General features: G+C 38.8%; 108 protein-coding genes and 3 pseudogenes (2 of these 111 cut by a window edge). 66 read left to right on the top strand and 45 right to left on the bottom strand.

The annotated features are described in order from the left end of the window. The 12 genes and pseudogenes from F928_RS17275 to F928_RS17225 all read left to right on the top strand — a co-directional run. Window positions 1-207 carry the final stretch of a hypothetical protein gene (locus F928_RS17275; RefSeq protein WP_005078473.1) on the top strand. 663 nt of this gene lie to the left of the window's left edge, so the window shows 207 of its 870 coding nt (coding positions 664-870); its start codon lies off the left edge, out of view; its stop codon occupies window positions 205-207. 461 nt (window positions 208-668) lie between these two features. Beyond that, on the top strand, window positions 669-5144 hold the full coding sequence (gene gltB / locus F928_RS17270) for a glutamate synthase large subunit (protein ID WP_014207826.1): 4476 nt from the start codon (window positions 669-671) through the stop codon (window positions 5142-5144). A 69-nt stretch (window positions 5145-5213) separates the two neighbouring features. After that, window positions 5214-6635: a glutamate synthase subunit beta gene (gene gltD / locus F928_RS17265; RefSeq protein WP_002117101.1), complete on the top strand. Its 1422-nt coding sequence runs from the start codon at window positions 5214-5216 to the stop codon at window positions 6633-6635. A 173-nt stretch (window positions 6636-6808) separates the two neighbouring features. Continuing rightward, window positions 6809-7696 (top strand): metal-dependent hydrolase, encoded by an 888-nt coding sequence (locus F928_RS17260; RefSeq protein WP_002117027.1) that lies wholly within the window; start codon window positions 6809-6811, stop codon window positions 7694-7696. A gap of 129 nt (window positions 7697-7825) precedes the next feature. Then, entirely contained in the window at window positions 7826-8416 is a 591-nt protein-coding gene (locus F928_RS17255; protein ID WP_002117090.1) for a LemA family protein, read from the top strand. A 24-nt stretch (window positions 8417-8440) separates the two neighbouring features. Next, window positions 8441-9520 (top strand): TPM domain-containing protein, encoded by a 1080-nt coding sequence (locus F928_RS17250; protein ID WP_002116710.1) that lies wholly within the window; start codon window positions 8441-8443, stop codon window positions 9518-9520. Next, on the top strand, window positions 9514-10074 hold the full coding sequence (locus F928_RS17245) for a TPM domain-containing protein (RefSeq protein WP_002116794.1): 561 nt from the start codon (window positions 9514-9516) through the stop codon (window positions 10072-10074). Before F928_RS17250 ends, F928_RS17245 begins: the two co-directional genes overlap by 7 nt. 348 nt (window positions 10075-10422) lie before the next feature. Continuing rightward, window positions 10423-10869, top strand: coding sequence for a pilin (locus tag F928_RS17240; protein WP_002116696.1), 447 nt, complete (start codon window positions 10423-10425; stop codon window positions 10867-10869). Window positions 10870-10926: 57 nt separating this feature from the next. Then, window positions 10927-12039: pseudogene (locus F928_RS17235) on the top strand (O-antigen ligase family protein); the annotation flags it as partial. 74 nt (window positions 12040-12113) lie between these two features. Beyond that, on the top strand, window positions 12114-13322 hold the full coding sequence (locus F928_RS17230) for an IS256-like element ISAba26 family transposase (protein ID WP_000343018.1): 1209 nt from the start codon (window positions 12114-12116) through the stop codon (window positions 13320-13322). 34 nt (window positions 13323-13356) lie between these two features. Then, window positions 13357-13566: pseudogene (locus F928_RS22175) on the top strand (O-antigen ligase domain-containing protein); the annotation flags it as partial. Window positions 13567-13671: 105 nt separating this feature from the next. Continuing rightward, window positions 13672-15300, top strand: a complete 1629-nt coding sequence (locus tag F928_RS17225; protein ID WP_002116813.1) for a PglL family O-oligosaccharyltransferase — start codon at window positions 13672-13674, stop codon at window positions 15298-15300. 42 nt (window positions 15301-15342) lie between these two features. Here F928_RS17225 and bfr read toward each other — a convergent pair whose 3' ends face one another. Continuing rightward, on the bottom strand, window positions 15343-15807 hold the full coding sequence (gene bfr, locus F928_RS17220; RefSeq protein WP_002117082.1) for a heteropolymeric bacterioferritin subunit Bfr: 465 nt from the start codon (window positions 15805-15807) through the stop codon (window positions 15343-15345). A gap of 243 nt (window positions 15808-16050) precedes the next feature. Further along, entirely contained in the window at window positions 16051-16245 is a 195-nt protein-coding gene (bfd, locus tag F928_RS17215; RefSeq protein WP_000289091.1) for a bacterioferritin-associated ferredoxin, read from the bottom strand. Between the two features lie 102 nt (window positions 16246-16347). Here bfd and F928_RS22415 point away from each other — a divergent pair. Next, window positions 16348-16475 (top strand): annotated as a pseudogene (locus F928_RS22415) (hypothetical protein). On the opposite strand, the gene F928_RS17210 reads toward F928_RS22415, so the two are convergent. The 5 genes from F928_RS17210 to gmk form a co-directional block, all read right to left on the bottom strand. Beyond that, the gene (locus F928_RS17210) at window positions 16465-16848 is read right to left on the bottom strand and encodes a RidA family protein (protein WP_002116996.1); all 384 of its coding nucleotides are present in this window, start codon (window positions 16846-16848) and stop codon (window positions 16465-16467) included. The pseudogene F928_RS22415 and the gene F928_RS17210 sit on opposite strands and share 11 nt — an antisense overlap. Before the next feature lie 146 nt (window positions 16849-16994). Continuing rightward, window positions 16995-19100, bottom strand: coding sequence for a RelA/SpoT family protein (gene spoT, locus F928_RS17205; protein WP_002116807.1), 2106 nt, complete (start codon window positions 19098-19100; stop codon window positions 16995-16997). Window positions 19101-19115: 15 nt separating this feature from the next. Continuing rightward, window positions 19116-19271: a hypothetical protein gene (locus F928_RS22410; protein WP_014207816.1), complete on the bottom strand. Its 156-nt coding sequence runs from the start codon at window positions 19269-19271 to the stop codon at window positions 19116-19118. Window positions 19272-19309: 38 nt separating this feature from the next. Further along, window positions 19310-19588, bottom strand: coding sequence for a DNA-directed RNA polymerase subunit omega (rpoZ, locus tag F928_RS17200; RefSeq protein WP_002116990.1), 279 nt, complete (start codon window positions 19586-19588; stop codon window positions 19310-19312). Between the two features lie 72 nt (window positions 19589-19660). Further along, a complete protein-coding gene (gene gmk, locus F928_RS17195; RefSeq protein ID WP_002116973.1) occupies window positions 19661-20290 on the bottom strand; it encodes a guanylate kinase in 630 nt (209 codons plus the stop codon). Window positions 20291-20412: 122 nt separating this feature from the next. Here gmk and ispH point away from each other — a divergent pair, with 122 nt between their 5' ends. From ispH to rplS, 12 genes are all read left to right on the top strand, one after another. Then, window positions 20413-21363 (top strand): 4-hydroxy-3-methylbut-2-enyl diphosphate reductase, encoded by a 951-nt coding sequence (gene ispH, locus F928_RS17190; protein ID WP_002116992.1) that lies wholly within the window; start codon window positions 20413-20415, stop codon window positions 21361-21363. Window positions 21364-21532: 169 nt separating this feature from the next. Then, complete coding sequence (locus tag F928_RS17185) at window positions 21533-22006, top strand: pilus assembly FimT family protein (protein ID WP_016802756.1); 474 nt, start codon at window positions 21533-21535, stop codon at window positions 22004-22006. Next, window positions 22000-22560 carry a type IV pilus modification protein PilV gene (pilV, locus tag F928_RS17180; RefSeq protein WP_080564113.1) on the top strand — a complete coding sequence of 187 codons (561 nt, stop codon included), beginning with the start codon at window positions 22000-22002 and terminating at the stop codon, window positions 22558-22560. Before F928_RS17185 ends, pilV begins: the two co-directional genes overlap by 7 nt. Then, window positions 22560-23561: a PilW family protein gene (gene comB, locus F928_RS17175; RefSeq protein ID WP_002116811.1), complete on the top strand. Its 1002-nt coding sequence runs from the start codon at window positions 22560-22562 to the stop codon at window positions 23559-23561. Before pilV ends, comB begins: the two co-directional genes overlap by 1 nt. Further along, window positions 23558-24367, top strand: coding sequence for a PilX N-terminal domain-containing pilus assembly protein (gene pilX, locus F928_RS17170; RefSeq protein WP_005078460.1), 810 nt, complete (start codon window positions 23558-23560; stop codon window positions 24365-24367). The genes comB and pilX overlap by 4 nt, the downstream gene beginning before the upstream one ends. Before the next feature lie 11 nt (window positions 24368-24378). Beyond that, the gene (gene comC, locus F928_RS17165; protein WP_005078458.1) at window positions 24379-28233 is read left to right on the top strand and encodes a PilC/PilY family type IV pilus protein; all 3855 of its coding nucleotides are present in this window, start codon (window positions 24379-24381) and stop codon (window positions 28231-28233) included. Between the two features lie 10 nt (window positions 28234-28243). Next, window positions 28244-28726 carry a type IV pilin protein gene (gene comE, locus F928_RS17160; protein WP_005078457.1) on the top strand — a complete coding sequence of 161 codons (483 nt, stop codon included), beginning with the start codon at window positions 28244-28246 and terminating at the stop codon, window positions 28724-28726. Continuing rightward, window positions 28723-29148: a type IV pilin protein gene (gene pilE / locus F928_RS17155; protein WP_005078455.1), complete on the top strand. Its 426-nt coding sequence runs from the start codon at window positions 28723-28725 to the stop codon at window positions 29146-29148. The genes comE and pilE overlap by 4 nt, the downstream gene beginning before the upstream one ends. Window positions 29149-29295: 147 nt before the next feature. Beyond that, window positions 29296-29547: a 30S ribosomal protein S16 gene (gene rpsP / locus F928_RS17150; RefSeq protein ID WP_000260334.1), complete on the top strand. Its 252-nt coding sequence runs from the start codon at window positions 29296-29298 to the stop codon at window positions 29545-29547. Between the two features lie 19 nt (window positions 29548-29566). Further along, a complete protein-coding gene (gene rimM / locus F928_RS17145; protein ID WP_005078453.1) occupies window positions 29567-30115 on the top strand; it encodes a ribosome maturation factor RimM in 549 nt (182 codons plus the stop codon). 42 nt (window positions 30116-30157) lie between these two features. Further along, entirely contained in the window at window positions 30158-30913 is a 756-nt protein-coding gene (trmD, locus tag F928_RS17140) for a tRNA (guanosine(37)-N1)-methyltransferase TrmD (protein WP_005078451.1), read from the top strand. 219 nt (window positions 30914-31132) lie between these two features. Then, window positions 31133-31501 carry a 50S ribosomal protein L19 gene (gene rplS, locus F928_RS17135; RefSeq protein WP_002116654.1) on the top strand — a complete coding sequence of 123 codons (369 nt, stop codon included), beginning with the start codon at window positions 31133-31135 and terminating at the stop codon, window positions 31499-31501. Window positions 31502-31552: 51 nt separating this feature from the next. Here rplS and lip read toward each other — a convergent pair whose 3' ends face one another. Both lip and F928_RS17125 read right to left on the bottom strand, forming a co-directional pair. Continuing rightward, entirely contained in the window at window positions 31553-32494 is a 942-nt protein-coding gene (lip, locus tag F928_RS17130) for a lipase family alpha/beta hydrolase (protein WP_014207808.1), read from the bottom strand. Window positions 32495-32609: 115 nt separating this feature from the next. After that, entirely contained in the window at window positions 32610-33641 is a 1032-nt protein-coding gene (locus tag F928_RS17125) for a lipase secretion chaperone (RefSeq protein WP_005078447.1), read from the bottom strand. Window positions 33642-33794: 153 nt separating this feature from the next. On the opposite strand from F928_RS17125, the gene truB reads away from it, so the two are divergent. From truB to F928_RS17110, 3 genes are all read left to right on the top strand, one after another. Then, the gene (gene truB / locus F928_RS17120) at window positions 33795-34700 is read left to right on the top strand and encodes a tRNA pseudouridine(55) synthase TruB (protein ID WP_005078446.1); all 906 of its coding nucleotides are present in this window, start codon (window positions 33795-33797) and stop codon (window positions 34698-34700) included. A gap of 19 nt (window positions 34701-34719) precedes the next feature. Continuing rightward, complete coding sequence (locus F928_RS17115) at window positions 34720-35496, top strand: sulfite exporter TauE/SafE family protein (protein WP_000525218.1); 777 nt, start codon at window positions 34720-34722, stop codon at window positions 35494-35496. A gap of 212 nt (window positions 35497-35708) precedes the next feature. Beyond that, the gene (locus tag F928_RS17110; RefSeq protein WP_002116886.1) at window positions 35709-36152 is read left to right on the top strand and encodes a hemerythrin domain-containing protein; all 444 of its coding nucleotides are present in this window, start codon (window positions 35709-35711) and stop codon (window positions 36150-36152) included. A gap of 7 nt (window positions 36153-36159) precedes the next feature. Here F928_RS17110 and F928_RS17105 read toward each other — a convergent pair whose 3' ends face one another. The 3 genes from F928_RS17105 to serA all read right to left on the bottom strand — a co-directional run bounded on the left by F928_RS17105 (window position 36160) and on the right by serA (window position 39329). Next, the gene (locus F928_RS17105; protein WP_005078443.1) at window positions 36160-37023 is read right to left on the bottom strand and encodes an EamA family transporter; all 864 of its coding nucleotides are present in this window, start codon (window positions 37021-37023) and stop codon (window positions 36160-36162) included. Between the two features lie 90 nt (window positions 37024-37113). Beyond that, a complete protein-coding gene (locus F928_RS17100) occupies window positions 37114-37998 on the bottom strand; it encodes an EamA family transporter (RefSeq protein ID WP_005078441.1) in 885 nt (294 codons plus the stop codon). 98 nt (window positions 37999-38096) lie between these two features. Further along, window positions 38097-39329: a phosphoglycerate dehydrogenase gene (gene serA / locus F928_RS17095; protein WP_002116919.1), complete on the bottom strand. Its 1233-nt coding sequence runs from the start codon at window positions 39327-39329 to the stop codon at window positions 38097-38099. Window positions 39330-39706: 377 nt separating this feature from the next. Between serA and F928_RS17090 the strand changes: the two genes are divergently transcribed. Then, window positions 39707-41116 carry an FAD-binding oxidoreductase gene (locus tag F928_RS17090; RefSeq protein WP_005078440.1) on the top strand — a complete coding sequence of 470 codons (1410 nt, stop codon included), beginning with the start codon at window positions 39707-39709 and terminating at the stop codon, window positions 41114-41116. A 94-nt stretch (window positions 41117-41210) separates the two neighbouring features. Continuing rightward, a complete protein-coding gene (locus F928_RS17085; RefSeq protein ID WP_005078438.1) occupies window positions 41211-41579 on the top strand; it encodes a hypothetical protein in 369 nt (122 codons plus the stop codon). Between the two features lie 44 nt (window positions 41580-41623). Here F928_RS17085 and F928_RS17080 read toward each other — a convergent pair whose 3' ends face one another. Further along, window positions 41624-41938 carry a putative quinol monooxygenase gene (locus F928_RS17080; protein WP_005078436.1) on the bottom strand — a complete coding sequence of 105 codons (315 nt, stop codon included), beginning with the start codon at window positions 41936-41938 and terminating at the stop codon, window positions 41624-41626. A gap of 13 nt (window positions 41939-41951) precedes the next feature. Next, on the bottom strand, window positions 41952-42539 hold the full coding sequence (gene mdaB / locus F928_RS17075) for an NAD(P)H-dependent oxidoreductase (protein WP_014207799.1): 588 nt from the start codon (window positions 42537-42539) through the stop codon (window positions 41952-41954). Between the two features lie 237 nt (window positions 42540-42776). Here mdaB and F928_RS17070 point away from each other — a divergent pair, with 237 nt between their 5' ends. Then, window positions 42777-43145, top strand: a complete 369-nt coding sequence (locus F928_RS17070) for a hypothetical protein (protein ID WP_014207798.1) — start codon at window positions 42777-42779, stop codon at window positions 43143-43145. 368 nt (window positions 43146-43513) lie between these two features. Beyond that, window positions 43514-44743 carry a chloramphenicol efflux MFS transporter CraA gene (gene cmr / locus F928_RS17065; RefSeq protein ID WP_005078431.1) on the top strand — a complete coding sequence of 410 codons (1230 nt, stop codon included), beginning with the start codon at window positions 43514-43516 and terminating at the stop codon, window positions 44741-44743. Between the two features lie 40 nt (window positions 44744-44783). Here the strand turns inward: cmr and yccS are convergent, their stop codons facing one another. The 4 genes from yccS to parA form a co-directional block, all read right to left on the bottom strand. After that, window positions 44784-46934 (bottom strand): YccS family putative transporter, encoded by a 2151-nt coding sequence (gene yccS / locus F928_RS17060; RefSeq protein ID WP_005078429.1) that lies wholly within the window; start codon window positions 46932-46934, stop codon window positions 44784-44786. A gap of 203 nt (window positions 46935-47137) precedes the next feature. Next, complete coding sequence (gene sodC, locus F928_RS17055) at window positions 47138-47707, bottom strand: superoxide dismutase family protein (RefSeq protein ID WP_075383285.1); 570 nt, start codon at window positions 47705-47707, stop codon at window positions 47138-47140. 127 nt (window positions 47708-47834) lie between these two features. Further along, window positions 47835-48953, bottom strand: a complete 1119-nt coding sequence (locus F928_RS17050) for an AI-2E family transporter (RefSeq protein WP_005078427.1) — start codon at window positions 48951-48953, stop codon at window positions 47835-47837. A gap of 124 nt (window positions 48954-49077) precedes the next feature. Continuing rightward, window positions 49078-49722, bottom strand: coding sequence for a ParA family protein (parA, locus tag F928_RS17045; RefSeq protein ID WP_016805948.1), 645 nt, complete (start codon window positions 49720-49722; stop codon window positions 49078-49080). A gap of 158 nt (window positions 49723-49880) precedes the next feature. On the opposite strand from parA, the gene F928_RS17040 reads away from it, so the two are divergent. Next, window positions 49881-50348: a Holliday junction resolvase-like protein gene (locus F928_RS17040; RefSeq protein ID WP_002116954.1), complete on the top strand. Its 468-nt coding sequence runs from the start codon at window positions 49881-49883 to the stop codon at window positions 50346-50348. A gap of 139 nt (window positions 50349-50487) precedes the next feature. Then, on the top strand, window positions 50488-51051 hold the full coding sequence (locus F928_RS17035; protein ID WP_005078421.1) for a hypothetical protein: 564 nt from the start codon (window positions 50488-50490) through the stop codon (window positions 51049-51051). A 53-nt stretch (window positions 51052-51104) separates the two neighbouring features. Here F928_RS17035 and F928_RS17030 read toward each other — a convergent pair whose 3' ends face one another. Together F928_RS17030 and F928_RS17025 are read right to left on the bottom strand one after the other, a co-directional pair. Next, window positions 51105-51635: a hypothetical protein gene (locus F928_RS17030; RefSeq protein ID WP_005078420.1), complete on the bottom strand. Its 531-nt coding sequence runs from the start codon at window positions 51633-51635 to the stop codon at window positions 51105-51107. A 26-nt stretch (window positions 51636-51661) separates the two neighbouring features. After that, window positions 51662-52450: a class I SAM-dependent methyltransferase gene (locus tag F928_RS17025; RefSeq protein ID WP_005078418.1), complete on the bottom strand. Its 789-nt coding sequence runs from the start codon at window positions 52448-52450 to the stop codon at window positions 51662-51664. A 127-nt stretch (window positions 52451-52577) separates the two neighbouring features. On the opposite strand from F928_RS17025, the gene F928_RS17020 reads away from it, so the two are divergent. From F928_RS17020 to astE, 8 genes are all read left to right on the top strand, one after another. Continuing rightward, window positions 52578-53855, top strand: a complete 1278-nt coding sequence (locus tag F928_RS17020; RefSeq protein WP_005078416.1) for a hypothetical protein — start codon at window positions 52578-52580, stop codon at window positions 53853-53855. A gap of 413 nt (window positions 53856-54268) precedes the next feature. Next, window positions 54269-55696 (top strand): amino acid permease, encoded by a 1428-nt coding sequence (gene mmuP / locus F928_RS17015; protein ID WP_005078414.1) that lies wholly within the window; start codon window positions 54269-54271, stop codon window positions 55694-55696. Window positions 55697-56733: 1037 nt separating this feature from the next. Further along, the gene (locus F928_RS17010) at window positions 56734-58005 is read left to right on the top strand and encodes a Glu/Leu/Phe/Val family dehydrogenase (protein ID WP_005078412.1); all 1272 of its coding nucleotides are present in this window, start codon (window positions 56734-56736) and stop codon (window positions 58003-58005) included. 136 nt (window positions 58006-58141) lie between these two features. Then, a complete protein-coding gene (astC, locus tag F928_RS17005) occupies window positions 58142-59356 on the top strand; it encodes an aspartate aminotransferase family protein (RefSeq protein WP_005078409.1) in 1215 nt (404 codons plus the stop codon). Window positions 59357-59374: 18 nt separating this feature from the next. Next, entirely contained in the window at window positions 59375-60406 is a 1032-nt protein-coding gene (astA, locus tag F928_RS17000; RefSeq protein ID WP_002116871.1) for an arginine N-succinyltransferase, read from the top strand. Beyond that, window positions 60406-61875 carry a succinylglutamate-semialdehyde dehydrogenase gene (gene astD, locus F928_RS16995; protein WP_005078408.1) on the top strand — a complete coding sequence of 490 codons (1470 nt, stop codon included), beginning with the start codon at window positions 60406-60408 and terminating at the stop codon, window positions 61873-61875. The genes astA and astD overlap by 1 nt, the downstream gene beginning before the upstream one ends. Before the next feature lie 18 nt (window positions 61876-61893). Continuing rightward, entirely contained in the window at window positions 61894-63237 is a 1344-nt protein-coding gene (gene astB / locus F928_RS16990; protein ID WP_005078406.1) for an N-succinylarginine dihydrolase, read from the top strand. Window positions 63238-63249: 12 nt separating this feature from the next. Beyond that, window positions 63250-64224, top strand: a complete 975-nt coding sequence (astE, locus tag F928_RS16985) for a succinylglutamate desuccinylase (RefSeq protein ID WP_005078403.1) — start codon at window positions 63250-63252, stop codon at window positions 64222-64224. Between the two features lie 61 nt (window positions 64225-64285). On the opposite strand, the gene F928_RS16980 is transcribed toward astE, so the two are convergent. Next, window positions 64286-65014, bottom strand: coding sequence for a hypothetical protein (locus F928_RS16980; RefSeq protein WP_005078401.1), 729 nt, complete (start codon window positions 65012-65014; stop codon window positions 64286-64288). Between the two features lie 586 nt (window positions 65015-65600). Between F928_RS16980 and F928_RS16975 the strand changes: the two genes are divergently transcribed. After that, window positions 65601-65909 carry a hypothetical protein gene (locus F928_RS16975; RefSeq protein ID WP_005078399.1) on the top strand — a complete coding sequence of 103 codons (309 nt, stop codon included), beginning with the start codon at window positions 65601-65603 and terminating at the stop codon, window positions 65907-65909. 35 nt (window positions 65910-65944) lie between these two features. Beyond that, the gene (locus F928_RS16970; protein WP_005078397.1) at window positions 65945-67300 is read left to right on the top strand and encodes a S8 family peptidase; all 1356 of its coding nucleotides are present in this window, start codon (window positions 65945-65947) and stop codon (window positions 67298-67300) included. Between the two features lie 103 nt (window positions 67301-67403). Here F928_RS16970 and F928_RS16965 read toward each other — a convergent pair whose 3' ends face one another. From F928_RS16965 to ilvY, 3 genes are all read right to left on the bottom strand, one after another. Continuing rightward, on the bottom strand, window positions 67404-67835 hold the full coding sequence (locus tag F928_RS16965; RefSeq protein ID WP_005067197.1) for a hypothetical protein: 432 nt from the start codon (window positions 67833-67835) through the stop codon (window positions 67404-67406). Window positions 67836-67930: 95 nt separating this feature from the next. Then, a complete protein-coding gene (locus tag F928_RS16960) occupies window positions 67931-68350 on the bottom strand; it encodes a hypothetical protein (RefSeq protein ID WP_002116877.1) in 420 nt (139 codons plus the stop codon). A 147-nt stretch (window positions 68351-68497) separates the two neighbouring features. Continuing rightward, window positions 68498-69364: a LysR family transcriptional regulator gene (gene ilvY / locus F928_RS16955; RefSeq protein ID WP_005078395.1), complete on the bottom strand. Its 867-nt coding sequence runs from the start codon at window positions 69362-69364 to the stop codon at window positions 68498-68500. A gap of 109 nt (window positions 69365-69473) precedes the next feature. Here ilvY and ydfC point away from each other — a divergent pair, with 109 nt between their 5' ends. After that, window positions 69474-70361: a DMT family transporter gene (gene ydfC, locus F928_RS16950; RefSeq protein WP_005078393.1), complete on the top strand. Its 888-nt coding sequence runs from the start codon at window positions 69474-69476 to the stop codon at window positions 70359-70361. A gap of 172 nt (window positions 70362-70533) precedes the next feature. On the opposite strand, the gene F928_RS16945 is transcribed toward ydfC, so the two are convergent. Beyond that, a complete protein-coding gene (locus F928_RS16945) occupies window positions 70534-70983 on the bottom strand; it encodes a hypothetical protein (protein ID WP_005078391.1) in 450 nt (149 codons plus the stop codon). A 152-nt stretch (window positions 70984-71135) separates the two neighbouring features. Here F928_RS16945 and F928_RS16940 point away from each other — a divergent pair, with 152 nt between their 5' ends. After that, window positions 71136-71420: a YciI family protein gene (locus F928_RS16940; RefSeq protein WP_002116836.1), complete on the top strand. Its 285-nt coding sequence runs from the start codon at window positions 71136-71138 to the stop codon at window positions 71418-71420. A gap of 58 nt (window positions 71421-71478) precedes the next feature. On the opposite strand, the gene F928_RS16935 is transcribed toward F928_RS16940, so the two are convergent. From F928_RS16935 to F928_RS22675, 4 genes are all read right to left on the bottom strand, one after another. After that, on the bottom strand, window positions 71479-72309 hold the full coding sequence (locus F928_RS16935) for a hypothetical protein (protein WP_005078389.1): 831 nt from the start codon (window positions 72307-72309) through the stop codon (window positions 71479-71481). A gap of 223 nt (window positions 72310-72532) precedes the next feature. Next, window positions 72533-74602: a glycine--tRNA ligase subunit beta gene (glyS, locus tag F928_RS16930; RefSeq protein ID WP_005078384.1), complete on the bottom strand. Its 2070-nt coding sequence runs from the start codon at window positions 74600-74602 to the stop codon at window positions 72533-72535. Beyond that, a complete protein-coding gene (gene glyQ / locus F928_RS16925) occupies window positions 74602-75579 on the bottom strand; it encodes a glycine--tRNA ligase subunit alpha (RefSeq protein ID WP_002044989.1) in 978 nt (325 codons plus the stop codon). The genes glyS and glyQ overlap by 1 nt, the downstream gene beginning before the upstream one ends. A 72-nt stretch (window positions 75580-75651) precedes the next feature. Next, window positions 75652-77148: a TPR end-of-group domain-containing protein gene (locus F928_RS22675; protein WP_005078382.1), complete on the bottom strand. Its 1497-nt coding sequence runs from the start codon at window positions 77146-77148 to the stop codon at window positions 75652-75654. 171 nt (window positions 77149-77319) lie between these two features. On the opposite strand from F928_RS22675, the gene F928_RS16920 reads away from it, so the two are divergent. From F928_RS16920 to F928_RS16910, 3 genes are all read left to right on the top strand, one after another. Continuing rightward, entirely contained in the window at window positions 77320-78582 is a 1263-nt protein-coding gene (locus tag F928_RS16920; RefSeq protein WP_005078379.1) for a putative DNA modification/repair radical SAM protein, read from the top strand. Between the two features lie 2 nt (window positions 78583-78584). Continuing rightward, complete coding sequence (locus tag F928_RS16915; protein ID WP_005078378.1) at window positions 78585-79382, top strand: TIGR03915 family putative DNA repair protein; 798 nt, start codon at window positions 78585-78587, stop codon at window positions 79380-79382. 132 nt (window positions 79383-79514) lie between these two features. Continuing rightward, window positions 79515-80615 (top strand): HPP family protein, encoded by a 1101-nt coding sequence (locus tag F928_RS16910; RefSeq protein ID WP_005078375.1) that lies wholly within the window; start codon window positions 79515-79517, stop codon window positions 80613-80615. A 64-nt stretch (window positions 80616-80679) separates the two neighbouring features. On the opposite strand, the gene F928_RS16905 is transcribed toward F928_RS16910, so the two are convergent. After that, window positions 80680-80934: a PspC domain-containing protein gene (locus tag F928_RS16905; protein WP_002116779.1), complete on the bottom strand. Its 255-nt coding sequence runs from the start codon at window positions 80932-80934 to the stop codon at window positions 80680-80682. Between the two features lie 248 nt (window positions 80935-81182). Here F928_RS16905 and F928_RS16900 point away from each other — a divergent pair, with 248 nt between their 5' ends. Further along, the gene (locus F928_RS16900) at window positions 81183-81830 is read left to right on the top strand and encodes a hypothetical protein (protein WP_025465510.1); all 648 of its coding nucleotides are present in this window, start codon (window positions 81183-81185) and stop codon (window positions 81828-81830) included. A 69-nt stretch (window positions 81831-81899) separates the two neighbouring features. On the opposite strand, the gene mmgC is transcribed toward F928_RS16900, so the two are convergent. After that, window positions 81900-83723: an acyl-CoA dehydrogenase C-terminal domain-containing protein gene (gene mmgC, locus F928_RS16895; protein WP_002116803.1), complete on the bottom strand. Its 1824-nt coding sequence runs from the start codon at window positions 83721-83723 to the stop codon at window positions 81900-81902. Window positions 83724-83980: 257 nt separating this feature from the next. On the opposite strand from mmgC, the gene F928_RS16890 reads away from it, so the two are divergent. Further along, window positions 83981-86323: a hypothetical protein gene (locus F928_RS16890; RefSeq protein WP_005078370.1), complete on the top strand. Its 2343-nt coding sequence runs from the start codon at window positions 83981-83983 to the stop codon at window positions 86321-86323. Between the two features lie 47 nt (window positions 86324-86370). Here the strand turns inward: F928_RS16890 and aroE are convergent, their stop codons facing one another. The 3 genes from aroE to ribA all read right to left on the bottom strand — a co-directional run bounded on the left by aroE (window position 86371) and on the right by ribA (window position 89020). Further along, window positions 86371-87159, bottom strand: coding sequence for a shikimate dehydrogenase (aroE, locus tag F928_RS16885; protein WP_005067230.1), 789 nt, complete (start codon window positions 87157-87159; stop codon window positions 86371-86373). A 179-nt stretch (window positions 87160-87338) separates the two neighbouring features. Beyond that, complete coding sequence (hemF, locus tag F928_RS16880; RefSeq protein ID WP_005078368.1) at window positions 87339-88289, bottom strand: oxygen-dependent coproporphyrinogen oxidase; 951 nt, start codon at window positions 88287-88289, stop codon at window positions 87339-87341. A 128-nt stretch (window positions 88290-88417) separates the two neighbouring features. Further along, entirely contained in the window at window positions 88418-89020 is a 603-nt protein-coding gene (gene ribA, locus F928_RS16875; RefSeq protein WP_002116908.1) for a GTP cyclohydrolase II, read from the bottom strand. 303 nt (window positions 89021-89323) lie between these two features. On the opposite strand from ribA, the gene dxs reads away from it, so the two are divergent. The 9 genes from dxs to F928_RS16835 all read left to right on the top strand — a co-directional run bounded on the left by dxs (window position 89324) and on the right by F928_RS16835 (window position 98093). Further along, the gene (gene dxs, locus F928_RS16870; protein WP_005078364.1) at window positions 89324-91228 is read left to right on the top strand and encodes a 1-deoxy-D-xylulose-5-phosphate synthase; all 1905 of its coding nucleotides are present in this window, start codon (window positions 89324-89326) and stop codon (window positions 91226-91228) included. A 121-nt stretch (window positions 91229-91349) separates the two neighbouring features. Continuing rightward, window positions 91350-92180 (top strand): inositol monophosphatase family protein, encoded by an 831-nt coding sequence (suhB, locus tag F928_RS16865; protein WP_005078362.1) that lies wholly within the window; start codon window positions 91350-91352, stop codon window positions 92178-92180. A gap of 405 nt (window positions 92181-92585) precedes the next feature. Beyond that, window positions 92586-94448, top strand: coding sequence for a DEAD/DEAH box helicase (deaD, locus tag F928_RS16860; protein ID WP_002116866.1), 1863 nt, complete (start codon window positions 92586-92588; stop codon window positions 94446-94448). 106 nt (window positions 94449-94554) lie between these two features. Further along, entirely contained in the window at window positions 94555-94764 is a 210-nt protein-coding gene (locus tag F928_RS0103935; protein ID WP_025465417.1) for a hypothetical protein, read from the top strand. Window positions 94765-94854: 90 nt separating this feature from the next. After that, a complete protein-coding gene (locus F928_RS16855; protein ID WP_002116999.1) occupies window positions 94855-95673 on the top strand; it encodes an ABC transporter ATP-binding protein in 819 nt (272 codons plus the stop codon). After that, complete coding sequence (mlaE, locus tag F928_RS16850) at window positions 95670-96446, top strand: lipid asymmetry maintenance ABC transporter permease subunit MlaE (RefSeq protein ID WP_002117010.1); 777 nt, start codon at window positions 95670-95672, stop codon at window positions 96444-96446. The genes F928_RS16855 and mlaE overlap by 4 nt, the downstream gene beginning before the upstream one ends. Then, complete coding sequence (locus tag F928_RS16845) at window positions 96446-97126, top strand: outer membrane lipid asymmetry maintenance protein MlaD (RefSeq protein WP_002116957.1); 681 nt, start codon at window positions 96446-96448, stop codon at window positions 97124-97126. Before mlaE ends, F928_RS16845 begins: the two co-directional genes overlap by 1 nt. A 26-nt stretch (window positions 97127-97152) precedes the next feature. After that, window positions 97153-97794: an MlaC/ttg2D family ABC transporter substrate-binding protein gene (locus F928_RS16840; RefSeq protein ID WP_002116826.1), complete on the top strand. Its 642-nt coding sequence runs from the start codon at window positions 97153-97155 to the stop codon at window positions 97792-97794. Window positions 97795-97805: 11 nt separating this feature from the next. After that, window positions 97806-98093 carry an STAS domain-containing protein gene (locus F928_RS16835; protein WP_005078357.1) on the top strand — a complete coding sequence of 96 codons (288 nt, stop codon included), beginning with the start codon at window positions 97806-97808 and terminating at the stop codon, window positions 98091-98093. 72 nt (window positions 98094-98165) lie between these two features. Here F928_RS16835 and F928_RS16830 read toward each other — a convergent pair whose 3' ends face one another. Beyond that, complete coding sequence (locus tag F928_RS16830; RefSeq protein WP_005078356.1) at window positions 98166-99179, bottom strand: magnesium and cobalt transport protein CorA; 1014 nt, start codon at window positions 99177-99179, stop codon at window positions 98166-98168. A gap of 157 nt (window positions 99180-99336) precedes the next feature. Here F928_RS16830 and F928_RS16825 point away from each other — a divergent pair, with 157 nt between their 5' ends. Then, window positions 99337-99918 carry an LOG family protein gene (locus F928_RS16825; RefSeq protein WP_005067248.1) on the top strand — a complete coding sequence of 194 codons (582 nt, stop codon included), beginning with the start codon at window positions 99337-99339 and terminating at the stop codon, window positions 99916-99918. Window positions 99919-99932: 14 nt separating this feature from the next. After that, window positions 99933-100334, top strand: coding sequence for an NUDIX hydrolase (gene mutT, locus F928_RS16820; protein ID WP_005078355.1), 402 nt, complete (start codon window positions 99933-99935; stop codon window positions 100332-100334). A 1-nt stretch (window position 100335) separates the two neighbouring features. On the opposite strand, the gene comF is transcribed toward mutT, so the two are convergent. Beyond that, the gene (gene comF / locus F928_RS16815; RefSeq protein WP_016806074.1) at window positions 100336-100965 is read right to left on the bottom strand and encodes a ComF family protein; all 630 of its coding nucleotides are present in this window, start codon (window positions 100963-100965) and stop codon (window positions 100336-100338) included. After that, on the bottom strand, window positions 100958-103003 hold the full coding sequence (gene recG, locus F928_RS16810; RefSeq protein WP_005078352.1) for an ATP-dependent DNA helicase RecG: 2046 nt from the start codon (window positions 103001-103003) through the stop codon (window positions 100958-100960). Before recG ends, comF begins: the two co-directional genes overlap by 8 nt. A 20-nt stretch (window positions 103004-103023) precedes the next feature. Between recG and F928_RS16805 the strand changes: the two genes are divergently transcribed. Together F928_RS16805 and F928_RS16800 are read left to right on the top strand one after the other, a co-directional pair. Next, window positions 103024-103839, top strand: a complete 816-nt coding sequence (locus F928_RS16805) for an NAD-dependent epimerase/dehydratase family protein (RefSeq protein WP_005078350.1) — start codon at window positions 103024-103026, stop codon at window positions 103837-103839. A gap of 79 nt (window positions 103840-103918) precedes the next feature. Continuing rightward, window positions 103919-104902 carry a putative solute-binding protein gene (locus F928_RS16800; protein ID WP_005078349.1) on the top strand — a complete coding sequence of 328 codons (984 nt, stop codon included), beginning with the start codon at window positions 103919-103921 and terminating at the stop codon, window positions 104900-104902. Window positions 104903-104948: 46 nt separating this feature from the next. On the opposite strand, the gene plsB is transcribed toward F928_RS16800, so the two are convergent. Beyond that, complete coding sequence (gene plsB, locus F928_RS16795; protein ID WP_005067259.1) at window positions 104949-107522, bottom strand: glycerol-3-phosphate 1-O-acyltransferase PlsB; 2574 nt, start codon at window positions 107520-107522, stop codon at window positions 104949-104951. 276 nt (window positions 107523-107798) lie between these two features. On the opposite strand from plsB, the gene tesB reads away from it, so the two are divergent. Then, window positions 107799-108671: an acyl-CoA thioesterase gene (tesB, locus tag F928_RS16790; protein WP_005078348.1), complete on the top strand. Its 873-nt coding sequence runs from the start codon at window positions 107799-107801 to the stop codon at window positions 108669-108671. 109 nt (window positions 108672-108780) lie between these two features. Next, window positions 108781-110046 (top strand): dicarboxylate/amino acid:cation symporter, encoded by a 1266-nt coding sequence (locus F928_RS16785; RefSeq protein WP_031945274.1) that lies wholly within the window; start codon window positions 108781-108783, stop codon window positions 110044-110046. A 44-nt stretch (window positions 110047-110090) separates the two neighbouring features. On the opposite strand, the gene F928_RS16780 is transcribed toward F928_RS16785, so the two are convergent. The 7 genes from F928_RS16780 to metC all read right to left on the bottom strand — a co-directional run. Then, the gene (locus F928_RS16780; RefSeq protein WP_080632740.1) at window positions 110091-111041 is read right to left on the bottom strand and encodes a metal-dependent hydrolase; all 951 of its coding nucleotides are present in this window, start codon (window positions 111039-111041) and stop codon (window positions 110091-110093) included. Window positions 111042-111165: 124 nt separating this feature from the next. Next, a complete protein-coding gene (yihA, locus tag F928_RS16775; RefSeq protein WP_002116788.1) occupies window positions 111166-111942 on the bottom strand; it encodes a ribosome biogenesis GTP-binding protein YihA/YsxC in 777 nt (258 codons plus the stop codon). Window positions 111943-112042: 100 nt separating this feature from the next. Continuing rightward, window positions 112043-112480, bottom strand: coding sequence for an RrF2 family transcriptional regulator (locus F928_RS16770; RefSeq protein ID WP_005078341.1), 438 nt, complete (start codon window positions 112478-112480; stop codon window positions 112043-112045). Between the two features lie 87 nt (window positions 112481-112567). Next, window positions 112568-113332: a globin domain-containing protein gene (locus F928_RS16765; protein ID WP_005078339.1), complete on the bottom strand. Its 765-nt coding sequence runs from the start codon at window positions 113330-113332 to the stop codon at window positions 112568-112570. Window positions 113333-113334: 2 nt separating this feature from the next. Next, complete coding sequence (locus tag F928_RS22405; protein ID WP_106405814.1) at window positions 113335-113487, bottom strand: hypothetical protein; 153 nt, start codon at window positions 113485-113487, stop codon at window positions 113335-113337. After that, window positions 113477-115024 (bottom strand): helicase HerA-like domain-containing protein, encoded by a 1548-nt coding sequence (yjgR, locus tag F928_RS16760; protein ID WP_005078337.1) that lies wholly within the window; start codon window positions 115022-115024, stop codon window positions 113477-113479. Before yjgR ends, F928_RS22405 begins: the two co-directional genes overlap by 11 nt. A gap of 42 nt (window positions 115025-115066) precedes the next feature. Beyond that, a protein-coding gene (gene metC / locus F928_RS16755; protein WP_005078334.1) for a PLP-dependent transferase crosses the window boundary here: on the bottom strand, window positions 115067-115343 show its 3' end. The gene runs 914 nt beyond the window's last position; only the last 277 of its 1191 coding nucleotides appear in the window; the start codon falls outside the window, past its right edge; its stop codon occupies window positions 115067-115069.

Here is a 115343-nt window from a genome sequence, read left to right as displayed (position 1 = left end):
GGCGGTGTGGCTACACAACCTAAAGTGGCGGCTCCAGCCACAAACTCTACAACTCGTACAACGATTATTCGTCGAGATGCTGAGGGGAATGTTGTGGATGTACATCAGTCTAATTCGGCAGTTGATGTGGCTAAAAAGGCTCAACAGAATCGTACAACAGAACCTTCAGTAAAAAATGCAACAAATGAGGGCACAAGAGGTAATTAATTATAAGGATGTATCGCACAAATATGGTGCAATAATAATGGTTATATATATTTTTTGATCACCTGTGGTGCATATTTAGTCATTTATTAAAATGATAACGCGAATAAAATCGATCTATTTTCAATAATTATAAATACTTAATTGCAAAAAATAACATTGGCATAGTTTTTGCTTTATTCTTGTGCTTATTAATGTGCTGTAAACTATTTTAGCGCTCTAAAGAGTAAATTCTATGCAGGGTCGAGGGGTCGAACTGCTTTAAAAGAGTGCGAAATAAGTCAAAACATTTTTCTAGCAAAAACCAGTGTACGTAAAAATGGAACAGCGTATATTGGCTTATCAGCCCAAAAATTTTTTTTGTGAAACATTGAGCTAACTGTCGTCCGTAGGCACTATCGCAAAAAGAAGTTGTTTGTTTGACGCTCGAAAGAGCCTTATTGAAAGAAGGGTACGCTATGCACATGCCATCGCCTAATACTGTAGCTCCCGCTCAAGGTTTATATCAACCTGATGAGTTTAAGGATAACTGTGGTTTTGGACTGATTGCCCATATGAAGGGTGAATCAAGTCATCATCTAGTTGAAACCGCGATTCACAGTTTAAGTTGCATGACGCACCGTGGTGGTATTGCCGCAGATGGCAAGACGGGAGATGGTTGCGGCTTATTATTGGCGATGCCAAAGCAATTTTTCCGTGATGAAGCAAAAAAACTGAGTGATATTACACTGAGTGAAATTTTTGCTGTGGGTACTGTATTTTTAAATACTGATCCGGCATTAGCGCAACATTCTAAAAATATTTTAACGAAAGAAATCGAGTCAGATGGCCTACGTGTACTGGCTTGGCGTGTTGTCCCTACAAATAACGATGCATTAGGTGAAATTGCGCTTCAATCTTTACCAGCTTTTGAACAGGTCATTGTGAACTGTCCAATGGGCGTAACTGAAGTTGAATTTAACCGTAAATTATTCTTGGCACGTCGTCGTGCAGAACAACAATTACAAAATGATCCGTCATTCTATGTGACTACGCTTTGTTCGACAGTAATCAGCTATAAAGGCTTGATGATGCCGGCTGCAATTGCTGAGTTCTATACAGACTTAGCTGATGAGCGTTTAAAATCACATATCGTGGTATTCCACCAACGCTTCTCTACTAATACATTGCCGCGTTGGCCGTTGGCTCAACCATTCCGTTACCTTGCTCATAATGGTGAAATCAACACAATTACAGCAAACCGTAACTGGGCGCTGGCGCGTACTCCTAAATTTGAAAACCCATTATTACCAGGTCTTACTGAGCTTAACCCAATCGTTAACCGTACGGGTTCGGACTCTTCAAGCTTAGATAACATGCTTGAGATCTTAGTCGGTGGTGGTATGGATTTATTCCGTGCATTACGTATGCTCGTACCACCAGCTTGGCAAAACGTAGAAACTTTAGATGCAGACTTACGCGCATTCTATGAGTTCAACTCTAAACATATGGAAGCTTGGGATGGCCCAGCAGGTCTCGTTATTCAAGATGGCCGTCATGCGATCTGTATGCTTGACCGTAACGGTTTGCGTCCTGCGCGTTGGGTAATTACCAAAAATGATTACATTACCTTGGCATCTGAAATCGGTGTTTGGGGTTATGAGCCTGAAGACGTAGTTTCTAAAGGTCGTGTAGGTCCTGGCCAAATTTTGGTAGTTGATACCTTAACAGGCAAAGTACTTGATACTAAAGATGTTAGTACACATTTGAAAAATATGCGTCCGTACCGTGAGTGGTTGCGTGATCATGCGATTCGTTTAAATGCAAACCCAGAACTTGAAGAGCAATTAGTCGATAAAGGCTTAACTGGCGACGCTTTAAAAGCGGCTCAAAAAATGTTTATGGTGACATTTGAAGAGCGCGACCAGTTGTTACGTCCAATTGCTGAAAGCGGACAAGAAGCTGTTGGTTCTATGGGTGATGATACGCCAATGGCTGTATTGTCTCGTCAAGTACGCCACGTAACAGATTACTTCCGTCAACAGTTCGCTCAAGTTACGAACCCGCCAATTGACCCGCTACGTGAGTCAATTGTAATGTCGCTTGAAACCTGTTTGGGTCGTGAGCAGAATGTATTTGAGCAAGGCCCTGAGCATGCTGATCGTATCATCATCTCTAGCCCTGTATTGTCAAATTCAAAAATGCAGCAAATCCGTAGCATTGAGCGTCCGGGTTATGAAGCAGTTGATATCAATTTAAACTATGCCGAAGAAGAAGGCTTGCAAGCTGCGATCACACGTATCTGTGAAGAAGCGGCGCAAGCGGTTCGTGATGGCAAAACCTTAATTGTTTTAACAGATAAAAATATCCGTCAAGGTTTGCTGCCAGCAAACGCAGCACTTGCAACAGGTGCGGTACATCATTACCTCATCAAAACTGGCCTGCGTACTGATGCGAACATCATGGTTGAAACTGGTTTTGCACGTGATCCGCATCAATTTGCGGTATTACTTGGTTTTGGTGCAACCGCAGTTTACCCATATCTTGCATATGACGTGATCAATGACTTGATCGCTAAAGGTGAGCTTTTAGGTGACCCAATTCATGCGCAAGCAAACTTCCGTAAAGGTATTGAGAAAGGCTTATTAAAAGTTCTTTCAAAAATGGGTATCTCTACAGTTGCTTCTTATCGTGGCGGTCAGCTATTCGAAGCAGTAGGTTTATCATCAGAAGTGGTAGATCAGTGTTTCTTAGGTGTTCCAAGTCGTATTCAGGGTGCAACATTTGCTGACCTTGAAAAAGACCAGAAAAAATTAGCAGCGACAGCTTGGTCAAATCGTAAGCCAATTGATCAAGGTGGATTACTTAAATTCGTATTTGATAAAGAGTACCATGCGTTCAACCCAGATGTAATTAATGCATTACACAAAGCCGTTCGCTCTGGTAAATACGAAGACTTTAAAGAATATGCTGAGCTGGTGAATAACCGCCCAGTAGCGACTATTCGTGACTTATTTAAGTTAAAAACAACGAACTCAATTCCAGTTGAGCAAGTTGAATCAGTTGAAGATATCTTGCCTCGCTTTGACTCGGCAGGGATGTCTTTAGGTGCTCTGTCTCCAGAAGCACACGAAGCAATCGCAATCGCGATGAACACGATTGGCGGTCGTTCAAACTCTGGTGAAGGCGGTGAAGATCCTGTTCGTTACGGAACAATTCGTAACTCGAAAATCAAACAGATCGCATCTGGTCGTTTTGGTGTAACTCCTGCATACCTAACTTCTGCTGAAGTATTGCAAATTAAGGTTGCTCAAGGTGCGAAACCAGGTGAGGGTGGTCAGTTACCGGGTGGTAAAGTAAATGGCTTAATCGCACGTTTACGTTACTCGGTACCGGGTGTAACGCTAATTTCACCTCCTCCACACCACGACATTTACTCAATTGAAGATTTGTCTCAGTTAATTTTTGACTTGAAACAAGTTAACCCTAAAGCAATGGTATCTGTAAAATTGGTATCTGAGCCGGGTGTAGGTACGATTGCTGCTGGTGTTGCAAAAGCATATGCGGACTTTATTACCATTTCAGGTTATGACGGCGGTACCGCAGCATCTCCACTTTCTTCAATTCACCATGCGGGTTCTCCATGGGAATTAGGTTTGAGTGAGGCGCATCAAGCACTTCGTGTAAACGACTTGCGTGGAAAAGTACGTGTACAAACTGATGGTGGTTTAAAAACTGGTCTTGATGTAATCAAGGCAGCAATTTTAGGTGCGGAAAGTTTCGGCTTTGGTTCAACACCAATGATCGCTCTAGGTTGTAAATACCTCCGTATTTGTCATTTAAATAACTGTGCAACCGGTGTTGCAACTCAACAAGATCATTTACGTCAAGAGCACTATATTGGCGAGCCAGAAATGCTCATCAACTTCTTCCACTTTATTGCGGAAGAAACTCGTGAATGGTTAGCTGCATTGGGTGTTTCTTCATTGAAAGACTTAATTGGTCGTGTTGATTTACTTGAAGTATTGCCGGGTGAAACTGAAAAACATGCTCACCTTGATTTAAGCGCTCTGTTAACTTCTCATCCTTCTGCTGAAGGTAAAGCACAATACTGTCAAGTAGAAGGTAATGCACCATTTGATAAAGGTGTATTGGCTGAGAGAATGGTCGCTGAAATGCTTCCTGCAATTGAGTCAAGCGCTGGTGGTCAGTTCAACTTCAACGTCGTGAACTGTGACCGCTCAATCGGTGCTCGTGTTTCGGGTGAAATTGCTCGTCGCTATGGCAACTTGGGTATGGAAGCACACCCAGTTGTAATGAACTTAACTGGTACAGCTGGTCAGTCTCTTGGTGTATGGAATGCTGGTGGTTTACACATCCGTCTTGAAGGGGATGCAAACGACTACGTAGGTAAAGGTATGGCGGGTGGTCGTATTTCGATTTTCCCACCACAAGGTTCACCTTTCCAAACACAAAATACAGCAATTATTGGTAATACCTGTTTGTATGGTGCAACTGGTGGTAAGCTTTTTGCAGCAGGTACAGCGGGTGAGCGTTTTGCAGTTCGTAACTCTGGCGCATTTGCTGTAATCGAAGGTGCGGGTGACCACTGCTGTGAATATATGACAGGTGGTGTTGTGACTGTACTTGGTAAAGTAGGCCATAACTTTGGTGCTGGCATGACTGGTGGTTTTGCTTATGTACTTGACCTCGATAATGACTTCGTAGATTACTACAACCACGAGTTAATTGATTTAAATCGTATTTCAACAGAATCTATGGAAGATCATAAAGAGTTCTTGTTGCGTATTATCGATGAGCATATCAAAGAAACTGGTAGTGCTTGGGCTTATAAAATTCGCAATGAGTTCGATTTCTACAGCCGTAAATTCTGGCTTGTGAAACCAAAAGCTGCTAACTTGCAAACGCTTTTGAAAACAACACAAGCTGACCCACAATAATTCCACGACTGCAAAGACATAGGCAGGTGCGGGCAACAAGGAAATCCGCGCCTACCCACGGAGAGAGACATGGCAGAACGCCTAAATAATGACTTTCAATTTCTGGATGTACCACGCCAAGATCCAGAGAAAAAAGATATTACTGTCCGCAAAGCAGAATTTGTGGAAATTTATAAGCCTTTTACATCGGAAACTGTTACTAATCAGACTCACCGTTGTTTAGGCTGTGGTAACCCATATTGCGAATGGAAATGTCCTGTACATAACTACATTCCAAACTGGTTAAAACTTATCGCTGAAGGCCAAATTTTCCAAGCTGCTGAGCTTTGTCACCAAACGAACACATTGCCTGAGGTATGTGGTCGCGTATGCCCACAAGACCGTTTATGTGAAGGTGCTTGTACATTAAATGATGGTTTTGGTGCAGTAACCATTGGTAATGCTGAAAAATATATCAATGACACAGCTTTTGCTTTAGGCTGGCGTCCAGATATGTCAGGCGTAAAATGGACTGACAAAAAAGTTGCAATTATTGGTGCTGGTCCTGCTGGTTTAGGCTGTGCGGATATTCTAGCTCGCGGTGGCGTTAAACCAGTTGTATTTGATAAGCGTCCTGAAATTGGTGGCTTACTTACATTCGGTATTCCAGAATTTAAAATGGAAAAAGATGTGATGAAACGCCGCCGTGAAATTTTCACGGGTATGGGCATCGAATTCCGTTTGAATACTGAAATTGGTAAAGACATCACGATTGATGAATTACTTGCAGAATATGATGCGGTATTCATGGGTATGGGAACTTATACCTACATGAAAGGTGGTTTCCCAGGTGAAGATCTTGATGGTGTTTATGATGCACTTGATTTCTTAATCTCTAACGTGAATCGTTGCCAAGGTTGGGAAAAAGATCCAAGTGAATACATTAGCCTAGATGGTAAAAAAGTTATTGTTCTTGGTGGTGGTGATACCGCTATGGACTGTAACCGTACTTCTTTACGCCAAGGTGCTCACGATGTAACTTGTGCATACCGCCGTGATGAAAGCAACATGCCAGGTTCTGCGCGTGAAGTAAAAAATGCCTACGAAGAGGGTGTGAAATTCCTATTCAATCGTCAACCAGTCGAAATTGTTGGTGAAAATGGCAAAGTGACAGGCGTAAAAGTGGTAACGACACAAATGGGTGAACCAGATAGTCGTGGCCGTCGTAGCCCTGAGCCAATCCCTGGTTCTGAAGAAGTATTACCAGCTGATGCGGTTTTACTTGCTTTCGGTTTCCGCCCAAGCCCAGCAGACTGGTTTGGTAATGTGAATATCAATCTTGATGGTTCAGGCCGTGTTGTCGCAGCTGAAAAGCAAGAATTCAAATTCCAAACATCAAACCCGAAAATCTTTGCTGGTGGTGATATGGTACGTGGCTCAGACCTTGTCGTGACTGCTATTTGGGAAGGTCGTCAAGCTGCTGAAGGCATTTTGGATTATCTTGGTGTTTAATAAAGATATTTGTTAAATGACTAAAAAAAGCCTACTTCAAGTAGGCTTTTTTATTATCTACCATTAGTCACTTTGATGTTTTTGGCAAATATAATAAGCTTTTTTGCCCTTTTTAGCGTTTAAAGCTCGCGACATACTCGAAACTTCCTTCTTCAATACAGTAGGTGTTGAATATGAACATCGCAGGTATGACGGCAGAAAAATCATATTTAAATCGTCGAAAAGCGTTGGGTATTACAGTGCGTCGTCTTGAATTTAATCCAAAGGCGATTAAGCGGCACTATTTTGCAAATTCACCCGTCATGTCGCATTTTTTAACTGCACTCTCATCAACGTTTCCGGTGGGTGAGCAATTTTTTGTAAATAGCGTACGTAATGTGCGTGATAAAGTCTCAGATCCTCAACTACAAGCACAAATTGCAGCGTTTATTGGACAAGAGGCCATGCATTCCAAAGCACATAGTGAGTTTAATGAAGCTTGGCGACGGGATGATTATAATCTGGACAGTTTTCAAAATTGGCTAAATGAGCGCGATAAATATTTAAGAACAATTCCACCTAAGCTGCAATTGGCATTGACCTGTGCATTTGAACATTTCACTGCTTTACTTGGGGGATATGTCTTACAGCACCCAGAGTTATTAAAGACGCTAGATGAAGATGCGCTAAAACTTTGGGTATGGCATGCGATTGAAGAAATTGAACACCGTTCGGTTGCATTTGATGTTTATCAACATGTATATGGTGATGATCATATCCGTCGTTTACTCATGCGTAGCGTCACTACAGGATTTGCGAGTCTCGCTTTTTATGGGACAACTCGTTTATTTTGGCAAGATAAATGGAATAGCTTACCTAAAATTGGGGGTAATTTATTTGGATTATATTTGCTGATGAAGATGCTTGTTCAGTTAATGCCAGAATACTTCGCATATTACAAAAAAGACTTCCATCCGAGCCAAAAAGATTATGGTAGGATGGTTAATTATTGGAAAAGTTCTTTAGCAGAAGAATATCAAATGGCAAGTTTTGAACAAGAAAAAGATCAGCGATTGAGCTAATAGATAACCGGATTTAAAAGTCCGGTTTTTAAAATCAATAAAATAAAAGCAACACAATAATGCCTAATTCATCATACAATCAGGTAAAGAGGTTAAAAATATAAAGAAAAACTTGAGGATAATGTGCCGATGAAAACGTTGAAACAATTTGCGATCGCAACAACACTTGCCAGTACCTTACTGTTTTCGGGATGTGGCTATAACACTCTACAAGTAAAAGATGAGGCTGTAACAGCAGCGTGGTCTGAAGTACAGAACCAATATCAACGTCGTTCAGATTTGGTACCAAATCTTGTAAACGTCGTTAAAGGCTATGCTAAGCATGAAGAGCAAGTATTAACCGAAGTAACACAGGCTCGTTCTAATGTTGCAGGTTTAAAAGTTGATAAAGAAGTTTTAGAAGATCCGGCTTTACTTGAAAAATATCAACAGGCTCAAAGTCAATTAACAGGGGCATTATCTCGACTCATTGCTGTTTCGGAAAATTACCCAGATTTGAAAGCCAATACTCAATTCCAAGAATTACAAGTTCAGCTTGAAGGTACTGAAAACCGTATTGCTGTTGCACGTAATCGTTATATTACAACAGTACAAGACTATAACTCATATGTGCGTCAGTTCCCTCAGGCAGTAACAGCAAAAGTAATTGGTATGCATCCAAAAGCCAATTTCTCTGCAGAAGCATCTGCACAACAGGCTCCAAAAGTTTCTTTTGATTAATTTTATAAATCAAAGGAGTGCCGTATGAGAAATACTCTATTGCTTCAATCAAAGCAAATTAAGGTCTTTATTTCGACCTTAATTTTGCTCTGTTGTGGTGTTCTTTTTCAGAATACGGCATGGAGTGAAAGTAATATTGCAACTGCTACCGATGAGGCTGATGCAGTAGTTGCTGGCAAAATTATACAAAAGCAACAAACTCAAGCTGCTGCAACTAAATTAGAGGGGCAAGCTGCTTCAAGTCCTGCTCCTCAAGTCCAGGTTACTAATGATATGGCTGATGGGGAATCAATTCGTGGTTTGCCAACTTTAAACCAGCCTGTTATTGATCAAGCCAATATCTTAAGCGAAGCTGAGAAGCAGCAACTTGATCAAAAAATTCTAAGTTTATACCAACAAGGCAAAGCGCAGATTGGTATTGTGATTGTTCCTACCACTGGCCAAGAAGATATCTTTGATTATGCATTACGTGTTGGTGAAAAATGGCAATTGGGATCATCTAAACGTGATAATGGATTACTCATTGCAGTCGCTGTAAATGACCGCCGTATACAAATACTAACTGGTTATGGCCTAGAAGGTGTGTTGCCGGATATTGTGGCAAGTCGGATTATTCGAAACCAAATTACACCTTATTTTAAACAAGCCCAATATGCCCAAGGTTTGAGTGCAGGTATCGATGAAATCGGAAGAATTTTAAATCTTGACCCAGAAGTAGCACAGCAAGCTGCTCAAGATTTAAAAGAACGCCAACATCAAGCTGCGGAAGAGCAACAAGCCAAGCAGACAACGCTGACAATGGCTTTATTTATTCTTGTTGCTGGAATTGTGGGTTCGTTTATTGTTGGTCGTCCGCTTAGTGCCTCTACAGCAGGGGTTGCTGCTGCGGTAGCAGGATTTGTAAATGGGGCAGGGCTAGTCACTAGCTTACTACTTGGTTTTGGTATCTTCTTTTTACTTATTACATCAATTGCCCAATTTATTTTACAGGCCATTTTAAGTGGTTCTGGTGGTGGACGTGGAGGAGGCTTCGGCGGAGGTGGCGGAGGCTATGGTGGCGGCGGAGGTCGTTTTGGCGGTGGAGGTGCTTCAGGCTCATGGTAACAACATCAGAAACAACACAAATTATTACTCAACCAAAAATTGAGGAATCTGTAGAGCCCAGCATAAAACGTTGGTTTAAACATCTATGCTATTTACCTGCCAGTAGTCGTTATTTTTCAAAACAAGATAAGCAAACTATCGCAGATGCTGTACAGCAAGCAGAACATGGGCATATTGGGGAAATACAGGTTGTAATTGAAGGCCATATTCCAGTGTCACAAGCCTACAGACAGAATACTCGTTTAAGAGCACAGCAGTTATTTGCAGAACTAGGCGTTTGGGATACTGCATTAAATAGTGGCGTATTGTTATACCTAAATTTATGTGAACGAACAGTAGAAATCATATTTGATCGTGGTATTCGAAATGCGACTAACGATCAAGTCTGGCAACAGATTTGTGAAGCAATAGTACAAAAGCTGAAGCAAAAGCAATATCAACAAGCTGTAGTGATTGGCGTGCAACAAATTGGAGAGGTGATGTCACGGTTTTATGACGAAAACATGCCTGATCAATCCAATGAATTGGGGAATGCTCCGATTATTCTTAATTAAACTGCCTCGTCGCATTCATACATTAGCTAATTTTCAGAATTTTACTTTTAAAGGTGACTGACAAAAAATGTCACCTACTTATTTATTTTTAAAGAGATTTTATTCACATAAATAAATATAAACTTTGAATTGTGTATTTTATTTTTTTTTATGCGTGAAGTGTTCCCCTAAAAAGTTATATGACATTTTTTGTCACTTACTTACACCTGTTTAATATTTAAGAATAGTTGAATTTAATATAAGTATTTGTTTTTTAGTTAAAATAAAAGTTGGCATGGATGCTGCTATATAGTTAATAGCTGAAAAAGCTTATATAAAAACATACATACAATCTTTGGGGAAAAGGCTATGAATGCACAAAAAGGTTTTACTTTAATTGAACTCATGATCGTGGTTGCCATTATTGGTATTTTGGCAGCAATCGCGATTCCAGCTTATCAAGATTATATGGTTCGTTCAAAAGTAACAGAAGGTTTGAATTTAGCTTCATCTTATAAGACTACAATTGCTGAAAATGCTGGAAATGGTGCTGCGAATTTAGCAGTAGGAGTTCCTAACTTTGCTGCAACAGAAAATGTAGCATCGATCACGCCAGATGGGACTACAGGAAAAATTGAAATTCTATATACAGATAAAGCAAAAGGTTTAACGTTAACTTTAACTCCATATGACGGCGCTGAAGGTGGTACAGCGATTGCTGCTGGGACTGTACCAACAAACCAAATTACTTGGGTATGTACTGTAGATTCAGCTGCTAATGCTAAATATGTACCATCAAATTGCCGTGGTTCTTAATTAATATGATTATTAAAGAGAGGTTTAGACCTCTCTTTTTTATTGAAGAAAATAAATATGGTGAAAAAAAATATATTATTCCTGCTAATAGGAAGTTATCTTATTACAGCATTATTAGGCTATCAAATTGGCTGGTCGGTTTTCCAATATGATGAACTTCGTTTATTACATTTTCCATTGGCACTATGTGCTTTATTAATTTTGATTTTTACAAAAAAAATAGAATATTCAATTTCCACTCAAATTACTTTTTTTCTGATTGGTGTATTAACTGCTATAAAGATAACAACTTATAGCATTTTTCAATTTCAAGAACTTTGGTCTGCGATAGCATTACTATTTATATTTTCTGCTTTGCCATATGATTTAAAGAATGTAAAAAATATAGAACATGGCTTAGCATTAGTCGTTTTTTCAGCATTTATTCCTTGTTTATTTATTTTTGTTTCTATCACTAATTTTATTTTCTATAAACAATGGTTTGACTGGCAATTTAACTCTGGCACGATCCGAATTTATGACAGTGTTATCGTGCCTATATTCTTTTTTCTAATTTTTTTAAAAAATAAAAACTACCCTTATTTTCATTACTTTTATCCATTTGCTAGTTTCTTTTTTGCTTTAGCATGGTTTTTTGATGGAGCCAGATCCGCCTTACTTGCTGTAGCGACAGGATTGTTAGTTTTCGTTATCTACTCTCGAGAAAATCGAAAGCTCATTTTGCAAAGCTGTATTTACATTTTTTTTGCTTTTTTAGTTTATAAAACTACGATTTATTTCGCTGATAAAAATACCATGACCGTAATGAGAGTAGGGACATCCATGCGTGCAGAGATGTGGAGTTTCATTTTTGAGCAATGGAAAGAAAAGCCATGGTCTGGGGTTGGGGGAGGATATCTCTCAGAAATCCAATATAAATATGGACATCACATACATAATTTATATTTAAGGTTAATTTTTGAATGGGGAATAGTTGGAGGTATTTTTTTAGTTTGGATGATATATCAAGTTGTTAAGTTGTTTCGAAATAAGGATGCTTTACCTATTACCAAAGCTGGCTTAATTGCAATTTTAGTTGATGCGATGTTCTCAGGAAGTATGGTTTATCCCGCTTCACAAATAGCCTGTATATTATTTTTAGCATTTGCTTTTTCTCAGTCGGAGCAGTCGGGACTGTTCTAAATTTTGTGTAAGTACTTAATTTTCATTTATCCTTCAGAGGATAATTACAAAAGGTACTTCACATGGATGAAGCAACAATCAAAAGTATGGCTGCCGAATTGGCTAAAGGTCTAAAAACACCAGAAGACTTAAACCAAATGACAGCAGTCTTTAAAAAATTCATGATTGAAACTGCACTCAATACTGAACTTTCAGACCATCTCGGTTATGAAAAGCATCAGCCCAAGAAAGGCTCAAATAGCCGTAATGGGTTTAGTTCTAAAACCATTACAACTCAAGATGGACAACTGGCTTTAGATATTCCCCGTGATCGAGAAGGTTCATTTGAGCCACAAATTATCAAAAAGCACCAAACACGCATCACCAGTATGGATGACCAAATCCTCTCACTGTATGCAAAAGGAATGACTAATAGGGAAATTGTAGCCTTCTTCAAAGAAATGTACGATGCCGATGTGTCAGCATCTCTCATCAGCAAAGTTACCGATGCTGTGATTGAGCAAGTGACTGAGTGGCAAAATAGAGCCTTAGATAGCCTTTATCCTGTTGTCTATCTTGACTGTATTGTTGTCAAAGTCCGTCAGCACTCCAATGTGATTAACAAGTCCGTATACCTTGCTTTAGGCATCAATATGGATGGGCAAAAAGAATTACTGGGTATGTGGATTGCTCAGACAGAAGGTGCCAAATTCTGGCTGTCAGTCATGACAGAGCTAAAAAATCGAGGAGTACAGGACATTCTTGTTGCCTGTGTAGATGGATTAAAAGGCTTCCCTGACGCGATAGCCTCTGTTTACCCTCATACTGATATTCAACTGTGTATCGTGCATGTTGTACGCAATAGCCTGAGATTTGTAAGCTGGAAAGACTACAAAGCTGTTACGTCGGGTCTGAAAGCGATTTATCAGGCAAGTACAGAGGAAAATGCTTTAAAATCCCTAGACATCTTCTGTGATCAATGGAATCACCAGTATCCCAAAATTGGAGAATCCTGGCGGGCCAATTGGGAAAATATCCGAACGATCTTTAGCTATCCAGCCGAAATACGTCATGCAATTTATACAACAAATGCGATTGAGTCGTTGAATAGCGTAATACGCCATTCAACGAAGAAAAGGAAAATCTTTTCATCTGATGACTCAGTAAAGAAGGTCATTTACTTAGCAACATCAAATGCTGCGAAGAAATGGACGATGCCAATTCAAAATTGGCGTTTAGCAATGAATTGGTTTACGATTCAGTTCGATGATCGATTAAAAGATCATTTATAAAAAATGGAACTTACACAAAATAATTTACAGGCTCGAGCAGTCTAAAGAATATTTGAAATCTCCTTATAGACTGACGAAACTATTAATTGGTTTATGGGGAGCTTTATTTTTGTACATTACGATTATGTACTTAGGACAAGATTTAACTTGCTGGGGGTGTACGAGTTATGTCGGACGGATGGCACCAAATTTTTGGGAGTACGGTAGTACACAGCACTTGATACCAGCTTCACACATTCCTTAATTTTTTATACTAAATTTTATTAAGGTCTTTTCATTTAGACTTCATACATTCTTTTTTAGACTTCCATGTATAATTCTCACAAGTTTTGGTCTCTAGCCTCTCACTATGCAAGTATTCTTTCTGTTCTTCGCTGCAATCCTGTTGGGTTTTGCATGGTTGTCTCCATTTCACTACAGCCCGTGGGTCATGTTCTCAAGTGAAGTCAGTACTTTTGGGGCTGGGCTATGTGTATTAATTGCTTTACTTCAACAAAATATTAAAATTCCTAGAGCACAGATATTGTTGCTACCATTTACTTTAATTCCTATTGTGCAGTGGGGCTTTGGTTTAGTTTTTGATTTAAGTACGGCCTTATTAAGTACATTTTACTTATTAGGTTTTTGGTTTATGGTCTTGGCTGGCTACAACCTATCTTTAGATCAAAAAAAGAGAGATCAAATTTTTTCAGGTTTTAGCTTATTAGTAATTATTACATCGCTATTAACTAGTCTTATAGCAATTTTTCAATGGTTGAATATTGAATCACATTTAATTTATACCCTTCATCTGATTGGTAACCGTCCTTACGGAAATTTTGGTCAACCCAACAACATGGCAACATTCTTAATTATTGGGTTGTTAGGATGTTTATACTTATATGAAAAGAATAAAGTAACACTTTGGTTGTTATTGCCCTCTGCACTAATTATTTTGTTTACGATTGCATTGAGTCAGTCACGAACATCATGGATCGTTTTTCCATTTTTATTCATCTATTGGATAGTTAAACAATTTGGGAAACAAAAAAGATTTGGAGTTTTTCAAGGTTTTTTGTGGTGCGTCGGTTTTTTCGTAATGGCTGGTGTAATTCTACCGTTTGCTACTAATTTAATTGAAGCATGGTCAAGTACTGATGTAACCGAAGCAAGTGGTTTGGTTGAAAGAGCAAGCTCTGGGTATTTGCGTTTTAATATCTGGTCACAAATGTTGCTTGCTGTACAGCAGCACCCTTGGTTAGGTTATGGTTGGAATCAAACCAGTGTGGCACAAATGACAGTTTACCATGCTTTCCCAACAGGAGAGTGGACTACCAGTGCACATAATGTACTGCTTGATTTAATTATCTGGAATGGTATTCCCTTGGGTGCTGTAATCATTACCTACTTTGCTTGCTGGTTTATTTGGTTAAATCAACAGGCTAAAAATACCATCTCGATTATAGCGATTATGATGGTCTGTACAGTGCTTATTCATGCCATGTTAGAGTTTCCACAGCGCTATGCTTATTTCTTACTTACTTGTGGATTCCTACTGGGTATTGTACAAGCACAAACTACTGTACTTAAGGGAATTATCCTCAACAAACATCTTTTTCGCTTATCATGGGTTGTAAGTTTATTGCTTATTATTGCAATTCTACGTGATTACAATGTCTATGTTCTGAATAGTAATTTGCTTTTTAATAATAAGCGTCCAAACGCTGAATTTATGGGAAGTGGTAAAATTTTTGTTTTAACACAGTTTGAGCAGCGTTTACGTTGGATTGAACTTAATCCTAGAACTACCTTATCTGAGAATGATTTAGTGGAATGGGAAAATTTTATAAAGAATAAACCTACTCCATATAACTTACGTAAATACGCAAAATTGCTCGCTTACAACGGGAAAGTAGAACAGGCACAGCAGCAAATATTTATTTTGCAACATCTTTATAAGCAAAAAATAACGCTATCGGAATTACTAAAAGAGAAGTAATAAAAAATCCCCTTAAGTATAAGGGGATTTTTTTATGAGAAATTACATTTGGCTCTGGATATAATTTTCAATACCAACATTGCCAATAAGATCAATTTGAGTATCTAGCCAGTCCCAGTATTCTTCTTCTTTTTCTAGAATTTCTTGAACAAGGTCACGAGTGACATAATCTTGCTCTGTTTCAGCTAAAGCAACCGCTTTTTGAATTGCTTCTATATTCTCTTTTACTTTACGAATGTCACAGTGCAGAACTTCTTCTGTGTGTTGACCAATATAAAGCTTGCCTAAATGTTGAAGGTTAGGTAGTCCTTCTAAAAATAAAATACGTTCAATGATTTTATCTGCATGTTTCATTTGACGAATTGATTCTTTATATTCAGCAGAGCCAAGCTGCTCGACTCCCCAGTCATTAAACATGCGCGAATGTAAAAAGTATTGATTAATTGCAGTTAAATGATGATACAGCACTTGATTGAGCTGATTAATGACATCACGATTGCCTTTCATTGTAGCTACTCCAAAACAATTTCTGCCTCAAACTTAATTAAGGCAATCTATAAATCCATTTTAGTGAACAATGATGGAGATGGCGAGTAATTTATGGAACAGCAAATGAAAATCGCAATCAAAAACAACACAATATTAAAAAGGAGGTTTTTATGTCAAAAAAAACCGCTTGAATGAGGAACTATAAAGGTTCCGCAAAAAGCGGTGGAGGAGTCAATAAATTTTGTTAAATATTAATTTTTATTATGCAGCTACAGAAATGCGAGCAGCGATTTCTGCTAATTCTTCGCTAATAATAGCGCGAGCTTCTGGTGCACAGCGTCCACAGCATGTACCAAGATCAAGCAAATCGCGAATTTCACGATAGCTTTCAGCGCCATTTTCAATAGCGTCTTTAATATCCTGATCGGTAATGCCACGACACAAGCAAACGTACATGGGAGTGATCCCCAAATATAAATGCGATAATTGATATTATTGATAATTATTATCGTTTGTCAATGAAATTCATTTAAAATCTCATTTATCATTATTGGGATTTTGAATAAAAAAATACCACCTAAGCGGAAATCTAAAAAGAATTTAGATTTTTATGCCAAGGTGGTTCGTTTTTTAAAAACTAAATATTTAAAATTGGATAGTTTGAAAATTTATATCTTATTGATTAATAATTACAATTCCGTCCATTTCCACTAGTGCGCCTTTTGGCAAGCTTGCTACACCAAGAGCTGCACGTGCAGGGTAGGGCTGAGCAAAATATTCACCCATAATTTGGTTTACGAGTTGGAAATTTGATAGATCAGTTAAAAAAATATTGAGCTTAGCAATATCTGCAAGTGAACCACCAGCAGCTTCACAAACTGCTTTTAAATTATCAAATACACGGCGAATTTGAGCTTCGATACCTTCTACAAGTTCCATACTGTATGGGTCTAAACCAATTTGCCCTGAAAGATATAGCGTATTGTCTACTAAAATAGCTTGAGAGTATGTGCCGATAGCAGCAGGGGCATTTTCAGTATGAATGACTTGGCGGGACATTTGGTTCTCCTTGATTAAATCTATTTCCATCATAATCGATGATAGCTTTGGACAAAAGTATCATCGATTTAATTGATTAAGTGAATTTGGAAAGTTTGATTTTGTTAAGGAAACAAAAATTTATAACCAATAGTCTCTATAAAGATTTAACTTACTTTTGAAATTTCCATTTGTGGAGCAGGAGCGTCTAAACGTTCAATCCGTGGGAAACCATAGTGCATGCGTAAATCACGAATGACTTTTGCAATATGTTTACGGTTATTCACTACAATATTCACAAAAGTTCTTTGCTCATTTGAGTGAACCATCTCTACCCCAGCGTTATTTTTACGACATTGATAGATTAGGTCTGATACCTGTTCATCATTCATTGCCATATAAATAGCGAGGTAGGCTGTAAAACGTACATCATCTACATCATCTGCTTTCCATTGAAGCGGCATGATATTTTCAGGATGTAAATGTTGCTCATGTAATAAGTTATGACAGCGAATTCGATGAACAATTAACCCGCGACGCGTTAAATGTCCTTGAATTGGATCGCCTAGAATAGGGTTGCAACAATGTGCATATTTAACGTCAACTCCTTCAGTACTTTGAATAAGTCGATCTGAGTTTTCCACTTGCGGATGTTTATCATGAGCAAACAGGTGGTTTGCTACAAGTTGAGGTAGTAAATCGCCAACCGCAATTTGTTCAAACAATGTATTTTTATTATCGATGTGACGCCATTGCAATAGATCTAACCAGTCAGCTTCAGAAAGATCATTGATTGAACGATTAAAGAGTTTCAGTGCACGAGAAAGAGCTTGTGCACCAACTAGACGTTGTTCTTCGATATCTTGATCTTTTAGTACATGCTGTAATGCACGACGAGCTTTCTGCGTATTAATAAAACTTAGCCAGTCTGGATTTGGTGTTGCCAAAACATCCGTAATAATCTCGATAACCTGACCGCTAACTAATGGTGTAGAGAGTGGTTTAATCTCTCCATCGACTTTTGCACCAACCGCATGGTTACCTAAAAATAAGCTTGCTGAATAAGCAAAATCAACTACGGTAGCGCCTTGCGGTAGCTCATGCAGTTGACCGTGTGGTGTATATACCCAGATTTTTTCTTGGTGTAGATAATCCAGCAAATCATTAAAAGTTGTTTTAGCACATTCGCCGTCAATCAATGTATTTAAGTTCTGCATTGAAGCCTGAATGGCAGAGCGGCAAGTTTGCGGTGCATTTTCACCTAAAACCACCCCAAAACGGGCAGCTTTACGCATGAGCTCGGTTTGAATGGTAAGAGATAGAGTTGTTTTTTCGCCTTTAAGCTTTATCAGTAAAGACTGATTACCGCCGGGTAATGGGCGACGAATATGGTCCTGATACTGGATAACCTGAAAGTTTTCTCTTAATGCTTCTTCTAAGCGGTCACAGTCAGCAATGCTTTGTAGAACTATTTCAAAAGCATGACTATGGGTAAGCTCTTGGAGATCCATCTCGTTTTTAACGAAATGGCGTAATAATTCGATATTGTTATTTTTCTTTTTAATGCGGCCTTGAATGTGATAATTATGCAGAAGTTCAGCGAGGTTTTGTTCCCAGATACTTTGGTATTTACAGCGTTCTGGCTTTGTTTGAAGCAGTGCATTTTGAACGTTATCAAACATATCTAGATCAAGGTTTTGATAACAGAGATTCTCTAGATTATCACCCATTTCATTCATGCCGACTAATCTTGCCATCGGTACAAATATATCAAAAGTTTCTTGAGCAATGCGGGCGCGTTTATCTGGACGTAAAGCACCTAGAGTTGTCATGTTATGATAGCGATCTGCTAATTTAATAATGATGACACGTGGATCTTGTAAGGTCGCTTGCAAGATTTTTCGGAATGAAGCTGCCTTGTTATATTCTTTATCGCTTGATTGACTAAGTTTGGTTACACCATCAACTAGCTCTGCAACGGTTAGGCCAAACTTCTCAATAATATCTTCTTTTGTATATTGAGTATCTTCAATAACATCATGCAAAAGTGCTGCCATTAAAGTTTCAGCATCTAAACGCATGTTTGCAAGAATGCAGCTTACCGCAATCGGATGCAAAATATAGGGTTCGCCACTTTTACGTGTAATGCCAGTGTGCGCTAGATCGGCAAAATCGCAGGCAGCAAGCACTTTTTCGACTTCGCTTACCGATAAGTAAGGGTCGATAATTAATTTGAGCTGTTGCTTGGCTTGGCTGACCTCTTCGCCTGGCATAAATCACCCTTTTTCCTATTGCTGAAAAACTAAATCTATCTGCTTCTTAATGAAAAGCATGTTGCGGAACTTGTCAATTTTTTCATTTGAAAAAGTGTATTTTTTTTTCAATGAAAATAATTGCTTTTCCCAATATGTTTGAATATGGCGCAAAGCCAAATAAAAAACCATCGCAGAAAAACGATGGTTTTTTTATGAAACAGGGTGAATTAAAAAGAAAAACCTTCTAAATTCAAGCTATTTGTAGAAAGGGCAAGATCAAGACTAGAAGTTTGGTAATCTTGCTCACGTTGTTTAAGAATTTCTTTCGTAACGTGCCCTGCCGCGATTTCGCGCAAAGAAACTACAGTCGGTTTGTCGTTATCCCATTCTACAGTTGGCTCCATGCCTTGACGTGCCAATTGACGAGCACGTTTACTTGCAACGAGCACAAGCTCAAAACGGTTGTCTACATGATCTAAACAATCTTCAACGGTGACGCGTGCCATAAAAGTTCTCGTTCTGGAATGGTAAATTTGAACAGACTAAATAGTATAAAAGGCTTTCGATCTAGACTCAAGTTATTCCTGTTTTGGTTGAGGAGTAATCAAGTCCTGAATTAAAGTTTGGTGACGTTTTGCTTGCTGAGATAGCACTAAACGGTTTGCTGTAATCACAGCTTCAAGCTCATGTAAAGCTTTATTAAAATCATCATTGATAATGATGTAATCAAAGTTCGTGTAATGCTGCATATCTTCTACTGCACAGCTTAAACGATGCTCAATGACTTCAACTGAGTCCGTGCCACGGTTAGATAAACGCTGACGTAAATCAAATTGAGTTGGGGGTAAAATGAATATTTGCTTGGATTCAGGGAAAAGTTTGCGTACTTGTTCTGCACCTTGCCAATCAATTTCAAGTAAGACATCGTGTCCTTGAGCTAGCTGTTGTTTTACCGTAGCTTGAGAAGTGCCATAGTAGTTACCAAATACTTCAGCGTATTCGATAAATCCATCATGGTTGACTTGGTCTAGAAATTCATCTTTTGTAGTGAAGTGATAGTGAACACCATCTAACTCACCGGGACGTTGACCTCGGGTTGTATGCGAGACTGAAACATGTAAATTGCTCACACGGTCAAGCAGGGCTTTTACCAAAGATGTTTTGCCCGTTCCTGATGCAGCAGAAACGACAAACAATAGACCCGACATGATATTTTTCCTGATATGATAAAATATCTTCGCTATTGTAGTGTACCGTGCGTTTAAACTGAATAGTTTTAATTGCAAATATTCAAGAGAAATTCCCCTGTTTTATTAATTTTGAGGCTGTTATGGAAATTGTGTTAGCTAATCCGCGTGGTTTTTGTGCCGGTGTTGATCGAGCCATAGCAATCGTCAATCGGGCTTTAGAATGTTTCAATCCTCCTATTTATGTACGTCATGAAGTTGTACACAATAAATTTGTGGTAGATGACTTGCGTCAAAGAGGGGCTGTTTTCGTTGATGAGCTGGACCAAGTGCCAGATGATTCTATTGTAATTTTCAGTGCGCACGGTGTTTCAAAAGCAGTTCAGCAAGAAGCAGAGCGTCGAGGCTTAAAAGTTTTTGATGCAACTTGTCCATTGGTGACTAAAGTACATATTGAAGTAACTAAATATGCTCGCGAAGGGACAGAAGCTATTTTAATTGGTCATGAAGGGCACCCAGAAGTTGAAGGCACAATGGGGCAATATGACAAATTAAAAGGCGGTGATATTTATCTGGTTGAAGATGAAGAAGATGTTGCTGCACTTACCGTACGACATCCTGAAAAACTTGCTTTCGTAACACAAACAACGCTTTCTATTGATGATACAGCTAAAGTTATTGATGCTTTGCGTGCAAAATTTCCGCATATTCAAGGTCCGCGTAAAGATGATATTTGCTACGCAACTCAAAACAGACAAGATGCTGTGCGTGATTTAGCTGAAAAGTGTGATGTGGTTTTAGTTGTAGGTTCACCTAACTCATCAAACTCAAATCGATTACGTGAGCTTGCAGAGCGTATGGGTAAAGCCGCTTACCTTGTAGATAATGCTGATCAGTTAGAGCAGTCATGGTTCAATGAGACTTGTAAAATTGGTGTTACTGCTGGCGCCTCTGCGCCAGAAATTTTGATTAAACAAGTGATTCAACGTTTACAAGATTGGGGTGCTCAAGCGCCGAAAGAATTAGATGGGCGTGAAGAGAACATAACCTTTAGTCTTCCTAAAGAATTACGCATTCATGTGACTCAAGCGTAAAGTGTGATGTATTTAACATACTGATTTTAAAAATTTAAACAGATAATTGTTGATATGACAGTTATCTGTTTTTTTATACCCTTTATCTGCTTTGTATTTGTTTTGTAAACATAAGACGTAAAATTTAATTAATAAATAAAAAATTTTAAAGTTTATTTGGGGTATGGGGATGAGGGGAATTATTCCGCAAGACGGGTTCACCTTGGTTGAGCTTATGGTGACGATTGCGGTCATGGCTATTATCGCGATGATGGCTGCACCATCTATGTCGAATTTATTAGAAAGCAAACGACTAGATGGAAACCAACGAGATCTAATCAATACTTTATCGGAAGCAAAGAACCAAGCCATACTTGGTCGACAAGATGTATCCATTAATCTGAATTCAACAGCTTTAAATACTCCCACTTCCTTGAATTGGAAAGCTGATTCCAATAACAGTCTTGAGCTTAAAAATATCGCTGCTGATGGTACGCAGAGTTCATTAACAGCAACGACTCTAACTTTTAATGCGAATGGGGTGATAACCAATATTACCCAAGATACACTTTTATCTATTTGTAATTCAAAAATAAATAAAAAGAAAATTCTTATTTTAACAAAGCTTGGCACATTAATTTTTAAAGCTGAGGAGACATGTTAATGCAGGGCTCTAAACGAAAAGCTCAAGTTGGGGTGGGTTTATTAGAAGTGTTGGTTGCCTTAATTTTAATTGCGATAGGGGTTTTAGGATATGTTGCCTTGCAAGTCCGTGCTATGGATGCTTCTTCAGAGGCATTAAGCAAATCTCAAGCGATTATGATCATGAGAGGATTAGCAGAAAACATTCGCGTAAATAGTTCTCAAGCTAGTCAGTATCCCGCATTTGTCCGTAGTTATAGCAATTATTCATCTACCACCGCAGCTCCTACGTTGTGTTTCAATGCAGCTTGTACACCTTCTCAGCTTGCGCAATTTGATGCATATCAAGCAGCAAGAAATGCTGATCAACTTGGCATGAAAATTACAATGACAAATTGCCCAGGGGTTACAAGCACAATGGCCCAGCAGAGGCAATGTTTGTTTGTTTTTTGGGGAAAAACCGCTCCAGTAATTACAATAAATGAGGGAGTCACGAGCGCGGATGTGTCGAGCTGTATGAGTACAAATGGCGTTTATGTCAATAATTCGAACTGTTTAATGATGGAGGCATATTAATGGCTCACTCATTTGTATTATGGAAACAACGAGGCTTTACATTAATTGAGCTGATGGTTGCATTGGCTTTAGGTCTAATTTTGGTAGCCGCGGCGACTCAATTATTTATTGGTGGACTTCTATCAAGCCGTCTACAAAAAGCAAATGCTGAAATACAAGATAGCGGTATTTTTGGTTTGGAATATATTGCCCGTGATATACGGCTTCTAAATTATGGAAATGTAACCAACCCAATATTAACTGATACAACCCCTTGGGGCGGTGTTGTATTAACTGCTTCAACTGCAACCAATAACAACAATGTTAATTTTGTCCCTAACGTTGGAACAAATACTTATATTGCTGACACATTACTTAGTCGTGGTGCAGGCGATACGGTGAGTACTGTGAGTAATCACTGGAAAGGTCTTTCAAATATACAGAACAGTTCAAATGCTGCTGTGCAAAGTGATCAGCTGACTATCCAATTTATTGCACCTACAAATATGACCAATTGTGAAGGTGTAAATGTACTTGCAGGTGATTTAATTGTAGAGCGTTATTTTTTACGTCTGGATAGCAATGGTAGTTCCCAGCAAGACTATGCACTTGCATGTGATGCAAATACTCCCTCTGCTGTAGCCACAGCTCAACCGACCACTGTTGCTGGGTTAGGCGACGCTGGTCAAATTGTATTGCCGCGTATTGATCATTTCCATGTGCTGTTTGGTGCAAAAAATGCGGCTGGCAATTTTGCTTATTATACCATTCCCCAATATCGCGCTGCTGCACAGGCTGCCCGAGATGCCACACCATCTGTGATGCCGCCACGAATTCTTTCAATACAAATGTCTGTATTAGCGCGCTCTACTAATAATGCCCAAAGCAAAGCAATAGATCCTGAGCAATCTTTTTTTATGTTAGATCAAACCGTGCATGCTTCTGATAATACAACTCGATTCTTACGCCGCACTTATAACTTAACAATTGCTCTACGCAACGCGATGGGGGAAAGTCTATGACCCATTTAATTCATAAGAGTAGATCTAAGGAAAAAGGGGCAACCCTTATTGTTGTGCTTATTATTTTATTGATTGTTATTTCTGTAGGCGTTTTAGCAATAAGAGTGGCTATTGTTTCTTTAAAAGTTGCTACCAATAGCCAAGTTAGCCAATTAAATTTTCAGTCATCTGACACTCCTTTAGAACTCATTGTGCAGATGAATCCTACCACCCTAACTAATATTACTAATGTGATTGGTGCCGCGCTTAAAGAGCATGAAAGTAACCCTGGTGCGGAATACAACTTTTGTTATAAGCCTGTTTCTACAGCAACAAATTTTGCTCAGACCAGAGGTGCAAGTTTACTTCGAGCAGGAAGCGCTAATAATGCAGTCGTTGAAGATGGCGGCGTAGCGGGTTTCTGCGATTTAACAACTGACTATGGAAGTAATCGTCAAGCAGTGGTCACCCAAGTTGCTGTAAGTGTTCCAACAGACGCTGCTAGCGATATTCCAGGCTCAAATTTACCACGAGGAACAAACACCTCGGAAGGTACGCAACTTCCTAAAAGTATGTTGTCTACGCAACGTATTCGAGTGATTACAACTGCTTTTTTGCCAGCCTATGCATCTACCTCTATTGAAACTTTACAAAGAGATTGCTTAAGCACGAGTTCGGCAAAAATTAGCGACAATTTTGATACCGCATTAACAGCTAAACAAACATTGGCGGAGTGTTTGGCAAATCATAACGTGCCTTTTAGTACTCAAGTTCAAGAATTTAACTATACCAATAAACTCACTCAAATTACGGCACCAGGTTCATAACGGGGAATATCGTGAAACTAAAATTGAAGAATTTTAAGCCAAATAATTTATGGTATGCCATCTGTTCGAGTTCAGTTGCTTTTACATGGCTAATGACAAGCTCCGTTGTGCAGGCGAGTGATTTACAAATTTATGCTTCACCTACAGCTGGTAAAAAAACCATTGTGATGATGTTGGATACATCAGGAAGTATGACCAACAATAGTTATGGCGAAAACCGTCTGGCTATGCTTAAAAATGGTATGAATGCTTTTTTAGCAAGTAATAATCCTGTTTTAAATGACACTCGTGTGGGGTTGGGAAATTTCTCTGCAAATGGTGATAGCCGAAGTGGGCAGGTTCTAGTGGCTGCTGCTCCTTTAGGAGATGCGAGTACGTTAAATACAGTGGGTTCTCAACGTTATAAATTAAAACAGGCTGTTGCAAATTTAACTGCTGGCGGGTCAACGCCTTCAGCACATGCTTATGCGGAAGCTGCTGCTTATTTGATGGGTACAACGACCTATTCAGAGGCAAATTATGCCATTCGAAAAGATAGCTATATAAGGCGTGTGCGAAAATCTGATAATAGAACGGAATACTCATATTGTACGAATTATCGCGATTCACAAATCGATACTACAAATCTATGGCAACCTTGTCGCTCTAATAACTATTGGAGTAACTGGTCAACTTCTAATCCGGGTGTGGATACGGCAACTGCTTATGATACTTCGTCGGATTGGACCTATTCTTATACTTATTACTACACCACCTTTAATTATGCTGTAGCAAATGCAGATAGTGGTATCCCAAAATCAAAATCAAATGATACAGCTAGCAATCCCAATATTGTTGTAGATAGAAATGCCTCTAATTTAAATGCCATTTACCAATCTCCTTTGCCTGCGGTGGCCAATCGTCAGAGTTGTGATGGGCAAGGAATCTACTTTTTATCAGATGGAGAACCGAACAATACAACAAATACACGTTCGGCAACTGTAATGTCGACAGCCCTAGGCAGCACTTTGGGAGCAAATTTTACTTGTTCTGGAGGTTTATCTAACACGACAGCAGACTCTGGTTGGGCCTGTATGGGGGAATTTGCAAAAAGATTATTTGATAAAACAAAAAATCCGGCTGGAGTTTCTATTCAAACAGCATTTGTCGGTTTTGGTAGTGACTTTTCTAGTTTAAGTTCTTCTGATGTAAAAAATGCCTGTCGTTTAAGTTCGAGAACCCAAGCTGATCGTAAAAGTGATGATAATTGTTCGCCGAATCAGACCACAAATGCGGTCGCTGCACCAGGTTATGGAAATGGAGGATTTTTCCCTACCCAAAGTGCGCAAGGTGTAACAGATAGTGTTATCGCATTTATTAATAACTTAGATAAAGTTCCTTTAGAACCCTTAACCACAGGTGCTATCTCTGTTCCTTATGATGCACTAAATCCTAAAAATTTACAGGAATATGGTTACTTACGTGCTTTTGAGCCAAACCCGGCTAACACCTACTTAACATGGCGAGGAAATTTAAAGAAATATCATGTTGTTTTATCGGGAACAAATGCTGGTGCTTTCGAAGCTAATACTGGTGGGTTGGTTTACAACGCAACTGGGGCATTTAGAACGGGTACGAAAGATTATTGGAATAGCTCTACTTATAATGATGGAGGTAAAGTCTTTTTTGGTGGTTCATATGCAAAAGTTCCTTTACCAATTGCTGGACAAAATGAAACACGTGATGAAGAAGGAAATATCACAAAATATTATTACGCAGTACAAACTAAAATCCGCAACTTATTTACTGATGTTTCCGCCGTCGCATCAGATGGTAGCTTAACGAAGCTATCAACTTCTGGAACTAATTTGCTAAAAATTCCAGCTGCTCCACCAGAAGGAACTAATCCTTTTGATAGTGTGGCTAATACAGCAAGTTATGTTTTAGGAAAATTTAATGCATCAACTGGACAAGATATTTTAAAAGCTTTCCCGATTAGCTTGAAATTAAAAATATTAAATTATCTAGGTTACTCAACTGATATTAGCGCTACGACTTTACCTTCGTCATTAGTTACATCGAATGAACCCTATTTATCGATGGGCGGTAGTATTCACTCTTTACCGGTACAACTTACCTATAATGGAACATTAGATGAAAATGGGAATTTAACATCTGCGCGTGAACAATCCATTCTCTATGGAACGATGGAAGGTGGTCTGCATATTGTGGATGCCTCAACTGGTGTAGAACAAATGGCTTTCGTTCCTGCCGATATATTAAATGATCCAGTTGCATCAAAAGCTTTAGTGGTTGGCCAAAGTGATGCTACAGCTCCTGCTCACGGTATGGATGGGGCTTGGGTATCTGACCCTGCATATAGTATTACTACAACAGGAAGCGGTAGTTCAGCAGTATCAAAAGTAACTGCAAAGCAAATGAATATTTATGGTGGCATGCGAATGGGGGGCAGCAGCTATTATGGCTTAAATGTCTTAAATCCTGCTTCACCTAAGCTTCTCTTTAGAGTAGGAGCAGATCAAACTGATTATAGTCGTATGGGGCAGAGTTGGTCTAAACCTGTACTTGCAAATATACGTTATAACGGAGTTATTAAACGGGTTATGATTGTTGGTGGTGGCTACGACCAATGTTATGAAAACCCGAATATTACCTTGAGTAATTCTTGCTTTACGAATGGAAAAGCAAAAGGGAATGCTGTTTATATTATTGATGCTAAAACTGGGGAACGCTTATGGTGGACTAGTGATACAGGCTCTAATATAGATAACTCTAATATGAAGCACAGTATTGTTAGTCGCATTAGTACCTTAGATCGAGATGCTGATGGTTTAGTCGACCATTTATATTTTGGCGATTTAGGCGGACAAATTTTCCGTATCGATCTTAATAATAACCAGACAAAAACAAATTCAACTTATAGCAGTTTCGGTATTCGAGTTGTTCGATTAGCCAATTTAGCAACGAATGACTCAACTTATGATGCCTCGAACGACTATACCGCTGGGAATGCGCCGCGTTTTTATGAACCGCCAACAGTGACAATTCACGATTATGGAATCCGCACTTTTATTACTGTCGGTATTGCTTCAGGTGACCGTAGTACACCTTTAGATGTTTATCCGCTTACAGGTCGTGAGGGGATGTCACCGAGCACCGCATTAAGCGGAAGACCTGTAAACAATGTCTATGGGATTATCGATAAAGACTTTATCAAAAAGAATCTGATGTCTTTAACAGATAGCCAGCTTGAAACAAAAGATATTACTCGATCGACGCTTCGAAAAAATCCACAAATTTTACGATCTGGGGAAACACGAGTAGCACAGATTTTCTTTCCAAACACTGGGGGGGGGCAAAGTGGTTGGTATCGCTCACTTTCTAGTATGAGCGATGGCACAGAGAAAGCTAATAATAGTTTCCGTATTAAAGGAGGTCTTAAAGCTTTTGAAGAACCTATGGCCGTTACGGGGACTTTAATTGTGCCTGTTTATGATCCGCAGGGAACAGGCATTGTAGCGGCAGACCCATGTTTACCCCGTGTAGTAGGTGAAACTGACCAGCAGACGTTCTGTTTACCATTTGGCGCCTGCCTTAATTCTGATGGGTCAATTGATCAAAATAAAGAGAATGGAAGTGGATTTAAAACACAAACTGGTACTAATTGCCCAGTAGGAGCTTCTGAATGTAATAAAAACGTTATTGGCTCCGGTATTCGCGGCATAGCATTTGTTCCAAAAAGAGATGAACCTCCAGTGACTAATAGTTGTGGGAAATTACAACTGTCTGGAAACGAGAGTGGAACGGGCGAGTGGCAGTGTACAAGTCATTTAGTTCCTACACGCTGGTATGAGCGTTATCGCTAAGGGATGACTGATGAATAAATATTATATTCTGCGGTTTAATCAGGGTGTTACCTTGATTGAGCTCATGGTTGTCATCGTGATTGTCGCTATTTTTGCTTCGATTGCTATCCCTTCATATCAAAGTTATAGCCGTAGAGCGACGGCTTCTGCTGCTAAAGGTGAAATTCTAAAATTGGCAGAACAGTTGGAACGGCATAAATCCAAGAACTTTACCTATAGAGGATTTACCACCACATCTGTAACTTTGCCACGGGGTGGTTATACGATTGAAATTAGTGATGATACGACGACAGGAAATTTATTGACGAATGCTGCTGCAAATGGGCAAACATGGGTCATTAAAGCGACAACTACAGATTCAAGAAACTTTAATTTTATTGCTAAGAATTCAGGTTTGCGTTGCCAAAGTTTAACAGCTACGGCTGTTGATAATGACTGTGGGGGAACAGTCACTTGCAATTTATGTGAAACAAATAGTGAGAGTTGGCAATGAAGAATGGTTTTACCTTAATAGAACTTATGATTGTAGTAGCAATAATTGCAATTTTAGCAGCTATAGCGACACCTTCATATTTGCAATATTTACGCAAAGGGCATCGTACAGCTGTTCAATCTGAAATGATGAATATTGCCCAAACATTAGAAGCAGAAAAAATAGTTCACAATCGTTATCCATCGAATGCGACGATTACTTCGATTTATGGTTCTAGTGTCAGCCCTCAACAAGGTCAAGCCTTATATAACTTAGCTTTTTCTAGTATAACTGATTCAAGCTGGGTGTTAACGGCTACACCTATTGCTACTAGTTCTCAAGCTGGTGATGGGATCATTTGTCTTAATGATCAAGGGCAAAAATTTTGGGCAAAAGGTGCAACTGATTGTGCGTTATCTGCCACATCAAATTGGCTACAGTAATTTTAAATTCAAAACTGCGGATAACTCAAAAAATAATCTTTCTTTCAGGGCGAAAATCACGTAGAATGTCGCCCTCTATGAAAGGGGTTTGAAGTGTTGCCGATGGTCGGCGCAGGGATAATCCGTAAGAATTATAAGGCTTTTATCATGGTTGTTATTCGTTTAGCACGTGGCGGCGCAAAAAAACGTCCATTCTATCAAATCGTTGTGACTGACAGCCGCAATGCACGTGATGGTCGTTTCATCGAGCGTATCGGTTTCTTTAACCCGACTGCACAAGGTCAAGCAGAAAAACTTCGTTTAGATGCAGACCGTTTTGCTCACTGGGTTTCTCAAGGTGCTCAACCTTCTGAACGTGTTGCTTCTTTAGCTGCTCAAGCTAAAAAAGCTACTGCATAATTTTTGTAGTAGGTAGCCCATGACATCAACACAGAATGTTCCCGAAGATCGTATTCAGATTGGACAGTTACGTTCAGCTTATGGATTGAATGGGTGGCTCTGGGTGTATTCAAATACAGAACCTATGAGCAACATGTTTGACTACCTGCCTTGGTACATTGAGACCAAGGTTGGTTGGCAAACAATAGATGTAAAACGTTGGAAACCACATGGCAAAGGCCTAGTTGTTGCGTTGAAAGGTGTGAGTGATCGCACTGGGGCGGAAAGCTTGGTTGGCGCTAATATCTGGATTGCTAAGTCTCAACTGCCAAAAGCAGATGTAGATGAATACTACTGGTCAGATTTAAAGGGCTTAACTGTATTAGGTCTTGATGAAGAAGAACAGGAAGTAAACTTAGGGAAAATTCATGAGTTGTTTGAAACTGGAGCTAATGATGTGATGGTGGTGCATGCTACCCCAGATAGCATTGATTCAGAAGAGCGCATGATTCCTTGGCATAAAGATGTAGTACAACGTGTTGATCTTGAAGCTGGTCGTATTTACGTCAATTGGGGCGTAGATTATTAATCCTTTTAGGATTAATACAGCAGGAAAATAGAGGAGTCTGTGATGTTTTTTGCAGTCATTACGCTTTTTCCTGAAATGTTTGAAGCGATTACAGCCTACGGCATCAGCGGACGTGCGGCAAAACGAGATATTGTACAAGTCACTTGTATTAATCCTCGTGATTTTGCTGAGGGAAACTACAGAAGAGTGGATGAACGTCCATTTGGTGGCGGCCCAGGTATGGTGATGATGGCTGAGCCTTTGGCGAAAGCAATTGCACATGCCAAACAGCTTGCCTCACAAGCAGGACATGTTCATGTTCCTGTGGTGTATATGTCCCCACAAGGCAAAACCTTAAATGAACAGGCAGTACAGCAGTTTGTTGATTATGACGGCTTAATTGTACTGTGTGGACGTTATGAAGGAGTCGATGAACGTTTGATCCAGCATTATGTTGATCAAGAATGGTCAATTGGTGATTATGTTCTATCTGGTGGTGAACTGCCCGCTATGGTGTTACTTGACAGTATTATTCGCCGTTTGCCGAATGTAATGTCAGATGAACAATCAGCAGTACAAGATTCTTTTGTTGACGGTCTTTTAGATTGTCCACAATATACAAAGCCTGACCATTTTGAAGGGCTGGATGTGCCAGAGGTATTAAAATCTGGACATCATGGCAATATTGAAAAATGGCGTTTTTTGCAGCGATATCAACGAACTCTAGAGCGTCGACCTGAGTTAGTTGCAAAGGTTGAGTTGACTAAGCAGCAAAAGAAATGGCTAAAAGATACGCAAGAGAATGACGGTAATTCTTAATCGTTATTCTCAAGAACGAAAGTTCTGCAACAAGACGAGAAGCAATGCTTCGAGTTAAAGCATAATTCTATTTATTGAATAGTTTTATGTAAATTTAAAGGCTCTTTATAGACATATTGTCGTAAAGGGAAAGATAAACGGGTTGATATGCGCTTTAGCCTCTATCCCCAGCGGAAATTCAGACCTCTTCTGACTCCGCACATATTGGAGATTCCCACAATGAGTGGTAAACATCCTTTAGTTCAAGCTGTTGAAAATGCACAGTTAAAATCTGATATCCCTGCTTTTGCTCCTGGTGACACTGTCATCGTTCAAGTAAAAGTAAAAGAGGGTGATCGTGAACGTCTTCAAGCATTTGAAGGTGTTGTAATCGCTAAGAAAAACCGTGGTTTGAACTCTGCGTTCACAGTACGTAAAATTTCTAGCGGTGTTGGTGTTGAGCGTGTATTCCAAACTCACTCACCAGTTGTTGCTAAAATCGAAGTGAAACGTCGTGGTGACGTTCGTCGTGCTAAACTTTACTACCTTCGTGACTTGTCTGGTAAAGCTGCACGTATTCGTGAAAAATTACCAGCTCGTAAAGCGTAAGCTTATAGCGAGTAAAAAAATGCGCCTTTTGGCGCATTTTTTGTTTAAAAACTATAGTCCTTGAAGTTTCAAACGGTTTGCGTGTTGACGATAAACTGATACAGGATCGGAAGCGAAAATAGAGCGTATACCAAGTACTTGGTTCACTTCATCTAAATGATTCCAGTTGTAATCATCACGAATTGTTTTACCAAATTTGGCACTGCATCGGGAAACAAGTCCATCATTATCACCAAATGGATCGACTACTAAACTACTGCCTGTAAGCGCAATATCAAATGGATCTAATGGGTTGGTCAGCGCTTTATTCCCCGAGAAAGAATACATATAAATACCTTTCTCTTGGTATGTCCCTTCACCACAAGAAGTAGTTGGTACACCCATAGGGAATTGAGCATTAAATTGAGCTGAACCTTGAGTTGATAAGCTATGAGCTCCGGCTAAAGAGTCGTGCGGATAGCTTGTTGGGTCTAGGCCTCCTGCCCAAGTAATTGCGGCTGAAAACCAGTTTACTAGCGTTGCCAGTCCAGATAGAGGAGTACCCTCGACATTCAGGATGACATCTGCCATTGGTGATCCCTTATGAGGCGCACCAATTGTAGTGAGTGAGGCAACTTTTTCTGGCATGATACCGGCCACATAGCGAATTGTCGGGCCCCCATGGCTATGACCGATCAAGTTGACTTTAGGCTTACCAGTAATGGCAATAATCTCTTCTACTTGCTGGGCAAGTTGTTCACCACGCACTTCTGTTGAGTTAAAAGGCGACACTCTGGTTGCCCAGACATTTCCTCCATTACGAGCCAGATCAGGAAGGATTTGGTACCAGTAATCGAGACCAAGTGTATCTGTCCCAACTCGGTTAAAACCTGCCATACCGTGGTTAAAAACCAGTGGATATTTGGTTTGCGCATAAGATGAATAGACGAACGAGTTTTTAACTTGTTCAGCATTTGTGGCATGGGCCGCTGAAATACTCAATCCTGAGAGCATTGCAGCGCAAAAAAACGTTAACTTCCTTTTCATTTTTTACTCACTATTTTTATTTTGTATGAAAAGCAGCTTCTTACTGCTAGTGCTTGTTTAGCCAGTTCCTAAAAGAAAAGGCTTAATAATTAAATGGTAGTTCACCTCCCTGATCATGGACCGTTTCAAAAGTTCGAAGTCTTAACTGTTCTTGTGATGAGTTAAATTGTTGTTGGCGTAATTGTTGTATGGCTTGGTTTTTAGCACTATCGCTCATATTGCTTTTAATAATTTCATCTCGTCCACTCAAGTAACTTGTGACCCTTTGCTGCCAAGCACTACGCTGTGTATCTAAAGTTTCTAATCGTTGAGTCGCCTCGGCTCCAACAAGTGCTGTACGCATCTGCCGAAGCTCCTCTGCTGAACCATGACGTGCTTTAATTTGTTTGGTCAGTGCATGTAAGTCATCAAGTTTAGAGAGTTCTTGTAGGTTTTGTTGCCAGTCTTCTGGTAGCTGTTCAAAGCGTTCTTTAAGCTTTTGAGCCTTTCCAATTTCGCTTAAAGAAGAGTCCTCAAGTATTTGCATACGATCAAGCGTGTAGTTCTGATAGATATCTTCATTTGAGAAGAGTCCATCAATTTCAGCGGCCGAAAAGAAACGTTTTCTTAGATCTTGAATTGAATTAAAGATTTTTTGAAAATAATTTTTATCTTGTTGTTTTGATGGAGGCGTTTGGATTTGAGCAAGCTGTTCGCGATATCTTAAGTAACGGGCCCATAAATCCAATATCTGTGAGCGAGCGGGCTCTAAATATTTTCCTTGAATAAATTTCCCAAAGTGATTTTTAATTTGCTCTAAATCATTTTCTCCATATTGAGTAATAAAATATTCAAAGCAGTCACGAGTTTGACTGTTAACAACCAAATGTTGGGAACTATCAAGTTTTAACTGACAGTTAACTTCAGTATCTTGCTGACTTTTACTATGGTAAACATCTGGATTTAGCGTTGAGTTATTTTTGGGTGGAGCTGATGCTAAATTTTGAGCTGTCTTTTCACTGACTTGGGGTGATGTGTTTTTTGAATCAGGACTTAACCAATATACACATGCAATGAGGCTCAAAATAAAAAATCCGAGCACGCACCACAATACCTTCTTCTGCATCCCTTGCATAAAGATATCTTCCTTAAGTTTTAATTTGTTGTTTTTTTACTCGATCATTAATGTGCCATAAAATAAGTGAAAAGGCACCTAAATATTGTGAAAATATCTTGCCGAATTTGCTAACATGTCGGCACTTTTTTCTAGCTTTGTGTTCCAGTAAAAATGACGACAAAAAATCAAAAAATTTCTCGTCGCCATATCAGTGGTGTATTTCTATTAAATAAACCATTAGGCTTAAGTTCAAATGCGGCTTTGCAAAAAGTGCGTTGGTTATATCGCGCCCAAAAAGCAGGCCATACTGGAGCGTTAGACCCCTTGGCGACAGGTTTGCTCCCGATTTGTTTGGGAGAGGCAACCAAGTTCTCACATTATTTGCTGGACTCAACAAAGCGTTATCAAACCACTGTTCGATTGGGACAGACCACAACAACAGGTGATGTGGAAGGGGAGATTTTACAAGAGCGTCCTATTCCTGTTCTTAACCAAGAACTTATTGAACAAACTTTAGAAAAGTTTAGAGGTGATATTCAGCAAGTTCCACCTATGTATTCGGCTTTGAAAAAAGAAGGTAAGCCGTTATATGAGCTGGCGAGAAAAGGTATAGAGATTGAGCGTGAAGCGCGTCCAGTCACGATTTATGCTTTAGAGCTTATTGAATTTACCGAAAATAGTATCACTCTGGATGTAACCTGTTCTAAAGGTACATACATCCGTGTACTAGGTGAAGATATTGGTGAAGCAATTGGTTGTGGTGGGCATTTAACGATGCTGAACCGGACTCAAACAGGACATTTTGAGCTTATACCGAGTTATACCATTGAATATCTGGAAAGTTTAACAGAAGAGCAAAGAGAAGCTCTGCTACTTCCAGTTTATGCACCAGTTGACCATTTCTTAAAAATTCAGGTTCCAGAAGGGCGTGAAAAATATTTTTGCAACGGTTTAGAAAGCAATATTGAGCATTCTGCAGAAGCAGAAGTTTTGGTGTTTTCGGGTGAGCGCTGTTTAGGCTTAGCCGAGATTACCGATAAAAAACGGTTGGTACCTAAGCGTATCTTAAATTTGTAGTAGATGTAGAGTATAGAGCATGGGCATGGAATGGGACGTTATCCTTAGTTTGATCTTTTTTGCGTTTACTGCAGGAGCAATTGATGCTGCTGTAGGCGGCGGTGGACTTATCCAGATTCCGGGGATCATGAGCACTTTTCCTAACATGTCGACTGCTACGGTGATTGGTACCAATAAAGTCTCATCCATTTTTGGTACTGCATCAGCGGCTTATACATTTGCTAAAAAAGTAAAGTTGCAATGGAAGCTTTTAGCCGTTATTGCCATTTGTGCCTTGATTAGTTCTTTTGCCGGCGCGGCATGCTTATCACTTATTCCTCAATCGGTATTGCGTCCTTTCGTTTTCGTAATGTTGATTGTGATTGCGATTTATACCCTAGTTAAAAAGAACTTCGGTCAAGTTCATACCGAGCAAAAAATTACCACGAAAATGTTAATTTTAGCTGGTATCGGTAGTTTGGCTATTGGTTTTTATGACGGTATTTTTGGGCCAGGTACAGGTAGTTTCTTTATTTTCTTCTTTATTCGTTTTTTACAAGTTGATTTCTTACATGCTTCAGCTTTGTCAAAAATCGGTAATTTTATGACTAACTTAGCTGCATTGAGTTTCCTCATCCCAACTGGTCACGCTATTTTACATATTGGTTTAATGATGGCGGCGGCTAACGTGCTAGGTTCTATTGTTGGGGTGCGTACCGCGCTTAAATACGGTAGTGGTTTTGTGCGAATTATCTTTTTAATTTTGGTGAGTATTCTGATTTGCCGTTTGGGCTATCAAATGTTTGTTACAGGCTAAATAAGATAAAAAAGTATGAGCTGGTCTTAAGGAGCAGTTCATACTTTTTATGTATCTTTCCTCATTGAAAATATAAAAATCATTACAGAAACTTACTAGAAAGAAAACTGTGTAAAAAATAGTCTCATTTTAAGCTACTTAAATAATATAAATTTCAACGTATGATAAACCTTGAAATAAAAAAGATTTTTTAGCTAAAAATGAGGAAGAGAATGAATATTTTCGAAGCATTAAGAGAAAGCCATGAAAATCAACGAAACCTTTCTGAGCAATTAATCCAGACACATGGTTTAACCGAAGAACGAAAAGAATTATTTGATGCATTAAAAAATGAACTTTATGCCCATTCAGTTGCCGAAGACCGTTATCTCTATATTCCTTTAATGTTTGATGATGTGGGTTTGGATATTACGAGACATGCTTTATCCGAACATCATGAAATGGATGAGTTGGTCGAACAACTTGAACAAACCGATATGAGTAGCCCAAGCTGGTTAGCAACCGCCAAACAGTTGAGTGAAAAAGTCCATCATCATTTAAAAGAAGAAGAACATAAGTTTTTTCAACAAGCCGGAAAAATTCTGAAAGACAGCGAAAAAGAGACACTCGGCAATAAATATTTAAAGGAATATAAAAAGTATAAAAAGCAGCAGTAGAGTAAACCTATACAGCTTTTTTAGTACTTCTTAAAGTAACACCAATAGAGGCCAACATTACACAAGCCAAAGCCACCCATTGCAGCGTGCTGATTTCTTCGTGAAGTAATAAGAAACCCGTTAATGCTGCCAATGCTGGTGCTAAACTCGTTAGAGTCCCGTAAGTTAATTTATTGAGTTGTTTGAGAGCCATTAAGTCGAGTGCATAGGGAATAGCAGTCGCTAAAACCGCAATAAGTAATGCTTTACCCCAGTACTGGGTCTCAAGTAATGCAGGAGCATTATGCCAAATACCAATTGGTAATAATGCCAGTGCAGATACACCGATCCCAATCGTTAAGGCGTGCATCCCGATATTTTGAGTCACAACTTTATGACCGAAATAGATATAGAAGGCCCAGCAAAGTCCAGCACCTAGCGCACATGCTGCACCTACATACGAGAAATGGTGTTGAATAGGGTTTTGCCAAGGTACCATGAGTGCAATGCCTAACATGGCTAGTGCTACCCAAATGTAGTCACTCTTTTGTTTAATAGAAAGAAGCGCAAGGCCTAATGGACCAATAAACTCTAATCCAACAGCAATACCTTGGGGCAATTTTCCAAGTGAGGTATAAAATAGGATATTCATTAACCCTAAAGATGCGCAGTACATCAATAAATCACGCCATTTTAAATAGGGTAAGCGCGACCAGATTTTCCAAGAGCGGAACATAATTGCGACAATAACCGTTGCAAAACTCAGCCTTAAAATTGTAACAGTGAGAGGGTCTAATGTCGCAATGAGCTGTTTGGCAAATGAAGCGCTGATCTGATACGAAACCATCGACAAAATCATATACAGCACAGCAATAATTGGAAGATTTTGCATGGAAAATACTCTAGCGCTTCATCTGATGTCTAAAAATAATGGTGGATAATTATAACGAATACTATGTTTTAGCTGGCAGATTTCATTAAATTAACTTGCTGCTTTTTCACGTTCTTGGCGAGCTTTTTGGGTGGTTACGGTACAACCAACAGAGGCAGTGATAATGGTTGCAAGTGCTAGCCATTGATTCCATAAAAGATATTCACCCAAGAAGATAAATCCAGATAGTGCTGCAACTGCGGGCTCTAGGCTCATCAATGTTCCAAAGCTTAAAGGTGTCAAATTGCGCAGTGCTAACATTTCTAAAGAGAATGGGAGAGCACTGGCTAAAATGGCCAAACCAATAAAATAAAAAAGATAGGGAAGTTCTATCACTTGACCGATCGAGCCTGAAAAAAAGGTAATGGGTAATAATATGCATGCACCTACACTCATTCCCAAGCACACCGTATGATTACCTGAAATACCAGAAGGTTTCTGGCCGGCAATAATATAAAGCGCCCAACAAGACCCTGCACTAATTGCAAATAAAACGCCGATCCAATCTAAGCTATGAGCCTGATTGAAAGGGAAAAGTAAAATCAGCCCAATAATTGCGAAGCTCACCCAAACAAAATCATATTTTTGACGTGCGTGGTATAACGCTACACTTAAAGGGCCAATAAATTCAAAAGCAACCGCGATCCCAATCGGTAAGCGTTCGATCGACAGATAAAACAGTGCGTTCATTCCTGCAAGCGCAAATCCATAAGCCAAGATAGCTTTCCAGCGAACCTGACTAAAATTAATTCGCCAAATTTGGAAAATAATGGCAAGAATAATTGCACCTATGCATAAGCGCATTGCAGAGACAGTGAGCACAGGGAAGTTCTGAAATAAAATTTTAGCTAAAGATGCGCTACTTTGAACGCTTAACATAGCAAGAATAAGAAAACCCAAAGCATGTAGCTGAGATTTCTGGTTTAAAGTGGACATTTTATTATTTGATCAATTGGTATACTTTTCACATGATAATGTAAATGCCCATAAAAAAGCCACAGACAATGCTGTGGCTTTTGAATTTACAGTTCGTATTAGAACAATACGCGCACGCGAATTGTACCTTCAACTTCATGCAACATATCTAAAGCTTCTTGAGAAGCAGAAGCGTCAACATCCATTACGAGGTAACCGATGTCACCTTTAGTCATAAGTGACTGACCAGAAATGTTGATGCCTTGTTCAGCAAACAAGTTGTTGATTTTAGACAATACACCTGGCACGTTTTTGTGGATGTGCAATAAACGGTGTTGGCCAGCTGTCAATGGTAACGCGATTTCCGGGAAGTTCACCGCAGAAAGTGTCATACCTTTGTCAGAGTAAGCAACAAATTTCTCTGCAACTTCTAAACCAATGTTTGCTTGCGCTTCCATGGTTGAACCACCAACGTGAGGAGTTAAAATCACGTTATCTAGGCCGCGAAGTGGAGATTGGAATTCTTCACCATTTGCTTTAGGTTCTTTCGGGAATACGTCAACCGCTGCACCAGCAATATGACCAGACTTGATTGCATCAGCTAAATCTTCAATTACTACACATGTACCACGTGCAGCATTTAAGAAGATCGCGCCTTCTTTCATTTTCGCAAATTGTTCTTTAGTGAAGAAGTTACGTGTAGATGGAACATCTGGCACATGCAACGTTACAACATCTGCAGTTGCTAAAAGTTCATCTAGAGAACCAACTTGGCGAGCATTACCCATTGGTAATTTGGTTACTGCATCATAATAAATAACATGCATACCCATGCTTTCAGCAAGAACTGAAAGTTGAGAACCGATGGAACCGTAACCCACAATACCTAAAGTTTTGCCACGAGTTTCAAAAGAACCGACAGCAGACTTGTCCCAACCACCACGATGACAAGCCGCCGATTTTTCAGGAACACGGCGAAGAAGAAGAATCGTTTCAGCAAGTACAAGCTCTGCAACCGAACGCGTATTTGAATACGGTGCGTTGAATACAGGAATACCACGTGCCATTGCTGCTTTAAGATCAACTTGGTTTGTTCCGATACAGAAACAACCTACTGCGATCAATTTATTTGCAGCTTCGAAAACTTCTTCAGTCAATTGGGTACGCGAACGAATACCAATAAAGTGAGCATCTTTAATTGCTTCTTTAAGCGCTTCGCCTTCAAGAGCAGTTTTACGATAGTCAATATTAGTGTAACCCGCAGCGTTTAGAGTATCGACTGCGTTTTGATGAACGCCTTCTAACAAAAGGAAACGGATTTTATCTTTAGGTAGTGAAAGATGTTGGCTCATTACGGCTCCGCTACAAAGGCCAAATTTGGTGGCGGTATAATAACATACTGGGCGGTGCTATAGATATTTCGTTTATACCATCGCCTTATGGCAATTTTATCTATGTCTAATCACTTCTGTTTATGGCTTGTCGAGCATTTTAAAATATGCTTGGTAGGGGGATAAATGTGATTTTTCTCTGAAAGCCCCTAGAAAGTATTTATTTACGTTAAACATGTTTTGTAGTGACAGTATCTCTATTCTGAACTTTATCGCTTGCGCGGATACATGTAGAATATAGGAGTTCCTTGAACATTATGGCTTTGCTCAGGTGAGAACCTTGAGAATTATGAGGTCATAGTCCCACCACAGTTTACTTCTTGCTAGGTCTGCAAACGATGAATGCTCCAGTCGCTTTAACACCTGAGTTACTCACCCAATTAACAGCAATCGTCGGTGAAAACCGTATTAAAACTGATGCTGATAGTCTCGAAAACTGGGGTAAAGATCATACCAAGCATTTTAATCCGAACCCATCGGTCATCGTTTTTCCGTCAACGACTGAACAAGTTCAGGCAGTTGTAAAGCTTGCGAACCAGTTTAATGTTGCGATTACACCGTCAGGTGGTCGTACTGGTCTCTCTGCTGGTGCGGTAGCAACCAATGGTGAAATTGTCATTAGCATGGACAAAATGAACCAAATTCTTGAGTTCTTCCCGGCAGACCGTATGGTGCGTGTTCAAGCTGGTGTTGTGACTGAGCAATTGCAGAATTATGCAGAAGAACAAGGCATGTATTATCCGGTGGACTTTGCGTCAGCGGGTTCTAGTCAGATTGGCGGTAATATTGGTACCAATGCTGGTGGTATTAAAGTTATTAAATATGGCATGACACGTAACTGGGTACTTGGTTTAACTGTAGTGACTGGTAAAGGTGACATCCTGCGTTTAAACAAAGGCATGGTTAAAAATGCAACTGGTTATGCATTACAGCATTTGTTTATTGGCGGTGAAGGCACATTAGGTTTAGTGACCGAAGCAGAAATTAAACTTGAGCGTCAACCACAAAACTTACAAGTTTTAGTTTTAGGTGTTCCAGATTTCGATGCAGTAATGCCTGTGTTACATGCGTTCCAAAAAGACATCGACTTAACTGCATTTGAGTTCTTTGGTGAACTTGCAATGCAAAAAGTTTTAGATCATGGACATGTACAACGTCCATTTGAAACTCAATGCCCGTTCTATGTATTGCTTGAGTTTGAAGCGCCATACGAACCGATTATCGACAAAGCAATGGAGATTTTCGAACACTGTATGGAACAAGGTTGGGTACTTGATGGCGTAATGAGCCAGAGCCTTGACCAAGTAGAAAGCTTATGGCGTTTACGCGAAGATATTTCTGAATCAATCGCGCCGTTTATTCCATATAAAAATGATATCTCAGTATTAATTACTCACGTACCTGCATTTATTCGTGAAATTGATGCGATTGTTCAAGAAAACTATCCAGATTTTGAAATTTGCTGGTTCGGACATATCGGTGACGGTAACTTACACTTAAATATTTTAAAACCTGAAAACTTAACCAAAGATGAGTTCTTTGCGAAATGTCAGGTGGTTAATAAATATGTGTTTGATACCGTTAAAAAATACGATGGTTCAATCTCTGCTGAACATGGTGTAGGCATGACGAAAAAGCCATATTTGGAATATTCACGTTCGCCTGAAGAAATCGAATATATGAAAGCTTTGAAAAAAGTATTTGACCCGAATGGTTTAATGAACCCAGGTAAATTGTTTGATCTTTAAATTAGATCTATTTTGTAGAACTACATAGTTTCTACAGAGTAACCAACAAAGCCATAGCATCATAAAGCTATGGCTTTTGTTTTTGGTGATAAAAATGCAACGTTTATTTTTAATTTCAGCGCTCTGTGCTGGACTTTTCACTGGGTGTGCGACGACCAGTAAATTAATTCCTTTTGTGGGTTCTGAAACCCCGATGCAACAAGTACTTAAAGCCCAGCCTGAGATTGTAAAAGAGCACAATAATACCTCACTTCAGCAAGTATTTAACCGAGTAGAATCTCCAACAGTTTCCCGTATTACCGTTATCCAAACAGGTTTAATGGATGATTCTGTTTCTGCAATCCGAACAGAATATTCATTTAAGCTGGTTGATGAAAAGTGGCAATTGCAAAATAAGCAAAAGAGCTACCAATGTGCGAGAGGGAAAGGCTCTAGAGGTTTCCAAACACAACTTTGCTCTTAAAAATAAAAAAGACGATAAATATATCGTCTTTTTTATAGTCTAAATTATACGCCGCTTTCTAAAATTTTAATTTTGACGTCAACTACATCATCTTTAACGGCTGCATGATGCGCTTGCATATGAGGCGTCGCTAAATGCGCTTCAAGATGAGCAACACTTTGCCATTTTTCTAGCATGACAATCGTATCAGGCTCTTGGGTTTGGAAGCTCGAATTTGATTTGTGATCAACTAGAGGTTCATAACCATGACAACCATCTTCTGCTAAAACAGTTGGAATGATTTTTTGAAAGGCATCCAATACGTTCTGGCGATGCTGTCCACCCGATTTAGTACGAATTTCCGCAATAATGGTTAGCATGGATTTCTCCTTATTAGGCTGCTGCAAATACAGTATTTAAGTGTGCTTTATATTCTTCAACATAACTATCAACGTCAGGCATTTTAATCACGTCATTTACAATAAATGTCGGAAGGGTGCTCATGCCTAAGAACTGATTGGCTTTATGAAATGGTAAATAAACGCCATCTACACCTACGCCGTGGAAGAATTGATCTGCATCTTCAAATGCTTCCATTGGAGCATTCCAAGTCAATGACAGCATATATTTTTTGTCATGAATTAAACCACCTGAACCATATTTTTTTGAGGCATCAGAACGGCTACGGCCATCACTTGCATAAAGTGAACCATGACCAGTGGTAAAGACATCATCAATGTATTTTTTGACTGTCCAAGGTGCGCCCATCCACCAGCCTGGCATTTGATAGATAACAACATCTGCCCATAAGTATTTTTCAACTTCACTTTCAGCATCATAATTGCTGTCTGCACGGGTCACTTGGACTTCATGGCCGAGTTCCGTGAGGTGTGTGGTTGCTAGGGTGGTTAATGTGTCATTTAATTCACCGTTTGAGTGGGCAAATTGTTTCGCACCATTAATCACTAAAATCTTACTCATGGAGGTTGCTCTCATTAAATTCCTGTATTTGACGCATACTCTATGAGATTTACTGTTGTAGAAAAATGCATGAATAGGAAAAATATTGTTGATAAAAAATCAATAATTATTATTGGATTTCTATTTAAAACTAATCTATCTCATTAATATCAATAAATTTATGCCTATTTACAAAGCTCAAAAGGAAAAAGTGGCCTATTATCTTTAGCATTAATTTTGAGTAAATAGAGGGGAAGAGTGATGAAAAAGAATGGTTTGTTGATTATTTTCAGCTTAAGCATATTAACAGCTTGTGCTCCACCTCAAAATTCTTCTGCTCAACTTGCTGATAGTCCTATACAGGCTGTATTACTCGATCAACCAGATCTTTTAAATGATGCAAGCAATTTAGATATTTCACAGCAAATGAATGCTTCAGATGATCCTTCCAATGCGCAAGTTACTATTTTGCAAACAGAGCCTAGTCCAGATGCGGTGTCGAAAACACGTACTGAATATTTATTAAAACGAGATCAGCAAATCTGGAAAATTGTGAATAAAAAGCAAAGCTATCAATGTACAAAAGGAGAGGAAACTACAGATTTTCAAGTTAATCCTTGCCCATAATGCTTAATTTTTTATCGAATATGTGGATAACTTTGAGTTTGTGCACAACCATAATTTGTATGCCTTTTTGTGCAAAAAACTGAAATTTAAGCTTCTTGAAATTGCATGATTGCTGATCAATTTAAAAAGTGCTATTGTTGCGCTCGGCAATTGTGCCAATTGGTAAAAATTACCGAATCTCACGTCATATATTTTTTCTCGTTTTAGACACCTTGTGAATACGGTGTTTCACACTCTAAACATGCACTCTCACGGCATATAACAACTTAACTAAAGATTGATTGACCATACATGTCATCGTCATGACTACATCTTATTTTATAGGTAGTCGTACAGACATATGGCCGCTATTTTGAAGTGTACAACTCATGAAAAATATTCAAACGACAACGTTGAACCGTACAACGTTGATGTTTCCTTTGGCCTTAGTGCTATTTGAATTTGCTGTTTATATTGGTAATGACCTGATTCAGCCAGCCATGTTGGCAATTACTGAAGACTTTGGTGTAAGTGCAACTTGGGCACCATCTTCGATGTCATTTTATTTATTAGGTGGCGCATCTGTTGCATGGTTACTTGGTCCTTTGTCGGACCGTCTCGGACGTAAAAAAGTACTATTAGCAGGAGTTTTATTCTTTGCTCTATGCTGTTTTTTAATTTTACTGACGACGCAAATCGAGCAATTTCTAGCTTTAAGATTCTTGCAGGGAATTGGCTTAACCGTAATTTCAGCAGTTGGATATGCGGCTATTCAAGAAAGCTTTGCTGAACGTGATGCGATTAAAGTCATGGCACTCATGGCAAATATCTCATTACTTGCACCCTTGCTAGGACCTGTACTTGGCGCTTTCTTAATTGATTATGTGTCATGGCACTGGGGCTTTGTCGCCATCGCTGTATTGGCATTACTCAGTTGGATCGGGTTGAAAAAACAGATGCCAAGCCAGCAAGTCAGTGTAACCAAGCAACCTTTTAGTTATCTTTTTGATGATTTTAAAAGGGTGTTTACCAACCGCCGTTTTTTAGGTTTAAGTCTCGCATTACCTTTAGTGGGTATGCCTTTAATGCTATGGATTGCTTTATCTCCAATCATTTTAGTAGATGAATTAAAGCTCACCAGTGTGCAATATGGCTTAGCTCAATTCCCTGTATTTTTGGGTTTGATTGTAGGCAACATTGTCTTAATCAAAATTATTGACCGTTTGCCTTTGGGTAAAACCGTCATGATGGGTTTACCGATTATGCTCACTGGTACACTTATTTTAATATTAGGTGTGGTGTGGCAAACCTATCTCATACCTTGTTTGCTTACAGGCATGACATTGATTTGTTTTGGTGAGGGGATTAGTTTCTCGGTCTTGTATCGTTTTGCACTCATGTCATCTGAGGTATCAAAAGGAACAGTTGCAGCAGCAGTTTCAATGTTACTGATGATGAGCTTCTTTGCAATGATTGAGCTTGTACGTTATCTCTATACACAATTTCATTTATGGGCTTTTGCATTGTCTGCATTTACCTTTATTGCTCTTTGGTTTAGCCAACCGCGAAGTGCTTTGAAGCAGGAAATGCAAGAAAGACTGCAACAAGGCAACAATTAAATAAAAAATACCGGAATTGATATTCCGGTATTTTTTTATTCTACTTAATCTCTTGTTCTAAAAGTTTGTCTTTAAGTGTTAATAGTTCTGGCAAAGTTTCTAGCAATAAACTGATTTGTTTTAACACGAGTGTGTAATTTTCTGAAAAGTGCTCATAAGTAGTTAGGCTTTGAATTTGCGCTAAAGTCTGCTCAAGGAAATTGAAATCAATATAAGCCGGATCAAATAAGCTCTGTTTAAGAATTTGCTGACAATCCAGTAAGAGTTGTAATACCTGTTGATCATCAATTTTTTGTCGTTGGCTTCCTAACGCTGCTACGTAACTCAGTTGGCTGTGGCTATAAACCAAATAACGAAAAGCATAATGGATGAGTTGAGGGTTCGGGTTGGGTTCAGCACTTAGGCTTGAAATCATGTTGGATAGCTCAATCTGAGCGTTATGCGCAGCACGACGAATTCGGCGGTACTCTATATCCTGATTTTTGCCATATTGATATTGCTCAACAATCACATTGAAATAATCTAAGGTCGCTTTGCTGCTTTTATTAATATTATTGGGGATGTTTCGAAAGTTCCAGTCGGGCCAAATAAAGTTTACGGCGAGCCATGCAATAAAGCAGCCTAATAAGGTATCTATCAGTCGAGGCAAAATAATACTGTAGCCAGCGCCTTTTAAGTTGAAAATTAATAGCACCATAAGGGTGGCCATGAGCGTAGCCAAAGCATATTTCTTTTGACGTAAGTAAAAAAAGCAGACTCCACAAATAATTGTAATGATGAGCTGGCCTTCAATACTCGGTACAAAATATAAAATTGGTATTCCTAATAAAACACCGAGTAGGGTACCAATCGTTCTTAATTTAAGACGGCTTTTAGTCGCAAAATAAGTAATCTGACAGACAAACAAACTGGTCAGTAAAATCCAGTAGCCATGCTGCGCAAACGGTAATAATGAAATTGCATAACCTGCGGCAAAAACCACAGCAATCCGTATGGCATGCCTAAACAGCGCTGACTGTGGCGTAAGTTGTTGCCGAAGTTTTAAGATAAGATCTGAAAATCCTTGAATATCATCATCAAGTAAATTTAAGTGTTCTTGTCTTGTTTGAGTGCTATTTTCAGGAACAGGTTGGGCATATTGCAGTTGTTCAAACTGTTCATGCATTCCTTTTAAATTATCAAAAATAAGTTTTAAATTTTTAACTTCAAAATTTTGTGGATGTTGTTGTATCCAATCTTTTAAAGAACTTTCCAAATGTCCTAGTACTTTCTGACTTTCTTGCGAAGGCTGATATGGCTGGTTATATAAAATACATTGAGCTAAGTCTTGGCATGCTTGTGCTTGTAGACGCAGGTTTTTTTGGAAACGGAAAATAAGATCACTACGGCTAAAATTCTGTTGAATATGTTCGTAATGTAAGTAATTTGAAGTGGCTTGCTCATGAATATCCCGTGCGAAAAAGTATAGATTTAACCAATAGATACTTTTATTACTGACTCTGGAAGCTTTGAGCCGAGTCAGTAGTGAACTGCGTATTTGATTGAGACTTTGGGCAACTTGCGTATTTTGTAGAGATAACTCATATAAAAGCTGCTCAACATTCTCTTTATTGTCCGGATCAAACAAACGAGCTTTTGCTTGTAGTAGAACAGAAATTTCTTTAAAAATTTGTGAGAGCTTATCTTGTAAGGGAAGTGTCGGTTTAATAATAAAAAATAAAATAGAAGTTAAACCGTACCACAGAGCACCAAAAACAAAATAAGTAGGTTGTTGATACCAATGTGCGTATTCGCCTAAACCGAACATACTATAAATAGAGAGCAGAATCGTGCCAAAAGAAATCGTGGCATAACGTTGCCCTAAGGCGCCTAGTAATATGAAAAAAGCGCTTGAGATAGAGAGATATAAAATAAAGAAAATTTTGTAAGGAGCTAAAAAGCCAAGAATACTACTGACTGTAAAAAAGAGCAGGCAGACATAAACCAAGTTGCGTAATCGAATACTTAAACGATCATCAAAGTCTGTTAATGCTGCTGCAATTGCGCCTAAGGTTACGGGAACAATAAGTTGATTATAGCCCAGCCACAGCAAACCTAAAGTTGTGCCAGTGAGTACAATCAGAATTTGCAGGCAATAAATTAAAATAGAGTTTGTCTTAAAGCTATTAAATATTTGGGTCAGATAATTCACGGCTTTTGTTCTAAATTAGAGAATACGTGAGAAAGCAGTATGTAACTTTAAATTTTTATTACTTCAAAAATATTATTCTTTTTATCTACAAAAGTCAGTCATTTTTTAAGATTTTATTAGACTTAAACCAAGTTGTAACGATCAATAAATTAACAAAATTGTGGATATCTTTTTAGATACCCACAATTTAAAAAATACATAAATTATTTAATCACGCCACACGCAATTCGTGCTCCGCCACCGCCAAGAGGTTGAGGTGAGTCTGAATAATTGTCACCACCCGCATGGATCATAATCGCTCGACCCTGAATATCAGCAAGTTTTAATCGAGGTGCGATTACGGCAGTTGTTGCAACACCTGTATTATCAACAACCAAAACAGGTAGATCACCTAAATGGCCAGTGGTTGGAGTACCATGATGAGGGGCTTGGTTCGGGTTATAGTGGCTACCAGCAGCTAAAGCAGCGCCAGGTTTTCCATCTTTTACAGCAGGTGCACAAGAAGCGTTTTCATGAATATGGAAACCACGAGTACCACTTGGTAAGTCAGCAAGAGCAGGGGTAATAATTAAACCTTTGTCGCTATCTTGAAAGCTAATCGTACCTATTTTTTTGCCAATACCGTTAGCTGTCACTTCATTTACGTCGACCACTTTTTTTGTATGCATTGAGGTTAATGCTTGGGCTGTGTCAGATACAGTTTTAGTTACCGAACTACAGCCAACGGTAAAAAGGGCTGTAAGCGCACAGACTGCGCCAATTTTATTAAACATCTGCATTATTGGATGTCCTTATAAATATATATATGATTGTTTGATTCAAACAAACACAGGTCTGACCTACAAGTTAATTTAAATAGTTAATTTGTATCTAGAAACATTTTTAAATTAAATCTCTATGTCACTTTTCATCATTAGACGATTCACTCTCAGAATCATAAATCATGGTCGTTTTTGGCATAGGTTCAGGCTCAATCGTCTCATGTAACCATTCACGCCAAATTGCCAATAAAATAGCCAAAATTACAGGACCAATAAATAATCCAACCAAGCCAAAACTCGCAATACCGCCTAATACACCAAACATAATTAATAAGAACGGAATTTTGGTTGCACCAGAAATGACGAGTGGCCTAATCACATTATCTGAGCTACTGACAATCAGCACACCCCAAACCACAACACCAATTGCCTCCATAGTTTGTCCCTGAGAGAACAACCATAAGCCAACGCCTAAATAAGAAATTGGAGTACCAAATGGAATTAAAGCCAATAAGAAAGTAACAATAGTGAGTACCATAGGGTTTGGTACACCTGCTACGAAGTAACTTAATCCAGCTAAAACGGCTTGAGCAATTGCAGTTAAACCCACACCATATACGACTGCACGAGTTGTTTCAGAAATTGTATCGAGATAATGATGAATACGAGGGCCAATGACCATTTCTAAAGCTTTACTCACTTGAGATAAAATCATTTGTCCATCACGATAGAAGAAAAATAGGCTAAATACTGCAAAGCCAAGTTTGACAATATTTTTACTAATTTCACCAAGCAGCACACGGCCATAACTTAAATGGCTTTGTACCCAAGCTGCGATATTTTGAATCGTACTATTAGGATCGTTATTTAATTCATTGAGTGTACGAGAAATCTCTTTTCCTACAAAAGGAAGATCACGAATAAAATCTGGAACGCTTAAATGACCCGAAAAAACCTGACGTTGTAAATCAAAATATAAGTTACGTCCCTCATGCTGCAAAATAAAAACCGCGCATGTAAAGGGGATACCAACAACCAAAATGACCAGACTAATCATTAGAGTTGCATTTAAAGTATTACGGGTTTCTCCAAAAAAGCGCTGAATTCTTAAATAAATAGGCCAAGTCATATATGCAATGATGGCAGCCCAAAGTACAGGAACAATAAAGTATTTCAGGATATTAAATCCTAAAAAAATCAAAATAAAAAACAGCCCAAACAATAAAACGCGCTGTAAATTAGGAGCGTATGGATGCACGAACAATATTTCTCTAATTTTCTACGTAGAATAAAGTCATATTAACTGAAAAATAACCTGAGGCAAATTTTAAGGTCACAATGTAAAAAACCTTATACAACTCTTTTTAGAGGCTAAAAGTTAATTAAAACCACTCAGCTTTATCTTCAATTAACTTGTTTAGAACGGGTTGCCATTGATTTTGGATACTAATAAAGTTCTTTTGCGGTTTATCAAAAATGCTTAAACCCTGCATTGCTAAGCTGCCATACGCAGTGCGTTCAGCAATCCATGCAACAGGTTCCTGTTCAATTTTTTCAAAGAACTGTTGGATATCTTTTGAACTTGCACTGTTTGGTTTTACACGATTTGCAAGAAGTAAAATCTGAACTTTACCTTTACGAATACGTTTAATGTCTTGTAAATGCTTTAAAAAGCGACGAGTACTATCTATGTCAAAAAATGATGGCTGAAGCGGAGTAATAATGGCATGAGCTTCACTAATAAGTTGTTCAGCATGCTCACCTGACAGAGCACCAGGCGCATCAATAATTAAATAATCCAGATTCTTGGGTGCATCACCAATTGATTTCTCATGACGCCAGTCTAGGCTTTGAATCGTTACAACGGTATCAGGGCGCTGTTTTAACCACTGTAAAGCCGATTTTTGATTGTCCGAATCTGCTAATGCTACTTTATATCCTTTTTGTGCCAATGCTGTTGCCAACGTAATGGCCGTCATGGTTTTTCCGCATCCGCCCTTTTGATTTGCAATAAGTATCGTTTTCATAAATCCAGTTATTTTCAGCAGCACATTTGTTTATGTTTTATACCTTAGCATCTTTTTGTGTGAAGGAGATGACCACATTTGACAAAAGTTTAAGCTGTTTCGTTATTTTAGATATGATTAGATCTGTAATCTTATTTCGCGCTTTTTAAGGAAAATTTATGTCTGTATGGCTTGCCATGCTTATTGGTGCTGGAATTGGCATCATTATCACTACTCTTATTTTATCAAATACACGTAATGGACGAATTAAGGCGGAATATGAGCAATATATTGCTGAACTTGAACTAGAGCATCAACAAGCGCTTACTCAAGCACAAAAGAGAAGTGTAAATACAAGTCGTGCGGTATTGAAAGGAAAAATGGCAGAACAATTTGCTCCGGTTTTGCCTGAATTTCAGTATTTACCAAGCGATGCAAAATTCATGGGCGATCCGGTGGACTATATTATTTTTGATGGATATACCGATTTTCGTGATGGCGATGGTACGGCAGAAGACATCAATATTATTTTGCTCGATGTAAAAAGTGGTGGAGCTAGACTTACGAAAGGTCAACAGGCAATTGCTCAAGCTGTTCAACAAGGCAAGGTTCGTTTTGAAACTTTGAGAATAGATTTCGAAGATTAACAAGCTGTTTAATTCAGCACAAAAATAGACGAAATTGATCTGTATTGTTACTAAATTTCGATATTTTTTTCATCGCTTAAAGCTATTATAAATTGAAGATCTATTCACTTTGATCTAGCAATATTTGAGGTGTAACACGATGAAAAAACAATGTTTGATGATGGGCTTACTCGCCGCGATTGGTATGAGTTCAGCATTTGCATCGACCTCAAGTGAATATAATATTGCCAATGGTTTGAGCCCTATAGAAAAAGATCAATCTATTTCTGTATTACAACCTTTTCAAGGAAATTTCAGAATCTTGGGTTCAAAAGTTTATCAAAATGATGAACAAGCTAAGTTTTCTCCTATCGACTATGCCGTAAGCTGGGGATTGTTTGCACAGCCTGAAATCGCACGTCATATTTCAGTGAAACAATATGACCGTTATTTAAACTGGAAAATTCCTAAATTACCTGTTCCAGCAGAGCAAGCAATGCAAATGGTGTCTAACATGCACATCATTCCTGCGAACCCTGAGATTGCTCAGCAGATTAAACAGGTTAAACGTGGTGATCTGGTCTATCTTAAAGGTGACCTTGTCGAGATTAAGGACAAAAATTTAGTCTGGAAATCTTCACTTACGCCAACTGATACGGGTGATGGTGCATGTGAGTTATTCCGCGTTCAGGCAATTCATTGGGTTGAAAAGCAAAATATATAATTTATAAAAAAGCCTTCATAAGTTTGAAGGCTTTTTTATAACCACTACATTGCTTATTTCTGTTGCGATGCTTTCCAATATTTTAATTGATTTTGTGCTTGTAAATAGTCGGCAAGATCATTGATCTGTTCATCTTTATTGGCTTGCTTATCACTCAAGTGTTTTTCTTGGTTTTCCCAATATTGATAAAGTAGACCCTGAATGTAACGGCCTTGTTCAGTTTTTAAATCTAAATCTTTTAACATGGTCAGAGAAGAGCGCACATTATCGAGAGTACGCTGTTGCTCAAACTCTGTAGTGAGGGTTCCAGCTTCATGCATTTTTGCTAATTCACTTTCCATCTCGTCACTCATTTCTGTAAAGCGACGGTCATAATCCTCTAACAGTGCAATATCATGTGCATCATCAGCAGTGGCAGGGAACGTCTTAACAGGTCTTTCATTTAGTTTTTCTAAAACCTGATCGGTAGATGAGGTGGCAGAAGGTTGCTCCGTCTTAGCAGGTTCATCTGCTTTTTTACAAGCAGTCAGAAATAGGCTAGAGCAAAGCAAAGACATTAATATGATTTGAGGTGTTTTCTTCATAACTTTCAACCAAACCTATTCACTAATTATTTAATGGGTAACGTACTTTTCTGAAAGTGATATGCATACGTAATATATGGAAAATCAATCTGATCTTGAGGACCTAATCCAGTAAAATCATAAACAATTTTTTCAAACTGTGCTTTGAGTTGTAATTGATCTTTTTCAGTCATTGCAGCAATAAAACTCGTAGAGAGTAAACGTTTACTTACGACTTGTTCGACAGAACCGTGTTGTGACTGTGTGAATGTTTGTAGGCTATCAAATATGAATAAATCTTGTTGTTCAAATACGCGTTTCCACTTTCCACTATGATAACGAGGTGTGTCACCTTCAAGAGGAAGTAGGAAGTCAGCTAAAGCCTTGACCCAATCTGTACGTTCGTCGCGTTGATTCCAAACTAGCCCTAAATGTCCTTGTGGTTTTAATACTCTATGCATTTCTGTTAGGGTGTCGAGGTTGTCAAACCAGTGAAAAGATTGCGCACAAATAATGGCATCAATTTTATGATCTGCTACAGGAATTGAATGGCTAAAAGCCTGTAATGTTTGAATATCAGGATAAACTTGTTGAAGCTGCTGTAACATCTCGCCAATTGGCTCAACTGCAATAACATCAGCATGTGTTTGTTTTAAGTAAGGTAAGAATTTGCCAGTACCCGATCCAAGATCAATAACAGTAGAGTTTTCCTGTATTTGTAGGCAATTTTGCAGCCAACTTACTATTTCTGCGGGATAATTGGGTCTAACTTGCTGATATAGTTCAGCAGCTGAACTGAAGCCTTTTTGAGCGGCAGGATGTAAGGATTGTGTCATATTTTGCGCTTTTTAATCTGACTGGCATCTATAAAATAAGATACTCCGCAATCATAAATTGGCAAAACACCTATTTTGTTTCATTTTTGACGTTGTATGTGGGAGTAAATTTTCTTTCGGTGTGAGCATGGATAAGCAAATTATTTTTGAAGACGAACACATTAGAGCCATTTTTTTACCAGGCGATTCTAATACATTAGTTCTCTCTTTTGGCGATTTGATTACCCGAGCGAGTGGCTTATCTATCAATGCTGAAAAGTCTCTAATTAAATACCAATATAATGTTATTGGGGTTATGCCAAAACAAAAATCATGGTTTCCTCAAGCAAGCATGATTGAGCTGGCAAAAGCAATTTCGCCTATTCTAGAAGGCTTTAAAAATATTGTGGGTTATGGCGGTTCAATGGGCGGCTATGCGGCAATCAAATATTCTAATTTATTGAATATGAACCGTGTGATTGCATTTGTGCCTCAATATTCAATTGATCCAGAGCATGTTGAAGACCGACGTTACGCTGAGTTTTTTGATGCTATAGCAAATAAAGACATGCAGATTCAGCCACAAGATGTCGATGCAGCGCGTAAATACATTATTGTTTATGACCCATATTTCTCGATTGACCGTGAACATTACTTAAAAATAAAAGAGCTGTTACCAAGCTTACATACGATTCATTTGCCATTTACTGGTCATGAAGCATTGTCAGTATTGGCTAGTTCAAGTTTATTACATGATTTTATTGAACATGATTTCAATGAAATCTATTTTTATCAGCAAGTTCGTAAGGTCAAAAAACAAAGTAAGTTTTACTTCCGTAATGTACTTGCGCATGTTCTTACTCATCATGATGAAATGTTGTTAAAAATATTGCGTCAAAATGATTTTCAGTTAGATGAACGTTATTTTGATAACCCACTTAAACAGGCTATTACACGTAGTCTGATAAAAACAAATCAAGCAACTGAGTTGGATTTTCAAAAGCTCAGTATTAAAGTGCAGCGAATTCAAGAGGATGCAAACTATAAAGAAGGCTTGCAGACTAGCTTTGGTTTAATTTTGGTATTTAACCTCATCAATTCAAAGTTTGAAAGTTATACAGTAGATACTCTGCTGGCGAATAAATCTTATTTGGTTCCAATTGTGGCTGAGCAAACTGGTGTAGTGCGTATTGAATTAAATAATGAAATTTATTTGTTAGCAATGAATGATCGTAAGATTATTAAATTGTTCAAGAGTGAAGAGCCTTTAACATCGGATATGAGTCCTTTTGTAATCAAAAAATATTCGGATTCTTTTGCGATTAGCTATAAGCAACTAAATTTATCTTGTGATGAACAAGGGCTGTGTGAATTTACGGAAGGTTCAATTCAACCTACCGAACAGTTGACCACCATCTGCTATTAAAACTTTATAGTGTTTAAATAAAGCTCAGACCTCTAGGTTTGGGCTTTATTTTTTGCTTAAAAAATATTTTTTTATAAACTTATTTGTATATTATTTTAAAATTCATTATTTAAATAAATAGTAGGTTTATTATACAGTGATCTGCTGTATTTAAAGTAGGCATAACCTGTAATGTATATAAATATTATATTTAAAAATAAATGGGTTTTTCTAATACATAAATTATAAAAATAATATAAGATTAATTAAAATACAGTTATAACTATAAAAAAATATAACTAAATGTTTTTACTATATATTTTATTTTTACCTGAAGAGCTTGGTTAAAATAAGTTCACTATTCAAAGATAATTGCATATTTATTTTTTTCTCCTAAAATGATTTTTTACTAAATTGTCGTTACAGTTTTTTATATGCAATCATTAAATTATCGGAATAATGATGCATCGCAACATGGAAGTTCTGCACCTTTGAAACGAGCAATGAGTACTCGACATTTGGTGATGATCTCCCTTGGCGGTGCCATAGGTACAGGTCTTTTTTTAGGGTCTGGTGATGTAATTTCCCAAGCAGGCCCAATTGGCGCAATTATTTCTTATTTTTTGGGCGGTTTAATTGCCTATACCGTGATGTTATGTCTTGGTGAGCTTGCGGTTCATGTACCAGAATCAGGTTCTTTTGGTGAATACGCCCGCCGTTATATTGGTCCGGGTACGGGCTATATGATTACTTGGCTCTATTGGTTAACTTGGACTGCAACTTTGGGGACTGAGTTTACTGCGGCAGCTTTATTGGTGCAGGAGTGGTTTCCATCTACCTCTGTATGGGCTTGGACTCTTTTTTTTGGCGCCTTAGTTTTTTTCCTTAATATCAGTTCAACTCGATTATTTGCCGAATCTGAATTCTGGTTGGCACTCGTCAAAGTTATTACAATCATCTGTTTTATTGGTTTAGGTTTGCTGGCAATTTTTGGTTTTATTCCTTACCACGGACATGAAACAGCGCCATTATTTAGCAACCTGACTGCTCACGGTTGGTTCCCAAACGGTCTCTTCCCAATTTTTGCTACTATGCTGATTGTTAACTTTGCTTTTTCGGGCACAGAATTAATTGGAGTAGCGGCGGGGGAAGCCGAGAATCCAGCACAGACAGTTCCTAAAGCAATCAATGCGGCTATTTGGCGTTTACTGATTTTCTTTGTTGGTACAATTGTGGTGATTAGTTCATTACTGCCGTTCCAGCTTGCAGGCCTTAGTGCAAATGAAGTAAGTAATAGTCCTTTTGTGACGGTATTTAACTATATTGGTATTCCATACGCAGAAGACATTATTCGCTTTGTAATTATTACGGCTTTACTTTCTGCTGCAAATTCTGGTTTGTTTGCTGCTTCGCGTATGATGTGGTCGCTTTCGGCGAAAAATCAGTTACCAAAAATATTTTCTAAATTAACTCCTTCTGGAACACCGATTGTTGCCATTACCGTAACTATGTTTGGTGCAATTCCTGGGTTGCTTTCAGAACAATTCGCGCCAGAAACAATTTTTAAGAATTTGTTGGGAGTAGCTGCTTTTACAATGGTTGTGGTTTGGATTGCGATTTGCGTTTCACAGTTTAACTTCCGTAGACAGTGGTATAAGTCGGGTAAAACAGCAAAAGATTTACGCTTCGCGGCACCTCTTTTCCCTCTTACTCCAATTGTAGGTGGGCTGTTCTGTATCGTTACCTGTATCAGTATGGTGTTTGACCCATCTATGCAAGTTGGTTTTATCTGCTGCATTATTTTTATCATTTTATGCTATGCAAGCTACTTCATTTTTTATCGAAAGAAAGATCTAGTGTAAAGCTAAGCTTTTTAGTCGAAAAATGTGTTTTTAAAGGTCCCGAAAGGGGCCTTTTTTGTGCCTTGGAGGAACTACAAAAGAGAGAATTTCTGTATTTTTTTTAAAAATGAAGTTTTATTTTTAATCATGAAAACAAATATTGTTTTATAAAATTACCATTTATCGGATTCTTATTAATATTTATTTATTATTAATAGTTGATTAAGTCTATGTTTAGCTTGGTTATTTGATAAAGAGATTTTGGGGTTTTTATAAAATATGAATTAGAAATGGACTTATTATAGATTTAATGTAGAGAAGGTATAATTTTTTGACAACTTAACTAAGCTGATTAATTTTTAAGTTATTGTTATTTATAGTTTTAATCTGATGTATTTTTTTAAATTATGAATTTGTGTTTCCTATAATTTTTTTTTATTAAAGTTAAGGTTTTTTTAATATTTGTTGTTTTTTTATTATAAGGGTTGGTGCGATTTGATTATTTTTTCTCTGCTTATTTATTTTAAAATGTTCTAAATGAGTGTGCTCTATGTTATATTTATTGGGAGATTTTATAGCTATGTTCCGGCTTAATTTTAAGCGGTATGTGTAGAGATAATTAATCTGTAGCATTATTGAACAATGTTTATTTTTAAAAAGACTAATGGAGGGATCTATCGATTAGTCAAAATAATTTTTATGGACATATGATTTTTTTATAAATCATCGTTCTTTTTAACTCCCAAACGGTTATGCCATTTCTTTTGTATTTATATTTCAGCCGACTGGATTAAGTGGGTTGTGGTTAAACTTTGCTTTTATAAAGATAGCTTTATAAACAGTAAGTTAAATGAAAGAAAGTTTGTAAAAGATATCGATATATAAAAGTAGATCATACTTTTAGTATCAACAAATGGAATTTAAAAAACCTAATGCTTTAGAAGAGCAGAAGGTTTAGTAAATAAACTAACACTTTGTTATTGCAAGGTTTTAGTTGCTGAATAATAAAGACTACGGATTTATCAAATCTGAGTCTATGAAGGTATATAGGAAAAAAGATGTCAGATCTTTCATACGTAAACGAACACAGCGATGCATGGCAAACTTACTTGGCACAAATTGACCGTGTAGCGCCATATTTAGAACACTTAGCTGATTATATCGATACTTTAAAACGTCCTAAGCGTGCGCTTATTGTTGACGTGCCAATCGTGATGGATGACGGTTCGATCCAGCATTTTGAAGGTTACCGTGTACAACACAACTTGTCTCGTGGTCCGGGTAAAGGCGGTGTTCGTTACCATCCAAATGTTGATTTGAATGAAGTAATGGCGTTATCTGCATGGATGACAATTAAAACTGCTGTTTTGAACTTGCCATTTGGTGGTGCAAAAGGTGGTATCCGTGTTGACCCACGTAAATTATCAACTCGTGAATTAGAGCGTTTGACTCGTCGTTATACGACTGAAATTGGTCATATTATTGGGCCTCAAAAAGATATTCCTGCTCCAGACGTTGGTACGAATGCCAATATCATGGGTTGGATGATGGATACTTATTCTACTAGCCAAGGTCACACGGTAACTGGTGTTGTAACTGGTAAACCAGTTCACTTAGGTGGTTCTTTAGGTCGTGTGAAAGCAACTGGTCGTGGCGTATTCGTTACAGGTCGTGAAGTAGCAGCAAAAATTAATTTACCAATTGAAGGCGCGAAAGTTGCTATTCAAGGTTTTGGTAACGTAGGTAGTGAAGCTGCTTTCTTGTTTGTTGAATCAAAAGCGAAAGTTACACACGTTCAAGACCACACTGGCACAATTTTCAATGCTGATGGTATTGATCTTGAAGCATTACGTGATCACGTAAATGCAAATCAAGGTGTTGGTGGTTTTGCTGGTGCGCAATCAATTGCTGACGAAGATTTCTGGACAGCTGAAGTTGACATTATTGTTCCAGCTGCATTGGAAGGCCAAATCACTGTTGAACGTGCTCAAAAACTTAAAGCTAAGTTGATTTTAGAAGGCGCAAACGGCCCGACATATCCTAAAGCTGAAGACGTATTAGTTGAGCGTGGCATTGTTGTAGTTCCTGACGTGGTATGTAACGCCGGCGGTGTAACTGTAAGTTACTTCGAATGGGTTCAAGACATGGCGAGCTACTTCTGGAGCGAAGAAGAAATCAACGAACGTTTAGACAAGTTGATGGTTCAAGCTATGGAAGATGTTTGGAATACAGCAAACAGCAACGCTTGTACTTTACGTACAGCGGCTTACATCTTGGCATGTGAGCGTATCTTAAAAGCTCGTAAAGAACGCGGTATTTTCCCAGGCTAATCTGCGGAAATTACTTTTAGAAAAAGTGGTCTGAACAAATATAAAGGATGTTATAGGGTTTATTTGTTCAGTCCCTTTTTCTGAATTATTCAAATTTAAGTGTTATCGAATATATTAAATAAATACTGAGGTAAGCATGGAACAGCCAATTTCTGTAACTCGAAGCAACTTTAACGACTGGATGGTTCCAGTTTTTGCACCGGCAAATTTCATTCCGGTACGTGGCGAAGGTTCACGTATTTGGGATCAAGAAAATAAAGAATATATCGATTTTGCAGGCGGGATTGCAGTAAACGCATTAGGTCATGCGCATCCAGTGGCAGTAAATGCTTTAACAGAACAAGCAACAAAACTTTGGCATGTTGGTAATGGTTATACAAATGAACCCGTTCTACGCCTTGCAAAACAACTCACTGAAAATACATTTGCAGACAAGGTTTTCTTCTGTAACTCAGGTGCAGAAGCGAACGAAGCAGCATTAAAACTAGCTCGTAAAGTTGGACTAGACAGCGGTGTTGCTGGCAAAAGTGGCATTGTGGCATTTAACAATGCTTTCCATGGCCGTACCTTATTTACCGTTTCGGCGGGTGGTCAACCTAAATATTCACAAGACTTTGCACCACTTCCAAATGGTATCAACCATGTTGCCTTTAATGATTTAGAAGCTGCAAAAGCGGTCATTAATGAACAAACATGTGCCGTGATTGTTGAGCCGATCCAAGGAGAAGGCGGCGTTATTCCAGCTGACATCGAATTTTTAAAAGGTTTGCGTGCCCTGTGTGATGAGTTCGGTGCCTTACTGATTTTTGATGAAGTACAAACGGGTGTAGGCCGTACAGGTGCACTTTATGCCTACATGAACTCTGGTGTTATTCCAGATGTGTTAACGACTGCCAAAGCATTAGGTGGTGGTTTCCCAGTCGGTGCAATGTTAACAACCGATAAGTTTGCTCCACATTTCTCAGTGGGTACACATGGTACGACTTATGGTGGTAACCCGTTAGCGAGTGCGGTAGCAGGGGCTGTATTTGAGTTTATTAATACACCTGAAGTACTTGAAGGTGTAAAACATCGTCATCAATATTTCCTAGACGCATTAAATAAATTAAATACTGAGTACCCGATTTTTGAAGAAATTCGTGGTCAAGGCTTACTCATTGGTTGCGTATTAAAAGCTGAGTATGCAGGGAAAGCGAAAGACATTACGACTTGGGCGGGAGAAGAAGGTTTGCTGGCTTTAATCGCGGGACCAAACGTGGTTCGTTTTACACCGTCTCTAATTATTCCTGAACAAGATATTGATGAAGGAATTGCTCGTTTAAAGCGCGCATTGGCAAAGTTGGCTAAATAAAAAAAAGGAAAGCTAGCCATGATGATCGTCCGTCATGCCGAGTTTCGAGACCTTGAAGATATTTATAAATTAGCAGGTAAGTCGGGTGTAGGTCTGACTTCCTTGCCGCAAAATATGGATACACTTTCGGCTCGAATTTCACGTACTCGCAATACTTTAAATGGCAATGTCCATAAAAGTGAACAAGGTTATTTATTTGTTCTTGAAGATACAGAAGCTCAACGTGTTATTGGGTTAAGTGCAATTGAAGTTGCTGTAGGGCTCATTGAACCTTGGTACAACTTTCATGTTGGTACTCAAGTACACGCTTCAAAAGCATTAAATGTTTATAAGTCATTACCTACTTTATTTTTAAGTAATGACAGAACAGGTAGTAGTGAACTCTGTACACTATTTTTAGATCCAGAGCGTCGTGAAAACCAAAACGGTAAATTCTTATCGAAGATCCGTTTTATGTTTATCGCTGCCTTTAAGCAATATTTCGAGAAAAAGTTAATTGCTGAAATGCGTGGTTTCTCAGACGAAAATGGATGTTCTCCATTTTGGGATGCGATTGGTCACCATTTCTTTAATATGGATTTTTCAACAGCAGACTATTTGAGTGGAATTGGGCAAAAAGTATTTATTGCAGAGCTTATGCCACGTTTCCCAGTCTATGTAGATCTCTTGCCAAAAGATGCGCAAGAGGTAATTGGAAAAATGCATCCACAAACTTTACCTGCTTATCATGTGCTTGAGTCGGAAGGCTTACGCTATCAAGGATATGTCGATATTTTTGATGCTGGTCCAACTATTGAAGCCAATATTGATGAATTGCGAGCAGTAAAAGAAAGTCAGTTACTAAACGTCAAAATTACAAGTGAAGCTGCGGTCGGTAAGACCCAATATCTCATTGCCAATGATAATTATCATGACTATAAGGCAATGCTGTTAAAGCTTGATCTTGTTGATAACACAATAAATTTAACACATGAACAAGCTGAAAAACTCGGTGTACAAGAAGGTCACGTTGTTCGTGTGTTATCACTAAATCCAATGGAAGTATCCTGATGTCAAACTCTTTATTTATAAACGGTGTCTGGTTACAAGGCAGCGGCGCAACATTTGAGAAAACAAATCCTGTTGATAACCAAACTGTATGGTCAGGTGCCGAGGCTACTGCTACTGATGTAGAGCAAGCTTGTCAGGCAGCGCGTACTGCATTTCCAGCTTGGGCGCGTTTACCACTTGCAGAGCGTGTAGCGATTGTTGAAAAATTTGCCGCTTTGCTTGAAGAAAATAAAAAGCATTTAGCAGAAGTCATTAGCCAAGAAACCAGTAAGCCATTTTGGGAAACGTTAACTGAAGTTCAATCAATGATTGGCAAGGTTGCGATTTCGATTCGTGCTTACCACCAGCGTACAGGCGAAAGCTCAACTGAAATGGCCGATGGTGTAGCATCTTTACGTCATCGTCCGCATGGTGTGCTTGCAGTTTTCGGTCCATATAACTTCCCGGGCCATCTACCAAATGGGCATATTGTTCCTGCATTGCTTGCTGGCAACACAGTTGTATTTAAACCAAGTGAATTAACGCCTTGGACTGCTGAAGAAACTGTAAAACTTTGGCAGCAAGCTGGTCTGTCAAATGGTGTAATGAACTTGGTGCAAGGTGGTCGTACCACGGGCGAAGCATTAGCTGCCTCACATGAAATTGATGGTTTATTGTTTACCGGAAGTGCAAACACTGGTTATCACTTGCATAAGCAAATGGCGGGTGCACCTGAAAAAATTCTTGCGCTTGAAATGGGTGGCAATAATGCATTGATTATTGATGAAATTATAGATGTCGATGCTGTGGTTAATCTCACTATTCAATCTGCTTTTGTTTCGGCAGGTCAGCGTTGTACATGTGCACGCCGTATCTTGGTAAAAAATGGTGCTGAAGGTGATGCATTTATTCAACGTTTTGTTGAAGTTGCTAAAAACCTAAAAGTTGGTCGTTGGAATGATGAACAACAACCATTTATGGGGGGCGTTATCTCGTCAGTTGCTGCAACAAACATGATGAATGCTCAGCAAAAGTTACTTGAGCTGGGTGCAAAAAGTTTATTAGCCATGACACGTCCTCAAGAAGACAGTTCTCTACTTACTCCGGGTATTGTTGATGTCACAGGCGTGAAAGATATTCCGGATGAAGAATATTTTGGCCCGCTTACCACCATTCAACGTTATGACAACTTTGATGAAGCATTAAAAATTGCTAACGCAACTCGTTTTGGCTTGTCAGTTGGTTTGGTTTCACCAAAACGTAAACTGTTTGATGACTTACTCATTGAAGCACGTGCCGGTATTGTGAATTGGAACAAGCCATTAACTGGGGCTTCAAGTGCTGCACCGTTTGGTGGTGTAGGGGCGTCAGGTAATCACCGCGCGAGTGCTTTTTACGCAGCTGATTATTGTGCTTGGCCAATGGCTTCACTTGAAAGTGACAGCTTAACCTTACCAGAAAAATTATCTCCAGGGATTGTGTTGCCTTAAACACTAGGGAAAGAAAAAATGAAAGGATATGAAGTAAATTTCGATGGTTTAGTGGGACCAACACATCACTACGCGGGTTTGTCGTTTGGTAATGAAGCATCGACAAAAAACCGTAATAATACCTCGAATCCAAAATTAGCAGCTAAACAAGGTTTGCTAAAAATGAAGGCCTTGGCTGACATGGGAATGAAACAAGGTGTACTTGCTCCGCATGAGCGTCCACATGTTCCAATGTTACGCCGTTTAGGTTTTACAGGTGATGACATTAGCGTTGTTGCTCAAGCAATGCGTCATTCACCTGAACTATTATCATCTTTAAGTTCAGCTTCTCCAATGTGGACTGCCAATGCAGCTACCGTTTCACCTTCGGCAGATAGCCAAGATGAGCGCGTGCATTTTACAGCAGCGAACCTGAACAATAAGTTTCACCGTTCAATTGAAGCTGAAACTACAAGCCAAGTTTTACAAGCGATCTTTAAAAATGAACGCCACTTTGTACACCACGAAGCATTGCCACAAGTGGCTTTGTTTGGTGACGAAGGTGCAGCCAATCACAACCGCTTAGGGGGTGATTATGCTAAGCGCGGTGTTCAGGTGTTTGTTTATGGTCAACAACATTTAAATAATGGCTTGTCAGGACCAAAACGTTATCCTGCTCGTCAAACGCGCGAGGCAAGTGAAGCTATTGCACGTTTGCACCGTTTAGATGATGCGCATACCGTTTTTGTTCAGCAAAATCCGGATGTAATTGATCAGGGCGTTTTCCATAACGATGTGATCGCGGTAAGTAACCAACAGGTTTTATTCCACCATCAACATGCCTTTTTAAATCAAGATCAGGCCTTTGCTGAAATTCGTCAAAAAATGGCAAGCATCGGTGAAGACTTTATTTCAATTGAAGTCCCTGAAAACCGTGTTACCGTTGATGATGCCGTAGCAACCTATTTATTTAATAGCCAAATTTTGACTCGTCCAGATGGTGGAATGACTATTGTTGTACCAGAAGAGTCTCGTCAAAATGCAGCAGTGTGGGACTACTTAAATGACATGATTCAAATGGGCACACCAATTGATGGTATTCAGGTATATGACTTACGTGAAAGTATGCGTAACGGTGGTGGTCCAGCTTGTCTACGTTTACGTGTAGCTTTAAACGAAACGGAATTAAATGCCGTAAATCCAAAAGTACTCATGAACGATCAGTTGTTTGGCACACTCAATCAATGGGTTGATAAACATTATCGTGATCGTTTAGCACAAGAAGATTTGGCTGATCCGCATTTGTTAATGGAAAGCCGTATGGCACTTGATGAACTGACCAAAATTTTAGGTTTAGGTTCGGTTTATCCTTTCCAAAAATAATGAGGAGGTGACATGCAAGATTTTCTAGCATTAACCTTACAAGGTGAGCAGCCTACAACTCGCGAAGGAAAACAAAATAATTTTTCTTGGCATTGGTTGGGTGAAGGACTTCTTGAATGTACGCCAAACGCACAGTACGACAAAGCTGTCGTACTGTCAGCTGGAGTACATGGTAATGAAACAGCACCAATTGAATTGTTATCTCATCTTTGCACGGATTTATTTGCAGGACGTTTAAACCTTGCTGTGAGGTTGCTGCTTGTATTGGGTAACCCTTATGCAATGCGTCAAGGCAAACGCTATGTGCATGACGATGTAAATCGAATGTTTTGTGGCGGGTATAAAACTCTAGGCGTGACTGAAGAATCAAAGCGTGCTGAAGTTTTAGAGCAAGTTGTCACAAACTTCTTTCAAGAAAGTGCAAGTGACGCTAAACGCTATCACTATGATTTACACACAGCAATTCGTGCTTCATTGTTACCAACGTTTGCTTTATTTCCCTATCAAACGCATGGCTATGATGCTGATTTAACAGCAAGTCTTGAAGCAGCCGATTTAGATGCTTTGGTTTATCACAATGCAGTAGGTAAAACGTTTACACATTTTACGAGTGAGAATTTTAAAGCTGCGAGCGCAACTTTAGAGTTAGGCAAAGCCTTACCATTTGGGCAAAATGACTTGAGCCAATTTGCTGCAATTGATGAAGTTATTCGTAATGTAGTTTCTGAGCAAGCCTTACCGCTACGCAATAAAACAAAAATTCGAGTCTTTAAAGTGTCTGATTCTTTAATTAAAAAAGATGAAGACTTCCAGATGAATTTATCTGCTGAAGCTCCGAATTTTTCGACTTTTACCAAAGGTGAAATCATTGCAACTCAACCTTCTGGTAATTATGTGGTTGAGCAAGATCAGGTCTGGATTTTATTTCCAAATCCAAATGTGAAGCTTGGTTTGCGTGCGGGCTTAGTTTTAACTGAGGCGAATTGAATACTTGTTTTTTGAGAAATAAAAAAAGGGCAATTAATTGCCCTTTTTTATTTATAACTGATTAGTTAGTGCCGAAAAGACCTTTAACCCAAGATTTCTTTTCAGCTTTTTGAGTAGATGCTTGAGCGCCAGCATTTACGTTTGCATTTGCATTAATACCAGCAACATTAACACCAACGTTTACACCTGTTTGAGCGTTAACTCCATGAGCTGGTTGAGCTGCATTTAATTTTGCTTGAGCATCTGCTTTTGTGTCAGCTACAAACTCTTTTTGCTCGGCTTGGTTTTGAGCTACACGAGTTTTTACAGCATCTACATGCGCTTGAGCATTAGCTTGTTTTTCAGCAGTAAATTCTTTTTGGTCTGCTTGTTTTTCTGCAACTTTAGCTTTTACAGCATCAACACGTGCTTTTGTATCAGCTTTCGCTTCAACTGCTAGGTTTTTAGTACCGTTTGCAGCTTTAGTTGCTACATTTTTAGTACCTGTTACTGCTTCGGTAGCAAAATGTTTTGTACCATTTGCAGCTTTAGAAGAAAGTTCAGTCACTTTTCCTGTTGTTTTTTTTGTTGCTTTAACTGTAGTGTCAGCCGCTACTTGACCAGCATGCTTTGCTGAGCTACCCACAGTATGTGCAGTATTTTTGACTGTATTGGCTACGCCACTAACAAGACCACCCGGTTGTACATTTACTTGAGCAGAAGCACCTGCATTAACGCCCGCACTTTGTGCAAAAATAGAGGCAGAAGCAAGAACACTTGCAGTAACGATAGCTGTTTTCATCATTTTCATTGCGATATCCTTCAAAGAATATACCCTTTTAGTGAGGTATTTCGTAAACGCAAACGAATCATAGCCAAGGAAATATGGGCTTGGGAACTAACTTCATCAAAATGTTACAACAGTGTTACGTTGAGTAAACAGACTAGGGATAAATTGTGAAGATTAATAAAAATTAATAATAAAGTGAAAAAGAACATTTATTTGTTAGATATTCTAATTAAGCTCGCTTATCTTTCCTTTTTTAAAAAATATCCTTTAATTTTTTCTTTTTCGGTTTTTCTCGACTTGTCCTTTATATCTTTAAATGTGATGTGAATCTAATTATTTATTAGAGGAAACGGCATAATTATTGCTTATTATGAGAATGGAATGCTTTTTTAGCACTTTTTTGAACCATATTCTGCCAGAAATATAAATGTACAGGGCAGAACTGTATTTTTGCTTATTCGGGAAAAGGTACTTTAGCTTTTCTCAGGTTTGTACATTTCATGAAATAGAAATTTCACATGAAATGTATTTAAAGAAATAGCACTTTATTTCGAATAATCAAAAATAAAAATAGATATCTATAAACAAAAAAACAGAGATATGACAGATGAAAATTATTGCTTCCCTTCTTGTATTGGTCGGCTTGGTCGCCGTTGTTCTATATCTTAAGCCGACAAGTGGTGCATCTGATGTGTTCAATTCTGCTTTACATGAGTCGAATTCGCCACAACCAGACACATCGTCCTTTCTTTCTAAACTTAAGGAGCCTACTCAACCTAAAAATCTATCTCAACATTCAACTCATCCTCAATCGGTATCAGCTGATACCGTTCCTTTTTATGACACAAAAAGTGATCTTTCTATTCAACCGATTGATCCAGAAAAAGATCCAGCAAATGAAATAAAAGCGAAATAAGCAAATTGTTAGTTGAAAAACTACGGAGAAAAATAATGCAAAGTAAAACGTTATTTCTATTAGGTCTATGTACGATATTAAGTACAACTGCATCCGCTCTTCCTTTGGATTCTCAAGATGCTAAACAGCGGTTAAATCAAGCAGCAAAACAAAAAGTTTTTCAGGGCAAAATCGATTTGGATGCCTTGGTTAATAATGATTCGAATGATTTAATCGTCGAATACAATATTCCTTCAGTGAGTGTGCCTTCCGGTTTAGAACGGCGGAGTTATATTGCAACAAATAAAAAGAATATACAGGCAAGGTTTAATCGTGCTGGTGGTGTCCAAGTACTTCGGGACTACAATAATTTGCCTTTAGCTTTCTATCGAATTAGTAATCGCGAAGCTTTGGTGACTTTATTAAATGATCCAAATGTTAAAGCAGTTTATCCGAACCGTATTAACCGGACTACGACCAATGAAAGTTTACCTTTAATTAATCAACCACAGGCCAATACCAATGGTTTTACGGGCGAAGGCTCTAGTGTGGCAGTGATTGATACAGGTGTGAATTATCTTCACTCTGATTTTGGCTGTACGGCAGTAAATACACCATCAAGCACATGTCGAGTGGTTTATTCATTTGATAGTGCACCAGATGATGGCGCTTTAGATGATGATGGACATGGGAGCAATGTTTCAGGCATCGTATCTAAGGTTGCTACCAAAACCAAAATTATAGGCATAGATGTTTTTAGAAAGGTCAGATCCCAAGGTAAATGGGTAAGCACAGCTTATGATAGTGATATCCTCGCAGGGATTAATTGGGCTGTAAATAATGCACAAACCTATAATATTAAAGCAGTCAACTTAAGCCTTGGCGTACCGGGTGTTAAATATACCTCGGAGTGTAGTGATAGTAGTTATGGAACTGCATTTGCCAATGCACGAGCTGCTGGGGTAGTGCCTGTAGTTGCTTCAGGCAATGATGCATTTTCAGATGGCATCTCATCTCCTGCTTGTGTTGCTGGGGCAGTAAGAGTGGGGGCTGTTTATGATAGTAATATTGGTGGTGTGTCATGGGGGAACCCTGTGAAATGTTCGGACCCGACCACAGCAGCGGACAAGGTAGCGTGCTTTAGTAATGGTGGCAGTCTTGTGACCTTATTAGCACCGGGAGCAATGATTACGGCAGGTGGCTACACTATGGGCGGTACATCTCAAGCGACACCACATGTGGCAGGTGCAATTGCTCTATTACGGGCAAATCGTGTGAGTCCAACAGAAAGTATTGATCAAACCATCAGCCGTTTAAAAACGACAGGTAAACCAATTACTGACCCAAGAACGGGATTGGTTTTCCCTCGTATTGATTTACTGGCAGCAACAAATGGTTTGACTATTAATTAAATAGCTTATTTATAATTTTTTAAATTAGGTCCAAGAAATTTATAAATGGCTATAACCCGTTGCAAAGGGTAACTTCTGCAACGGGCTTTTTATGAAAAAAGTATTAATTACACTTTGCTAGATTCGCTGGATTAAAGTTGCTTTGGAGTTTTTTGAAATTATTCTGAATTTCTGGATCTTGAATATTAAAAGTCGTTGAGCTTTTGGTTGTAGAGTTGGTTGCCTGATTTAATATGCCTGATTCATCAGGATACTGCATAGTCGATGAGGTCGCTGAAATTAGACCATTATTATTAAAAGTCCAGTGCTCAGTTACATGTCCACCCCCTAAATAGCCAGTAAATTCAATCATACAAGCTTGTTTATCTTGTTTAATGAGTTTGGCTACATTACCTGTGGTAGAGGGATAAGCCTCGATATTCGTATCTTGTTCTAAAACTTGTGCTTGAGAATAAGATGAAGGAGGTGTAGAGGTCGCACATGCAGTTAATGCTAAGCAGCATAGTGTTGAAAAGAGGAGTTTTTGACTATTCATAAGGCAGATTCCTAGCTTTCTTATAGTTAATGACATTATTTCTAGATGAATATCTGGGTTTATAAGCGCGCGAAGTTATCGCGCTATCCAAAAAATTAGTTAGCTGTTGTGCTCGATTTACTTAATTCACCTTGCTCGATCGGGATATTTTCACCATTTCGACTACTGGTAATATTTTGTTTGGCTTGCTCTATTTTCTGTTCAGTAAATACTTTAGCTGTATCTGCTTTTTGTTGAACGACTTCTGCTTTTTCAGCAGTAAATTCTTTGGTGTTTTGCCATTTCTCACTAATTTTATTCGATGTTTTTTCAGAAGCACCTTGAATAGAGTTTCCTAAATTTTGTATGCCTTTGCCTGTTTTATACAACAGTACGCGCCCTAAGCTAGGGTTATCACCATAAGGTTGTGCTTTAGAGGTTGTTTCAACAACTTGTTGTGGCTGTGTTGTTTCTGCAAATAAGGTTGATGAAGCCAATATAGAACTTGCAACGCATAATACTTGTAAGGTTTTCATATGGATCAATCTCCCCAACCAGAATCAAAAGATGAAGTGGTGATCTTACTGTTAAAAATAAAGCTTGTACTGCAATGAGATAAAACCCATACGATTTGATTACGATAAATCATCACTTGATCGCAATAAAGTAATTATCCCAATGACTCATAAACAAAATTCAGACTTAATTAAATCTAAAAACATATCTCGAGCTTTATGGTTGCTCACATTTTTATGCCAGAAAAATTGATTCTGCATAAAGGCAAAGTGTTCAAATTTATAACTTTGGATATGGGCCAAATTTTTATATTGCTCATAAATACTTTTAGGCACTAACGCCACCCCTGAGCCTGCACTGACACAGCCAATAATCGTGGCATAGCTAGTAATGCTGGTAATAGGAAGAGAGATATTCTTCAGTTTAAGCCATTCTTCAAGGGCTGCACGGTAAGGACAGCCTTCAGTCCACATAAAAATTTCTTTACCAATCAGGTCTTCTTGGTTGTGGATTTCTCCCAAAGAATGAGATGCAATCAAGACCATTTCTTCTTGGTAAATACTAAGTTTATTTAGCATAGGAAACTCAATATTGCCCGCGACAATTGCACCATCAAGTTTGTGCTGAGAAATATCGACTAACAGCTGCTTCCATGTGCCTGTAATAATTTGAATGGAAACCTCTGGAAAACGTTGATGATATTTCGCAAGTAAATTGGGTAGGCGAGTTGTAGCTGAAGATTCAATCGCCCCAATTTTTAATGGACCAGAGGGTGGTGCATCAGGATGAATACTTCGTTTTGCTTCATCGCACAGCGCTAAAATTTTATGGCAATAATTAAGAAAGATTTCTCCTGATGGCGTGAGTTTTAAAATTTTTCCTTCCCGATAAAACAGCGGTGCGCCTAGTTCTTCTTCGAGTTGTTTAATGCGCGTTGTGATATTGGATGGTACACAATGTAGTTGCATTGATGCCTTAGCCATTGTTCCGCATTCAACCACGGTCTGAAACATTTTTAACTGTGTGATATCCATGATTTTATCATTCACTTTTAATGAATATTTGACTCAATATAAGTTAATTTTATTCAACTATCCATGCGCATATGATGAAAGAGTTCCATTTCATTAGTGCAGATTTAACATGGCAATTTCTCTTGCTGTCGAAACCCAGCCTCCCGCATTTAAGCTCTATTTATGTATTGCTGTGACTGTCTTTTGTTGGGGTTATTCACCTATTGGCGTGCATAGTGCTTTACATTCATATACACCGCAGCATATTGCCTTGCTCCGCTTTTTGATTGCATCATTTTTTTTACTGCTTTTGATCATGAAAAAAGGCATTCAACCTTTAAAGTGGAAAGATGCTCCTGCGCTTGGGGTGTTAGGATTTTTCTCTGTGACGCTGCATCATCTGCTTATCAATACAGGGCAGCAATATGTGACTGCGGTTGCCTCTAGTATTTTGAGCCAATCTATTCCGTTATTTACCTTTATTATTTCAGCTTTGCTTTTTAAAGAAAAAATTCGTTTCAAACAATGGTTGTGTATTTTGCTAGGGCTTTGCGGTGCCGTGTTGGTGGTCAGTGGAGATCATGGTTTTGGTGTACCGAGTCCTTATAGTTTATTTATTGTTTTGGCTGCAATTGCATGGGGTCTCTACTTTAATTTATATAAGAAATTTGCTTTAAATTATGATGCTTTGAGCATGATGTGCTACATCATTTGGTTTGGGACCATTCCTTTACTATTTTATAGTACTCATTTACCCCATGAAATTTTACATGCTACTTGGCAAGCCAATATGTCTATAGTTTTGTTGGGTATTTTCCCAAGTGCGATGGCTTATGTACTTTGGGGCTATGTTCTTAAAAATATGCCATTAACGATTGCATCTAATTTTTTATATTGCTCGCCCATCGTCGCAATGAGTTTGGCAGTTGTTTTCTTAAACGAAAAACCATCAATGATGGTGCTGTTGGGTGGAGTAATTATTGTGGGGAGTTTGGTATGGATGAATTGGAAAAAATAATTCTTTTACCAAGCTGAGTAGATAATAATGTGGTAGTTATTGAGTGCTGATTTAAAAATGAAAATATTAATTTCATTAAAAAATTCATTTAAATCAGCATACTGAAATAGTTTTTAGAATTTACTTTTATTGATTTTACTATAAAAAAGTTTGGTCATAGCCAAAAATTAAATTATTCGACTCTTTCGACTTTTTCAATATGACTAGAAGAATCATATGTAATTTCAATTACTATTTTCTCTTTGTTAAGTGCTGAGTCTGAGATTGATACTGTTTCGTCCACAGAATCGAGCGATAATTCACTCGGCATTACATTATGTAATGTCGACACGATTGTATTCGCTATTAAGCCGTTATATAAAGCCATTCCATATGCTTTTGGTTTATTGTTAATTTTATAATAAGTGATCGTATCTATCCTTTTCTCACCAATGAGTCTACTTACTACGGGTGGATGGAATTTATCTAGAAATTCATTTCGAGACATTCCAACTAAATTAATCTTTTCTATAGCAGGCGGATTGGTAGTGTCTGGTAAATTGATCCGATGAGGGTTTATAGAACAGGCCATTTGTCCAATGGATAAGATAGAAATAACAAGTAATAAAATATTCTTCTTCATTTATATAGTCTTAATTAATAAAAGCTGCTAATTTATAACGATATTTTTTGAAAATATCAAATTATTATAAAAAGTTTTAATGTAGATGAATTGGGGAATAGGCGTATTATCGAATAAGCTATGTCATGCGCTACTTGCTTTAAGAGAATGAAATGATTGTTGTTACCCTGACCTATAAAAAACCATTAGCTGAAGTTGATGCTGTACTGAAAGAACATATCGCATTTTTAGATCATTACTATGAGCAAAAGAAGTTTTTAGCGTCGGGGCGCCGTGAAAATAGAGTAGGTGGGGTGATTTTAGTTCTAAGCTCTTCGATTCAAGAAGCTGAAGAAATTATGAAAAATGATCCGTTTTATATTCATGATGTGGCTGATTATGACTTTATGTGGTTTGAGCCATCGAAAAGTTTAGAAGAAATTAAAGATTTTGTTTGATTACATTAGAGAACTACTTAAATTTAAGTAGTTCTCTAGTCTTTTTGGTTAATATTTATTATTGCTCAACAATATAAATACTATTTTCGAATACATCTCCTTTACTTGTTTTAACTACACCAACACATAAATTGTCAGGAGTTTGGATAAAAGAAACTAAGGATGTATCTGCATTAGTTTTACAGTTTTTTTGCTTATTCTCATCAAATGCTTTTAAATTTAATTGATGTTGTAAATCTAAAGTGAATACTTGGCTAAGAGCGCTAAATGCTTGATCTGCTTTTTTCATAAATAATAAATTATTTTGAGCTTCCCATTCAGATAAAGAAATACGATCCTTACTTACATAGTGATATAAGCGTTTTGTATCTGCATTATTGTCCGCTGCATTTTTAAATTGTGTTTTTAATCCAAAATTTACTTTTACAATTGGTTTTTCACGGAAAGAGATACGTGAATAAGGCACAATTTTAATTTCAGATGCCTGATTTAAACTTAGAAGTTTGAGAGTAGGATCTGTTTTATTTTGGGTGAGAGCGTCAGTAATTTTTTGATGTATTAACTGGTCAAATTTAATAGGTTGATTGAGAGAGCTTTTTTCAATGGCTGAACTATTTGCATTTTTATCAATTGCCATTGCAACACCTACTCCGATAAGGCCAAACATTCCAGAAACTGGACTGGCTGAAGCACTACTTGCATCACCAACTAATATTTGGCTTTCCTTTACAAAGTAATCACCTGCACCTGATTCAGTCATTGAAGAAAGTTGTTCTGAAGAAACAGAAAGAGAGGTTTGTTTTCCCGCTGCTGGATATTGAATCGATTTGGTCGTTGCACATCCAGTAAATAGTAATGTTGATATGAGTAATAAATTTAAGTTTTTCATTGCAATGATACTTTGTTAAGTTTGGTAATTATTTGTTTTAGTTTATTGAATTGTGGATAAAAAGTGAAGGAAGTAAATAATTCTTATTTATTAATTGAATGTAAAATAATCATTTATAATTATATTGAATGAAATTCTTCAATAAAAAACCATGTTTCCAACTAGAGTGAAAACATGGTTTTTATTAAAGTCTAATTATACAAAAATTAATTTTTATATAATTTTAACCCTGCAACACGCTCACATCAGCAACAGCAGTAAACAAGTTACGTAACTGAGCCAATAAACGTAAACGGTTTGCTTTTAGGTCAGCCTCATCTGCCATTACCATTACACCATCAAAGAATGCATCAATCGGCGCGCGAAGTGTTGCAAGCTTAGAAAGGGCAGCTGTGTAGTCTTTTGCTGCAAGTAATGGTTCAACTACAGGAGTCACTGCTTGAAGCTCAGCAAATAATGCTTTTTCAGCGTCTTCAACTAAGTTCGCTTCAACTACAGAACCTTCTGGTGCTGCTTCTTTTGCAAGAATGTTAGCAACACGTTTATTTGCAGCAGCAAGTGCAGCAGCTTCAGGTAATGTGCGGAAGTGGTTAACAGCATTTACACGCTTGTCAAAATCGAGTGGAGATTTTGGTGCAAGTGCTTGAACCGCTTGAAGTACGTCAACAGCAACGCCTTGGTCTTCATACTTAGCACGGTAACGACCTTCCAAGAATGCAACCGCGTCAGCACGAGTTTTGTCGTGGTCTTTAACGATATCACCATAACCTTGAAGCGCAAGATTTACTAACTCTTCAATCGTTACATCTAATTCATTTTCAATGATTAAACGTAAGATACCAATTGCTGAACGACGAAGAGCAAACGGGTCTTTAGAACCTGTAGGCGCTTGTCCAATACCGAAAATACCAACCAGCGTATCTAAACGGTCAGCAAGAGCAATGGTTGTACCTGTTTTGGTTTTTGGTAAAACATCACCAGCAAATTTTGGTAAATATTGCTCACCTAAAGCTTCTGAAACTTCAGCGTTTTCACCTTCAATACGTGCGTAGTAAGTACCCGCAATACCTTGAAGTTCTGGGAATTCACCAACAAGCTCAGAGGTTAAGTCGCATTTAGCAAGTAATGCAGCTTTTTCAGCATCGGCTGGGTTTGCACCAGTGATTGAAGATAATGCAACTGCAAGTTTTGCAATACGTGTTGATTTGTCCCAAAGCGTACCAAGCTGTGCTTGGAATACCATATTTGCTAGTTTTTCTTTACGAGATGCAAGCGGTTGCTTTTGATCTTGTAAGAAGAAGAATTCAGCATCAGACAAACGAGGACGAACAACTTTTTCGTTACCTTCAATAATTTGAGTTGGGTCTTTAGACTCAATGTTTGAAACAGTAATGAAGTAAGGCTGTAATTTACCTTCTGCATTGATCAAGCAGAAATACTTCTGGTTGTCTTGCATTGTCGTAATAAGAGCTTCTTGGGGAACAGCTAAGTAGCGCTCTTCAAAAGTTGCACGTAACGCCACAGGCCATTCAACGAGGCTTGTTACTTCATCAAGTAAGTCAGCTGGAACAATCGCAGTTGCGTTCACTTCATCAGCTAACTTTTTCACTTGTTCTTGAATAGTTGCTTGACGCTTTTCAAAGTTCGCAACAACGTAAGCTTTTTCTAAAGCAGCTAAATAGTCATTTGCATGCGCTAAAGTCACAGCTTCAGGTGCATGGAAACGGTGACCATAAGTCACATTACCAGCTTTGTGATCTTGAATAGTGGCGTCAACAATTTGGTCATCTTTAAGTAAAAGAACCCATTTCACTGGACGTACAAATTCGGTACGGCTTGCAGCAGAGCGCATGCGCTTAGCAATCGGTAAATTATCTAGCGCAGTTTGTAAAATCTGTGGAAGTAAAGCATCAAGGCTTTGACCTTTTACATCTTTTAAGTAGCAAACTTTTTCAACTTTACCTGCTTGGAAAGTAGAAAGCTGATCAACTGTAATCCCTTGACCACGCATAAAGCCTTCGAGCGCTTTAGTCGGTTTGCCTTCTGCATCGTAAGCCGCTTGAACAGCAGGACCATCAAAACGTTTTTGAGTGTCCGCTTGAGCAGCATCGATATCAACAATTTTAAGGGCTAAGCGACGTGGGGCAGCATAAGCTTCGATTGATGCGAAGTTTAAGCCCGCATCTTTTAAGCCTTTTACCGTTTCTGCCTGTAAAGCATCACGTAAAGTTTTCAAGCTTTTTGGTGGAAGCTCTTCACAGCCAAGTTCGAATAAAACAGTATGTTTGCTCATTAGTTTTTCTCCGCCTTTGCTGCTTCACTTTCAGCTTGTGCTTTTAACTGTGCCAATACTTCATCACGTAAGTGTGGTTCTGCCATTGGGAAGCCAAGCTCTGCACGTGCTTGTACATAACTTTGTGCAATTGCACGAGCCAAAGTACGTACACGTAAAATATAACGTTGACGCTCAGTCACAGAAATTGCGCCACGTGCATCAAGCAAGTTAAAGGTATGAGACGCTTTAACGACTTGCTCATAAGCAGGAAGAGAAAGTTTTGCTTCAATTAAACGGTTTGCTTCTGACTCGTAAAAATCAAACAGTTCAAATAGTTTTTCAACTGGAGCGTATTCAAAGTTATAAGTCGATTGTTCAACTTCATTTTGATGGAATACGTCGCCGTAAGTTACCGTGCCGAATTGGCCTTTGGTCCAAACAAGGTCATAAACCGAGTCAACACCTTGAAGGTACATTGCAAGACGTTCTAAACCGTAAGTGATTTCGCCTGTTACTGGGTAACATTCAACACCACCGACTTGTTGGAAGTAAGTGAACTGAGTTACTTCCATACCGTTAAGCCAAACTTCCCAACCTAAGCCCCAAGCCCCAAGCGTCGGAGATTCCCAGTTGTCTTCTACGAAGCGAATATCGTGAGTAAGCGTATCAATCCCAATTGCTTTTAAAGAATCAAGATAGAGCTGTTGGATGTTGTCTGGATTTGGCTTAAGCACCACTTGGAATTGGTAGTAGTGTTGCAAACGGTTTGGGTTTTCACCATAGCGACCATCTTTTGGACGACGTGAAGGTTGAACGTATGCAGCATTCCAAGTTTCAGGCCCTAAAGCACGTAAGAATGTTGCGGTGTGGAATGTTCCAGCGCCCATTTCCATGTCGTAAGGTTGTAATACGACGCAGCCTTGTTCGGCCCAATAGTTTTGTAGGGCAAGAATTAAGCCCTGAAATGTATCAATGTGCGAGATGGCGCGACTCATGTAGCATCCACGAATTTATGAGAAAAATTGCCCCTAAGTATAAGGATTTTGTAGGGGAGTGGAAAGGTGAATTTATTTTTCTAACTTTTCGTATAGATCATTAAATCTAGGATCGTTTCGAATGTTATCCAAGTCGCGTTCAGTTCTAAGGTTTTCTTGAGTTAGTGGGCTATCTATATTGTTGGTTGAACCTAAACTTATGGCTTTTTCAAAGTAATCAAAAGCTTGATCTGGGTTGTTTTTTAAGGACTCTAAGCAAGCATAATTATAATATAAAAAGCCTTTTTCATTTTCTTTGTTCTTTATAAAACTTTCAGATTTCATGAAGTTATCTAAGTGTTGCTTTGCCTTTTCTAAATTACTAACCTCTTTGTCAGTGTGGTACAAAAACATATATGAAATTGCAAGATCATTTGAAATGTTATAGTTGTTAGGTTGCATTTTTAATGCTTTTTCATATAAAGCAATAATTTCGTTAATTTTTAATGGATCATTGTGTAAAGGGTCTTTTGAGATTTTATTTACTTCTATGTCGAGATATCTGCTAGCCTTGGAAACAATTTTTTGATATTCATCAATCTCTTTTAGATTTTTGTCATATTCTTTAAAAAGCTTAATATATTGGTCTATCTTTGACTTATATGTCTTAATTTTTTTTAAATCTAAATCAAAATTTATTTCTTTTAAATATAGTTCCAATTCTTTTTCAGGATGTTCAATAAAATCTAAATCACAATTTAGGGCATCTGCAATTTCTATAAATGTTCTATCCGCATCACATCCATAAATTACTTTACATTCTTCATCATTTTCTAAAAAATGATGGCTTTCCTTTTGTAAAACTTGTTCATTATATTCAAGCCAGTACAACCAATTATTGTAAGGTCGGAGTTCGTTCAGAGCATCCATAAGAGGATCATTTTCACCACTATAACCAGCAACAACCCAAGTTTTAGAACAACCTGTTGAACGTACAATCTGAGTTAAAGTTTCTTTATGAGCCTCAAGTTGGTCAGTTGTATTTCGCTGTACAAAACCAACATGTTGTCCATTTAAATAGACAATGCTTGGATCGTGTAAAAGCTCAGCATTTACTTTACCCATAGCACCTAAATCATAGATAGCAGGAAATGGATACATACCCACCATGTAACAAGCATGGATCAAAAGAGGATCGAAATTTACAGTCAATACTCGGCTGAAATAGCCTTGTTTTAGGAGTTCTGCAATTGCAATATGCGCAAAGTTCAATTTAGCTTTTTCTATTTCTTTGTCTTCATTTCCTTCTATAAACCATTTGAAAAGCTCTTTACGCTTAACATTTGAGAGTTTAGTCATAATATTATTATATTGAAGCTGGCTTAAACCTTCTTGAGCAAGTTCTTGTTCTTCTTCAGTAAAATAATTAGGAAAGTTTTCAATCGCCATTTGCATGAGCTTTTGTGCAGGCGGAATACCCGCAGAAACAGAAATGCCTTCACCGACTAATAAAATTGCTCCACCTTCTTTTTTTGCATCCTGAAGAGACGCAGCTAGATGTTTAAGGAGTTCTTCTTTGTTTTGTTCCATTGCTCAATATTTAATCTTTTGAATTTTTAGTAATTATATCTGATTTAATAAACAGTACTAGCTTGAGCAGAATGAAAACGTCACCTCATGACGCATAGCGTACTTCACTGGATTAAATTTAAGAATGCAAAATGATATTTTTTAAACAATGCCATAAATGAGTCGTTTGATATGTCTGATCGCATTCGAGAAAAACTACAAATTCTTGCTGATGCTGCTAAATATGATGTGTCTTGTTCATCAAGTGGCAGTGACCGTAAAAATAAAGATAAAGGTCTAGGAGATGCCAGCCATTCAGGAATTTGCCATAGCTATACTGAAGATGGCCGCTGTGTATCTCTCTTAAAAATTCTATTCAGTAATGTTTGTATTTTTGACTGCGCCTATTGCGTTTCACGCCGTTCTAACGACGTCCAGCGTGCAGCATTTACTGTGCAAGAGGTTGTAGATTTAACCATTAATTTTTATCGCCGTAATTATATCGAAGGCTTATTTTTAAGCTCAGGCATTTTTAAATCGGCAGATCACACGATGGAGCGTATGCTTCAAGTTGTAAAGAAGTTACGCCTTGAAGAAAACTTTAATGGTTATATTCATCTAAAAACGATTCCAGGAGCATCGCCTGAACTGATTCATGAAGCAGGTTTATATGCTGACCGGATGAGTATTAATTTAGAGATGCCGACCGAGGTTGGGCTAAAAACTTTTGCACCAGAAAAATCACATCAGGAAGTGCAAAAAGATTTAGGTTTGGTCCGTGACAGGCTCATTCAGCTTAAAGATGAGCGACAAATCATTAAGCATGTGCCGAAATATGTGCCAGCAGGGCAGACCACACAAATGGTTGTTGGTGCTCATCAAGAGTCAGACCAAGATGTCTTGTTTATGGCAGACAAGCATTACAAAGAATTTAAACTCAAGCGCGTCTATTTTTCGGGTTATATCCCAATTAATAATGAAAATAATTACTTACCCGCAGTAGGTTCTGCACCGCCATTACTTCGTGAAAATCGACTCTATCAAAGCGATTGGCTCATGCGCTTTTATGGTTTTCAGGTTAATGAAATCGTCAATGAAAAACACCCAAACTTAGATCTTGATGTAGACCCGAAATTAAGCTGGGCTTTAAGGCATCCTGAAAAGTTTCCAGTAGATTTAAATCGTGCCGATTATCAAATGATTTTGCGTGTGCCGGGCATTGGGGTGAAATCGGCCAAGAAAATTGTACAGGCTCGTCGTTTTGGAAAAATCCATATCGATTTATTAAAAAAACTCGGCGTAGCCTATCAGCGTGCAAAATTCTTTATTCGCTGCGAAGACAGTCCAAAATTCCAAAAAGAACTATCATCAAGTTTTATTCGGCAGCAGATTTTAACGCAGGGATCTTCGAAATATGTGCAGCAACTCTCGCCACAATTAAGCCTTGGGTTTTAGCCATGTTTAATGATGAAGTAGCTTACTATTTTGATGGTTCGATGGCTGGGCTGCTGAGCTGTGTTTTTCGTGCATTTCAATTTAAAGAATTACAGGTCAGGCTTTGCTTGAATGATGCGGCTCAACATGGCTTATTTGCCGATAAAATTGAGGTTGAAAATAATGAACGGCATGCTGAACGTGTTTGGTCAGCGCTACAAAAAAAGCTTTCATCTTCTTCGTTAAAACAATTTTATTTTGCCTCTTTATCTGAATCTTTAGACGCCTATCAGCACTTATTTAATTACTGTATTTATGTGTTTACTAGCCATGTTTCCATTGAAAAAGATTATTCAAATCCTAGTGTTTTAGCGATTGCGCAGTGGACGAAAAAAGTCGGGCGAGAGAAACATCGGATGGAAGCTTTTATTCGGTTTAAGAAAACCAAGGATGAACTTTTTTTAAGTTTAGTGCGTCCTGATTTTAATGTTTTACCGCTTATTCAGCCGCATTTTAAACGGCGCTATCAAGATCAGCGTTGGCTTATTTATGACGAGCAACGCAAGTTCGGGCTTTATTATGATTTATGTGAAATACATGAAGTTTCACTCGAAGCCTCTGAGGTTGACCGCAATTTAAAAAATGGAATGAGTCAAAGCTTTCAGCTTGAGCTTGATGAGCAGGAAGTTTTATATGATCAGCTTTGGAAGGATTATTTTAACAGCGTAAATATTACTGAACGCCAGAATATAAAACTTCATGTGCAATATTTGCCGAAGCGTTATTGGCGTTATTTAAATGAAAAATTGATGGAATATTAAAGTTTTAAAGTCATAAAAAATAGTTCAGCCAGTTTTCTTATTGTTGAAAGGTATAATTTAAATGCACTTTATGTGGCTTTGGGCGTATACTTTTGCCCGTTATAAATGACGGCATATCCCCTAAGGTGTACTGTGAGTGTTATACAGCGAGAATGGTTACAGATTTTAAAGCCAAATTTTAAGATTTTACCCTTAAAAGAACGGTTAATTTGCGGTATTGGAGCGTTGTGTGGTTTAGCAATTTCCTCCTTAATTAGCTGGTATGTTCTCGGGGGAATTAATGCATGGTACATCGCCCCAATGGGTGCCTCATCTGTTCTTCTTTTTGCTGTGCCGACTAGTCCTTTGGCCCAACCATGGAATGTGATTGTTGGTAATACATTAGCCGGAATTATTGGTGTTGCCTGTGCACAGTGGATTCCTGATTTAACAACGGCTTTTAGTGTCGCGGTAGGTTTTGCCATATTTTTAATGATGACCACCGACTCTTTGCACCCGCCGAGTGGCGCAGTCGCAATTACCGCGGTATTAGGTGGGGCGACAATTCATAAATTAGGCTTTTATTTTATTTTTTATCCAGTTTTACTCAACTCGTTACTTCTACTTGGGTTTGCTGTTTTCTTCAATCGATTGATTGGGCGACATTATCCGGTTACCGCGCATTTAAATGAACGTAGTAATGACCCAACGCCAACTCAAAAAGTATCAATTCAGCCGAAAGATATTGAGTATGCATTAGGCCATCACACTGAACTTTTAGATATTAGCCAATACGACTTAGAAAAAATCATTTTAGAAGCTCAGGAACATGCCAATGAGCGTATGGTAAATCAATATATCTGTCAGGATATTATGAGCCGTGATGTGATTAAACTACATGAAGATGATGATATTCATCAGGCACTCGATAAGTTTAAACAAGTGAACCTAATGAGTCTACCTGTCGTAAATGCAGAAAATCATCTGGTCGGAACTTTAGCGTTATATGAAGTCGTAGAATGGTTTAAGGGGGCAGCCGATCCAAGAAATTCTTGGCAGCATTACGTAAAACAAATTATGAGCCATCGAGTGGTCACGGTACTACCAACTCAACCTATTCAAGATTTAGTGCCGTACTTTGTTGAAAAGTCTTTTAATTACATTCCTGTGGTTGAAGATCGTAAGCTTATAGGAATGATTAGCCGTGCAGATATGATTGCTGCATTACAGCAACAGTTAAATCGAAAGCTATAATTTTTAGAATAAAAAAAAGCTACGGTTGATTAGGGGATGCAACCGTAGCGACCAAAGTTATGAATTAACGTACTTGTTCTTCATTTACTGTTCGGACGGATTGTCGATAGCCTTCAATATGTTCTGGCTGTTTTTTCGGAATCACTAACCATAAAACCAGATAAACTAAAATTCCTGGAAAGGCAGCACTCATAATTGAGATCAAAACAAAAATGACACGTAGTAAAGTTACGTTCCAACCAAAACGTTCAGCAATACCACCCATTACACCGGCGATCATGCTGTGTCGGTTCGAGCGATATAAACCAGAACTGGCCATCTAATTCTCCTTTAAGATAAAAGTTACAAGAAGCTATTGCTCTTGCTTAATAAAAATATGGAGACGAAATAACGGGTTTAAAGTCCTTTAAAAAGTAAAATAGTTAAAATATGTAAAGGATTGAAAGGAACGGAACCAACATCTACTAAAATGCACCCTTTCAGGGCTTAAGAGTTTAAAGCGGCAATCAGCTAATACTTGATTTGAAGTGTAAATATAGCTGTTGCTGTTATCTGTGAATAATGTATATGTCTTTGAAGTGGTCTCGTTTTTCAGTTAAGCATGTGGTTATAGTGGCTGCGATGTGCATGACACTGAGTGCTTGCGATATAAACCATACCAATTCAAAAGATCACTCAACTACAAGTTCTAGTTCTAATCATGAAGAAAATTTAATAAAAAGTAGTACATCTATAAAAACATTGGATTATGTCGCTGGACGAACTTTCTTACCTGAAGATACCTCAGATCAAACCCAAAAATTAAACGAAGCCTCATTGCAATATGTAGGGCGATATCACACTCGTATTTCATGTGAAGATGCTTTTGCTGATTGTGAATCAGGCGAAGCAGAGTACATTTTAAATTTATTACCAAATGGGTCGGCTTATTGGAATGTTGTCCATTTTGGTCGTGTGGGAAGTAAAGACGGGGCTAAAAGTGCCGCTGTAAATCAGTTATGTCCTACTCTAAATTGGAAAGTAGATGAAAAAGAGCGTGAGTTAAAGATTCAATGTCCATTATCTAAAGTTAATTTTTATTTTGATATTGATTCAAATAAAAGATTGGTCACAAATTTAGAAAAATTACTTTATAGCGACTATGTAAAAAATCGTGAATTTTTAGAGCAAAATTATTTTGTTCCAAATCAGGCTTATGTTTTAACTAAAGAATAGATATCCGATAAATATAAAAAAGAGCGCAATATTAAATTGCGCTCTTTTTATTTCACGACTTAAAAATCATTAGTAGTCGAAGCTAAAGTGTTCAACTGGTAATGATGTTAGTGTGCGAGATGTAGTCACCATTGATTCTGCATGACCTTGAGCGCGTGGCAATAAACGATCAAAGTAGAAATCAGCAACTTTGATTTTTGCTTTATAGAACTCAGCAGTTTCTTGGCCGTTACCTGCTTCTAATTTTTCAGAAGCAACCACAGCTTGTTGAGCCCAGAAATAAGCCATCATCACGTAGCCTGAGAACATCAAGAAATCTACAGAAGCAGAAGATACGATGTCGCGGTCTTTACGTGCAGCAAGCATGATACGAACTGTTAAAGTGTTCCACTGAGCACAAAGCTTGGTTAAGTCCCAAGCAAAACGACGTAAATATTTATTACGTGCATGTGCAGCACAGAATTTTAAGATTTCAGCAGTGTATTCACGAACTACTTTACCTTTTGAACTTAACAACACTTTACGACCAATTAAGTCGAGTGCTTGAACACCAGTTGTTCCTTCATACAAAGTCGCAATACGTGCATCACGTGCGATTTGCTCCATACCCCATTCTTTAATGTAGCCATGGCCACCGTAAACTTGCATACCGTGGTTAGCAGCTTCTAAACCAAGTTCAGTTAAGAAACCTTTTAAAATTGGTGTATAGAAACCAAGTTTATCATCGTAGTCTTCAAAAGCAGCTTGATCACCACGTGCTAAAGCATCTGTCATTTTGTCAGCGATTTGAGCAGCGTAGTAAATCATAGAGCGACCGCCTTCAGCGATTGCTTTTTGAGTTAACAGCATACGGCGTACGTCTGCATGGTGAATGATTGCATCAGCAACTTTATCTGGATCTTTTTTACCAGAAAGGGCACGCATTGACATACGATCTTTGGCATATGGTAATGCGCCTTGGAAAGATAACTCAGCGTGTGCAATACCTTGAACAGCAGTACCAATACGTGCTGTATTCATGAAGGTAAACATTGCATGTAGGCCTTTGTTCACTTCACCGATTAAATAACCAGTTGCATTATCAAAGTTGAGTACTGCAGTTGCAGATGCACGGATCCCCATTTTGTGTTCGATTGAACCACAAGCGACTGTATTACGCTCACCAACACCGCCATCAGCTGTAGGCATAAATTTTGGTACGATGAATAATGAGATACCGCGAGTACCAGCAGGTGCATCTGGAAGGCGTGCAAGTACGATGTGAATGATGTTTTCAGTTAAATCATGTTCACCAGCAGAAATGAAGATTTTTGTACCGGTGATTTTGTAACTACCGTCTGCTTGAGGTTCAGCTTTAGTTTTTACCTGTCCTAAGTCTGTACCACATTGAGGTTCGGTTAAGCACATTGTGCCGCTCCAAGTGCCTTCAACAAGCTTAGGCATATATGTTTGTTTTTGCTCATCAGTACCGAATTGCAAAATAGTGTTCATACAACCAGAACTTAAACCTGGGTACATGGTAAATGACCAGTTTGCAGTACCCATCATCTCTGATTTAATCAGGTTTAAAGACATTGGTAGGCCTTGACCACCAAATTCTTCTGGGTAAGAAAGACCTTGCCAACCGCCCATTACGAATTGGTCATAAGCTTCTTTAAAGCCTTTAGGCGTAGTTACTTCGCCGTTGTCAAAATGGCAACCTTCTTCATCACCAGATTGGTTAAGTGGCGATAATACGTTTTCACAATAATCTGCCGCACCTTCAAGAATCATATCAACAGTATCTGGATCTGCATTTTCACCATTTGATAAAGTTTTATAGTGAGCAGGGTAATCTAGTACTTCATTCATTAAGAAGCGGATATCGTGTAGCGGAGCTTTATATGCTGGCATGGCTTTAATCCTAATTTTGAATCATTGTGGGATTATCTGTATCGATGATTTGATTATTCACTCACATGATAAAAATACAATGTTAATCGAACCCGAAAGAAATGTCAGAAAAGCGAATTTTGTCGAAAATAAATACACCTGAAATTATAATTTCTGCTACATTCAGGACTTATACTTTTATGTGAAAAAACAACTAATTTTCTTATTTTTAGCAAGTTTTGTTAAAAAGATAAAGCGATAAGGTTTTAAAAAAGGTTATGCATCTAAAATATCTCAGTTTATGTTTATTTAGTTTGGGTTTGACCGCTTGTGCGCAGCATAACCTACGTCCATCGGTAGCATCTACTCAGTTAGATCAAAAAGTCATTCATGGTATGAATGCAATATATGAATACCCAAGCTATGACTATCGTGGGCATTTTAAAGTTAGTGTTGATCCAAATCAGTCAAAAAAAATAAATAATGTAGAAAAAACAGTGCAGCTAGATGCTGCAGTGCAAAAAAAAGTAGATCAATATTTACGTGAACAAAAAATTAATTTGAATAAAAAACAGAAGCAGGCGCTGTATGCCGCAATTGCAAATGAGCAAGCGGATTCAGGCATTTCTGGTGAATCACGCTCAGAAAAAGTAAACGCCGTATTAATTAATTTATTAAATGATCTTCAATTTAGTTACGATGGTTCGGTTCACTATCGTCAAAAAATGGGGTCTTTAAACCTTACAGCAAGGTATGAAAAACCGACGCTTTTGGTACAGGCAAAATTGCCAATGGTACTTGATCTGAAAGATTATAAATTTTACGTTAATTATTTCGGATTAATGCCTTATCTGGTCAACAAAGATAATCAAAATAATTTGGCGTATGTCGATTTTTCAAAATATAAAAATCTGTTCACGAATGTCGATATGAAGAAATTCGTTGAATATGCGAAAGCTTCTGGCGCTGTATCTTATCGTTTGGCTGAACCGCAAAATTTACAGCGCTTATCAGTTAGTGACGCTGAGCGTAAAGCGGGGATTGTAGAGAAGATTCGTTTAAAAGATACGGTTGAAGCGTTATTACTACAATCGGAGCTCTATAGTCAGGTCAATGCAAAATATTTGCAAAAAAATGTTTTTGGATTTGATGAAGAAAAAATTGCCGAATCTATAGCAACTGAATTAGCTGCTTCGGAAGCGAAGAGAAAGGTAGGTGGTGCTGAGGAGCAGAAAGTTTCTTCAGAAGATGCAGCAGCAGTTAGCCAACAACTTTACTCACTTATTAATGCTCATTTCGGCAATGCTTTAGATTCTGAGTATGGTGATGAAGACCAATCAAGTACAGTTCAAGATGAGGCAGCCGAAGAGGAAGCTTCTGATACGGCCCAAGCCGAAGATGTTGCTGTAGCAGATGCTGAAGAAGTCACACAAGATGAAGAAGTGGCTTCACTTACAGAAGATCAGTGTGTCGAATTACAGTCTCAAAAAAGTTCCGTTGCCTTAGGTGATATTAATTACTGTCAAATTTACGGTATTGATGTGCTTGATCAGAGCGCTGGAAATACCGAAAAAACTCAGATTAAAGCTCGTCAAGCTGCGTTGAAACAAACTTTTGCTGCTTATGATCAAAACCAGTTTGTTGATGATGAGGCATTCAAAGCTCTATGGATCAAGCATAAAGCAGAAATTGAACAAGCTTTACCAAAACAAAGAAATCCGGTTGCGATTGATGTCGGACTGGATGAAAAGGGCCGTTTAGTCAACGCGGATTATGATATTGCGTATACACCAGCTGAATTTAACCATCGCTTTAATATTAAAGCAGACATGCAAATTCTCAATTATGGTAAAGCGACCCCAATTAATCAGCAGCAGCTTAAACAGGCTAGATCAGTTGCAGAGGCAAGCAAAGGTTCTTTATTTGAAAACTTCGTAAAAGGATTTAGTGAAAAACTTGGACAGGGTGATGTTTCTGAGCATCCAGTTGGTGCACATAGCGATGTACAAGATTTAGATTCTAGTCTGGCGCTGTTGGCTAACCAAACTTATGATGCAACACATACTTATGATAAAACGTATAAGGCTGTTTTTATTGCAAAATTGACTGCTGAAAAACCGTCATATATTCATTATTATTCAGTTCAACAGTTGCAAGAAATTGCCGAGGTTTATGCTTATTGGTTCTCTGAAGAGGAAACTTATAACCCTCAAGGCAAAGCTTTAGAACGTATTGAGGCGTTACAGAAAAAACATCATCTTGAGCAAGAAGATCAGTTTGATAATGACTTAGGCCGAGCTGTGGACCATATTGTGATCACAACAATACAAGGTGAAGCTGGGCGTGAAGCATGGCAAAAACTACAGAAACAATATAAGCAACCTGAACAGCTTTTCTCAAAACAGTATCAATTAGAGTTTGAAAAACAAAATGGTACTTCTGATGAAGAAAAACATTTGTTGTCAGAAACAGCTGATATTTTAGGTAAAGTTTATGTCGCTGCTCGTAAACAGCAACTTACGGAAAAAACAATTCAGAATTTAAAACCTGAACATAATGAATTTATTGATTATGAGATTTTCCGAGATGTTTATAAGCAGATGGTTACAGCTAAAAAATAATAGATGAAATAAAAAAGAACCTACTTCGTGTAGGTTCTTTTTTTGACTTATAGAAAATCTTTTAATTCTGGCTTTACGCCATTCCAGATATAGAAGGCTTCAATGGCTTGGCCAACTAGCATGCCAAAACCTTCTGCATAAGGCACATTGCGTTGTTTCGCTTGATCAAGAAAGCTAGATGGCTTGCCATAGGCCATCTCATAGGCATATTTGAACTCTAGACTTTCAGGTAGTTGTAATGCATCACCAGACAGGCTTGCAGAAGTTGCATTAATTACAATATCAAATTTCCCTTCTAACTCATTTAAAGAAATTGCTTGTAATTGAGCTTGAGGAACTGCCGCTTTTAGGTCATCTACAAGTTGTTCAGCACGAGCAAGAGTTCGGTTTGCAATCACAATCTTTTTAGCACCAGCCTGAACAAGCGGGTAAATAACACCACGAGTTGCACCACCAGCCCCTAAAATTAAAATAGCTGTATTTTCTAAGTTCCAATCTAAAGCTTGAATTGCGGCAACTAAGCCTTGGCCATCTGTATTGTCACCATGCAATTTGCCATCTTCCATCCAAAGTGTATTTACAGCTTTGGCAATTTGAGCACGTTCAGTCAGCACATCACACAAAGCAAATGCCTGTTCTTTAAACGGCACGGTAACGTTCATGCCACTCCCGCCATTTTCAAAGAAACTACGCATACTCGGCTCAAAACCATCAAGAGGGGCAAGACGTTTTTGGTAGTCTAGGCCAATACCTGTTTTTTGAGCGAAAGCATGATGCAATTCAGGAGAGCGTGATTGTTCGATGGGGTTGCCAATTACTGCAAACTGTTTGGTCATTCTTATATCCAAAATTTTAAAATGGCATGAGGCAGATAAGGTCTGTACTGAATTTTCAGCAGGCCTCACTATAAGCCAAATTTTAATAAGAAAAAATATTTGAATGAGATTCAAAAAATTGAAAATAAAAAAGGAGATTCTTTAGGGTGGAAGCCAAAGAATCTCCAAAAAGCAAAAAATTAAGCAACTTTTTCTTTTAGGTTTAACCAATCACGTGGTTTTAAGTAATAGTCGGTTAAACGTTTCTCTGGTGAGTCTTCATCCCATTCTGGACGATATGACCAAGCTGCAAGATTAGGCAGGCTGACTAAAATAGACTCAATACGTCCACCTGTTTGTAAGCCAAACAATGTTCCGCGGTCATAGACTAAATTATATTCGACATAGCGACCACGACGGTAAAGCTGGAACTCTCGTTGAGCTTCGGTATAAGGCTGTTCACGATGTTTTTCGAAAATTGGCAAAATGGCATTTAAATAACCATTACCTACAGCTTGAATATATTTAAAGCAGGTTTCGAAATCCCAGCAATTTAAATCATCAAAGAATAAACCACCGACACCACGCTGTTCATCTCGATGTTTTAGATAGAAGTAATCATCACACCATTTTTTATGTTCAGCATAGACATTGTCACCAAAAGGCTGGCATAGGTCATGTGCGGCTTGATGCCAATTGATAACATCCTGTTCATCTGGATAGAACGGTGTTAAGTCAAAACCGCCACCAAACCACCAAATCGGATCTTGTCCTTCAGGCTCTGCAACAAATAAACGTACATTTGCATGGGAGGTTGGAATATTCGGGTTTTTAGGGTGAATCACTAATGACACACCAAGCGCTTGTGCTTTAGCACCAGCAATTTGAGGATGTCTTTCTGTAGCAGAAGCGGGCAGTTTACTAATGTTGATGTGAGAAAACATCACACCACCTTTTTCAATCACGGTGCCATTTTGTAAAACTCGTGAACGACCGCCACCACCTTCTGGACGTTCCCAATCATCAATAATGAATTCACCCGTACCACCGCCAGCTTTTTCTTGTTGTTCTAAACCAGCACAAATACGAGCTTGTAAATCGAGGAGAAATTCGCGGACACGTTGAATATCTGTTGAAGTCGGATGCTGCATAGTGACCCTCAAAGATGATTGAGATAGGAGATAGATACATCAAAACACAAAACCATAAAAAAAGTAAGGGATTTTTAAGAAATGTCTTAAAAATCCCTCCCAATTATTTTTAAATTTATAATTTTGTTTTAGAAATCATCTTTTTGATAAAGGTGATCCATGCGTTCACGTTTAGTTTTTAAGTATTGTTCATTAAAAGGATTACGTCCAACCGTTAACGGAACACGACCAACCACATTTATACCTTGATCCTTGAGTGCCTGAATTTTCAAAGGATTGTTAGTAATTAACTTAACTTCTTTTACTTTTAAATGATCAAGCATAATGCTACACATGTCATAACGGCGTGCATCAGCAGGTAAATTTAAAAGTAAATTTGCATCTACAGTGTCGTGACCTTGATCTTGTAAGGCATACGCACGAATTTTATTTGTAAGCCCAATACCACGGCCTTCTTGACGTAAATATAAAATAACGCCTTGACCTGCTTCGTTAATGAGCTTTTGAGTTGCTTGTAATTGAGGGCCGCAGTCACATTTTAATGACGCAAAAGCATCACCTGTTAAGCATTCTGAATGAACACGTACTAAAACAGGGCCTGTGGGTGGATTTTCTAACCCTTTAGAAAGTGCCACATGTTCTTCACCTGATACTGGATCTTGAAACACAGAAATATTGAATTCACCAAAAGCGGTCGGGAGTTTTGATGTTGCAATGAACTCTATAGGCACAGATTAACTCATCTTTTAACCGAAAACGGTTTAAAGTATAGCGTAATGCTGGGAGATTGGTCGAATTGTCATAATCATTTTGAGCACTAAGGTTTTCTTTTTTGTATAAAGAAGACGATAATAGTTGATAAATAGTCAGATTATTCAGGATAATCTGCCAACCATACCCATACTGTATGAGAGACTGCTTTGCATGACCTCGTTCGCAAATGTGGCTGATTGAAGGTGACTTCATTCGATTGTATGATCGACCCATTTTGACCCAGCTTAGGATTTGCCAGGCTTATAAAGGCTTTGCCACATATGTTGTATACCGAAATTCCAACTCAACGCCCTGTTACGCCATTGTTAGATGCAATTGATCATCCTCAACAATTACGTCAGCTCGAGCATAGCCAATTGGTTCAAGTGGCTGATGAGTTGCGTCAATATATTTTATATGCAGCAGGCCAGAGTGGTGGCCATTTCGGTGCTAACCTCGGCGTGGTTGAGCTGACGGTTGCGCTGCATTATTGCTTTAATACTCCAAATGACCGATTAGTTTGGGATGTAGGACATCAGGCGTATCCACACAAAGTCTTGACTGGTCGCCGTGAGCAAATGACAACAATCCGTGCTAAAAACGGTTTGGCAGCATTTCCCGCTAGAGAAGAATCAGTTTTTGATACATTCGGCGTAGGGCATTCATCAACTGCAATTTCGGCAGGTTTAGGAATGTCTTTAGCGCGTCGCTATCAAAATGACCCATGTGAAGTCGTTTGCATTGTGGGTGATGGCGCAATGACAGCAGGTATGGCATTTGAAGCCATGAACGATGCTGTGGCACACGATGCCGATTTAATTGTTGTACTTAATGACAATGACATGTCGATTTCTTGCAGTACAGGTGGTTTTGCTAAACATTTAGCTGCAATTTGGGAAAAAGGTCATTTAGTTAATGTCGATGAACATGGTGAGGCTTATGTACAGCCGCATCCGAAATGGACGTACAACTCTCGTTTACATCAATCGGCAACAGATGCAGCCGATAATTTATTTAAAGCGATTGGTTTTGACTACTTCGGTCCTTTTGATGGACATGACGTAAATCAACTCGTTCAAGTATTTAATGCATTGAAAAAGCGTAAAGGTCCACGCTTAGTCCACGTCTATACTAAAAAAGGTAAAGGCTTTACTCCGGCAGAAGCTGACCCAATTACCTATCATGCAATTGGCAAAATTAATGCGACTTCAGCAGGTAAAACGCCACCAAAATATTCTGATGTATTTGGTCAATGGTTGTGTGACGAAGCTGCACAAGATGAACGTTTATTAGCGATTACCCCAGCCATGTGTGAAGGCTCGGGCATGGTTAAGTTTGCTAAAGAATTTCCAAAGCGCTTCTTCGATGTTGCAATTGCCGAACAGCACGCAGTAACACTTGCAGCGGGAATGGCTTGTGAAGGTTTAAAACCTGTTGTTGCGATTTATTCAACATTCTTGCAGCGTGGTTACGACCAGCTTATTCATGATGTCGCATTACAAAATCTTGATGTAACTTTCGGCATTGACCGTGCAGGCTTGGTTGGTGAAGATGGTCCAACTCATGCTGGTGCATATGACTATGCATATATGCGTACAGTTCCGAACATGGTCATCATGGCACCAAAAGATGAAAATGAATGCCGTCAAATGCTACATACCGCCTATGCTTATAATGGGCCAGCAGCAGTACGTTATCCTCGTGGTGCGGGGGTAGGCGTTGAAATTCAGCAAGAGCTAACTGCTATTGAATTAGGTAAAGCTGAAGTAGTTGCTGAAATTAAACCTGCTTGTGATGAGCAGATTACAATTTTAGCGTTTGGTAGCCGCGTTATGGTTGCCATAGAAGCTGCTGAGCAGTTTGCACAAAAACATGATGTTGGTGTGCGTGTTGTAAATATGCGTTTTGTGAAACCACTTGATGAAAAAATTATTCGTGATTTGGCTGAACATACACAATTATTCGTCACTGTTGAAGAACACGCAATTATGGGTGGTGCAGGCAGTGCAGTAAATGAGTTCATGGCACAAGAACAAATTGTTAAACCTATCATTAATTTAGGTCTGCCAGATTTGTTTTTACAACAAGCATCACATGGTCAAATGCTACAAGATTGTGGGTTAGATGCTAAAGGTATTTTAAACTCAATTGAGCGAGCTTGGCTTAAGCTAAATCAGGTGGTTTAAGCCTTTAATAAAATTTTTGAAACATTTTTTCCCCTAAAGCGCATTCATTTGCTAAAATGTATGCGCTTTTATGCATTATTCTTTGTCAAAATCTTCAAACTTGTATTGTAGTGGGTGTTCAATGGAACCTATGGTGGTTATGGCTGCGCGTGCGGCTCAAACAGTTGGTCAAGAGCTTTTAAAAGCGCATCAAAATCGTCATAAACTCGATTTGCAAGTTGAAGAGAAAGGCATTGATGGCCCAGTAACACGTGTAGATCGTTATTTGGAACAATTGACGATTGATACATTACGTAAAAGTTATAAAAACCATAGCTTCTTAGGTGAAGAGTTCGGTTTGCAAGAAGGCAAAGGCCACGATGCAGACTGGTGCTGGGTAATCGATCCGCTTGATGGCACGCAAAACTTTATTAATGGTTTCCCTCATTTCTGTATTTCTATTGCAGTTCAGCATAAAGGCGTTACTCAGCACGGCGTAATTTACGACCCAGTACGTGACGAATTATTCTCTGCAAGTCGTGGTCGTGGTGCAGTTATGAACCAACGCCGTATTCGTGTAAATGTAAAAGATACTTTAGAAAATACATTCTTGGCAGTAGGCCATCCTTACCGCGCTAAACGTGCTGGTGAGATTGTATCTTATGCAGAACAACACTTTGCTTCATTATTAGCGGTTACTCAAGCAGGCGCACAAATTCGTCGTGGTGGTTCAGCTGCCCTAGATTTAGCATATGTTGCTGCTGGCCGTTTTGATGGTTTCTTTGAGCTTGGTTTAAAACCATGGGATATCGCTGCTGGTGAGCTTATTATTAAAGAAGCAGGCGGTGTAGTGGTTGATGCACGCGGTGGTAATGAATCTCTTGAAAATGGTCAAGTGCTTGCAAGTTCACTCAAAATGCTAAAACCTTTAATGCAAACTGTAGTTCCAGCTTGGGCTCAAGCCGCAAAATAATTTAATTATTTATAAATAAAACCCTCTATTATCAGAGGGTTTTATTTTTTAAGCCATGGGTAAATGTTACTGAGTTCAATAAATATGAAGAAAGTTGATTAAAACACATGACTTTTAATTTCTTTCTGCTATAATCCGCCCACGCACTTAAATTTCCGTTCATTACCTGAACATTCTGTTCTATTCATTGTAAGCGCACGCTGTCCATAGAGAGGACCATTTCTTGCGCCCCGATCGCTCAGCGATTCTTCAGGTTCGGCCGTAATCAAGCGTGCGTTTAGTCCACATCGTCGTTACTCGGATTGCTGCTGAAAAAATGTTTCAGCTAACTTTGCTTTGCCGCTTTGTGCCGATGTCTATTTTGTATTTATTAAAAATGGAGCACCCACTAGGGTGAAACTCTCTATGAGCAAAACTTTTGCCGAATTTTCTTTGCATGAAACCTTACAACAAGCGCTTGAAGGTTTAGGTTTTACTACCCCGACTCCTGTGCAAGAACAATCTATTCCTGCAGCTTTAGAAGGAAAAGACCTTCTAGTATCTAGCCAGACTGGTTCTGGTAAAACTGCGGCATTTTTATTACCGACATTACATAATTTAGCTGGTCAAGAAACTTTTGTTCCGTTCAAAGAACGTATGAAAGCTGTGACCCAACCTAACATTTTAGTTTTATGCCCAACACGTGAATTGGCTCAACAAGTTAGCCAAGATGCGATTGCTTTCGTACGTCACATGAAAGGTGTTCGTATTGCTGCAATCATGGGTGGTATGCCTTTTGGTAAGCAAATCCAACAACTTAAAGGCGCACAAGTTATTGTTGCGACTCCAGGTCGTTTATTAGATTTAGTAAACCGTCGTCAATTAAAGTTAGATAAAGTTGAAGCTTTAATCGTTGACGAAGCTGACCGCATGTTAGACCTCGGCTTCTCTGAAGATTTAGAAGCGATCAGCGATTTAGCTGGTAACCGTCGTCAAACATTAATGTTCTCTGCAACTTTCGCTGACCGTATTATTCGTCTTGCTGAACGCATGATGAATGAACCTGAGCGTATTGCAATTGAAACAGGTCACAGTACAAACACTGACATCACCCAAACTTTACACTGGACAGATGGTTTCGAACACAAGAAGAAACTTCTGACTCACTGGTTGGCTGATGAAACTCTTGATCAAGCGGTTGTATTCGCGAGCACTCAAGAAGATACAGATATGTTGGCTGAAGAACTTGCAGAAGCAGGTCACTCTGTAGTTGCACTTCACGGTGCAATGCCACAAACAGTTCGTAACCGTCGTTTACGTAGTATTCGTGAAGGTCGTGCAAAAATCTTGGTAGCGACAGACGTTGCTGCACGTGGTCTTGACGTACCGACAATTTCTCACGTAATTAACTTCGGTTTACCAATGAAACACGAAGACTATGTACACCGTATTGGTCGTACAGGTCGTGCTGGCCGTACAGGTCAAGCAATTACTTTAGCGACTTATCGTGAACGCGGTAAAATCCGTGCGCTTGAAGACTATTTAGATGCACGTTTAAGTGTTTCTGAAATTGAAGGCTTAGAGCCATCTCCACCTCCTGCTCGTTCAGGTCGTGATGGCGGTGGTCGTGGTCGTGGCGGCAACGGTGGTCGTGATGGTCGTCGTGGTGGCGGTTTTGGCGGTGGTCGTCGTTTTGAAGGCGAAAGCAACTTCAAACGCCGTGAAGGTGGTCGTGATGACCGTCCACGTCGTAGCTTTGATGACAAACCACGTGGTGAACGCCCATTCGGTGGTGAAGATCGTCCACGTCGCGAGTTCAATTCAGATCGCCCACGCCGTGAAGGTGGTTTTGAAGATCGTCCACGTCGTGAGTTCAACTCAGATCGTCCGCGTCGCGAAGGTGGTTTCAACGATAAACCGCGTTTTGACTCAAATGATGACAACCGTGGTAACCGTGTAGATTACAAACCACGTCGTGAAAATGGTTTTGGTGACCGTCCAAAACGTACTTTCGGTGGTGAAGATCGTCCGCGTCGTAGCTTTGATGACAAACCACGTGGTGAACGTCCATCATTTGGTGGCGAAGATCGTCCACGTCGTGAGTTCAACTCAGATCGTCCACGCCGCGAAGGTGGCTTTAACGATAAACCGCGTCGTAGCTTTGATGATAAACCACGTGGGGAGCGTCCAGCGTTTGGTGGCGAAGATCGTCCAAAACGTAGCTTCGGTGGTGAAGATCGTCCGCGTCGTAGCTTTGATGACAAACCGCGTCGTAAATTCGACCGTTAATCAATAGTTTGTTTAAAGAAAGGCCGGTAGAAATACTGGCCTTTCTTATTTTTCAGTTTTGTTATAAAATAACAAAGTGTGAATTAGTTCAATTTTTTATTAAATAATGAGTAGAAGTAAACGAAAAGAAACAATAATGGCACAGTTGAAGAACTTATTAGTTCAGCACGGCTTGCCTTATCTTTTTATTGCACTTGTTTTGTGTAATGGGGTTTATTTTGCCTATGCTTTTATAACTGGAAGTTCTATTGAGCAGTTTCAAATTTCTGAATTAACCTCTTTTTACGAACATACCTCTTCTATTTCTACCAACTAAGTTAGCTTTGCTTTTGTCAAAATAACAACAAGTTTGCCAATTTTCAGTGTTATAGTATGCGTGCATAAAAGTGCAGGAACGATTGCCATTATGAATAATAAAACTCCTCTCTCGACTCAACCACTTATTGAAGTGAAAAATTTGAGTTTTAATCGAGGGGAACGCGTCATTTATGACAATATTAGTTTAAATATACGTCGTGGCCAGATTACGGCTATTATGGGACCTTCTGGTACAGGTAAAACAACATTATTACGTCTGATCGGTGGACAGTTAGTTCCTGATCAGGGCGAAGTTTTGCTCGACGGTAAAGATATTGCAAAAATGTCTCGTCAGGAACTTTTTTCAGCCCGTGCACGTATGGGAATGTTATTTCAGAGTGGTGCTTTATTTACGGATATGTCGGTCTATGAAAATGTCGCATTTCCAATTCGAGCACATACCAAACTTCCTGAAAATCTAATTGCTGAACTGGTTGCATTAAAACTGGAATCAGTTGGTTTGCGTGGTTCTGAACAATTAATGCCTACAGAACTCTCAGGTGGTATGAACCGTCGTGTTGCTTTGGCACGTGCGATAGCGCTTGACCCTGATTTAATCATGTACGATGAACCTTTTGCGGGGCAAGACCCCATTGTAAAAGGTGTATTGACACGTTTAATACGTTCATTGCGAGAAGCTTTAGATTTAACAACAATTATTGTTTCGCATGATGTTCCCGAAACCCTTTCTATTGCTGACTACATTTATGTTGTAGCAGAAGGAAAAATTCAGGGGGAAGGAACACCAGAAGAATTACAGGCATATGCTTCTCCATTTGTGCGCCAATTCTTAACAGGTTCGGCAGAAGGACCTGTTGAATACCAATTTAGTCATCAAGCCTATTTAGATAACGAGGTTCGTCCATGAATACGATTGCCTGGTTAGGTAGACTCGTTATTGAGCGGATTCGAGGGATTGGTGTTGCGGCACTAATGCTCTTACAAATTGTTTTTTCTTTTCCTTCATCTGGTGGGTTTGGACGATTTATTTACCAAATGCATCGGGTAGGGGTGATGTCTTTGTTAATTATCACTGTGTCGGGCCTATTTATTGGTTTGGTACTGGGTTTACAAGGATATTCAATTTTAGTGAACGTCGGCAGTGAATCAATGCTAGGCACCATGGTGTCTTTAACATTGCTGCGTGAATTGGCACCTGTGGTTGCTGCGTTATTATTTGCTGGTCGAGCAGGTTCTGCATTAACAGCAGAAATTGGTTCAATGAAGCAAAGTGAACAACTTGCCAGCATGGAAATGATCGGGGTTGACCCATTAAAACAAATCGTATCACCACGTCTTTGGGCGGGAGTGGTCAGTTTACCGATGCTAACTGTCATTTTTGCTGCGATTGGTATTGTGGGCGGTAAAATGGTAGGTGTCGATTTTCTTGGCGTCGATGAAGGCTCATTCTGGAGCGGTATGCAAAACAACGTGCAATTTGGGCATGATGTCGTAAATGGCATTATCAAAAGTATTGTGTTTGCTTTGTTATGTACATGGATTGCGGTATATCAAGGATATGCATGTGATCCGACTCCAGAAGGAATCGCAACTGCAATGACGAGAACAGTTGTATATTCTTCATTATGTGTTTTAGGTTTTGATTTCGTGTTGACTGCGGTCATGTTCGGAGGGATTTAATGAAATCACGTAGTAGTGAGCTGGCCGTAGGTATCTTTGTTATTATCTTCGGTATTGCCTTGTTCTTTTTAGCCATGAAAGTTAGTGGTCTTGTTGGTACTAACTTAAATGATAGTTATACCATGAAGGCTCAATTTGATAACGTCAATGGTTTAAAGCCTCGTGCTAAAGTAACGATGAGCGGTGTCACAATTGGTCGTGTTGATTCAATTACCCTTGATCCAGTTACGCGTTTGGCTACGGTAACCTTTGGTTTGGATGGAAAATTGACAAGTTTTAATGCTGAGCAGCTAAAAGAAGTCCAAAAAAATGCTTTAGATGAACTACGTTATAGTTCTGATTATACGCAGGCTTCTCAAGAGCAACAAAAAGCAATGGAACAGCAACTGATCAGTAACATGTCCTCCATCACCAGTATTGATGAAGATGCTTATATAATGGTTGCAACCAATGGTTTGTTGGGTGAGAAATATTTGAAAGTCGTTCCAGGTGGTGGTTTAAACTATCTTAAACGTGGCGATACAATTTCAAATACCCAAGGAACCATGGATTTAGAAGATTTAATTAGTAAATTTATTACTGGTGGTGGCGCAGGTAAAGTTGCCGCTGGTTCATCCTCAGCAGAAGAAAAAGCTCCTGCAAGTACCGACAGCAGTACACAGCCGTCATTTGTTGAGTAAGAGTTTATTTGAAGGAGTGGTTCCAGGTGAATACGTTGTTTAAACAAACCCTGACAGCAAGTCTTTTGTCTACTATGATTGCAGGTACAGCTTTTGCTGCACCTTCAGAAGCACCACCTGATTTTATCAAGCGTGTTGCTGATGGCTTGATCGCTCGTTTAAAAGCAGATCATGCTAAGTTGCAGAACAATCCTGCTTTAGTAAAATCAATTGTACGTCAGAACTTAGACCCATATGTTGATTCACAAGCGTTCACTCGTATTGTGATGGGTACTTATGCGACGAATCAGTATAGTACAGCTGCACAGCGTGCTCAGTTTGAAACAAACTTCCGTAATACATTAATTGAAAATTACGGTAGCGCATTTGCTAAATATACAAATCAAAGCTATACCATGCGTCCTTACAAGGCAACTGCGGGTAAAAACCCTGTAGTGACATTGGACTTTAATCACAATGGTGAAAAAATTCCTGTTTCTTTCCAGTTGGCTGACAAAGGTACTCAATGGAAAATCCGTAATATCAATGTTTCTGGTATTGATCTAGGATTACAGTTCCGTAATCAGTTTGCTGCAACAGTGAAACGCAATGGCGGTGATTTAAATAAAGCAATTGCAACTTTCCAACCTGATGCAGACGCAGCTGTTAATCAAAACAAAAAGAAATAAGTAGGTGACGTGTGGTTCAGTATCTCAACCAACAATTGGTTGTTTCGGGAAAAATTGATTTTGAAAATGCGGAACAACAGTATCAAGCAGGTTTAGCTATCATAAAGAAGCAGCAAAGCTTCCCACTTGTGGTGGATTTAACTGAGCTTGAGCATGGTAGTACCTTGGCCTTGGCTGTTTTAGTTCAATGGTTACGAGAGACTCCAAAAAATACTGGTTTGCATTTTAAAAATGTACCTGAAAAAATGCTGAAGATCATTCAAGCCTGTCATTTGCAGGACGATCTGCAAATGATCTGATGTTTTTGATGTAAAAAAGCACCTATATTTAGGTGCTTTTTTATGCTCGAAATTAGCATTTTATTACAAAGCTTAGATCCATTTTTTCCAGCGGAAATAAATGATCGGCCCAATAAAGAAACCCATAATAATCAGCAAAACAATAAAGAAACTGGTCGTACCATGTGCAAAAGGTAATACGTCTGTGTTCATACCGTAAATACTGGCAATAAGCATTGGAGGAGCTAACATACTTGGTAAGATCGAGAATCGACGAATCGTGTCATTCTGTTCTGTGTTAATGAATCCAGACGTCGTATCAAGTAAGAATCGTACTTTTTGGAATAAGAACGCATCATGTTCTACCAGTGAGCGCACATCTTCACTGAGCTCTCGAATGTCTGCGTCATAAATATGACTGCCTAAAGCACGTGGACGCGATAAGAAAGTAAGTACACGTCGTAAGTCAATGAGACAAAGCTGTGCTTTTCCTAGCATATCTTCTTGTTGAGCTAGGCGTGTAATCATGTCATCGAGATCTAGAATTTTTTCACGTTGGTGGTTATTAAGAACCTCGGTGGAGTATTTTTCTAAATCTTTGTGGATATCTTCTAAGATATCCGCAAGCTCATCGAGTTTTGCTTCAAGAAGGCCTAATAAGATCCAGGTAGGATCTTTATAGTCCATGTCATAGTCATTTCGGCGAGCACGGGCACGAAAGGCACGAAACGCAACTAGTTTTTCTCCACGCATCGTAAAGAGGCGGTCTTTATGTAAAATGAAAGCTACGGTTTGCACCATGGCAAGCATATGTGATGACTCTTCAGCGTCGCCATCCACCTGATAATTTTTATTTTTCGTTAAAAAATAAGTACTGATGTGCAAAATACCGTCATCATCACGGTAAAATCGTGCAGAAGATGAAATGTCTTCAAGCGACTTTAGTGTTGGTAAATTTTGGTCATAGGCATCTAATACCCATTGTTGCTCTTCTTGCGAGGGTGCAATAAGATCAAGCCAGACTAATTCGGGATGTAGATCAAATCCACCATTGATGGTGGCATCTTCCAGACTTCCGCGTTCTGTGGCATAAAAGGCTTCAAGCATGTGTCTTTTTTCCTCACGCAGTCTGATGGAAATGGATGGGTGTATTTTAGACAAGGATTTGCCGAAAAACACTTGCCAATACGCTATTTTGCAAAAAAAACTCTATCGATAGTTTAGTTTGTCAGCATGACAGTTCAATAAAACGGTTTTTTACACTATGAAATCAATTTGTATTTTCTGTGGTTCATCTCTTGGTTCAAACCCAATTTTCCAAAAAATTGCCCAAGCTACAGGCGAGGCTATTGCAAAACAAGGGAAGACCTTGGTTTATGGTGGTGGTCGCTCAGGCCTAATGGGTGTGGTGGCCGATAGCGCCTTACAAGCAGGTGGTCAAGTCATTGGCGTGATCCCTCGTGCTTTAGTTGATCGTGAGTTAGCTCATCCGGGCTTAACCAGATTATATGTGGTTGAGAATATGCATGAGCGTAAAACCAAGATGGCGGATCTTTCAGATGGCTTCATTGCTTTGCCGGGTGGCGCTGGTACATTGGAAGAAATCTTTGAACAATGGACGTGGGCGCAATTAGGGATTCATCAAAAGCCATGTGCTTTCTTAAATGTAGCGGGCTTTTATGAAGATTTACTTAAAATGATTCAAGGAACGGTGGATAATGGATTCAGCCAAGCACGGTTCGTTGATAAATTGATCGCATCAGACAAAATTGAAGATATTCTTCAACAATTTGAGCAATATCAGGCTCCTGCTCCAAAATGGACAAACGCAGATGTCCAACCATAAACGAGGTTAAATAGGTGAAAACAATTACGGTCGCTGCCGCAGTGATCTTAAATGAGCAAAATCAGTTGTTGCTTGTGAGAAAGCGTAATACACACGCTTTTATGCAAGTAGGTGGCAAGCTGGAACCTAATGAGGCACCAGAGATCACCATGCAACGCGAAATTTTAGAAGAAGTCGGAAGCTCTTGTGTGATTGAGCAATTTATTGGTCATTTCGAAACAGTAGCTGCCAATGAGCCAGATCATATTTTGGTGAGTCATTTATACCTTGTTCAGCTCGACCAAGCACCTAAAATTGCAGCCGAAATTGCAGAAATGAAGTGGATAGATTTAAATGATTCAGAAACTCAACTTGCACCATTGACCCGAGAAATTGTCATTCCTTGGTGTGAAGAGTATTTATCTACGGTGCAATAGCCTAACTCTTCGGCGTCGCTGCTAGGCACACGGTATGAATGGATGTGCAGCCTAATTGTTTAAGTGCCTGACTGAGCGCATGAACAGAGCTTCCCGTGGTTATCACGTCATCAATAATGAGAACGCGGCGATAACGTCGTTTCTCTTGATGATGAGGTAAAAATTGTTGTTCTATATTTTCAAAGCGTTCTAGCCGAGTAAGCCCTTTTTGAGAGTGCTCGTTTAAACGTTGAATCGGTTGCCAAACAGGTATTTTTAAGTGTCTGCTTAAGATATTGGCAAGTAGTAATGATTGATTGAAACCACGCTCGATTAAACGTTGATTGGAAATGGGCATAGGTACGATCGCTTGTACCTTGGGAAATTTTAATTGTTTTAAAATTTCACCTAATAAGATCTGATAATGTAACTTTTGTTCATATTTAAACTGCTGAATAATCCGGTTAACCGGATAAGCATAATTACAAGCCACAAGAACAGAGTGATTATTACGTTGAATCGTTTGTTTAAGCCAAGGTAGCTGTTCCCAACAGTCTTTACAGAGCGAGTATTTTTCTCGCATGCCTAACTCGCACAATGAGCAAGGTGAAAATAACTGAATAAGATGTTGGAAGTTTAAAAAATTAAACATAGGCGTAGCGAGGCGCCTCAGGAAGCCAACGCTTTAATAGAGCATCTGCCTGTTCTGGATAATCTTTTAAAACTTGCTGTGCCACATAGTGGGCTTGACTCAGTAGGTGATCATCTCGCTCTAAACGAGCCACTCTAAATCCCATATCCCCAGTTTGTTTAGTCCCTAATAATTCACCCGGTCCACGTAGTTCCAGATCTTTTTCTGCAATCACAAAGCCATCATTACTTTCTCTTAAAATAGAAAGTCTCTCTTGTCCATTTTGAGAGAGAGGTGTTTTATATAAAAGTACGCAAAAACTAGCTTGAGCACCTCGACCTACGCGACCTCGTAATTGGTGTAGCTGAGAAAGCCCTAAACGCTCGGCATTTTCAATCACCATAATGGAAGAGTTAGGAACGTCTACTCCAACTTCAATCACTGTTGTTGCGATAAGAAGTTGTAATTCATTATTTTTAAATGCTTGCATTACGGCTTGCTTTTCATCAGCTTTCATTTTGCCGTGTACCAAACCAATATTGAGTTCAGGAAAGCGTTCTTTCATCTCTTGGTAAGTTGCTTCTGCTGCTTGAGCATCTAAAGTCTCAGACTGCTCAACCAATGTGCATACCCAATAGGCCTGTTTCCCATCTCTGCAATTTGAAGCAATACGTTGAAGTACTTCCTCTCGACGATCAAGAGGAATCGTAACTGTTTGAATTGGGGTACGGCCTGGAGGTAACTCATCAATTATAGATGTGTCTAAATCACCATAAGCACTCATTGCTAGAGTTCTTGGAATCGGAGTGGCTGTCATCACGAGTTGATGTGGAGTGAACTGCTCAGCACCTTTATTGCGTAAAGCTAAACGTTGGTCTACACCAAAACGATGTTGTTCATCAATAATCACTAGCCCCAATTTAGCGAAGCCAACATTGTCTTGAAATAAGGCATGGGTACCCACAATAAGTTCCGCGTGGCCTTCTTTAATTTGCTGCTCTGCTTGGGCACGGGCTTTACCTTTTTGTTTGCCAGATAACCATGCCACGGTAATACCTAATGGTTCAAACCAACGTTTAAAGTTTAAATAATGTTGTTCTGCAAGAATTTCAGTAGGAGCCATTAATGCAACCTGCCAATCTGCTTCTAAAGCATGACAAGCGGCTACAGCTGCAACAAGGGTCTTTCCAGCACCTACGTCGCCTTGTACTAGACGTAGCATAGGTTGGTGTTGTTTTAAGTCATTTAAAATTTCTTTAGATACACGTTTTTGTGCATTGGTCATTTGAAATGGTAAAGCTTCTAATAGTTTTTTAGCTAATACTTTACTGCTTGAAAAAGCAGGTGACGCAATTTGACGAATATAAGCCCGGCGATTAAGTAAACTAATTTGGTGCGCAACCAACTCTTCAAAAATAAGCCGTTGCTGTGCAGGGTGCGAGCCTTGAGCCAATTGAAGCATGTTGGCATCCACAGGAGGCTCATGAATGTAATACAAAGCCTCTTTAAGCGCATAGCCATTGGTATATTGCTTTGGGAGTAGCTCTGGTAAGGCATCACTATGATGCTTTAAAGCTTGTTTAACGTATTCGCGTAATTTGGGTTGAGTTAACCCATCGGTACTTGGATAAATTGCTGTCAGCTGAGTTTTTGGTAGAGGTGTATGTTCATGAATGAGTTGAATTTCAGGATGATACATCTCAAGGCCGCGAGCACCTACACGGACTTCACCAAAAATACGTAAGCGATGACCGGGTTTTATTTTATCAGTCAGGTTTTTATAAATATGATAAAAGCGTAAGGTGACTTTACCGAATTCATCTTGCACCAAGGCTGCCATAGATTTTCGTTTTCCCGGAGGGAAATCAATTGATTTGACTTCACCTTCGAGTAAATAGCTCCGCCCAACCACAAGTTGATTCATTGGAATAATCGTACTGCGGTCTTCATAATCACGTGGCAGATGAAACAATAAATCATCTGTGGTAAAAATATTTAGTTTTTCGAGTAGGGCTGCTGAAGCCGATCCAACGCCTTGTAACTGATGGACTGAAGTCATGTCCCCTCAACGAGTTTTCTATGCATATATTATTTATCGGTTATGGTAAAACATCTCAGCGTGTTGCTAAACAACTATTTGAGAAAGAACATCAAATTACCACAATCAGCCGTAGTGTAAAAACGGATAGTTACGCAACACATCTTGTTCAAGATATCTTTAAACTTGATTTAAGTAAAATTGAACCTGTGGATGTCGTATATATTTTACTTTCTCCAAATGAGAGTACGGTTGAGGGCTATCAACATACTTATGTAGATAGTATTGAACCGATTCGAGAAGCATTAAAAATACATCCAGTAAAAAAAATAATTGTTGTCTCTTCTACGCGGGTGTATGGTGAAAATGCAGGGGAGATCATTGATGATTTTAGTGAAATTCATCCAAATGATGCACAAGGCTATATATTGCGTAATATGGAGTTACTCTGGCAAAAATATTATCCAACTCAATCTGTAATTGTTCGTCCTACAGGTATTTATGGAACTTCCATTGCCCGCTTAAAGAAAATGGCTGAAAATAATCAAAGTTATCCAAATATACATTATAGCAATCGAATACATATTGATGATTTAGCAAGATTTTTGGCTTTTATGGCTGATTACGAAAGTCATCAAGCAAGCTATATTGTGACTAATAATCAACCATTGCCTTTGCATGAAATTATTGTGTGGTTTCAAAAACAATTGGGATTGCCAGAATTAACTTTAGAATCAAACCAAATTTCAGGTAAAAGAATTTATGCAAAACATTTATCTACAACAGGTTTTCAGTTGGAACATCCAATTTGCTTTAATGACTATTTATTATGTTTAAATGTTCATAGCACTAAATGAAATTCTGATTAAACTTTAAATAAGAACATAAATACCTGATGAGGCAGTCAAATTGCCGATAAAGATAAAAAGGTTGAAAGTGAAAAAAATTTGTTTAGCTCTTATCTTGAGCATAACAGCTGTTGCGAGTTGGGCTGAGGATCAGGTGTGGTGTGCCTATGATCCTATCGGGTCCCAAGGGGATATTACTCGCCGTTTAAATGACATTCGACTTTATGCTCAGCAATACCAAGTCAAATTTAAAGTGGTTACCTATCAAAAAGAACAGCAGGCCATACAAGCTTTTGATGATGGAAAATGTTCAGGTTTAGCTGCATCCAATTTCAATACTTATCGTTATAACCAATTTATGGGAAGTACCGCGGGTATAGGGCTTATTCCTAATAACCGTACGGCCAAAAGCTTTTTGCAGCTTTTAAATCATCCTACAATCGAGAAAAGGTTAGTTTCTAAGAATTATGAAGCTATAGGAATGATTCCAATTGGAACTGCTTACATGGTTCTAAAAAATAAGAACCTCTCTAGAGTCGCTCAATTAAGAAATCAGCGTATTGGGGTGCTACCTAACAATCCACCACAACAAGCACTGGTACGAAGTGTAGGTGCTCAGCCAGTCTATGTCAATTTATCTAACGCGATTGCGCAGTTTAAGCAAAATAAAATCGATATTATTGCTGCCCCCGTGTATGGTTTATTGCCATATAATTTACAAAAAGAATTTGGACCAGATACTCAAGTCATCAATTTTCCGTTGGCATATTTCGGCGTCAATTTAATTATTAAGCCGCAAGCTTATCCTGCTAATTTTGGCCGGAAAATTCGAGGATGGTTCGTTCAAAATAGCCAATTGCTGACGAATCGTGCGACACAATGGGAAAATCATTTACCTGCTTATTATTGGGTAGATGTCTCTTTTTATGAGAAGCAAAGTTATGACGTAATGGTTGCCAAAATACGTAATCAGTACGTTCTTTCAGGTTATTACGATGCTTATTTCGTTCAGCTTATGAAGCGCTTACGTTGTATGGACGATCCACGTTATTTTGAATGTCCAATTCGCTAATAAAATAAAAGGCAACCGAAGTTGCCTTTTATTTTGACTGAAGACTTTAAGCTTTTTTGCGTTTTAAACGGCGTTTAGCTTGTTGAGATGCCATTGCTTCAAGAGCATCTTTCAATTCTTCGTCAGTAAAGGTGGTGATGTGCTGCAACATTTGCAAGGTTACTTCATCAAGCACCAACTGTGCGCCAGCAGCCATTTGACGGAAGTTGTCATCAAACTCAATTTGGCCTTGGTCATTGGTACGAATGTAATTTTGCTGAGTAAGTACTTTTAAGAAGCTTTGGAATAAAGCTTTATCGAAGAACTCTGGCGAATTAAATTCATATAGAACTGATAAACGTTGTCCTAATAAATGACTTAATTCTTCAACTTGTTTAGCAGAGATATTACCTGAACCACGTTGAGTAATGAGCGCGAGTGTCATGTAGTAGCGCTCAAGACTTTGCTTAACTGGCGTTGCTAAAACAACAAGCTGATTATGCTCTTCTGTATTTGGCGCAGAGCTAATCAAGTTACCTTCATCGTCTTGTTGAATAAGGTTAGATTGAACTAAAGCATCTGCATATTGCTCAACTTGTGCCTTAAGCTCGCTGCTCTTCCATTTAAGGAATAACTCAGCTTTCAGGAATGGATAGAGCGTATAGATGACATTAGTTAAATCTGAACGACTGATTTTTCCATTATGCTCAACAAGTGATGCTACTAGAGAAGGTAAAACAAAGGCGTGCAAGATGTTATTACGGAAGTAAGTCAGAAGAACAGCTTGGTTATCTTCAATTGCAATAATATCACCAAGTGCATGCTGAACGCGTTTAATGAGTTTAAGCTTTAAACCATACGCAATAATTTCTTTACCAGAAAGTGGCGTTACTTCCATACGTTGGTCATATGGGAAGTTTGATGCCAAGTTGCGGTAAGCCTCAAGTTGCTTAATACAGATCTCTTCATCAAGCGTATGCTTTGGAGTTGCAAGCAAAATAATAGAAAGTAAAGAAACAGGGTTAATCACCACAGCTCGGTTAATATTTTCTAAAATTGCATGTGCAGAGCTATTTACTGCATCTGAAACAGCTTGAGGAATCGGATCGTCATTTTTCTCGATGTAAACATTTTCCGCATTATGTTGCTTAAGCAGATCATCAAGGAAAACAGGTTCACCAAAGTTTACGTGGACTTTACCAAAAATGCGCTCAATTTTTCGTAAGGTTTTCACAATACCAAAAATAGATTCGGCTTCTTTTGGCTTACCTTGCATTTCGCCTACGTAAGTTGAGCCTTCCATGAGTCGTTCATAACCAATATACGTTGGTAAGAAAACGATCGGTTTAGCACGGCCACGTAAATGGCTGTGAACTGTCATGGCAAGCATACCGGTTTTAGGCGGTAATAAACGTCCAGTACGTGAACGTCCACCTTCAATAAAGTATTCAAGAGGCGTGTTGCGTGACAAAATACTATATAGATATTCTTTAAATACAGTAGTGTAGAGTCCATTTCCACGGAAAGAGCGGCGAATAAAGAATGCACCGCCTCCACGTAAAAGTTGACCAACAAAAGGTAAGTTTAAGTTATCGCCCGCAGCAATATACGGAACCATTAAGCCACGTTTATAGATCACATATGACAATAGTAAATAGTCAATGTGACTACGATGGCACGGTGTATAGACAACTTCATAGTCTTTCGCTAGTTCACGAACAGTACTAAAGTTATGTACTTCTACGCCGTCATAAAGCTGGGTCCATAGGCGAGTTAAGGCAAGGTCAGCAAAGCGCACTGCTGAATGTGAATAATCCGATACGATTTCATTCACATAACCAATCGCACGGCGTTCCGCTTCAAGCATACTCACTTTTCCGCGAATACTTTCACGGCGGATTGCTTCTTGAACATCACGAGATTTTACGACTGACTGCATGACATTACGGCGATCCGACAAATCGGGGCCTAGTACCACTTCACGCTGACGGTCTAAATAATCATTTAACGTACTTACAATATAAGTTGCTGGTGAAAGATTTGGATAATGCTGCTGTGCATATTCAACCAATTCACGTAGCGATTGTGGTTCATGAAATTCTAAATAAGACTGACGGCCATGCAAACCAATATTAACCAGCTGCTTAACTGTGCTTGGTGTTGCCCATGTGTCTGAAAATAATAATTTAAACCAAGAATCTTCTTTATCTGGCGAACGGCCCCATAAAACTGTAACCGGAACAAGCTCTATATCAAGTTCAGGGTTTTCTTGTAAAACTTCAATCAGTTTTATTAAACGCGGTGGAAAAGCATGAGGAGGCGGATTCAGTAAATTATTTTCATCATTGTGCTGTAAAAATAAAACCGATGCTTTTTCCTGATGAGTACCCACAATGAGTGGGTCTAACGCAGGTTTTAAATTTAAACGACGCGTTTCTCCATCAACCACTAAAGCATTGCTTCGAGAGTGGTTTTGTAAGACGTAACAGACCACTTTTTGGCGGTCAGTTTTTGCTTCTGTTTCTGTTGTTTCTGATACTGGTTCAGTAGGAACTTCCCCAAGAACATGTGGTGTTACCACGAGGTCAAGTAGTTTACTCGAAAGCCGACGATACATTTGACCAAACCCACTCTTGGACATAAGAACTCCTACTTCTTAAAGACAAATCCCAGCACCAAATGCAGAGGGTAATTATTTTGCGGCATTTATTAAAAAAAACAATATGCTACTTTCTTATAAATTATAATGCTTTTGGCATATTTTATCGTTAAAAATCGTATTTTTAGCTGTTATATGAGCAATCTTCGTCAGAAGTTGACTGATTGTTCCATGTTCAAATAGTTTTTTATGGCACAATAGATTCTACACATCTGTACTTTAATACGATTTTTTACCTGAAATATGAAGGTATCTCTCATGAATGCGTTAACCCAAGAACTTGTCGATCTTCTTACTTTAGAAAAGCTAGAAGAAAATATTTACCGTGGCATAAGCCGTAATCTCGTCGGTAAACGTGTCTTTGGTGGGCAGGTTTTGGGTCAGGCTTTACGTGCAGCATCTTATACAACCGATCGTCCAGCGCATTCTTTGCATGCATATTTTTTATATGGCGGCGATATTAATGCCCCAATTATCTATGAAGTAGACCGTTTACGTGATGGGAAGAGTTTCGTAAGTCGTCAGGTTCGTGCAATTCAGCATGGGCGAGTTATATTCTCGGCGATGGTTTCTTTTGCTAACCCCGAAGAAGGCTTAAACTATCAACATCAAGAACCAGAGTACCCTGCACCAGAGACTATTAAATCTGAAAATGAACTCAAAGAAGGTATTTTAAATTTCGTACCTGAAAATGTTCGTGCTAGTTTCATGCGTGAGCGCCATGTGGAAATTCGCCCAATTGATCCGGTAAATCCGTTTCAACCGCAACCTGAAGCTCCTTATAATGCGCACTATATCCGCACACATGACCGTATTCCAAAGCATTTAGATGATATTGCTCTACATCAAGCAATTGTTGCGTTTTATTCAGACTTTACCTTAATGACAACTGCTTTAAGACCACATGGGCTTAGCTATATTTCTCCAAGTTTGCAGTGTGCAAGTATTGATCATGCCATCTATTTTCATCGCCCGCTGCGTGCCGATGAATGGATGCTTTACGATATGGAAGCAACCGTTAGCGCAGCTTCTCGCGGCTTGAACTTTGGCCGTATGTGGCAAAATGGCCAACTTGTATGCAGTACCGTGCAAGAGGGTTTAATTCGTTTGCGGGAAATTGAAACGCAATAAGCTTATTTATAAAGCCATCTGATTAGATGGCTTTTTTATTTTTAATTGAAACGATGTGACAAAAAATTGCTCGTATGAAAAGCAAGCTCATGTCATATTTGCAAAAGGATTGCCAACTGAAAAAAATAATGCTGATATGAACTTAAATACACAAATTCTTATTGCTGCCATTTTAGGCTTAGCCTTTGGTTTTATATTAACGTTGTATCCCGATACTGCGTTTGTAAAACATAGTTTATATGGGTTAGGCATATTAAGTAGTGTCTTTATTGGGCTGCTTAAAATGTTGTTGGTGCCTTTGATTTTTAGCTCGATTGTTGTGGGTGTCTCTAATTTGCAGGCGGGAGGGCAGTTAGGTCCAGTCTGGAAAATTACCTTTTTATGTTGTTTGACTACAACAACATTAGCTTTAATTTTAGGTATAAGTTGTGCTCATCTATTTGAAGTAGGGCGCGGTATAGATATCTCTATTTTCCAAACGTCTATGCAAAACTATCAGGCACCAGATAGTTTAAATCCTGCAAGTTTTTTCACTAATTTTATTCAAAATACATTAATTAACCCATTTAAAGCATTTAGCGATGGTAACGTTTTAGCTGTTGTGGTGTTTGCACTATTTGTTGGTGTTGCTTTAGTCCATGGCGGTGAGCGTTTTAAAAGTATTCGCGTATTAAGTCATCAATTTTTTGAAATGATGATGATGCTAGTCGGCTGGGTAATGAAGCTAGCACCTTTGGGTATTTTTGCCTTATTAGCAAAGTTAATGGCAACGGAAGATATTTCGGTACTCAGTCGTTTGGCTGAGTTTGCTGTTGTAGTGACAGGGACTACCATTTTTCATGGTGCTGTTGTTTTACCGTTGCTACTTTGGATTTTTGGCCGCATGAGTCCTTGGACTTTTTTCAAAGGAACACGTACAGCGCTAATTACAGCATTTGCAACCAGCTCTAGTTCTGCCACAATGCCTCTTAGTATGAAATGCGCACAGGAAAACTTAGGTGTTCGTCCGCAAACAGCTGGTTTTGTAATTCCTTTAGGTACACAGCTTAATATGGATGGCACTGCACTATATGAAGCAGCCGCTGCATTATTTGTCGCAAATTTGGTGGGGCTAGATTTAAACCTGACACAACAAATTATTGTGTGTTTAACAGCAATGATTGCATCACTAGGGGCCCCTGGAATTCCAAGTGCTGGTATGGTTACCATGATTATGGTTTTACAGTCTGTAGGTTTACCGGCTGAAGCAATTGCAATTTTACTTCCGATTGACCGTCTATTGGATACGGTAAGAACAGTGGTAAATGTGCAGGGTGATATGATGATTAGTGTGGTTGTCGACCGTTATACAAAAGATAAAGATATCAGTGTCTAATCTCCTAAATAAAAAAGCAGGATTTAAAATCCTGCTTTTTATTTTTAAGCTGCTTGTAACTCGGCTCTTTTCGCTGCTGGAGATTGCGATAAATAGCTAACCGCATCTTCAGTGCTGCCTTCCTTGACTGGATCATACCAAGGCATGAGGTAATCAATTTGTTGGGCAATCAGCCAAAATGGATTTGGTAGCACTTGGTTATCTTTTCTGCTAATTTTATACCACTCTACAGCAACCCATACTGGGAAAAATCTAGATTTAGCAGCATCAGCAAAACGTGGATCTTGTTTCATAATATGCGCAGCACCATCTACCCATAATCCAAGCACCAGTACAATCACTGCAAGGCTTAAATAGTAGCGTGGAATATATCCACCACCCAAATGGCGATATAAATCAAAAGCAACGGTACGGTGTTCAATTTCTTCTGAACCATGCCATTTAACCAGATCGACCATTTCAGGGTCAGCGCCTAATTCTTCCCAACGCTCGTTATAGAGTGCATATTTCCCTAATACACAGGTCATATGCTCAACAGTTGCAATAACGCCTAAACGGAAAAGGTCCCATTGCGCTTGTAGAAATTGAGGGACTTCTTTATCAAATGGTTTATCTGCTAAGGCAGTGGTAAATAGATAATTCATAATGTCCAGATTTCGCTGGATATCAATATTACGTGCGCTTAAATATTCTTTATTGGCAGAAGTATGCGCATTGGCATGCATAGCTTCTTGGCGGATAAATGCTTGCACATCCTGTTTAAGTTTTTCATCTTTAATTTGCGGTAAAACTTTATTGTACAAACGGCAAAACCAGAATTCTCCAGCAGGTAAGATGTTATTAATTTCATTAATAAAATAACTTGCGAAAGGCTGATTTGGAATCCAGTCAACAGGGGTATCTTTCCAGTCAAATTTTACTTTACGTGGAAGAATTTTATAGTCAATAGAAGAACCTAAAGCCTTGTTCTTCAAAAAAGATAACAATTTCATCATTTAGTCCTGATTTTTAACTCGATGAAGTTATAACGAGTATAAAAAAAGCCCCTACATTTGTGTTTAGCAATAGGGGCCAATTTGAAAATAAATTTAATAAAGAAATTGTATCTGTTTTGACGATTTACTCTTCAGTATCCTCATCTGATGCTTCAGGGATCGCGTCAACGTCAAATTCCGGCTCTTGATCAAGCGTAAAATGCAGGCGTCCAGCCATAACACTTGCTAGCTCTTCTAAACCTAACTTATTAAGTGAGGAGAAAAGTTGAATCGAGAAATCAAGCTTCATTTTTTTCAGTTGTTGCTTAACTTCTAATAGCACTTTGTTTGCAGGGCCACGATTAAGTTTGTCTGCTTTCGTTAAGAGAATATGAACAAAGAGATGACGTGAATAAGCCCACTCTAGCATCATCATGTCGAAATGCTGTAGAGGATGGCGAATATCCATAAGTAATACTAAGCCTTGTAAGCTTTTACGATGGATTAAATAGTTCTCTAATTCTTTTTGCCATACTCGTTTCATATCTTCAGGTACGGCTGCATAGCCATAGCCGGGAAGATCGACTAAACGTTGATCGGGGTTGCCTAGACTAAAGAAGTTAATCATCTGGGTACGGCCAGGTTTTTTAGAGGCGCGCGCTAGCTGTTTTTTGTTGGTTAGTGCATTGATAGCACTGGACTTACCGGCATTTGAGCGTCCTGCAAAAGCGATCTCGTAGCCACTATCTTCAACACAAAGTGCCAATTTAGGTGCACTCATTAGAAACTCAGCTTGGCGTAACCAGTTGAGTGATTGCACAGCATATGCCGTGATCGCTGGATCTGGTTTCTTTTCATAGCTGATCTTTTGCTTGGGTGCGAGTCTGGCTTTGGTGTCTTTCGATTTTTCACTACGACGCATAAAAAATAACTTTTTAAATGAGAGGGCTCGCGCCTAGTATAAAGGAGCTTGGGTATTCTTGCTAATTTTCAATAAGTCGACTTATCAAAATCAGTAGAGCTTAGATTTGTAAAAATGCAATAGGGGAGTTGGCAGGAGCAGATTTTGATTGCTGCAAAACTTCTCCGAGTGTGTATTGGTCTAGACTTTGATAAAAGCTTTCTAAAGCCTGATCTAAAATACCTTTTAAACCACAGTGACTGCGTAATACACAAGGTGGTGTATTACATTCAACGATTTGATTGTTGCCCTGTAATATTCGAACGATTGAACCTAAATTTGAGTTAAGTGCATCTGGATTTAAGCGAATTCCTCCGCCTTTTCCACGAATGGTAATAATCCATTCCTGCTTGCCCATGAAGTGAACAACTTTAACTAGATGGTTTTGTGAAACATGCAAATCTTTCGCGATTTCTGCAATCGTGTAGGGTGCATCACTTGGGCGTGCAACATACATTAAGAGTCGTAATGCATAATCGGTAAATTTATTAAGCTGCATGATCACCAAAAATGGAAGAGATAAAAAGGATGATCATCTTAGCCTGAAAGTCTTAATAAGAAAACTTTCAGGCAAGAGGTTTTTACATTACAGCGTTAAAGGGGCTGAAACCTGTACTTGATCACCCACTCTATAATGCTCAAGTAGAATATTAGCAACTGAAAACTCAGTATGATTTTCTTCAGGCTGCACTTCAAAGTGATACGAGTTATCTTCTTGAGCTTCAGTAAATTTAAAAGCTTTCGGTTGTTCAAGTTGTTGTTCGGGAACTTGTACTTTAACTGAAATAAAGGCATTTGCTGGGCTAGTCAGTACGTCTTCATGGTCAGTTGCTTTTAAAGTGAAGCGTTTGCCAGATTCCAGAGGATCAATTTGAGTAATTTCAAATGAACGCCAGCCAGCCCATCCACCTTTTAAGCTTTCAAGTTGTTCGTATTTTTGTTTTTCAACACCAATCAAGATATCAGCCAACTGTAAGTATGCTTGTTTCCACGCTTCAATAAGCTCTGATTCGAATGGCACGTTGAGTACTTCACTAATTGAATGAAGTAGGTTGTCCCCAACAATTGCATATTGGTCTGGTTGAATATCTAAGCTCACGTGTTTAGTGGTGATGCGTTCTACCGCTTTAGCTAGAACAGTGGGGTTCTCAATATTTTCTGCATAAGCAAGCACAGCAGCTGCAAGAGCACGTGGCTGACGTAAGCTGGTTTGGTCATCTAAATTGAAAACATTTTTTAATTCTGGATTGTTATTCAGCATGCGCTTATAGAAGTATGTAGTCAGCGTAACGCCGTGTTTACGTAAAACCGGTACAGTAGATTTAACAAGTTCAATTTGTTGTGGAGTCATGGCTAGACCTTATTTATCTGGCTATATAAGATGTATTTAAAATACATCTTTAAAAAATTAATGGCAATAACTTTTTTTATAAAAACCATAAAAAAATTAGGGGATATAAAATCCCCTAAAATTAACGCAATTTTTTTAATATTTTTATTTACCAAATAAAGAGCCGAGCAAGCCCCTTACGAGTTTTTGGCCGGTACTTCCTCCTAAACTGCGTGCAGCACTTTTGGCAAAAGTTCCAACAATGTCTTGTGTGAGTTTAGCTCGTTCACGGGCTGCTCTTTCTTCCTCTTTTAATTGCTCACGTGCCAAACGTTCCTGCTCTTTAGCTTGCTGTTTTGCTAAAGTTTCTTGTTCTTTAGCTTGTTGTTTTGCAAGTTCGGTGTCTTGCTGCTGTTGTTCGCGTTCAGCAACTTTATTCTGTAGCATTTCATAGGCACTATCACGATCTACAGCTTGTTCATAAACTCCAGCAATAATACTTTGCGAGATTAAAGTCTGACGCTCTTCTGGAGTGATCGGTGTAAATGCAGAGTACGGAGGCATAACCCAACCACGTTCTACAATCTGTGGCGTACCTTGTTCATCTAGACAGCTAATGAGTGCCTCACCAACACCAAGTTGGGTAATAGCTTCATCAACTTTAAACTCTGGATTAGCACGGAAAGTGTCTGCTGCGGTTTTTACAGCTTTTTGATCTTTAGGGGTGAATGCACGTAATGCATGTTGAACGCGATTACCAAGTTGACCAAGAACGCTTTCGGGTAAATCGAGTGGGTTTTGAGTAATAAAGTAGATACCCACCCCTTTGGAGCGGATTAAACGTACAACTTGTTCAATCTTGTCTTGGAGTGCTTGGCTGGCATTATCAAATAATAAGTGAGCTTCATCAAAGAAAAACACGAGTTTAGGTTTATCCATGTCACCGACTTCTGGTAGCTGTTCAAATAGCTCTGAAAGCATCCATAAGAGGAAAGTGGCATATAACTTAGGTGTATTCATGAGCTTGTCGGCAGCAAGAATATTGATATAGCCGTGTCCGTTTGCATCAGTTTGGATAAAATCCAGAATATTTAAAGCTGGTTCCCCAAAGAACTGTTCTCCACCTTGGTCGGCAAGTGCTAATAAATTGCGCTGAATAGCGCCTAGGCTTGCTGGAGATAAATTGCCATATTCAGCTTTAAATTCAGCTGCATGTTCACTCACAAAAGTGATCATGGCTTTTAAGTCTTTAAAATCGACTAAAAGTAAACCTTGGTCATCTGCAATACGGAATACAGCAGATAAAACACCTTCTTGGGTATCATTTAAGTTTAGTATGCGTGCTAATAAAATTGGCCCAATTTCAGAAATGGTGGTTCGGATAGGATGACCTTGCTGACCAAATAAATCCCAAAAAACAACTGGATTCGCTGCAAATGGAACACTATCAATTTGTAAAAGTTTTAAGCGTTCATTAAATTTATCCGAAGCTTCACCAGCTTTTGCAAGACTCGAAACATCGCCTTTAGCATCGGCAAGAAATACCGGCACACCGATTCGAGAGAAACTCTCTGCTAGAACTTTTAACGTAACTGTTTTACCTGTACCTGTCGCGCCTGCAATAAGTCCATGACGGTTAGCAAACTGGGGAAGTAAAACAATTTCTTTTGATGTGTCCTTAATATTTTTAGCAATAACAATCGGTGTACCCATATATTTTTATCCTATGGTTTGAGTCACTATAATCTTGTCGTTTTACAGTTGTTTCAGTGCATTTTCGATATCTTGTATCAAATCTTGCGGATCTTCTAGTCCTATACAGAATCGAACCAATAATCCTTGTTGTAAATGTGTATTCTCAAGCTTTCTCATCATTTTTAAATCATAAAGCATAATCAGGCTAACGGGTCCACCCCAGCTAAAACCGAGCTTAAATAACTCTAATGCATCGCAGAAACGACGTACTGCTGTAATGTCATATTCAGGTTTAAAAATAACACTCACTAAGCCAGCACTTTGACCGTCTATGCAG

The sequence above is a fragment of the Acinetobacter pittii ATCC 19004 = CIP 70.29 genome (genome assembly GCF_000369045.1).
GTDB classification, from domain to species: Bacteria; Pseudomonadota; Gammaproteobacteria; order Pseudomonadales; family Moraxellaceae; genus Acinetobacter; species Acinetobacter pittii.
This window is presented reverse-complemented; position numbering and strand designations above follow the sequence as displayed.

What these genes read in the sequence shown, in the direction of transcription:
- F928_RS17020 (WP_005078416.1), top strand. Translation starts at nt 52,578, where the DNA reads ATGGATAAGCAAATTATTTTTGAAGACGAACACATTAGAGCCATTTTT.
- F928_RS17105 (WP_005078443.1), bottom strand. Translation starts at nt 37,023, where the DNA reads ATGCAAAATCTTCCAATTATTGCTGTGCTGTATATGATTTTGTCGATG.
- F928_RS17245 (WP_002116794.1), top strand. Translation starts at nt 9,514, where the DNA reads ATGGTAACAACATCAGAAACAACACAAATTATTACTCAACCAAAAATT.
- glyQ (WP_002044989.1), bottom strand. Translation starts at nt 75,579, where the DNA reads ATGAGTCGCGCCATCTCGCACATTGATACATTTCAGGGCTTAATTCTT.
- astD (WP_005078408.1), top strand. Translation starts at nt 60,406, where the DNA reads ATGTCAAACTCTTTATTTATAAACGGTGTCTGGTTACAAGGCAGCGGC.
- F928_RS16960 (WP_002116877.1), bottom strand. Translation starts at nt 68,350, where the DNA reads ATGAAAACCTTACAAGTATTATGCGTTGCAAGTTCTATATTGGCTTCA.
- F928_RS17125 (WP_005078447.1), bottom strand. Translation starts at nt 33,641, where the DNA reads ATGCAAGGGATGCAGAAGAAGGTATTGTGGTGCGTGCTCGGATTTTTT.
- bfd (WP_000289091.1), bottom strand. Translation starts at nt 16,245, where the DNA reads ATGTACGTTTGCTTGTGTCGTGGCATTACCGATCAGGATATTAAAGAC.
- mlaE (WP_002117010.1), top strand. Translation starts at nt 95,670, where the DNA reads ATGAATACGATTGCCTGGTTAGGTAGACTCGTTATTGAGCGGATTCGA.
- F928_RS16905 (WP_002116779.1), bottom strand. Translation starts at nt 80,934, where the DNA reads ATGGCCAGTTCTGGTTTATATCGCTCGAACCGACACAGCATGATCGCC.
- parA (WP_016805948.1), bottom strand. Translation starts at nt 49,722, where the DNA reads ATGAAAACGATACTTATTGCAAATCAAAAGGGCGGATGCGGAAAAACC.
- spoT (WP_002116807.1), bottom strand. Translation starts at nt 19,100, where the DNA reads ATGCCAGGCGAAGAGGTCAGCCAAGCCAAGCAACAGCTCAAATTAATT.
- plsB (WP_005067259.1), bottom strand. Translation starts at nt 107,522, where the DNA reads ATGTCCAAGAGTGGGTTTGGTCAAATGTATCGTCGGCTTTCGAGTAAA.
- F928_RS17085 (WP_005078438.1), top strand. Translation starts at nt 41,211, where the DNA reads ATGCAACGTTTATTTTTAATTTCAGCGCTCTGTGCTGGACTTTTCACT.
- F928_RS16900 (WP_025465510.1), top strand. Translation starts at nt 81,183, where the DNA reads ATGTCTTTGAAGTGGTCTCGTTTTTCAGTTAAGCATGTGGTTATAGTG.
- F928_RS16915 (WP_005078378.1), top strand. Translation starts at nt 78,585, where the DNA reads ATGTTTAATGATGAAGTAGCTTACTATTTTGATGGTTCGATGGCTGGG.
- comE (WP_005078457.1), top strand. Translation starts at nt 28,244, where the DNA reads ATGAATAAATATTATATTCTGCGGTTTAATCAGGGTGTTACCTTGATT.
- bfr (WP_002117082.1), bottom strand. Translation starts at nt 15,807, where the DNA reads ATGAAAGGCAATCGTGATGTCATTAATCAGCTCAATCAAGTGCTGTAT.
- F928_RS17100 (WP_005078441.1), bottom strand. Translation starts at nt 37,998, where the DNA reads ATGTCCACTTTAAACCAGAAATCTCAGCTACATGCTTTGGGTTTTCTT.
- yihA (WP_002116788.1), bottom strand. Translation starts at nt 111,942, where the DNA reads ATGCGTCGTAGTGAAAAATCGAAAGACACCAAAGCCAGACTCGCACCC.
- F928_RS17260 (WP_002117027.1), top strand. Translation starts at nt 6,809, where the DNA reads ATGAACATCGCAGGTATGACGGCAGAAAAATCATATTTAAATCGTCGA.
- F928_RS17030 (WP_005078420.1), bottom strand. Translation starts at nt 51,635, where the DNA reads ATGAAGAAAACACCTCAAATCATATTAATGTCTTTGCTTTGCTCTAGC.
- astB (WP_005078406.1), top strand. Translation starts at nt 61,894, where the DNA reads ATGAAAGGATATGAAGTAAATTTCGATGGTTTAGTGGGACCAACACAT.
- F928_RS16780 (WP_080632740.1), bottom strand. Translation starts at nt 111,041, where the DNA reads ATGATGAAATTGTTATCTTTTTTGAAGAACAAGGCTTTAGGTTCTTCT.
- F928_RS17240 (WP_002116696.1), top strand. Translation starts at nt 10,423, where the DNA reads ATGAATGCACAAAAAGGTTTTACTTTAATTGAACTCATGATCGTGGTT.
- cmr (WP_005078431.1), top strand. Translation starts at nt 43,514, where the DNA reads ATGAAAAATATTCAAACGACAACGTTGAACCGTACAACGTTGATGTTT.
- F928_RS16770 (WP_005078341.1), bottom strand. Translation starts at nt 112,480, where the DNA reads ATGCAGCTTAATAAATTTACCGATTATGCATTACGACTCTTAATGTAT.
- dxs (WP_005078364.1), top strand. Translation starts at nt 89,324, where the DNA reads ATGTTGTATACCGAAATTCCAACTCAACGCCCTGTTACGCCATTGTTA.
- lip (WP_014207808.1), bottom strand. Translation starts at nt 32,494, where the DNA reads ATGCTCTCAGGATTGAGTATTTCAGCGGCCCATGCCACAAATGCTGAA.
- pilV (WP_080564113.1), top strand. Translation starts at nt 22,000, where the DNA reads ATGTTAATGCAGGGCTCTAAACGAAAAGCTCAAGTTGGGGTGGGTTTA.
- F928_RS16920 (WP_005078379.1), top strand. Translation starts at nt 77,320, where the DNA reads ATGTCTGATCGCATTCGAGAAAAACTACAAATTCTTGCTGATGCTGCT.
- F928_RS17110 (WP_002116886.1), top strand. Translation starts at nt 35,709, where the DNA reads ATGAATATTTTCGAAGCATTAAGAGAAAGCCATGAAAATCAACGAAAC.
- F928_RS0103935 (WP_025465417.1), top strand. Translation starts at nt 94,555, where the DNA reads ATGAGTAGAAGTAAACGAAAAGAAACAATAATGGCACAGTTGAAGAAC.
- trmD (WP_005078451.1), top strand. Translation starts at nt 30,158, where the DNA reads ATGTTTTTTGCAGTCATTACGCTTTTTCCTGAAATGTTTGAAGCGATT.
- suhB (WP_005078362.1), top strand. Translation starts at nt 91,350, where the DNA reads ATGGAACCTATGGTGGTTATGGCTGCGCGTGCGGCTCAAACAGTTGGT.
- F928_RS17115 (WP_000525218.1), top strand. Translation starts at nt 34,720, where the DNA reads ATGGGCATGGAATGGGACGTTATCCTTAGTTTGATCTTTTTTGCGTTT.
- F928_RS16970 (WP_005078397.1), top strand. Translation starts at nt 65,945, where the DNA reads ATGCAAAGTAAAACGTTATTTCTATTAGGTCTATGTACGATATTAAGT.
- ydfC (WP_005078393.1), top strand. Translation starts at nt 69,474, where the DNA reads ATGGCAATTTCTCTTGCTGTCGAAACCCAGCCTCCCGCATTTAAGCTC.
- F928_RS16980 (WP_005078401.1), bottom strand. Translation starts at nt 65,014, where the DNA reads ATGAAAATGATGAAAACAGCTATCGTTACTGCAAGTGTTCTTGCTTCT.
- truB (WP_005078446.1), top strand. Translation starts at nt 33,795, where the DNA reads ATGACGACAAAAAATCAAAAAATTTCTCGTCGCCATATCAGTGGTGTA.
- astE (WP_005078403.1), top strand. Translation starts at nt 63,250, where the DNA reads ATGCAAGATTTTCTAGCATTAACCTTACAAGGTGAGCAGCCTACAACT.
- mdaB (WP_014207799.1), bottom strand. Translation starts at nt 42,539, where the DNA reads ATGAGTAAGATTTTAGTGATTAATGGTGCGAAACAATTTGCCCACTCA.
- mmuP (WP_005078414.1), top strand. Translation starts at nt 54,269, where the DNA reads ATGCAATCATTAAATTATCGGAATAATGATGCATCGCAACATGGAAGT.
- astA (WP_002116871.1), top strand. Translation starts at nt 59,375, where the DNA reads ATGATGATCGTCCGTCATGCCGAGTTTCGAGACCTTGAAGATATTTAT.
- F928_RS16805 (WP_005078350.1), top strand. Translation starts at nt 103,024, where the DNA reads ATGCATATATTATTTATCGGTTATGGTAAAACATCTCAGCGTGTTGCT.
- comF (WP_016806074.1), bottom strand. Translation starts at nt 100,965, where the DNA reads ATGTTTAATTTTTTAAACTTCCAACATCTTATTCAGTTATTTTCACCT.
- F928_RS16965 (WP_005067197.1), bottom strand. Translation starts at nt 67,835, where the DNA reads ATGAATAGTCAAAAACTCCTCTTTTCAACACTATGCTGCTTAGCATTA.
- serA (WP_002116919.1), bottom strand. Translation starts at nt 39,329, where the DNA reads ATGAGCCAACATCTTTCACTACCTAAAGATAAAATCCGTTTCCTTTTG.
- rimM (WP_005078453.1), top strand. Translation starts at nt 29,567, where the DNA reads ATGACATCAACACAGAATGTTCCCGAAGATCGTATTCAGATTGGACAG.
- rpoZ (WP_002116990.1), bottom strand. Translation starts at nt 19,588, where the DNA reads ATGGCACGCGTCACCGTTGAAGATTGTTTAGATCATGTAGACAACCGT.
- comB (WP_002116811.1), top strand. Translation starts at nt 22,560, where the DNA reads ATGGCTCACTCATTTGTATTATGGAAACAACGAGGCTTTACATTAATT.
- gmk (WP_002116973.1), bottom strand. Translation starts at nt 20,290, where the DNA reads ATGTCGGGTCTATTGTTTGTCGTTTCTGCTGCATCAGGAACGGGCAAA.
- F928_RS17210 (WP_002116996.1), bottom strand. Translation starts at nt 16,848, where the DNA reads ATGTCCCGCCAAGTCATTCATACTGAAAATGCCCCTGCTGCTATCGGC.
- sodC (WP_075383285.1), bottom strand. Translation starts at nt 47,707, where the DNA reads ATGTTTAATAAAATTGGCGCAGTCTGTGCGCTTACAGCCCTTTTTACC.
- F928_RS17230 (WP_000343018.1), top strand. Translation starts at nt 12,114, where the DNA reads ATGGATGAAGCAACAATCAAAAGTATGGCTGCCGAATTGGCTAAAGGT.
- recG (WP_005078352.1), bottom strand. Translation starts at nt 103,003, where the DNA reads ATGACTTCAGTCCATCAGTTACAAGGCGTTGGATCGGCTTCAGCAGCC.
- glyS (WP_005078384.1), bottom strand. Translation starts at nt 74,602, where the DNA reads ATGAGCAAACATACTGTTTTATTCGAACTTGGCTGTGAAGAGCTTCCA.
- F928_RS17040 (WP_002116954.1), top strand. Translation starts at nt 49,881, where the DNA reads ATGTCTGTATGGCTTGCCATGCTTATTGGTGCTGGAATTGGCATCATT.
- yjgR (WP_005078337.1), bottom strand. Translation starts at nt 115,024, where the DNA reads ATGGGTACACCGATTGTTATTGCTAAAAATATTAAGGACACATCAAAA.
- deaD (WP_002116866.1), top strand. Translation starts at nt 92,586, where the DNA reads ATGAGCAAAACTTTTGCCGAATTTTCTTTGCATGAAACCTTACAACAA.
- pilX (WP_005078460.1), top strand. Translation starts at nt 23,558, where the DNA reads ATGACCCATTTAATTCATAAGAGTAGATCTAAGGAAAAAGGGGCAACC.
- tesB (WP_005078348.1), top strand. Translation starts at nt 107,799, where the DNA reads ATGAATGCGTTAACCCAAGAACTTGTCGATCTTCTTACTTTAGAAAAG.
- F928_RS22410 (WP_014207816.1), bottom strand. Translation starts at nt 19,271, where the DNA reads ATGGTTTTTTATTTGGCTTTGCGCCATATTCAAACATATTGGGAAAAG.
- hemF (WP_005078368.1), bottom strand. Translation starts at nt 88,289, where the DNA reads ATGCAGCATCCGACTTCAACAGATATTCAACGTGTCCGCGAATTTCTC.
- F928_RS16890 (WP_005078370.1), top strand. Translation starts at nt 83,981, where the DNA reads ATGCATCTAAAATATCTCAGTTTATGTTTATTTAGTTTGGGTTTGACC.
- ispH (WP_002116992.1), top strand. Translation starts at nt 20,413, where the DNA reads ATGGAAATTGTGTTAGCTAATCCGCGTGGTTTTTGTGCCGGTGTTGAT.
- F928_RS17250 (WP_002116710.1), top strand. Translation starts at nt 8,441, where the DNA reads ATGAGAAATACTCTATTGCTTCAATCAAAGCAAATTAAGGTCTTTATT.
- rplS (WP_002116654.1), top strand. Translation starts at nt 31,133, where the DNA reads ATGAGTGGTAAACATCCTTTAGTTCAAGCTGTTGAAAATGCACAGTTA.
- F928_RS16845 (WP_002116957.1), top strand. Translation starts at nt 96,446, where the DNA reads ATGAAATCACGTAGTAGTGAGCTGGCCGTAGGTATCTTTGTTATTATC.
- F928_RS17090 (WP_005078440.1), top strand. Translation starts at nt 39,707, where the DNA reads ATGAATGCTCCAGTCGCTTTAACACCTGAGTTACTCACCCAATTAACA.
- F928_RS22675 (WP_005078382.1), bottom strand. Translation starts at nt 77,148, where the DNA reads ATGGAACAAAACAAAGAAGAACTCCTTAAACATCTAGCTGCGTCTCTT.
- F928_RS17185 (WP_016802756.1), top strand. Translation starts at nt 21,533, where the DNA reads ATGAGGGGAATTATTCCGCAAGACGGGTTCACCTTGGTTGAGCTTATG.
- rpsP (WP_000260334.1), top strand. Translation starts at nt 29,296, where the DNA reads ATGGTTGTTATTCGTTTAGCACGTGGCGGCGCAAAAAAACGTCCATTC.
- aroE (WP_005067230.1), bottom strand. Translation starts at nt 87,159, where the DNA reads ATGACCAAACAGTTTGCAGTAATTGGCAACCCCATCGAACAATCACGC.
- astC (WP_005078409.1), top strand. Translation starts at nt 58,142, where the DNA reads ATGGAACAGCCAATTTCTGTAACTCGAAGCAACTTTAACGACTGGATG.
- F928_RS17010 (WP_005078412.1), top strand. Translation starts at nt 56,734, where the DNA reads ATGTCAGATCTTTCATACGTAAACGAACACAGCGATGCATGGCAAACT.
- F928_RS16935 (WP_005078389.1), bottom strand. Translation starts at nt 72,309, where the DNA reads ATGAAAAACTTAAATTTATTACTCATATCAACATTACTATTTACTGGA.
- F928_RS17025 (WP_005078418.1), bottom strand. Translation starts at nt 52,450, where the DNA reads ATGACACAATCCTTACATCCTGCCGCTCAAAAAGGCTTCAGTTCAGCT.
- gltD (WP_002117101.1), top strand. Translation starts at nt 5,214, where the DNA reads ATGGCAGAACGCCTAAATAATGACTTTCAATTTCTGGATGTACCACGC.
- F928_RS17255 (WP_002117090.1), top strand. Translation starts at nt 7,826, where the DNA reads ATGAAAACGTTGAAACAATTTGCGATCGCAACAACACTTGCCAGTACC.
- F928_RS16825 (WP_005067248.1), top strand. Translation starts at nt 99,337, where the DNA reads ATGAAATCAATTTGTATTTTCTGTGGTTCATCTCTTGGTTCAAACCCA.
- ilvY (WP_005078395.1), bottom strand. Translation starts at nt 69,364, where the DNA reads ATGGATATCACACAGTTAAAAATGTTTCAGACCGTGGTTGAATGCGGA.
- F928_RS17225 (WP_002116813.1), top strand. Translation starts at nt 13,672, where the DNA reads ATGCAAGTATTCTTTCTGTTCTTCGCTGCAATCCTGTTGGGTTTTGCA.
- pilE (WP_005078455.1), top strand. Translation starts at nt 28,723, where the DNA reads ATGAAGAATGGTTTTACCTTAATAGAACTTATGATTGTAGTAGCAATA.
- F928_RS17035 (WP_005078421.1), top strand. Translation starts at nt 50,488, where the DNA reads ATGAAAAAACAATGTTTGATGATGGGCTTACTCGCCGCGATTGGTATG.
- F928_RS16940 (WP_002116836.1), top strand. Translation starts at nt 71,136, where the DNA reads ATGATTGTTGTTACCCTGACCTATAAAAAACCATTAGCTGAAGTTGAT.
- gltB (WP_014207826.1), top strand. Translation starts at nt 669, where the DNA reads ATGCCATCGCCTAATACTGTAGCTCCCGCTCAAGGTTTATATCAACCT.
- F928_RS16855 (WP_002116999.1), top strand. Translation starts at nt 94,855, where the DNA reads ATGAATAATAAAACTCCTCTCTCGACTCAACCACTTATTGAAGTGAAA.
- F928_RS16765 (WP_005078339.1), bottom strand. Translation starts at nt 113,332, where the DNA reads ATGACTCCACAACAAATTGAACTTGTTAAATCTACTGTACCGGTTTTA.
- F928_RS16830 (WP_005078356.1), bottom strand. Translation starts at nt 99,179, where the DNA reads ATGCTTGAAGCCTTTTATGCCACAGAACGCGGAAGTCTGGAAGATGCC.
- F928_RS16945 (WP_005078391.1), bottom strand. Translation starts at nt 70,983, where the DNA reads ATGAAGAAGAATATTTTATTACTTGTTATTTCTATCTTATCCATTGGA.
- F928_RS17080 (WP_005078436.1), bottom strand. Translation starts at nt 41,938, where the DNA reads ATGCTAACCATTATTGCGGAAATTCGTACTAAATCGGGTGGACAGCAT.
- F928_RS16975 (WP_005078399.1), top strand. Translation starts at nt 65,601, where the DNA reads ATGAAAATTATTGCTTCCCTTCTTGTATTGGTCGGCTTGGTCGCCGTT.
- mmgC (WP_002116803.1), bottom strand. Translation starts at nt 83,723, where the DNA reads ATGCCAGCATATAAAGCTCCGCTACACGATATCCGCTTCTTAATGAAT.